General features: G+C 72.6%; 95 protein-coding genes, 4 tRNA genes and 2 pseudogenes (1 of these 101 cut by a window edge). 27 read left to right on the forward strand and 74 right to left on the reverse strand.

Features of this window, described 5'->3' with window-relative positions:
* The 4 genes from tig to ACODR5_RS01025 all read right to left on the reverse strand — a co-directional run.
* Nucleotides 1-1,004, reverse strand: partial view of a trigger factor gene (gene tig / locus ACODR5_RS01010; RefSeq protein WP_488982444.1) — the 5' portion only. It extends 334 nt beyond the left edge of the window; the window shows 1,004 of its 1,338 coding nt (coding positions 1-1,004); it begins with the start codon at nt 1,002-1,004; the stop codon falls past the left edge of the window.
* A gap of 69 nt (nt 1,005-1,073) precedes the next feature.
* Nucleotides 1,074-1,147: transfer RNA gene (locus tag ACODR5_RS01015), tRNA-Pro, on the reverse strand.
* Nucleotides 1,148-1,275: 128 nt separating this feature from the next.
* Nucleotides 1,276-1,349, reverse strand: a tRNA-Gly gene (locus tag ACODR5_RS01020).
* 63 nt (nt 1,350-1,412) lie between these two features.
* Nucleotides 1,413-1,952 (reverse strand): gamma carbonic anhydrase family protein, encoded by a 540-nt coding sequence (locus tag ACODR5_RS01025; protein WP_488982445.1) that lies wholly within the window; start codon nt 1,950-1,952, stop codon nt 1,413-1,415.
* Between the two features lie 163 nt (nt 1,953-2,115).
* Between ACODR5_RS01025 and ACODR5_RS01030 the strand changes: the two genes are divergently transcribed.
* The gene (locus ACODR5_RS01030; protein WP_488982446.1) at nt 2,116-2,598 is read left to right on the forward strand and encodes a Dps family protein; all 483 of its coding nucleotides are present in this window, start codon (nt 2,116-2,118) and stop codon (nt 2,596-2,598) included.
* A gap of 49 nt (nt 2,599-2,647) precedes the next feature.
* Here ACODR5_RS01030 and ACODR5_RS01035 read toward each other — a convergent pair whose 3' ends face one another.
* The 4 genes from ACODR5_RS01035 to ACODR5_RS01050 are packed head-to-tail and all read right to left on the reverse strand — an operon-like array spanning nt 2,648 to nt 6,894.
* Complete coding sequence (locus ACODR5_RS01035) at nt 2,648-4,156, reverse strand: amidohydrolase (RefSeq protein ID WP_488982447.1); 1,509 nt, start codon at nt 4,154-4,156, stop codon at nt 2,648-2,650.
* 8 nt (nt 4,157-4,164) lie between these two features.
* The gene (locus ACODR5_RS01040) at nt 4,165-5,184 is read right to left on the reverse strand and encodes an Fpg/Nei family DNA glycosylase (protein WP_488982448.1); all 1,020 of its coding nucleotides are present in this window, start codon (nt 5,182-5,184) and stop codon (nt 4,165-4,167) included.
* Between the two features lie 2 nt (nt 5,185-5,186).
* Complete coding sequence (locus tag ACODR5_RS01045) at nt 5,187-5,678, reverse strand: ribose-5-phosphate isomerase (RefSeq protein WP_488982449.1); 492 nt, start codon at nt 5,676-5,678, stop codon at nt 5,187-5,189.
* A 28-nt stretch (nt 5,679-5,706) separates the two neighbouring features.
* Complete coding sequence (locus tag ACODR5_RS01050) at nt 5,707-6,894, reverse strand: ferrochelatase (protein WP_488982450.1); 1,188 nt, start codon at nt 6,892-6,894, stop codon at nt 5,707-5,709.
* A 175-nt stretch (nt 6,895-7,069) separates the two neighbouring features.
* Here ACODR5_RS01050 and pepN point away from each other — a divergent pair, with 175 nt between their 5' ends.
* Genes pepN through ACODR5_RS01065 form a run of 3 tightly spaced genes read left to right on the forward strand, consistent with a single transcriptional unit; the run spans nt 7,070 to nt 11,169 of the window.
* Nucleotides 7,070-9,619 (forward strand): aminopeptidase N, encoded by a 2,550-nt coding sequence (gene pepN / locus ACODR5_RS01055; protein ID WP_488982451.1) that lies wholly within the window; start codon nt 7,070-7,072, stop codon nt 9,617-9,619.
* Between the two features lie 30 nt (nt 9,620-9,649).
* A complete protein-coding gene (locus tag ACODR5_RS01060) occupies nt 9,650-10,765 on the forward strand; it encodes a mechanosensitive ion channel family protein (protein WP_449853215.1) in 1,116 nt (371 codons plus the stop codon).
* Complete coding sequence (locus tag ACODR5_RS01065) at nt 10,762-11,169, forward strand: globin (RefSeq protein WP_449853216.1); 408 nt, start codon at nt 10,762-10,764, stop codon at nt 11,167-11,169. The genes ACODR5_RS01060 and ACODR5_RS01065 overlap by 4 nt, the downstream gene beginning before the upstream one ends.
* 3 nt (nt 11,170-11,172) lie before the next feature.
* Here the strand turns inward: ACODR5_RS01065 and ACODR5_RS01070 are convergent, their stop codons facing one another.
* On the reverse strand, nt 11,173-11,832 hold the full coding sequence (locus ACODR5_RS01070; RefSeq protein ID WP_449853217.1) for a DUF8185 domain-containing protein: 660 nt from the start codon (nt 11,830-11,832) through the stop codon (nt 11,173-11,175).
* A 53-nt stretch (nt 11,833-11,885) separates the two neighbouring features.
* Here ACODR5_RS01070 and ACODR5_RS01075 point away from each other — a divergent pair, with 53 nt between their 5' ends.
* A complete protein-coding gene (locus ACODR5_RS01075; RefSeq protein ID WP_449853304.1) occupies nt 11,886-12,728 on the forward strand; it encodes an acyl-CoA thioesterase in 843 nt (280 codons plus the stop codon).
* A 19-nt stretch (nt 12,729-12,747) separates the two neighbouring features.
* Here the strand turns inward: ACODR5_RS01075 and sufU are convergent, their stop codons facing one another.
* Genes sufU through ACODR5_RS01090 form a run of 3 tightly spaced genes read right to left on the reverse strand, consistent with a single transcriptional unit; the run spans nt 12,748 to nt 14,967 of the window.
* Nucleotides 12,748-13,191: a Fe-S cluster assembly sulfur transfer protein SufU gene (gene sufU, locus ACODR5_RS01080; protein WP_460815413.1), complete on the reverse strand. Its 444-nt coding sequence runs from the start codon at nt 13,189-13,191 to the stop codon at nt 12,748-12,750.
* Nucleotides 13,188-14,462, reverse strand: coding sequence for a SufS family cysteine desulfurase (locus ACODR5_RS01085; RefSeq protein ID WP_488982452.1), 1,275 nt, complete (start codon nt 14,460-14,462; stop codon nt 13,188-13,190). Before ACODR5_RS01085 ends, sufU begins: the two co-directional genes overlap by 4 nt.
* 37 nt (nt 14,463-14,499) lie before the next feature.
* Nucleotides 14,500-14,967 carry an acyl-CoA thioesterase gene (locus ACODR5_RS01090; protein WP_460815410.1) on the reverse strand — a complete coding sequence of 156 codons (468 nt, stop codon included), beginning with the start codon at nt 14,965-14,967 and terminating at the stop codon, nt 14,500-14,502.
* Between the two features lie 365 nt (nt 14,968-15,332).
* Between ACODR5_RS01090 and ACODR5_RS01095 the strand changes: the two genes are divergently transcribed.
* From ACODR5_RS01095 to ACODR5_RS01105, 3 genes are all read left to right on the forward strand, one after another.
* Nucleotides 15,333-16,628, forward strand: a complete 1,296-nt coding sequence (locus tag ACODR5_RS01095) for a quaternary amine ABC transporter ATP-binding protein (RefSeq protein WP_488982453.1) — start codon at nt 15,333-15,335, stop codon at nt 16,626-16,628.
* Nucleotides 16,628-17,584, forward strand: a complete 957-nt coding sequence (locus ACODR5_RS01100) for an ABC transporter permease (RefSeq protein ID WP_488982454.1) — start codon at nt 16,628-16,630, stop codon at nt 17,582-17,584. Before ACODR5_RS01095 ends, ACODR5_RS01100 begins: the two co-directional genes overlap by 1 nt.
* Before the next feature lie 130 nt (nt 17,585-17,714).
* A complete protein-coding gene (locus ACODR5_RS01105; protein WP_488982455.1) occupies nt 17,715-18,632 on the forward strand; it encodes a glycine betaine ABC transporter substrate-binding protein in 918 nt (305 codons plus the stop codon).
* A 66-nt stretch (nt 18,633-18,698) separates the two neighbouring features.
* Here the strand turns inward: ACODR5_RS01105 and ettA are convergent, their stop codons facing one another.
* The 4 genes from ettA to msrA all read right to left on the reverse strand — a co-directional run bounded on the left by ettA (nt 18,699) and on the right by msrA (nt 22,184).
* Entirely contained in the window at nt 18,699-20,381 is a 1,683-nt protein-coding gene (gene ettA, locus ACODR5_RS01110; protein WP_488982456.1) for an energy-dependent translational throttle protein EttA, read from the reverse strand.
* 84 nt (nt 20,382-20,465) lie between these two features.
* On the reverse strand, nt 20,466-20,963 hold the full coding sequence (locus tag ACODR5_RS01115) for a DUF6993 domain-containing protein (RefSeq protein WP_460815404.1): 498 nt from the start codon (nt 20,961-20,963) through the stop codon (nt 20,466-20,468).
* A gap of 31 nt (nt 20,964-20,994) precedes the next feature.
* Nucleotides 20,995-21,510 carry a single-stranded DNA-binding protein gene (locus ACODR5_RS01120; protein ID WP_488982457.1) on the reverse strand — a complete coding sequence of 172 codons (516 nt, stop codon included), beginning with the start codon at nt 21,508-21,510 and terminating at the stop codon, nt 20,995-20,997.
* Between the two features lie 131 nt (nt 21,511-21,641).
* Complete coding sequence (gene msrA / locus ACODR5_RS01125; protein ID WP_488982458.1) at nt 21,642-22,184, reverse strand: peptide-methionine (S)-S-oxide reductase MsrA; 543 nt, start codon at nt 22,182-22,184, stop codon at nt 21,642-21,644.
* 108 nt (nt 22,185-22,292) lie between these two features.
* Between msrA and ACODR5_RS01130 the strand changes: the two genes are divergently transcribed.
* The 7 genes from ACODR5_RS01130 to ACODR5_RS01160 all read left to right on the forward strand — a co-directional run bounded on the left by ACODR5_RS01130 (nt 22,293) and on the right by ACODR5_RS01160 (nt 24,758).
* Nucleotides 22,293-22,559: a hypothetical protein gene (locus ACODR5_RS01130; RefSeq protein WP_449853228.1), complete on the forward strand. Its 267-nt coding sequence runs from the start codon at nt 22,293-22,295 to the stop codon at nt 22,557-22,559.
* A 74-nt stretch (nt 22,560-22,633) separates the two neighbouring features.
* Nucleotides 22,634-22,705, forward strand: a tRNA-Arg gene (locus tag ACODR5_RS01135).
* Between the two features lie 69 nt (nt 22,706-22,774).
* Nucleotides 22,775-23,401 carry an oligoribonuclease gene (orn, locus tag ACODR5_RS01140; RefSeq protein ID WP_460815400.1) on the forward strand — a complete coding sequence of 209 codons (627 nt, stop codon included), beginning with the start codon at nt 22,775-22,777 and terminating at the stop codon, nt 23,399-23,401.
* Nucleotides 23,402-23,447: 46 nt separating this feature from the next.
* A tRNA-His gene (locus ACODR5_RS01145) sits at nt 23,448-23,520 on the forward strand.
* A gap of 91 nt (nt 23,521-23,611) precedes the next feature.
* A complete protein-coding gene (locus ACODR5_RS01150) occupies nt 23,612-23,989 on the forward strand; it encodes a metallopeptidase family protein (RefSeq protein ID WP_488982459.1) in 378 nt (125 codons plus the stop codon).
* A complete protein-coding gene (gene clpS / locus ACODR5_RS01155) occupies nt 23,986-24,279 on the forward strand; it encodes an ATP-dependent Clp protease adapter ClpS (RefSeq protein WP_488982460.1) in 294 nt (97 codons plus the stop codon). Before ACODR5_RS01150 ends, clpS begins: the two co-directional genes overlap by 4 nt.
* Nucleotides 24,276-24,758 carry a DUF2017 family protein gene (locus ACODR5_RS01160; RefSeq protein WP_488982461.1) on the forward strand — a complete coding sequence of 161 codons (483 nt, stop codon included), beginning with the start codon at nt 24,276-24,278 and terminating at the stop codon, nt 24,756-24,758. Before clpS ends, ACODR5_RS01160 begins: the two co-directional genes overlap by 4 nt.
* A gap of 1 nt (nt 24,759) precedes the next feature.
* On the opposite strand, the gene ACODR5_RS01165 is transcribed toward ACODR5_RS01160, so the two are convergent.
* The 10 genes from ACODR5_RS01165 to ACODR5_RS01210 all read right to left on the reverse strand — a co-directional run bounded on the left by ACODR5_RS01165 (nt 24,760) and on the right by ACODR5_RS01210 (nt 34,313).
* On the reverse strand, nt 24,760-25,350 hold the full coding sequence (locus tag ACODR5_RS01165; RefSeq protein WP_488982462.1) for a nucleoside/nucleotide kinase family protein: 591 nt from the start codon (nt 25,348-25,350) through the stop codon (nt 24,760-24,762).
* Entirely contained in the window at nt 25,334-25,654 is a 321-nt protein-coding gene (locus ACODR5_RS01170; protein ID WP_449853234.1) for a hypothetical protein, read from the reverse strand. Before ACODR5_RS01170 ends, ACODR5_RS01165 begins: the two co-directional genes overlap by 17 nt.
* Before the next feature lie 61 nt (nt 25,655-25,715).
* Complete coding sequence (locus tag ACODR5_RS01175) at nt 25,716-26,975, reverse strand: DNA polymerase IV (RefSeq protein WP_488982463.1); 1,260 nt, start codon at nt 26,973-26,975, stop codon at nt 25,716-25,718.
* 55 nt (nt 26,976-27,030) lie between these two features.
* A complete protein-coding gene (gene gatB, locus ACODR5_RS01180) occupies nt 27,031-28,545 on the reverse strand; it encodes an Asp-tRNA(Asn)/Glu-tRNA(Gln) amidotransferase subunit GatB (RefSeq protein ID WP_488982464.1) in 1,515 nt (504 codons plus the stop codon).
* Nucleotides 28,546-28,555: 10 nt separating this feature from the next.
* Complete coding sequence (locus ACODR5_RS01185) at nt 28,556-29,293, reverse strand: tyrosine-protein phosphatase (protein WP_449853237.1); 738 nt, start codon at nt 29,291-29,293, stop codon at nt 28,556-28,558.
* Nucleotides 29,290-30,084 carry an ABC transporter ATP-binding protein gene (locus ACODR5_RS01190; protein ID WP_449853238.1) on the reverse strand — a complete coding sequence of 265 codons (795 nt, stop codon included), beginning with the start codon at nt 30,082-30,084 and terminating at the stop codon, nt 29,290-29,292. The genes ACODR5_RS01185 and ACODR5_RS01190 overlap by 4 nt, the downstream gene beginning before the upstream one ends.
* Nucleotides 30,081-30,890, reverse strand: coding sequence for an ABC transporter ATP-binding protein (locus tag ACODR5_RS01195; protein WP_449853239.1), 810 nt, complete (start codon nt 30,888-30,890; stop codon nt 30,081-30,083). The genes ACODR5_RS01190 and ACODR5_RS01195 overlap by 4 nt, the downstream gene beginning before the upstream one ends.
* Nucleotides 30,887-31,762 carry an ABC transporter permease gene (locus ACODR5_RS01200; RefSeq protein WP_488982465.1) on the reverse strand — a complete coding sequence of 292 codons (876 nt, stop codon included), beginning with the start codon at nt 31,760-31,762 and terminating at the stop codon, nt 30,887-30,889. Before ACODR5_RS01200 ends, ACODR5_RS01195 begins: the two co-directional genes overlap by 4 nt.
* Nucleotides 31,759-32,796: an ABC transporter permease gene (locus ACODR5_RS01205; protein ID WP_488982466.1), complete on the reverse strand. Its 1,038-nt coding sequence runs from the start codon at nt 32,794-32,796 to the stop codon at nt 31,759-31,761. Before ACODR5_RS01205 ends, ACODR5_RS01200 begins: the two co-directional genes overlap by 4 nt.
* Nucleotides 32,793-34,313, reverse strand: coding sequence for an ABC transporter substrate-binding protein (locus ACODR5_RS01210; RefSeq protein ID WP_488982467.1), 1,521 nt, complete (start codon nt 34,311-34,313; stop codon nt 32,793-32,795). The genes ACODR5_RS01205 and ACODR5_RS01210 overlap by 4 nt, the downstream gene beginning before the upstream one ends.
* A gap of 118 nt (nt 34,314-34,431) precedes the next feature.
* Between ACODR5_RS01210 and ACODR5_RS01215 the strand changes: the two genes are divergently transcribed.
* On the forward strand, nt 34,432-35,232 hold the full coding sequence (locus ACODR5_RS01215; RefSeq protein WP_449853243.1) for a GntR family transcriptional regulator: 801 nt from the start codon (nt 34,432-34,434) through the stop codon (nt 35,230-35,232).
* 41 nt (nt 35,233-35,273) lie between these two features.
* Here the strand turns inward: ACODR5_RS01215 and gatA are convergent, their stop codons facing one another.
* The 15 genes from gatA to ACODR5_RS01290 form a co-directional block, all read right to left on the reverse strand.
* Nucleotides 35,274-36,776, reverse strand: coding sequence for an Asp-tRNA(Asn)/Glu-tRNA(Gln) amidotransferase subunit GatA (gene gatA, locus ACODR5_RS01220; protein ID WP_460815380.1), 1,503 nt, complete (start codon nt 36,774-36,776; stop codon nt 35,274-35,276).
* Nucleotides 36,776-37,075 (reverse strand): Asp-tRNA(Asn)/Glu-tRNA(Gln) amidotransferase subunit GatC, encoded by a 300-nt coding sequence (gene gatC, locus ACODR5_RS01225; protein ID WP_460815379.1) that lies wholly within the window; start codon nt 37,073-37,075, stop codon nt 36,776-36,778. The genes gatA and gatC overlap by 1 nt, the downstream gene beginning before the upstream one ends.
* A 19-nt stretch (nt 37,076-37,094) precedes the next feature.
* Nucleotides 37,095-37,490: a hypothetical protein gene (locus tag ACODR5_RS01230; protein ID WP_488982468.1), complete on the reverse strand. Its 396-nt coding sequence runs from the start codon at nt 37,488-37,490 to the stop codon at nt 37,095-37,097.
* Nucleotides 37,487-37,867 carry a YbaB/EbfC family nucleoid-associated protein gene (locus ACODR5_RS01235; protein WP_488982469.1) on the reverse strand — a complete coding sequence of 127 codons (381 nt, stop codon included), beginning with the start codon at nt 37,865-37,867 and terminating at the stop codon, nt 37,487-37,489. Before ACODR5_RS01235 ends, ACODR5_RS01230 begins: the two co-directional genes overlap by 4 nt.
* A gap of 64 nt (nt 37,868-37,931) precedes the next feature.
* Nucleotides 37,932-38,555, reverse strand: a complete 624-nt coding sequence (locus ACODR5_RS01240) for a hypothetical protein (RefSeq protein ID WP_488982470.1) — start codon at nt 38,553-38,555, stop codon at nt 37,932-37,934.
* 22 nt (nt 38,556-38,577) lie between these two features.
* The gene (locus tag ACODR5_RS01245; RefSeq protein WP_488982471.1) at nt 38,578-39,384 is read right to left on the reverse strand and encodes a hypothetical protein; all 807 of its coding nucleotides are present in this window, start codon (nt 39,382-39,384) and stop codon (nt 38,578-38,580) included.
* Between the two features lie 42 nt (nt 39,385-39,426).
* Nucleotides 39,427-39,912 carry a hypothetical protein gene (locus ACODR5_RS01250; protein WP_449853250.1) on the reverse strand — a complete coding sequence of 162 codons (486 nt, stop codon included), beginning with the start codon at nt 39,910-39,912 and terminating at the stop codon, nt 39,427-39,429.
* A 109-nt stretch (nt 39,913-40,021) separates the two neighbouring features.
* Complete coding sequence (locus ACODR5_RS01255) at nt 40,022-41,716, reverse strand: long-chain-fatty-acid--CoA ligase (RefSeq protein WP_488982472.1); 1,695 nt, start codon at nt 41,714-41,716, stop codon at nt 40,022-40,024.
* A gap of 91 nt (nt 41,717-41,807) precedes the next feature.
* Nucleotides 41,808-43,349 carry a sodium/proline symporter PutP gene (gene putP / locus ACODR5_RS01260; protein WP_488982473.1) on the reverse strand — a complete coding sequence of 514 codons (1,542 nt, stop codon included), beginning with the start codon at nt 43,347-43,349 and terminating at the stop codon, nt 41,808-41,810.
* A gap of 173 nt (nt 43,350-43,522) precedes the next feature.
* Nucleotides 43,523-44,512: an aldo/keto reductase gene (locus ACODR5_RS01265; RefSeq protein ID WP_488982474.1), complete on the reverse strand. Its 990-nt coding sequence runs from the start codon at nt 44,510-44,512 to the stop codon at nt 43,523-43,525.
* 9 nt (nt 44,513-44,521) lie between these two features.
* Complete coding sequence (gene ligA, locus ACODR5_RS01270; RefSeq protein WP_488982475.1) at nt 44,522-46,897, reverse strand: NAD-dependent DNA ligase LigA; 2,376 nt, start codon at nt 46,895-46,897, stop codon at nt 44,522-44,524.
* Nucleotides 46,898-46,959: 62 nt separating this feature from the next.
* On the reverse strand, nt 46,960-48,063 hold the full coding sequence (mnmA, locus tag ACODR5_RS01275; protein WP_488982476.1) for a tRNA 2-thiouridine(34) synthase MnmA: 1,104 nt from the start codon (nt 48,061-48,063) through the stop codon (nt 46,960-46,962).
* 69 nt (nt 48,064-48,132) lie between these two features.
* The gene (locus ACODR5_RS01280) at nt 48,133-49,296 is read right to left on the reverse strand and encodes a cysteine desulfurase family protein (RefSeq protein ID WP_488982477.1); all 1,164 of its coding nucleotides are present in this window, start codon (nt 49,294-49,296) and stop codon (nt 48,133-48,135) included.
* 4 nt (nt 49,297-49,300) lie between these two features.
* Nucleotides 49,301-50,266 (reverse strand): tetratricopeptide repeat protein, encoded by a 966-nt coding sequence (locus ACODR5_RS01285; RefSeq protein WP_488982478.1) that lies wholly within the window; start codon nt 50,264-50,266, stop codon nt 49,301-49,303.
* Between the two features lie 31 nt (nt 50,267-50,297).
* Entirely contained in the window at nt 50,298-52,112 is a 1,815-nt protein-coding gene (locus ACODR5_RS01290; RefSeq protein WP_488982479.1) for a DUF8094 domain-containing protein, read from the reverse strand.
* A 193-nt stretch (nt 52,113-52,305) separates the two neighbouring features.
* On the opposite strand from ACODR5_RS01290, the gene ACODR5_RS01295 reads away from it, so the two are divergent.
* Nucleotides 52,306-53,355 (forward strand): AI-2E family transporter, encoded by a 1,050-nt coding sequence (locus tag ACODR5_RS01295; protein ID WP_449853260.1) that lies wholly within the window; start codon nt 52,306-52,308, stop codon nt 53,353-53,355.
* Nucleotides 53,356-53,364: 9 nt separating this feature from the next.
* On the opposite strand, the gene ACODR5_RS01300 is transcribed toward ACODR5_RS01295, so the two are convergent.
* From ACODR5_RS01300 to rpsB, 9 genes and pseudogenes are all read right to left on the reverse strand, one after another.
* Nucleotides 53,365-54,108: an alpha/beta hydrolase gene (locus ACODR5_RS01300; protein ID WP_488982480.1), complete on the reverse strand. Its 744-nt coding sequence runs from the start codon at nt 54,106-54,108 to the stop codon at nt 53,365-53,367.
* Nucleotides 54,105-54,410 (reverse strand): hypothetical protein, encoded by a 306-nt coding sequence (locus ACODR5_RS01305; protein ID WP_449853262.1) that lies wholly within the window; start codon nt 54,408-54,410, stop codon nt 54,105-54,107. The genes ACODR5_RS01300 and ACODR5_RS01305 overlap by 4 nt, the downstream gene beginning before the upstream one ends.
* 3 nt (nt 54,411-54,413) lie before the next feature.
* A pseudogene (locus ACODR5_RS01310) lies at nt 54,414-54,779 on the reverse strand (aggregation-promoting factor C-terminal-like domain-containing protein); the annotation flags it as partial.
* Between the two features lie 418 nt (nt 54,780-55,197).
* Complete coding sequence (locus ACODR5_RS01315) at nt 55,198-56,019, reverse strand: DivIVA domain-containing protein (protein ID WP_449853263.1); 822 nt, start codon at nt 56,017-56,019, stop codon at nt 55,198-55,200.
* 57 nt (nt 56,020-56,076) lie between these two features.
* Nucleotides 56,077-57,126 (reverse strand): phosphatidate cytidylyltransferase, encoded by a 1,050-nt coding sequence (locus tag ACODR5_RS01320; protein WP_488982481.1) that lies wholly within the window; start codon nt 57,124-57,126, stop codon nt 56,077-56,079.
* Nucleotides 57,127-57,135: 9 nt separating this feature from the next.
* The gene (gene frr, locus ACODR5_RS01325) at nt 57,136-57,690 is read right to left on the reverse strand and encodes a ribosome recycling factor (protein WP_488982482.1); all 555 of its coding nucleotides are present in this window, start codon (nt 57,688-57,690) and stop codon (nt 57,136-57,138) included.
* A 93-nt stretch (nt 57,691-57,783) separates the two neighbouring features.
* Nucleotides 57,784-58,500 carry a UMP kinase gene (gene pyrH / locus ACODR5_RS01330; protein ID WP_460815350.1) on the reverse strand — a complete coding sequence of 239 codons (717 nt, stop codon included), beginning with the start codon at nt 58,498-58,500 and terminating at the stop codon, nt 57,784-57,786.
* Between the two features lie 144 nt (nt 58,501-58,644).
* Complete coding sequence (tsf, locus tag ACODR5_RS01335) at nt 58,645-59,472, reverse strand: translation elongation factor Ts (protein WP_460815348.1); 828 nt, start codon at nt 59,470-59,472, stop codon at nt 58,645-58,647.
* A gap of 70 nt (nt 59,473-59,542) precedes the next feature.
* A complete protein-coding gene (gene rpsB, locus ACODR5_RS01340) occupies nt 59,543-60,367 on the reverse strand; it encodes a 30S ribosomal protein S2 (protein ID WP_488982483.1) in 825 nt (274 codons plus the stop codon).
* 293 nt (nt 60,368-60,660) lie between these two features.
* Between rpsB and ACODR5_RS01345 the strand changes: the two genes are divergently transcribed.
* Nucleotides 60,661-61,251 carry a murein hydrolase activator EnvC family protein gene (locus tag ACODR5_RS01345; RefSeq protein ID WP_488982484.1) on the forward strand — a complete coding sequence of 197 codons (591 nt, stop codon included), beginning with the start codon at nt 60,661-60,663 and terminating at the stop codon, nt 61,249-61,251.
* A 33-nt stretch (nt 61,252-61,284) separates the two neighbouring features.
* Here ACODR5_RS01345 and ACODR5_RS01350 read toward each other — a convergent pair whose 3' ends face one another.
* From ACODR5_RS01350 to rplS, 10 genes are all read right to left on the reverse strand, one after another.
* Nucleotides 61,285-62,187: a tyrosine recombinase XerC gene (locus tag ACODR5_RS01350; RefSeq protein WP_488982485.1), complete on the reverse strand. Its 903-nt coding sequence runs from the start codon at nt 62,185-62,187 to the stop codon at nt 61,285-61,287.
* Between the two features lie 69 nt (nt 62,188-62,256).
* Complete coding sequence (locus ACODR5_RS01355; RefSeq protein ID WP_488982486.1) at nt 62,257-62,550, reverse strand: hypothetical protein; 294 nt, start codon at nt 62,548-62,550, stop codon at nt 62,257-62,259.
* Nucleotides 62,547-62,843 carry a hypothetical protein gene (locus ACODR5_RS01360; RefSeq protein WP_488982487.1) on the reverse strand — a complete coding sequence of 99 codons (297 nt, stop codon included), beginning with the start codon at nt 62,841-62,843 and terminating at the stop codon, nt 62,547-62,549. The genes ACODR5_RS01355 and ACODR5_RS01360 overlap by 4 nt, the downstream gene beginning before the upstream one ends.
* A gap of 155 nt (nt 62,844-62,998) precedes the next feature.
* Entirely contained in the window at nt 62,999-64,186 is a 1,188-nt protein-coding gene (gene dprA, locus ACODR5_RS01365; protein WP_488982488.1) for a DNA-processing protein DprA, read from the reverse strand.
* Complete coding sequence (locus tag ACODR5_RS01370) at nt 64,183-65,700, reverse strand: YifB family Mg chelatase-like AAA ATPase (protein ID WP_488982489.1); 1,518 nt, start codon at nt 65,698-65,700, stop codon at nt 64,183-64,185. Before ACODR5_RS01370 ends, dprA begins: the two co-directional genes overlap by 4 nt.
* Entirely contained in the window at nt 65,697-66,059 is a 363-nt protein-coding gene (locus tag ACODR5_RS01375; RefSeq protein WP_449853275.1) for a YraN family protein, read from the reverse strand. Before ACODR5_RS01375 ends, ACODR5_RS01370 begins: the two co-directional genes overlap by 4 nt.
* A gap of 122 nt (nt 66,060-66,181) precedes the next feature.
* On the reverse strand, nt 66,182-66,508 hold the full coding sequence (locus tag ACODR5_RS01380; protein WP_449853276.1) for a DUF2469 domain-containing protein: 327 nt from the start codon (nt 66,506-66,508) through the stop codon (nt 66,182-66,184).
* A gap of 87 nt (nt 66,509-66,595) precedes the next feature.
* On the reverse strand, nt 66,596-67,255 hold the full coding sequence (gene rnhB, locus ACODR5_RS01385) for a ribonuclease HII (RefSeq protein ID WP_449853277.1): 660 nt from the start codon (nt 67,253-67,255) through the stop codon (nt 66,596-66,598).
* Complete coding sequence (gene lepB, locus ACODR5_RS01390) at nt 67,252-67,986, reverse strand: signal peptidase I (RefSeq protein ID WP_449853278.1); 735 nt, start codon at nt 67,984-67,986, stop codon at nt 67,252-67,254. Before lepB ends, rnhB begins: the two co-directional genes overlap by 4 nt.
* A gap of 196 nt (nt 67,987-68,182) precedes the next feature.
* The gene (gene rplS, locus ACODR5_RS01395; protein ID WP_449853279.1) at nt 68,183-68,533 is read right to left on the reverse strand and encodes a 50S ribosomal protein L19; all 351 of its coding nucleotides are present in this window, start codon (nt 68,531-68,533) and stop codon (nt 68,183-68,185) included.
* A gap of 228 nt (nt 68,534-68,761) precedes the next feature.
* Between rplS and map the strand changes: the two genes are divergently transcribed.
* Nucleotides 68,762-69,535, forward strand: a complete 774-nt coding sequence (gene map / locus ACODR5_RS01400; RefSeq protein ID WP_460815334.1) for a type I methionyl aminopeptidase — start codon at nt 68,762-68,764, stop codon at nt 69,533-69,535.
* 104 nt (nt 69,536-69,639) lie between these two features.
* Nucleotides 69,640-72,041, forward strand: a pseudogene (gene nirB, locus ACODR5_RS01405) (nitrite reductase large subunit NirB); the annotation flags it as partial.
* Nucleotides 72,042-72,132: 91 nt separating this feature from the next.
* Here the strand turns inward: nirB and trmD are convergent.
* The 4 genes from trmD to rpsP are packed head-to-tail and all read right to left on the reverse strand — an operon-like array spanning nt 72,133 to nt 74,059.
* On the reverse strand, nt 72,133-72,822 hold the full coding sequence (gene trmD, locus ACODR5_RS01410) for a tRNA (guanosine(37)-N1)-methyltransferase TrmD (protein WP_449853281.1): 690 nt from the start codon (nt 72,820-72,822) through the stop codon (nt 72,133-72,135).
* A gap of 1 nt (nt 72,823) precedes the next feature.
* Nucleotides 72,824-73,405 (reverse strand): ribosome maturation factor RimM, encoded by a 582-nt coding sequence (gene rimM, locus ACODR5_RS01415; protein WP_460815332.1) that lies wholly within the window; start codon nt 73,403-73,405, stop codon nt 72,824-72,826.
* Between the two features lies 1 nt (nt 73,406).
* Complete coding sequence (locus ACODR5_RS01420; protein WP_449853283.1) at nt 73,407-73,637, reverse strand: RNA-binding protein; 231 nt, start codon at nt 73,635-73,637, stop codon at nt 73,407-73,409.
* 5 nt (nt 73,638-73,642) lie between these two features.
* Entirely contained in the window at nt 73,643-74,059 is a 417-nt protein-coding gene (gene rpsP / locus ACODR5_RS01425) for a 30S ribosomal protein S16 (RefSeq protein WP_460815330.1), read from the reverse strand.
* Between the two features lie 303 nt (nt 74,060-74,362).
* On the opposite strand from rpsP, the gene ACODR5_RS01430 reads away from it, so the two are divergent.
* The 5 genes from ACODR5_RS01430 to ACODR5_RS01450 are packed head-to-tail and all read left to right on the forward strand — an operon-like array spanning nt 74,363 to nt 79,262.
* The gene (locus tag ACODR5_RS01430) at nt 74,363-75,376 is read left to right on the forward strand and encodes an iron-siderophore ABC transporter substrate-binding protein (RefSeq protein WP_488982490.1); all 1,014 of its coding nucleotides are present in this window, start codon (nt 74,363-74,365) and stop codon (nt 75,374-75,376) included.
* Between the two features lie 10 nt (nt 75,377-75,386).
* A complete protein-coding gene (locus ACODR5_RS01435; protein WP_488982491.1) occupies nt 75,387-76,442 on the forward strand; it encodes a FecCD family ABC transporter permease in 1,056 nt (351 codons plus the stop codon).
* Nucleotides 76,442-77,494, forward strand: coding sequence for a FecCD family ABC transporter permease (locus ACODR5_RS01440; RefSeq protein ID WP_488982492.1), 1,053 nt, complete (start codon nt 76,442-76,444; stop codon nt 77,492-77,494). Before ACODR5_RS01435 ends, ACODR5_RS01440 begins: the two co-directional genes overlap by 1 nt.
* On the forward strand, nt 77,491-78,345 hold the full coding sequence (locus tag ACODR5_RS01445) for an ABC transporter ATP-binding protein (protein WP_460815323.1): 855 nt from the start codon (nt 77,491-77,493) through the stop codon (nt 78,343-78,345). Before ACODR5_RS01440 ends, ACODR5_RS01445 begins: the two co-directional genes overlap by 4 nt.
* Entirely contained in the window at nt 78,342-79,262 is a 921-nt protein-coding gene (locus ACODR5_RS01450) for a siderophore-interacting protein (RefSeq protein ID WP_488982493.1), read from the forward strand. The genes ACODR5_RS01445 and ACODR5_RS01450 overlap by 4 nt, the downstream gene beginning before the upstream one ends.
* A 9-nt stretch (nt 79,263-79,271) precedes the next feature.
* Here ACODR5_RS01450 and glpK read toward each other — a convergent pair whose 3' ends face one another.
* Together glpK and ACODR5_RS01460 are read right to left on the reverse strand one after the other, a co-directional pair.
* Nucleotides 79,272-80,780 (reverse strand): glycerol kinase GlpK, encoded by a 1,509-nt coding sequence (gene glpK, locus ACODR5_RS01455; RefSeq protein WP_488982494.1) that lies wholly within the window; start codon nt 80,778-80,780, stop codon nt 79,272-79,274.
* A 94-nt stretch (nt 80,781-80,874) separates the two neighbouring features.
* Nucleotides 80,875-81,870 (reverse strand): sugar-binding transcriptional regulator, encoded by a 996-nt coding sequence (locus tag ACODR5_RS01460; protein ID WP_488982495.1) that lies wholly within the window; start codon nt 81,868-81,870, stop codon nt 80,875-80,877.
* A gap of 116 nt (nt 81,871-81,986) precedes the next feature.
* Between ACODR5_RS01460 and ACODR5_RS01465 the strand changes: the two genes are divergently transcribed.
* Nucleotides 81,987-83,690, forward strand: a complete 1,704-nt coding sequence (locus ACODR5_RS01465) for a glycerol-3-phosphate dehydrogenase/oxidase (protein ID WP_488982496.1) — start codon at nt 81,987-81,989, stop codon at nt 83,688-83,690.
* Nucleotides 83,691-83,793: 103 nt separating this feature from the next.
* A complete protein-coding gene (locus ACODR5_RS01470; RefSeq protein ID WP_488982497.1) occupies nt 83,794-85,629 on the forward strand; it encodes an alpha/beta hydrolase family protein in 1,836 nt (611 codons plus the stop codon).
* A 55-nt stretch (nt 85,630-85,684) separates the two neighbouring features.
* Here ACODR5_RS01470 and ACODR5_RS01475 read toward each other — a convergent pair whose 3' ends face one another.
* The 8 genes from ACODR5_RS01475 to ACODR5_RS01510 form a co-directional block, all read right to left on the reverse strand.
* Nucleotides 85,685-86,326 carry a bifunctional 4-hydroxy-2-oxoglutarate aldolase/2-dehydro-3-deoxy-phosphogluconate aldolase gene (locus ACODR5_RS01475; protein WP_488982498.1) on the reverse strand — a complete coding sequence of 214 codons (642 nt, stop codon included), beginning with the start codon at nt 86,324-86,326 and terminating at the stop codon, nt 85,685-85,687.
* A gap of 8 nt (nt 86,327-86,334) precedes the next feature.
* Nucleotides 86,335-87,210: a sugar kinase gene (locus tag ACODR5_RS01480; RefSeq protein ID WP_488982499.1), complete on the reverse strand. Its 876-nt coding sequence runs from the start codon at nt 87,208-87,210 to the stop codon at nt 86,335-86,337.
* Nucleotides 87,200-87,979 (reverse strand): IclR family transcriptional regulator, encoded by a 780-nt coding sequence (locus tag ACODR5_RS01485; RefSeq protein ID WP_488982500.1) that lies wholly within the window; start codon nt 87,977-87,979, stop codon nt 87,200-87,202. Before ACODR5_RS01485 ends, ACODR5_RS01480 begins: the two co-directional genes overlap by 11 nt.
* A gap of 68 nt (nt 87,980-88,047) precedes the next feature.
* Entirely contained in the window at nt 88,048-88,884 is an 837-nt protein-coding gene (gene kduI, locus ACODR5_RS01490) for a 5-dehydro-4-deoxy-D-glucuronate isomerase (RefSeq protein WP_488982501.1), read from the reverse strand.
* Nucleotides 88,884-89,969 (reverse strand): glycoside hydrolase family 88 protein, encoded by a 1,086-nt coding sequence (locus ACODR5_RS01495; RefSeq protein ID WP_488982502.1) that lies wholly within the window; start codon nt 89,967-89,969, stop codon nt 88,884-88,886. The genes kduI and ACODR5_RS01495 overlap by 1 nt, the downstream gene beginning before the upstream one ends.
* The gene (locus ACODR5_RS01500) at nt 89,959-92,727 is read right to left on the reverse strand and encodes a hypothetical protein (protein WP_488982503.1); all 2,769 of its coding nucleotides are present in this window, start codon (nt 92,725-92,727) and stop codon (nt 89,959-89,961) included. Before ACODR5_RS01500 ends, ACODR5_RS01495 begins: the two co-directional genes overlap by 11 nt.
* 31 nt (nt 92,728-92,758) lie before the next feature.
* On the reverse strand, nt 92,759-93,643 hold the full coding sequence (locus ACODR5_RS01505; protein ID WP_344000228.1) for a carbohydrate ABC transporter permease: 885 nt from the start codon (nt 93,641-93,643) through the stop codon (nt 92,759-92,761).
* A complete protein-coding gene (locus tag ACODR5_RS01510; protein ID WP_488982504.1) occupies nt 93,640-94,461 on the reverse strand; it encodes a carbohydrate ABC transporter permease in 822 nt (273 codons plus the stop codon). Before ACODR5_RS01510 ends, ACODR5_RS01505 begins: the two co-directional genes overlap by 4 nt.
* Nucleotides 94,462-94,564: the final 103 nt, after the last annotated feature.

Here is a 94,564-nt window from a genome sequence, read left to right on the forward strand (position 1 = left end):
TTCTCGCTCGCCTCGGCCACCTCGGCGCGGTGCTCGTCATCCTCGAGACGGTTCTCGGCCTCGAGGTGGCGGTGCACCTCGTCCTCGACGAGCTGCGCGGGCACGGGGATCTCGACCTGCTCGAGCAGCGTCTCGATGAGCTTGTCGCGGGCCGCCGACGCCTGCGCGAACGCGCCGCGCGACTGCGTCTGCTCCGCGAGGCTCTCGCGCAGCTCGGCGAGCGTGTCGAACTCGCTGGCCATCTGGGCGAAGTCGTCGTCGGCCTCGGGCAGCTCACGCTCCTTGACGGCCTTGACGGTGACGGAGACCTCGGCCTCCTCGCCCGCGTGGTCGCCGCCGACGAGCGTCGACTTGAAGGTGGTGTCCTCGCCGGCCGTGAGCGACTCGATCGCCTCGTCCGTGCCCTCGAGCAGCTGGCCGGAGCCCAGCTCGTACGACACGCCCTCGGCGCGTTCGATCTCGGTGCCGCCGATCGTGGCGACGAGGTCGAGCTCGACGAAGTCGCCCTTGGCGGCCGGGCGGTCCACGGTGACGAGCGTGCCGAAGCGGGCGCGCAGGTCGTTGAGCGCCTCCTCGACCTTGGCCTCGTCGACCTCGATCGCGTCGACCTCGACCTTCAGGCCCTCGATCGAGGGAGCCTCGAACTCGGGACGCACGTCGGTCTCGATGTCGACGACGAGGTCGCCCGAGAAGTCCTTCTCGTTCGGCCACTCGACGATCTCGGCCGACGGGCGGCCGAGGACCTTGAGGTCGTTCGCGGCGACCGCCTCGCGGTAGAAGCCGTCCAGCCCCTCATTCGCCGCGTGCTCGAGGACGGCGACGCGGCCGACACGCTGGTCGATGATCGGCGCCGGCACCTTGCCCTTGCGGAAGCCGGGGATCTGCACGTCCTGCGCGATGTGCTCGTAGGCGTGCTGGATGCTCGGCTTGAGCTCCTCGGGGCTGACCGTGATGTGCAGCTTCACCCGGGTCGGGCTGAGCTTCTCGACGGTGCTGTTGACCATGCTGGTTGCTTCTCCTCGTGACGGACCCGCACGCGATCCGCACGGGGGTTCAGGTCTTCGGGCCGTTCGTCGGGGCGACAGGATTTGAACCTGCGACTTCCCGCTCCCAAAGCGGGCGCTCTACCAAGCTGAGCTACGCCCCGGGGCTTCCCGCGGAGCGGGAGTGCGAAACGGCCCCGTCGAGTCTAGCCGACTCGGCGATCGGGCACCTGATGGCCGGATCGCGGGCGCGCCGCGGTGGACCGCAGACCCGCGGGACGGGAGACGCATGTGGAGGGGATGACGGGAATCGAACCCGCGTGACCAGTTTGGAAGACTGGGGCTCTACCATTGAGCTACATCCCCGGACTGCCGGGCAGCGCGTACGAGTCTAGCCGACGCGCGAACCGGGTCGGAAACAGCGCCGGGTCACGGCGCGCCGCCGATTGCCGCGTGGATGCGCGCGTTCTCGACGTAGCGATCGGCGTTGTCGCGCAGGCCGGCGACCTCCTCGTCCGTCAGCTCGCGGCGGACCTTGGCGGGCACGCCGGCGACGGGCGAGCGCGGCGGGATGACGCTGCCCTCGAGCACGACGGCGCCGGCCGCGATGAGACACTGCGGGCCGACGACCGCTCCCGACAGCACGACCGATCCCATCCCGACGAGCGAGCCGTCGCCGATCTCGCACCCGTGCACGACGGCGTTGTGGCCGATCGAGACATCCTCTCCGATCCGCGCGGGATGATCCCGATCCACGTGGATCGCGACGCTGTCCTGCACGTTGCTGCGGGCACCGATCCGGATCTCGTTGACGTCGCCCCGCAACACGGCGTTGTACCAGACGCTCGTCGACTCCCCCAGCCCCACGTCGCCGATCACCCTCGCGCCGTCCGCGACGAAGGCCGACGGATCGACGGCCGGCTCGGCACCAGGCAGGGACAGGACGGACGCGGTCGCGGCGATGCTCATGCGCCCATCGTGCCACGGCCGGCGGGCCGCGTTTCGGCCAGGTCAGCGACCCGTTAGCCCAGCCTCAGCTTGCTTGCGGAATGCCTGCGGGTGGGGCACCGTTGAGGTCATCGGATGGCGCATTCACGCCACTTCCGCGAGGTGACCAACGGGAGGAATCACCATGAGCAAGCAGACCATCGCGGCCACCGCCGCCGACCCCACCGTCGCCGCCGCCGCCTCGCAGTTCCTGTCGCCCGTCGTGCTGGGCCTGCAGGCCCTCGTGGTGAACGGCAAGCAGGCGCACTGGCACGTGCGCGGCGCCAACTTCGTGGGCGTGCACGAGTTCCTCGACACGCTCGTCGCCCACGCGGGTGGCTGGGCCGACGAGGCCGCCGAGCGCATCATCGCCCTGGGCCTGCCGATCGACGCGCGCCTCGACACGATCGCCGAGAAGGCGCCGGCCACGCACGTGGGCGCCGGGTTCGAGCAGTCCGACCAGCTCATCGCGAAGGTCGTGGCCGACATCGACGCCGTCATCGCCGACCTCGATGCCGCGATCGACGGCCTCGACGAGATCGACCTCACGAGCCAGGACGTCGCGATCGGCATCAAGGCCGGCCTCGAGAAGGACCGCTGGTTCCTCGTCGCGCACGTCGCGGAGTAAGCCGCCGCCTCCGATGCCCCGGGCCGATCGGCCCGGGGCATCGTCGCGTTCAGGCCAGGTGCGTGAGGCGCCCGCCGAGCAGCGTCGCGTGGACGGGCATGGCGCGCAGCGCGACGCGGTCCGCGGCGACGGGATCGTGCGCGACGATCGCGAGATCGGCCGGCGATCCGGGCTCGATCGTCTGCGGGTCGATCGATCCGCCCGCCGTCGAGGCCGCGAGCGCCGTGCGCGCGTCGATCCCCTGCTCCGGCCGCCAGGGCTCCCGGTCGTCGTCGGTGCGGAACACCGCGGCCGACATCGCGACCCAGGGGTCCAGCGGCGCCACGGGCGCGTCGGAGCCGAACAGCAGCCGCACCCCCGCGTCGCGGAACGAGCGCAGCGGGTAGGGGCTCGCCGCGTGGGAGCCCCAGTAGCGCTCGGTGAGCTCCCGGTCGTCCATCGCGTGCTGCGGCTGCACGCTGGCCGCCACCCCCAGGTGCGCGAACCGCTGCACATCGGCGGCCGACACGAGCTGCGCGTGCTCGATGCGGCCCGGCACGCCGGCGCGGGCGAAGGCGTCGAGGGCCGCGGCGTTGGTGCGGTCGCCGATCGCGTGGATCGTCGTCGCGATGCCCGCGGCCGCGGCGCGGATCACGAGCCGCGCCATCTCTTCTGGAGACGCGTTGGGGCCCCCGTGATTGTGCGGATCGTCGGCGTACGCGTCGGTCGTCCATGCCGTGCGCGTGCCGAGCGAGCCGTCGGCGAGCACCTTGAGCATGCCCATCCGCACGAGGCCGGCGGCGTCGAATGCGTCGCCCGTGGCCAGGCCGTCGGCGATCGCCTCGTCGAGGTGATCGGGGTACACGGCGGCGTGCACGCGCAGCCCGTCCCAGCCCGCCGCGGCGCGCCGCCGCCAGGCCGTCAGCTCGTCGCCGAACTCCAGATCCCAGACGCCGACCACACCGCGCGCCGCGGCGTCGCGGGCGGCCCGCCGGATGAGTCGGTCGGCCGCGCCGTCGGAGAGCTCGTTGACGGCGACGATCGTGGCGAACGCGGGCCCCTCGCGCAGCACACCGGACGGGTCCGGCGCGATCCCCTCGCGGCGGAAGGCGGCGGTGTTCATCCAGACCGAGTGCGAGTCGGCGCCGAGCAGGTACGTCGGCACGTCCCCCGTGGCCCCGTCGAGCACGTCGAGACTCGCCGGCTCCGGCCACAGCCCCTCGCGCCAGTGCTGCAGCACGCGGCGCCCGTCATCTCCCGGCTCCTGCCGCGCCGCGAAGTCGGCGGCCTCCGCCGCCGTGCGCGCGTGCGCGACCGAGGGGCGCGAACGCGACAGCGCCCACTGGCGCAGGTGCACGTGGTGGTCCCACAGGCCGGGCACGAGCCACGCGCCGCCCGCGTCGAGCACGACGCCGTCGCGCCGCGCGTTGCCGGCGGGGGCGATGTCGAGGATGCGCCCGTCGCGCAGGAAGACGTCGTACGGCGCGTCGGGCTCCACGAGCGCGAGCGGCATGAGCTCGCGCCCCTCCCCCGCGATCCGCGCGTTCGCGATCACGTCGACGGTGGATCCGACTTCCATCCCGCTCCTCACCTCTGGCAGTTCGGGCACCAGTACAGCTTGCGCGCCTGCATCTCCTCGAGCGCGATCTCGGTGCCGCACACGCGGCACGGCAGCCCGGCGCGGTGGTAGACCCAGTGGCGGTCGTCGCGGCTGGCCATGGCCTTGCGCCACGCCTCGCCCTCGAGCCCGTCCATCGTCATCATCTGCCCGGTCTCGACGCCGATGCGCAGCAGCGCGTCCCAGTCGCGCCACAGCCCGCGCACGATCTCCTCGGGGATCGCGCGGCCCGGCGTATGCGGATCGAGGCGCGCGCGGAAGAGCATCTCGGCGCGGTAGACGTTGCCGATCCCGCTCACCACCGCCTGGTCCATGAGCAGCTGACCGATCGCCACGTTGCGCGCCCGCACGGCGCGGACGAAGCGCTCCTCGTTCTCGGTGGGGTCGCCCACGAGCGGATCCGGTCCCAGACGCGCGATCACGGCCTCCACCTGCTCGGCCGTCTCGACCGCGCACGCCGTGGGGCCGCGCAGATCGGCGCACGTGCTCTCGGTCAGCAGCCGCAGGCGCACCTGCCCGACGACGGGCGGCGGCCACTCGGCGTCCGGCGCCTCGAGCCCGTCGGGCTCGTCGAGGCCCTTCGTCTGCTCGGACATGCGCACGTGCACGCGCGTGCGCCGGGGCGCCCCGATCGACGTGAGCGAGTTCTCGCCGGCGTCGTCGAAGACCGGCTCGTCGCCGAGCACCGTGCCGCGCTGGTTCGTCTGCCCCATCCGGCCGTTGGCGGAGGCGATGGTGGGGTCGACGAGGATCTCGCCCGCGAAGTCCCACGCGCCGTACAGGCCGAGGTGCACGCGCAGCCAGGCGCCCGAGTCGAACTCGAGGAACATCTGCTTGCCCACCGCCTGCGCGCGCGTGGGCGTGCGGCCCGAGAGCATCGCCGCGCCCTCGGCGAAGCGGCCCTGCGGGCTCGTGGCCTGCACGGGGCGGCCCACGAAGTTGCGCGCGAACTGGCGGGCGATGCGGTGGACGGAGTGGCCCTCTGGCATGCCTACGCGCCCGCGCGCGGATCGGGCTCGAGCGTGCCGTCGGTCTCGAACGCCGCGATCTGGCCGATCCGGCGCGCGTGCCGCTCCTCGCCCGAGAACGGCGTCTCGACGAAGCGGTCGATGAAGCGCGCGACCTCCTCGAACGTGTGCTGGCGCGCGCCGATCGCGATGACGTTGGCGTCGTTGTGCTCGCGCGCGAGCTCGGCGGTCGCGATGCTCCACACGAGCGCGGCGCGCACGCCCCTCACCTTGTTCGCGGCGATCTGCTCGCCGTTGCCCGATCCGCCGAACACGACGCCGAGCGCCTCGACGCCGGCCTCGTGGTCGGCGACGACGGCCTGCGCCGCGCGGATGCAGAACGACGGGTAGTCGTCGAGCGGGTCGTAGGAGACGGGCCCGTGGTCGATCACCTCGTGGCCCGCACCCGCCAGGTGGTGCTGCAGCTGCGTGGAGAACTCGAGGCCGGCGTGGTCGGTCGCGATGTGGATCCGCATGCTGCGATTCTCCCCTATGCCCGGCCGATCACGGCGCAATGCCTGCGGCGGCGGGCTTGAACCCCGCGCGCACGTTCTCGCAGCACCCCGGGCGGCAGACGTCGAACCACGGCCCCAGCTCCGTGCGGTGCGGGCGCTCGCCCGCGGGGGTACCGCGCAGACGCTCCTCGACGAGATCGACGAGTCCCGCTACGTAGGCCGGGTCCACGCCGGGGGTCGGCGTGCGCACCGCCCGGATGCCGACCCTCTCGGCCGTGTCCTTCGCCTCGTTGTCGAGGTCCCAGAGGACCTCCATGTGGTCGCTGACGAAGCCGAGCGGCACGATCGTGATCGCCTGCACACCGGCCGCGGGCAGCTCCTCGATGACGTCGTTGATGTCGGGCTCGAGCCACGGCTGCGAGGCGGGGCCCGAGCGGGACTGGTAGACGAGCTTCCACCCCACCTCGGCCGCCTCCGGCAGGCGTGTGGCGATGTCCGCCATGACGGCCTCGGCCACCGCCAGGTGCTGGGCGGCGTAGGCGCCGCCCTCGCCCCAGTCGATGTCGCGCGGCCCGGAGCGCTGCGCGTCCTGCATCGGCACGCTGTGGGTGGAGAACAGCACCTGGATGGCGTCCGCGGAGATCCCGTCACCGAGGTACACGCGGATCGCCGCCTCCACGCCCTCGATGAAGGGCTGCACGAAACCGGGGTGGTCGAAGAACTGGCGCACCTTGTCGATCGTCATGCGATCGCCGAGATCGTTGTCGATGAGCACGCGCGCGAAGTCCTCGCGGTACTGCCGGCAGCTCGAGAACGAGCTGTAGGCGCTCGTCGAGATAGCCAGCAGCGTGCGCCGCCCGTCCTGATCCGCCTGCGTGACTGCCTGGTCGAGATAGGGCGCCCAGTTGCGGTTGCCCCAGTACACCGGCAGATCGAGCCCGCGTCGCGCGATCTCCGCCTCGAGGGCACGCTTGAGCTCGCGGTTCTGCGCGTTGATGGGACTCACGCCGCCGAAGTGGCGGTAGTGCGTGGCGACCTCCTCGAGCCGCTCGTCCGGGATGCCGCGACCGCGCGTCACATTGCGCAGGAACGGGATGACGTCGTCCTGGCCCTCGGGACCGCCGAAGCTGGCGAGGAGGATTCCGTCGTAGGCGACGGGGGCCTCGACGTGGGCGGAGCCGCTCGAGGCGGCGGCGGATGCGAACGGAACGGTGACCTCAGGCTCGGCGGTGCTCACCCCTCCATTTTCGCACCCGCGTAGAAGAACTCCCCCAGCCGGCATGCAGGATCGGCATATCGGCTCCGCATTCGCGCTTTCCCGCGCCGGGAGGGCGCGAGCACGTAGGCTTGACCAGTCGCCGCGCCCGCCGGCGCGGCTCCCCCGATCGTTTCCACCACCAGGGAGTTGCGCAGTGCCTGGAGAGAACCTCACCCGCATTGAGGCGCAGGAGCGTCGCGCCGTCGTCGACACGCAGTCCTACGCGGTCACGCTCGACCTCACCAAGGGCGACGAGGTGTTCGGCTCGCGCAGCGTCGTGCGCTTCGCCGCGACACCCGGGGCATCCACCTTCATCGACCTCATCGCGCGCGAGGTGCGCGAGGTCACGCTCAACGGCGTGCAGCTCGAGCCCTCCGAGGTCTTCGCGGACGCGCGGATCCGGCTCGACGGGCTCGAGGCCGAGAACGAGCTCGTCGTCGACGCCGACTGCGAGTACACGCACACGGGCGAGGGCCTGCACCGCTTCGTCGACCCCGTCGACGGCGAGGTGTACCTGTACACCCAGTTCGAGGTGCCCGACTCGCGCCGCGTCTTCGCGGTCTTCGAGCAGCCCGACCTCAAGGCCGCGTTCCAGTTCACGGTCACGGCGCCGTCGACGTGGCAGGTCGTCTCGAACCAGCCGACCCCCGAGCCGATCCTGCACGACGACAACGAGAGCGCCACGTGGGGCTTCGAGCCCACGCCGCGGATCTCGTCGTACATCACCGCGCTGATCGCCGGACCGTACGAGGTCGTCCGCTCGGAGCTGACGAACACCGAGGGCCGCGTCGTGCCGCTCGGCGTGTTCGCGCGCAAGAGCCTGTGGCAGCACGTCGACGCCGACTACATCTTCGAGAAGACCCGGCAGGGCTTCGCGTACTACGAGGAGAAGTTCGGCTTCCCGTACCCGTTCGCGAAGTACGACCAGCTCTTCGTGCCGGAGTTCAACGCCGGGGCGATGGAGAACGCGGGCGCGGTCACCTTCACCGAGACCTACGTGTTCCGCAGCAAGGTGACCGACGCCGTCAAGGAGCGCCGCGTCGTCACGATCCTGCATGAGCTGGCGCACATGTGGTTCGGCGACCTCGTGACCATGAAGTGGTGGAACGACCTGTGGCTGAACGAGTCGTTCGCCGAGTGGGCGTCGACCATCGCCACGGCCGAGGCCACCGAGTGGACCGAGGCGTGGACCACGTTCAACGCCATGGAGAAGACCTGGGCGTACCGCCAGGACCAGCTGCCGTCCACGCACCCGATCGTCGCGGAGATCAACGACCTCGAGGACGTGCAGGTCAACTTCGACGGCATCACGTACGCCAAGGGCGGCTCGGTGCTCAAGCAGCTGGCCGCCTGGGTCGGCATCGACGCGTTCTTCGCCGGGGTGGGCGCCTACTTCCGCAAGCACGCGTACTCGAACACCGAGCTGTCGGATCTGCTCGTGGAGCTGGAGCGCACGAGCGGACGCGACCTGTCGACGTGGTCGAAGAAGTGGCTCGAGACCGCCGGCGTCAACACGCTCTCGCCCGCGATCGACGAGGACGTGGACGGCCGGATCACGCGGTTCCGCGTGCTGCAGACCGCGCCGGCCGACTACGCGACGATCCGCCCGCATCGCCTAGGGATCGGCTTCTACGACCTGCAGGACGGCGCGCTCGTGCGCACGCACCGCGTGGAGGTCGACGTGGACGGCGACGTCACCGAGATCGCGGAGCTGAAGGGCCGCGCCCGCCCCGCGCTCGTGCTGCTGAACGACGAGGACCTCGCGTACGCGAAGATCCGCCTCGACGAGCGCAGCCTCGCCACGGCGATCGACCACCTCTCCGACATCGCCGACCCGCTCGCGCGCTCGCTCGTGTGGGGTGCCGCGTGGGATCAGACCCGCGACGCCGAGACGGCCGCGAGCGACTACGTCGACCTCGTGCTGCGCAACATCGGCGCCGAGACCGAGTCGACCACCATCCGCACCACGCTCGCGCAGCTGCAGCTGGCCGCTAACTCGTACGTCGCGCCCGACCGTCGCGACGAGACCCGCGCCAAGGTGGCCGACGGCCTCTGGCGGCTGCTGCAGGAGGCGGCGCCCGGCAGCGACCTGCAGCTGCAGCTCGCGACCGCCTTCGCCTCGGCCGCGTCGACCCCCGCGCAGTGGGACAACGTGCGCCGGCTGCGCGAGGGCGAGGTCGCGCTCGAGGGCCTGCAGATCGACGAGGACCTCGCGTGGCAGCTGCTCATCTCGCTGGCCGCCGGCGGCGTGGCCGACGAGGCGGCGATCGCCGCGGCGCTCGAGGCCGACAACACGGCCAAGGGCGGCGAGTTCGCCGCGCAGGCGCGTGCGGCGCTGCCGACGCCCGAGGCGAAGCAGGCGGCCTGGGCCGCGCTCGTGGAGGACGACTCGCTGCCGAACACCGTGGTGCGGTCGGCGGCCACCGGATTCGTCCACCCCGCCACCCGCGACCGGCTCGAGGCGTTCGTGCCCCGGTACTTCGACATGCTGCTGCCCGTCTGGGAGGGCCGCACGTACCAGATCGCGTCGTACCTCATCGAGCTGCTGTACCCGGCGCCGCTGGCGAACGTCGAGCTGCGCGACGCGACGAGGGCCTGGCTCGCGGCCCACACCGACGCGCCTGCCGCCCTTCGTCGCCTCGTGCACGAGTGCCTCGCCGGCGTGGAGCGGGCGCTCACGGCGCAGTCGCGCGACGCGGAGTGACGCGAGCGGGTCAGGGAGGGAGCGCGAGGGATGCGTGCCTTCGACACCGGCGATGAGCCGCAGATCACCCCGGAGTTCTGGAGCGGCGTGCTCGAGACGCTGCGGGCCGTCGGCCTCGACGCGCTGTGGGTGGCCGTCACCCTCATCGTGTGCGTCGCCATCGCGTGGGCGCTGCGGCTGATCATCCGGCGCGTCGTGCACCGGATCGTGGAGGGCGCCAAGTCCAAGGCGGACGTCGCCGACACCCGCGCGATCGAGCGCTCCCCGCTCGCGTCGGTGCGGATCGTGCAGCGCTCGCGCACCCTCGGGTCGATCCTCACGAACATCGTGAACGTCGCGATGGTCGTCATCGCGGCGCTGCTCGTCATCGCGATCGTCGCCCCCGACCTGCTCGGCTCGCTCACGCTGCTGAGCGCCGCCGTCGGCGCGGGTCTCGGCTTCGGGGCGCAGAACATCGTCAAGGACGTGCTCAACGGGATCTTCGTCGTCGCCGAGGATCAGATCGGGATCGGCGACGTCGTGGACGTGGGGCTCGCCTCCGGCGTCGTCGAGTACGTGAGCGTGCGCGTCACGCACGTGCGCGACGTCAACGGCACCCTCTGGTACGTGCGCAACGGCGAGATCCTGCGCATCGGCAACATGTCGCAGGGGTGGTCGCGCGTCGTGCTCGACGTCAGCCTGCCCGCCGACGTGGACGTCGACGACATCGAGCACACGCTCGGCGGCGTCGCCTCCGCGCTCGCGCACGACCCCGCCTGGCGCACGCGCGTCATCGGCGATCCGGAGGTCTGGGGCCTGGAGTCGGTCGACGGCGAGACGCTCGTGATGCGGCTGGTCGTGAAGGCCAAGCCGAGCACGAAGGAGGACGTCGCCGCCGAGCTGCGCAAGCGACTGCACGCCGAGCTGCGGGCGCACGGCGTCGAGCTGCCCGGCGTGGCGAGCGTCGCGCTCACCGGCGCCGAGGGAGCCATGCGGGTGCGCGGCCTGAACCCGCCGACACGTCCGCAGCACCTCCCCGCGCGCCCCACGTGGCACCCGCGGGGCGCGACCTCGACGTCGGCGCCGCAGGAGCGCCGCCCCGCCGACAAGGCACCGGACGAGCCCGCCGACGGATCCGCGGACGGATCCGCTGAGGAGGAGAAGTGACCGACGAGACCAGCTTCTACGAGCAGGTGGGCGGGCGCGAGACCTTCGCCCGGCTGGCCGACGCGTTCTATCGCGGCGTCGCGGACGATCCCGTGCTTCGTCCCATGTATCCCGAGGAGGACCTCGGTCCCGCCAGGGAGCGCCTGCTGCTGTTCCTCGAGCAGTACTGGGGCGGCCCCACCACGTACAGCGAGCAGCGCGGGCACCCGCGCCTGCGCATGCGCCACGCGGCGTTCCACGTCAACCCGGACGCGCGCGACCGCTGGCTCGCGCACATGCGCGCCGCCGTCGACGAACTCGAGCTCTCACCGCTGCACGAGGCCACGCTGTGGGACTACCTGCAGCGCGCCGCGCACGCCATGGTGAACACGTTCGAGCCGACACCCGGCGCCGCCGGCTCCTGAGTGTCAGCGCCCGGTCGGGCGCACCTGCGTCATGCCCGAGACGGCGGGTCCCCTGCTGAGCACGTGACCGCGGCGCAGGGTGACGCGGGTCCACCGGCCCGCGGCCATCACGCGCGCCCGCTCCTCGCCACCCACGAACCCGAACGCGAACGCCGCGAAGGCGACGCCCAGCGGCAGGCCCCCGAGCTCCTCGTCCGGCGCGCCCCAGACGGCGCCGCGCACGGCGCGCACCGCGTCCTCGCCCGGGTTCTGCGGCAGCCGCTCGGCGACCGCGGCGATGCCCCACTGCGCGCGGCTCGCGAGCGTGGCCGCCGCGATCTCGCCGCGCGCCTCCCAGCCGGCGCGGGGTGGCGCGATGCCGGCCCAGGCCGGGGCGATGGCGGTCTCCGGCAGCGCGAGCGCCGTGGGGTCGTCCGTGGCCGCGAGCTCGGCGACGACGAGATCGCACTCGAGCTCGGGATCGGCGGCGAGCACGCGCATCGCGAGCACGGTCGGCGTGCGGTCCAGCAGCCCGTGCGGCGCGAGCGCGGCGCTCGTCATCGCCAGCACGCCCCCGGCGCCCTGCAGCCGCACGCCCTCGGCGCCGGCCTGCGCCGCGCGGCCCGCGAAGGTCAGGGCGTCGCGCGCGGAGTCGGCATCGGCCAGCAGGAGTCGGGGGGCCATCCGACCTAGACTACTTTCTCGTGACCCTCGAGCTCCCCACCGATCCTGTCGAGATGCTGCGGGGGGTGCTGGCGCTCGACGACACCGGGGCGCGCACCTCGAACGACATCTTCGTCGGCGCCTCCCACCCGATGCCGAGCGGCCGCGTATTCGGGGGGCAGGTGCTCGCGCAGGCCGTCATGGCCGCGACGCGCACGCTGCCGCCGGAGCGGCACCCGCACTCGCTGCACGGGTACTTCCTGCGCCCCGGCGACGTGCGCGGTCCCATCACCTTCGCGGTCGATCGGGTGCACGACGGCCGATCCTTCTCGCGGCGCCGCATCCAGGCCTACCAGGAGGGCGTGCCGATCTTCTCGGGCATCGCCTCGTTCCAGGACGACGACCCGGGCTTCGAGCACCATCTGCCCATGCCCGACGTGCCCGCGCCCGAGGACCTGCCCGATCCCACCCAGCTGCACGTCGATCACCCGCAGTCGGGGCTGCTGCTGCGCGCCAACCCGATCGAGGTGCGCCACACCACCGGCGACATCTGGCTGCACGTGGACGAGCCCTCGCCGTACCAGGCCGTGTGGACGCGCGTGCGCGGACCGCTCGGCGACGACCCCGCCCTGCACCGCGCCGCGCTGGCGTACCTGAGCGACTTCACGATCCAGGAGCCCGTGATGCGCGCCGGCGGCGTGGCATGGAGCGACCCGGGGGTGAAGACCGCCAGCCTCGATCACGCCATCTGGTGGCATCGCTTCGCCCGCGTCGACGAGTGGCTGCTGTACGTGCAGGAGTCGCCGAGCTCGCAGGGCGGCCGTGGACTGTCGCTCGGGCGCCTCTACACGCGCGACGGCGTGCTCGTGGCCACGGTGGCGCAGGAGATCATGCTGCGCGTGCCCGACAGGGCCTGAGCCCCGCGCGCGCGTGCCGTCAGGCGGCGCGCGACTCGGTGAGGCACGCCTCGAGCGCGACCCAGCCGAGCATGGCGCACTTCACGCGCATGACGTACTTGGCCACGCCCTGGAAGGCGGCGGCGTCGCCGAGCGCCTCGGTCGGCTCGACCGCGCCGCGCGAGCGCAGCATCTCGCGGAACTCGCCGATGCGGGCGAACGCCTCGTCGCGGTCGGCGTGCTCGAGCAGCTCCGACATGATCGAGGCCGACGCCATCGAGATGCTGCAGCCCTGGCCCTCCCAGGCCAGCCGGTCGATCCGTCCCTCGTCGTCGAGCGTGATGCCGAGGGTGATCTCGTCGCCGCACGACGGGTTCAGCTCGTGGTGCGTGTGCGCCAGCCCGCTCGGGTCGCCCTTGCCGTACGGGTCGCGCGAGTGATCCATGATCAGCTCGCGGTACAGGCCCTCCAGCTCGCCGCTCATCGGTCCGCTCCGAAAAAGGCGCGGACCTCGCCGAGGGCGACCCGGAAGCGCTCGACGTCGTCCGCCGTGGTGTAGACCGAGGCGCTCGCGCGCGTCGTCGCCGCCACGCCGAGCCGGCGGTGCAGCGGCTGCGCGCAGTGGTGGCCCGTGCGCACCGTGACGCCGCGGTCGTCGAGGAACTGCCCGACGTCGTGCGCGTGAACGCCGTCGACGATCACGCTCACGAGCGCGGCGCGGGGCGCACCCGCCGCCGGGCCCACGAGCCGCACGCCGGGCACGGACTCCGCCGCCTCGACGAGCAGGCCCGCCATCTCGGCCTCGTGCGCCGCCACGGCGTCCATGCCGATCCCGGTGAGGTAGTCCACCGCGGCGCGCAGGCCCACGGCCTGCGAGACCGGCTGCGTGCCGGCCTCCAGCCGGTGCGGTGCCGGCAGGAACTGCGCCTCGTCCATCGTCACCGTCGTGATCATCGAGCCGCCCGTGCGGGCGGGCGGCAGGGCGTCGAGCAGCTCGGCGCGGCCGTACAGCACGCCGATGCCGGTGGGGCCGAGCATCTTGTGGGACGAGAACGCGGCGAAGTCGACGCCGAGGGCACCGAGATCGGCCGGCAGGTGCGGCACCGACTGGCACGCGTCGAGCACGGTGTAAGCGCCGACCGCGCGCGCGGCCTCGACGACGTCGGCGACGGGGGCGATCTGACCCGTCACGTTCGACACGTGCGCGAAGGCGACGACGCGGGTGCGCGCGGTCAGCTGCGCCCGGAGCGCGTCGATCGTCCACAGCCCGGCGTCGTCAACCGGCACGTGACGCAGCGTGGCGCCGGTGCGGGCCGCCAGCCGCTGCCACGGGATGAGGTTGGCGTGGTGCTCCGCCTCGGTGACGAGGATCTCGTCGCCGGCGCGCAGCGCGAAGCGCTCGTCGCCGAGCCCGAGGGACGCATCGGACATGCCGAGCGCGATCGTGTTCAGGGCGTCGGTGGCCCCCGCCTGCCACGCGATCTCGCGCTCGCCGGCCCCGACGAACGCGGCGACGCGCTCGCGCGCATCCTCGAACGCGGCCGTGGCCTCGCCGGTGGCCATGCTCGATCCGCGGTGCACGGCCGCGTAGTCCGCGCGCACGAACACCGCCTCGGCGTCGATGACCGACGCGGGGCGCTGCGACGTCGCGCCGGAGTCCAGGTACGCGGTGTCCGGATGCGCGGCGAAATAGGGGAAGTCCGCGCGCGCGGAGGCGCCGACGCGGGCGAGGGAACGAGCAGACTGCAGAGTCACCCCTCCAGTCTCTCGCAGTTCGCCTCAACGGGCGCCGTCATCCCTCGTCCGGCGCCTCGAGGTAGGGCTCCCACGCCGCGCGCATCGCGTCGGGCATGCGCACGGGCCGGCCCGTGTCGGGCGAGACGAGCACGACCGTGACGCTCGCCCGGCCGAACAGCGTCTCCCCCGCCGGGCCGCCCCACACCTCGTACCTCAGCTCGGCCGAGGCCCCGCCCAGCCGGCCGAACCAGATCCGCACGTCGAGCGGCTCCTGCTGGTACGGGATCGGCGCGAGGTACTCGGCCTGCTGCGTCGCGATGAGCGGGTAGAACGGGCCCTCGTCGCCCACGCGCAGCTCGGCGTCGAACACCGCCAGCGGCGTCGCCTTGGCGGGATCCTCGTGGATCCAGAACGCGCGGAAGCGCGCCTCCTCGAGCAGCTTGACGAAGCTGGCGTTGTTGACGTGCTGGAAGGCGTCGAGGTCGCCCCAGCGCAGATGCACGGGCACATGCAGGCGGGTCATCCGGCCATTCTCGCAGGCGGCGGCGGTCACGGTCGGGTAACGATGACGATCGGCTGAGAACCGCGGAATGACGGGCATCTAGGGACGACCGCAAGGGTCATAGGTACACCGGCGCGTCGCGACTGAGTAGACAATTCCCGGCGGATCGATAGACTCTTCGGCGCGCCGGTCGGGCATGCGTACCGCATCCCGACCCTCTGGGAACCGCCCGTCGGTTCCCGCTCAAACCAGGCCCGCGAACGCCGCGCTGCGGCGGGCGTATGGCCGGCGATCCACCACCGTCACACCCGAGACGACCGTGGAACCCGTCTGCCCGGACCGTTACCGATCACCGGCCCCCCGCGCACGGCCGGCAGAGGAGAACGTTGACCGACAGCGACATCGCACTGCGCGCCGAGGGCCTGTACAAGGTCTTCGGCCGTCGTCCTCAGGAAGCCGTGGAGCGCCTGCGCTCCGGCACCCCGCGCGAGCAGCTCGGCGGCGGCACGACCGCCGCCGTCATCGACGCCTCGTTCGAGGTGCGCCGCGGCGAGATCTTCGTCGTCATGGGGCTGTCCGGATCGGGCAAGTCCACGCTGATCCGCATGCTCAACGGCCTGCACGACGCGACCGCCGGCACCATCCGGATCGGCGACGACGAGCTCACGGGCGTCTCGCCCGCGCGCCTGCGGCAGATCCGCCGCGAGCGGGTGTCGATGGTGTTCCAGCACTTCGCCCTGCTGCCCCACCGCATGGTCGCCGACAACGTCGCCTACCCCCTCGAGCTGCGCGGCGTCGCCCGCGACGAGCGCCTCGCGAAAGCGCGCGAGATCCTCGGCCTCGTCGGCCTCGCCGGCTGGGGCGACAAGCTCCCCTCCGAGCTGTCGGGCGGCATGAAGCAGCGCGTCGGCATCGCCCGCGCCCTCGCTGCCGACAGCGACATCCTGCTCATGGACGAGGCGTTCAGCGCGCTCGACCCGCTCATCCGCCGCGAGATGCAGGATCAGCTGCTCGAGCTGCAGGCGAGCCTCGGCAAGACGATCATCTTCATCACGCACGACCTCAACGAGGCGATGTACCTGGGCGACCGGATCGCGGTCATGCGCGACGGACGGATCGTGCAGATCGGCACGCCCGAGGACATCCTCACCGACCCGGCGAACGACTACGTCGAGCAGTTCGTGCAGGACGTCGACCGCGCCCGCGTGCTCACGGCCTCGGCCGTGATGGAGCGCCCGCGCCCCGTCGTGGCCGAGTCCGCCGGCCCCCGCACCGCGCTGCGCACGATGCGCGACGCCCAGGCGGCCGCGGCCTACGTCGTCGATCGCGACCGCCGCCTCGTCGGCACGGTCGAGGACCGCGACGCCATCAAGCTCGTGCGCCGCGGCGAGAGCTCGCTCGCGGGCATCATCAAGCGCGATGCGGTGACCGTGGACGAGAACGCCGTGCTCATGGACCTGTTCGTCCCGGCCGTCGAGTCCAAGCTGCCCGTCGCCGTGACGAACGCGGCGGGCCGCCTGCTCGGCGTCATCCCGCGCGTCACGCTGCTGGCCGCGCTCGGCCCCGGCCCCGGCGCGACCGAGGAGATCACCCTGCCGCACCCGCCCGTGCCCACCACCGTCATCGACGAGCTGCTCGCCGAGACCGCGGCGCAGGCCGACAAGATTGAGGAGGTGCGCTGATGGACGGCTTCCGCATTCCCGTCGGCCAGTGGATCGCGACCGGCGTCGACTGGATCAAGGACAACCTCGAGTGGCTGCTCGACCTGATCTCGCTCGTCGTGCGCTGGCTCGTCGAGAACCTGACCGACGCGCTCGTCGCGACGCCGTTCGTCGTCACCGTTCTCGTCGCGGCGCTGCTGAGCTGGCTCGTCCGCTCGTGGCAGATGGGCGTCGGCACGCTCGTCACCTTCACCCTCATCGCCGCGATGGACGTGTGGGAACCGGCGATGCAGACGCTCGCGCTCGTGCTGATCGCGGCCCTCGTGGCCGTGCTCATCTCGATCCCCGTCGGCATCTGGTCCGCGCGGAACGCCACGGTGCGCGCCGTCGTGAAGCCGGTCCTCGACTTCATGCAGACGATGCCGGCGTACGTCTACCTGATCCCGGCGATCGTGTTCTTCAGCATCGGCGTCGTCCCCGGCGTCATCGCGACCATGATCTTCGCGCTGCCCCCGGGGGTGCGCATGACCGAGCTCGGCATCCGCGGCGTCGACGCCGAGACCGTCGAGGCCGGCCAGGCCTTCGGCGCCACGCCCGGCCAGATCCTGCGCGGCGTGCAGCTGCCGCTCGCGGTGCCCGCCATCATGGCGGGCGTGAACCAGGTCATCATGCTGGCCCTCTCGATGGCCGTCATCGCGGGCATCGCCGGAGCCGACGGCCTCGGGAAGAACGTCGTCGAGGCCATCTCGACGATCAACATCGCCAAGGGCGTCGAGAACGGCCTGGGCGTCGTGTTCCTCGCGGTGTTCCTCGACCGCGTCACCGCTGCGCTCGGCAGCCCGGCCGACTACCGCGGCTCGCTGCTCGGCATGCTGCGCCGTCGGCGCGCCACGCGGCGCGCGGCCACGACGACCGCTGACGAGATCGCGCGCGAGAAGGCCTCGCCCAGCCGCACGCCGATTCCGACCGGCGCCTGACGCGCCCGCCGGGCTGCGTCCGAGCGGTGCATCACGCGCCCGCTCCTCTCCCGCACCCGCGCGTGCGGTCCCTCCGACCCACAGATCCCCTCCCCAGTCCGCGCCGACCGGCGCGGCACGAAAGGACACCATGAAGAAGCGACACCTGACCGGCATTCTCGCGATGGGCGCCGTGGGCGCGCTCGCGCTCACCTCGTGCGCCAGCGGCGGCGGCAACGCCGGCGACGGCGGCGACGCCGAGGGCGGCGACCTCGGCACGATCACGCTCGGCTACATCCCCTCGTGGACCGACGGCCTGAGCACCGCGTACCTGCTCGAGGACCAGCTGACCAAGCTCGGCTACACCGTCGAGATGCAGACGCTGACCGAGGCCGGCCCGCTGTACGCCGGCCTGGCCCAGGGCGACGTGGACATCTACCCGTCCGCGTGGCCCGAGCTCACGCACGCCTCCTACATGGAGGAGTACGGCGACGACATCGAGGACCTCGGCGCCTACTACGAGGGCGCGCAGCTCACGATCGCGGTGCCGTCGTACATGGACGACATCAACTCGATCGAGGACCTCCAGGGCAACGCCGACCGCTTCGACGGCAAGATCATCGGCATCGAGCCGGGCGCGGGCCTCACGAAGCAGACGCAGGAGGTCATGATGCCCGAGTACGGGCTCGACGAGGAGTACGAGCTCGTCACCTCGTCGACCGCGGCCATGCTCACCGAGCTCGGCAACGCGATGGACAACGAAGAGGACATCGTCGTCACGCTGTGGCGCCCGTTCTGGGCGTACGGCTCGTACGACGTGAAGGACCTCGAGGACCCCAAGGGCGGCATGGGCGGCAACGAGGCCCTGCACTTCCTCGGCACCTCCGGCTTCGCCGAGGAGTTCCCCGAGGCGGCCGAGCTCATCGCGGGCATCCAGCTCGACGACGACGCCTACGCGTCGCTCGAGGACCTCGTCGTCAACGAGTACGGCGAGGGCCAGGAGGCCGAGGCCATCGACGCGTGGATCGAGGAGCACCCGGACGCGTTCGAGACGCTCGTCACCGAGTGATCGGCTGACGCCGCGCGCGAAAGGCGCCCCCTGGATCGGATGCAGGGGGCGCCTCTGCGTACCGGCTCAGTCGCGCGTGAGCTTGCGGTAGGTCGTGCGGTGCGGGCGCGCGGCGTCGGGGCCGAGGCGGGCGATCTTGTTCTCCTCGTACGCCTCGAAGTTGCCCTCGAACCAGTGCCAGTTCGCCGGGTTCTCCTCGGTGCCCTCGTAGGCGAGGATGTGCGTGGCGACGCGGTCGAGGAACCACCGGTCGTGGGTGATGACCACGGCGCAGCCGGGGAACTCGAGCAGCGCGTTCTCGAGCGACTGCAGGGTCTCGACGTCGAGGTCGTTGGTCGGCTCGTCGAGCAGCAGCAGGTTGCCGCCCTCCTTCAGCGTGAGCGCGAGGTTCAGGCGGTTGCGCTCGCCACCGGAGAGCACGCCGGCCTTCTTCTGCTGGTCGGGGCCCTTGAAGCCGAACTTCGACACGTAGGCGCGCGACGGGATCTCGGTCTTGCCGACCGTGATGATATCAAGCCCGTCCGAGACGACCTCCCAGAGGCTCTTCTCGGGATCGATGTTCGAGCGCGTCTGGTCGACGTAGCTGATCTTGACCGTCTCGCCGATCTTCAGGTCGCCGCCGTCGAGCGGCTCGAGGCCGACGATCGTCTTGAACAGCGTCGTCTTGCCGACGCCGTTGGGGCCGATGACGCCGACGATGCCGTTCGGCGGCAGGCTGAAGCTCAGCCCGTCGATGAGCGTGCGGTCACCGAAGCCCTTCTGCAGGTTCTTCGCCTCGATCACGATCGAGCCCAGGCGCGGACCCGCGGGGATCTGGATCTCCTCGAAGTCGAGCTTGCGCGTGCGCTCGGCCTCGGCAGCCATCTCCTCGTAGCGGGCCAGACGCGCCTTCGACTTGGCCTGGCGCCCCTTCGTGTTGGAGCGCACCCACTCGAGCTCCTCCTTGAGGCGCTTCTGGAGCTTGGCGTCCTTCTTGCCCTGGACGTCGAGCCGCTCGGCCTTCTTCTCGAGGTACGTCGAGTAGTTGCCCTCGTACGGGTACAGGCGCCCGCGGTCGACCTCGGCGATCCACTCGGCGACGTGGTCGAGGAAGTACCGGTCGTGGGTGACGGCGATGACGGCGCCGGCGTACTTCTGGAGGTGCTGCTCGAGCCACAGCACGCTCTCGGCGTCGAGGTGGTTGGTGGGCTCGTCGAGCAGCAGCAGGTCGGGCTTCTCGAGCAGCAGCTTGCACAGCGCCACCCGGCGCTTCTCGCCACCGGAGAGGTTCGAGATCTCGGCGTCGCCCGGGGGTGTGCGCAGGGCGTCCATCGCCTGCTCGAGCTGGGCGTCGAGGTCCCAGGCGTCGGCGGCGTCGATGGCCTCCTGCAGCTTGCCCATCTCCTCGAGCAGCGCGTCGAAGTCGGCGTCCGGATCGGCCATCAGGGCCGAGATCTCGTTGAAGCGGTCGACCTTGTCCTTGATCTCGCGCACGCCGTCCTGGACGTTCTCGAGCACGGTCTTCGACTCGTCGAGCTCGGGCTCCTGCATGAGGATGCCCACCGAGAAGCCCGGGGAGAGCGCGGCCTCGCCGTTCGACGGGGTGTCGAGGCCCGCCATGATCTTCAGGATCGTCGACTTTCCGGCCCCGTTCGGGCCGACCATGCCGATCTTCGCCCCCGGGAGGAACGACATCGTCACGTCGTCGAGGATCAGCTTGTCGCCCACCTGTTTGCGGGCCCGGACCATCTGGTAGATATATTCCGCCATAGCGTGACCCAGTCTAGGGGTCGCCGCCCGCGCGCACACCGCATCCGGTTGCACCACCGGTGGGCCGGCGCTTCGGCGAGGGCGCTACCAGTCGATCGGCCGCGTCTCGCCGAGCAGGCAGACGCGATCCGCACCGAGCGTCTCCTGCACGCTCGTCACCGGCTCCCCCGTCTCCGGGCCGACCTGGCCGATGAGGCACTCGTCTGCCCACCGCACGGAGAACAGGATCGACTCGGCCGGATTTCCGACGGTCGACTCGTCGCGCGTCACCTGCATCGCCGAGGTGTCGAAACCGGCCGCCGCGAGCGCGTCGATGTACGCGCGCCCCTCGGCGCGCCGCTCGGACTGCCACACCTCGTCGACGATCCGGGCGAACAGCGGCAGGTTGTCCTCGGCCGAGCCGTCCGGGACGAGCACGGGATCGGCCTCGGGCGGGGCCGTCGGCGCGGCGGTGCCGGGCGCCGGGCTCGTGGTCGCGGTGGGCGCCGGCTCGGGCTCGGGCGCGCAGGCCGCCAGCGTCAGTGCGCCGCTCACGAGCACGACCGCGGCGAGGCCGCGCAGGACGACGCTCGGGGTGCTCACCCTGCCGAGTGTAGGCCGGGACCGACGCGCGTCAGAACGGCACGGTCTCCTCCTCGCGCGCCGCCTCGACCGCATCGCCCGCGGTGTCCGCGGCCGGAACCGCCCACTCGTCCGCGGAGCCGCCCCGGCTCTCACCGGAGCCGTCCGCGGCGCGGCCGGCGGCGTCGGCCGTCGCGGTCTCGGCCTGCGGCCTCGACACCCGCGAGAACGCGCTCGTCCCGAACAGCAGGTCGTGGCCCAGCGAGTCCGCGTCGATCTCGGCCTCCATGCCGTGGCGCTCCTCGCTCTCCCACCGGCGCAGCCGCAGCCGGCCGGAGACCACGATCCGCTCGCCCTTGCGCAGCGACGCGTACGCGTTCGCGCCAAGGTGGCGGTAGGCGCACACCGTGTACCAGTTGGTGTGACCATCCACCCATTCCCCCGTGCTCGCGTCGCGACGCCGGTGGCTGCTCGCCACGCGGAAGCGGGTGATCACCGCGCCGTTCGGCGTGGTCACCTGGGTGGGATCGGTCGCGATGTTGCCCGTGATCGTGATGATGTCGCTCATGTCTGTGTCCTCTCGCTGATGGGATCCCGGCGGATCCGTCTTCAGCGTGACGACACGAGCGCGGCGGCGGGGGACGAAAGGCGCGAATGTGGATGGCGGCCCTCATCCGGCCGCCTGTGAGCGAACCGCGCTCAGCGGATGTACTGCGAGAACGACGCGCGCACCTTGTTGACCTTCGGCACGGCCACGGCCAGGCAGTAGCCCTGCGTGGGGTTCTTCGCGAAGAAGTCCTGGTGGTAGTCCTCGGCCTCGTAGAACGCGCCCAGCGGCTCGATCGTCGTCACGACGGCGCCCTCCGTGGTGCCGAGCGGGGCGTCCCACAGCTGCGTCGCGCGCTCGCGCGCCGTCTCGAACAGCGCGCGCTGCGCGTCGTCGGCGGAGAACATCGCCGAGCGGTACTGCGTGCCCTGATCCGCGCCCTGGTGGTTGAGCTGGCGCGGGTCGTGCATCGTGAAGAACGCGTCGAGGATCACCTCTGCAGGGATCCGCTCGGGGTCGAACGTGACCGCGACGGCCTCCGCGTGGCCGGTGGCGCCCGTGCACACGAGCTCGTACGACGGGTTCGCCACCGTGCCGCCCGTGTACCCCGAGACGACGCTCTCCACCCCGTCGAGGGCGCGGTAGGCCGCGTCGAGGCACCAGAAACATCCACCGGCGAGCACGAAGGTCTGCATCCCTCCAGCGTAGTCAGTGCGCGGCACGACGGCGCCGGAGCGGATGTCACAGCGCCGGCACGGATGTCGCAGCCCCCTCGTATCGTGGCGCGCGGAGAGGAGATGACCATGACCGACCTGCAGACCGCACCGCGCGTGCCCTACGCGACTCCCCCGCTCCGCGACCCGCGCGAGCGCCTCGTGCGCGCCGCCGCCGACCTGTGGCGCGTGGTGGAGCGCGGCGACCGCGTGATCGGCCACGTGCGCGTCGTCGACGATCCGCTGGGCCTGCGCTTCCGCGCGGAGCGCCTGCACCGCGCCACGGCCGTCTTCATCGACTTCGGCACGTTCTGGACCGCCGACGAGGCCGTCGCCGCGCTCCGCCACTCCCGCTGATCCGCTCCCCCTCAGCGGCACCGCATGCCGGCAGCGGGCGCGCGAACAGGAAGGCTCGCTACTCTGGATGGCGACCCCCAGTAGCTCAGCGGAAGAGCATCGACCTTCTAAGTCGCCGGTCGCACGTTCGAATCGTGCCTGGGGGACCCGATCCCTACTCCCCCGGTACGCGGCTCCCGACGGCCTCGTCGGTGCCCGCGGATAGGGTGGAACCCATGGTGGGAGCTTCCGAGAACGACCGGCTCGTCTGGATCGACTGCGAGATGACCGGCCTCGACCTCGCGGTCGACGAGCTGGTGGAGATCGCGATCGTCGTGACCGACTTCAATCTGCGGATCCTCGATCCGGGGTTCCAGGTGGTGATCCGCCCGAGCGAGGCCGCGTTCAAGAACATGGGCGACTTCGTCACGCGCATGCACAAGTCCAGCGGGCTGTACGAGGAGCTCGACGGCGGCGTCTCCCTCGAGGAGGCGCAGCGCCTGTCGCTCGAGTACATCAAGCGCTTCGTGCCTCAGGAGCGCAAGGCCCCGCTCGCGGGCAACACCATCGGCACCGACCGCATGTTCCTCGCGAAGTACATGCCCCAGGTGGACGGGTACCTGCACTACCGCAACGTCGACGTGTCGAGCGTCAAGGAGCTCTCGCGCCGCTGGTACCCGCGCGCCTACATCCACGCCCCGGCGAAGGACGGCGGGCACCGCGCCCTCGCCGACATCCTCGAGTCGATCCGCGAGCTCGAGTACTACCGCCGCGCGGTGTTCGTGCCCGAGCCCGGACCCACGAGCGACGGCGCGCGCGCGATCGCCTCGGCCGTCGTTTCGTCATTCGGCGGGGATGTGTGACAGAATGGAGCGGTTGTCCCCGCGCCGTTCGCGGAGGGGGACCACGGTGGCTATAGCTCAGTTGGTAGAGCGCCTGGTTGTGGTCCAGGAGGTCGCCGGTTCAAGCCCGGTTAGCCACCCGATTGAGCGAGGAGCAGGACCGAACCGAAGGTTCGTGTCATGCGACGAGCGATTGAGGGTCGTACGTCGCCTCGCGACGGAGGACCCCACATGATCGATCCCGCGTCGACGCCCTCGCCACTCGCGCTCAGCGCCGAGGAGTTCGAGGCGCTCGTCGTCGAGGAGCTCGACCTGCTCCCCGACGACATGGTCGACGGCCTCGACAACGTCGTGTTCGTCGTCGAGGACCGCCCGGAGGACGGCGGGCTCGACCTGCTCGGCCTGTACGACGGCCTCGCACTCACCGAGCGCGACCGCTACGGCATGGGCGAGCTGCCCGATCGGATCATCGTCTACCGCGAGCCCCACCTCGCCCGATGCGAGACGATGGAGGAGTTGCGCGACGAGGTGCACACGACCCTCGTGCACGAGATCGCGCACTTCTACGGCATCGACGACGACCGACTTCACGAACTGGGCTGGGCATGAGCACCGCACTCCCCGAGCTGGACGAGCAGGTCGACCTTCAAGCGGCCGCGAGCGGCCCGTGGCAGACCGTCGTGTGGGACGACCCTGTCAACCTCATGAGCTACGTCGTGCGGGTGTTCCGCGAGTACTTCGGCTACAGCACGGAGCACGCCACGCGCCTCATGCTCGCGGTGCATCACGAGGGCCACGCGGTGGTCGCCGAGGGCGCCAGGGAGCAGATGGAGCTGCACGCGCGCGCGATGCACGACTACGGCCTGTGGGCCACCGTGCGGGAAGGGGGTCGCGCATGAGCGACCGGATGATCATGCTCACGCTCACGCGGATCGAGGCCGCGCACCTCGCCGACCTCGTGGGGCAGTTCACGGACCTCGTGAACGCCACCCCGACCGCGCCCGACGCCGCCCTGGACCGGCTCACGCCCGACGCGTATCCCGAGGACCCCGAGGCCTCGCGGGAGTTCCGCAGCCTGACGCGCGGCGACCTGCTGCACCGGCGCGCGCATGACGCGGCGGTCGTGCGTCGCGCGCTCGAGGCCATCGAGCCGACCGACGGCAGCGACGCCGACTTCTCCCCCGCCGACATCGCGATCCCGGGCGAGGACGTCGATGCGTGGCTGCGCACGCTCACCGCCGTGCGGCTCGTGATCGCAAACCGGCTGGGCATCGTCTCCGACGACGACCGTGATCCCGCCGATCCGCGCTTCGCCGTCTACGACTGGCTCGGATACCGTCTCGACGGTCTCGTGCAGGCCGCCGACGGCCTCGACTGACTCAGGGCAGGTCGAACGCCAGGTCGGCGAGCTTCCGCGGCCGATGCGCGGCGATGTGCTCGTTCTCCTGACGTGCCCAGCGCTCCCAGTGCGGTGCGTAGCCGTCGCCGTCGCGCTCCAGCGCCCGCGCGCGCCGCGAGGGCTCGGGCGCGTCGACCCAGACCGCGAGATCGACCAGGACGAGACTCAGGGGCGTGAGGGCGCCGCAGCCTTCGACGATGAGCGGGCGATCCGGTGGCACGAGCCCGGCGTCGCGCATGCTCCGCGGGCGGTCCTGCGCCCAGTCCCACCGGCGGTACAGACCGAGAAGGCCGCGGGCGTGCGGCTCGAGGACGCCCGTCACGAGCATGCGCGACGCGGCCGCGAGGCCGTCCCATCCCGGGTAGAAGTCGTCCATCGCCACGACGCGAGGCGCGCGCTCGAGCGGCCAGCGCCCCGCGAGCAGCGCCGCCATGGTGGTCTTGCCCGAGCCGCTGCGGCCGTCGATCAGCACGCGCGGCCGCTCAGAGTCCAGAGCGGCGACCGCGGCGAGGACCTCGCCGAGCGCCGCCTCGAGCGCCGCGCCGAACGGGTCGCTACTTCTTGAGGGCACGGATGATCTTGCGCAGCGCCCCGCCCGCGACCCACACGAACGGGATGCCGACCGCGAGCAGCGCGATGAGGTTCGGCTCGAACCGCAGCTCGCCGTCCCGGCGCACGTACGCGCCGACGGGCGCCGTGAAGCCGCCCCCGCCCCCGCCGCCGTTGCCCGCCTCGTCCGAGCCGCCGCCGAAGCCCGACCAGGTGGCGGCGACGGGGATGATCTTCTCGCCGTCGACGTCCTGCTGCTCCCCGTACGACGCGTTCACGCCGAGCTGAGACGAGATCCTGCCGAGTTCGATCGCGATGTTGGGCATGAGGCCACGTTACCCGCCTTCGCCCCGTGCGACGAGACCCGATCGCGATGCGTCCGCCCCGTCAGTCCGAGTCCTCCGGCGGCCGCGGATGGGCGGGCAGTCGCGGGTTCCGTTCGCGCCCAAGGAACGCCGCACGCGTGAGCGCGCCCGATCCGAACCGGGCCACAGCCTCGTCCAGCGCGCCCTCCGCGCGGCGCCAGTCCTCGTCGTCGTCCCACAGCGCCGGCGTCGAGCCTCCTGCGGGCTGCAGCCGCTCCGCCCGCACCCCGATCAGGCGAACCGGTGCGCGAAGCTCGACGGCGGCGAACAGGTCGCGCGCGGCCGTGCCGATGCGCTGGCCAAGGTCGGTCGGCTCGGCGAGCGTGAGCGACCGCGTGAGGGTCGAGAAGTCCGAGAACCGCACCTTGATGGCCACGCCCGCGGCCTCCCATCCGGCGCGGCGCAGGCGCACGGCCACGTGATCCGCCAGCCGCAGCAGCTCGGCGCGCAGGAAGTCCGGATCGGCCACGTCCTCCATGAACGTCTCCTCGTGGCCGACGCTCTTCTCCGCCCGCTCGGTCTCCACCTCGCGCACGTCGATGCCGCGGGACAGCTCCGAGATCCGCTGCGCGGCCGCCTGGCCCACCGCCCTCGCCAGCACCGCCACGGGCGTGCGCCGGATGTCGCCGATCGTGCGGATGCCGCGGCCCTCCAGCGTCTCGGCCATCTTCGGTCCCACGCCCCACATCGCGCGCACCGACCGCGGCTCGAGGAAGTCGAGCGTGTCGGACGCTGCGACGACGAGCAGCCCGTCGGGCTTGGACAGCGTCGACGCCATCTTGGCCACGTGCTTGCTGGCCGCGACGCCGATGCTGCACGTGATGCCGACCTCGTCCTGCACGCGCGCGCGGATCATCCGGGCGATCTGCGCGGGGCTCCCCCACAGCCGACGGGCGCCGCGCACGTCGAGGAACGCCTCGTCGATCGACAGCGGCTCGACCAACGGCGTGATGCTGCGGAAGATCTCCATGACCTGCGCGGAGATCGCGCGGTAGCGCTCGAAGTGCGGCAGCACGATCGTCGCCTGCGGGCACAGCCGCAGCGCCTGGCTCACGGGCATGGCCGAGCGCACGCCGTAGCGGCGCGCCTCGTACGACGCGCTCGAGACGACGGAGCGGCCCTCCGGCGCCCCGATGATGATCGGCTTGCCCCGCAGCGACGGATCGTCGAGCACTTCGACGGCCGCGTAGAACGCGTCCATGTCGACGTGCAGGATGCCGGTGCCGGAGTCGTCGGCACCGGGAGGCGAGACCAGCCGCCCCGATCCGTCCGCACGCCCCATGCGTCCATTCTCCCGCGGGCCGCCGACAGTGCGCGCCGGCCCGCGGGAGATCTGGCTACTGCGCGGCGCGCTCCAGGATCAGCTCGCGCACGCGGGCGGCATCGGCCTGGCCCTTCATCGCCTTCATGACGGCCCCGATGATCGCGCCGGCGGCCTGCACCTTGCCGCCCTGGATCTTCTCGAGCACGTCGGGCTGAGCGGCGAGGGCCTCGTCGATCGCGGCGATGAGCGCGCCGTCGTCCGAGACGACGGCCAGCCCGCGGGCGTCGACGACCTCCTGCGGCGTGCCCTCCCCCGCGATGACGCCCTCGAGCACCTGACGAGCGAGCTTGTCGGTGAGGGTGCCGGCGTCGATCAGCCGCTGCAGCGCCGCCACGTCGGCGGGCGAGACGAGCTCGGCGGGCTCGCGTCCCTCGGCGTTCGCGATGCGCGTGATCTCGCCCGTCCACCACTTGCGCGCGGCCTGCGGGGCGGCGCCGGCCGCGACCGTCGCCTCGACCTCGGCCAGGAGCCCGCCGTTGGCGACGTCCTGGAACTCCAGGTCGGTGAAGCCCCATTCGGCCTTCAGTCGGCGGCGCCGGGCCGCCGGGGGCTCGGGCAGTGCGGCGCGCAGCTCCTCGATCAGCTCGGCCGTCGGCTCGACCGGCAGCAGATCGGGCTCCGGGAAGTAGCGGTAGTCGTCGGCGTCCGACTTGGGGCGTCCGGGCGAGGTGACGCCCGTGTCCTCGTGCCAGTGCCGCGTCTCCTGCACGATGCGGCCGCCGTCCGCGAGGATCGCGGCCTGGCGCTGGATCTCGTAGCGCACGGCGCGCTCGACCGAGCGCATCGAGTTGACGTTCTTCGTCTCGGTGCGCGTACCGAGCTTCTCGGCGCCGCGGGCGCGCAGCGACACGTTGGCGTCGCAGCGGATGTTGCCGCGCTCCATGCGCGCCTCACTGATGCCGAGCCCGATCGCGATGTCGCGGATGGTCGCGAGGTACGCCTTCGCCAGCTCGGGTGCGCGGTGCTCGGCGCCGAGGATCGGCTTCGTGACGATCTCGACGAGCGGCACGCCGGCGCGGTTGTAGTCGACGAGCGAGTGCTCGGCGCCCTGGATGCGGCCGGTCGATCCGCCGACGTGCGTGAGCTTGCCGGCGTCCTCCTCCATGTGCGCGCGCTCGATCGGGATCGTGTACGTCGTGCCGTCCGACAGCTCGACCTCCACCGAGCCCTCGAAGGCGATCGGCTCGTCGTACTGGCTGATCTGGTAGTTCTTGCCGAGGTCGGGGTAGAAGTAGTTCTTCCGCGCGAAGCGGCTCGACGGCGCGATCGAGCAGCCCAGCGCCAGCCCGAGGCTGATCGACTTGCGCACCGCCTCGCCGTTGACGACGGGCAGCGAGCCGGGCAGCCCCATGTCGACAGGCGCGACGAGCGTGTTCGGGCCCGCGTCGTGGTTCTCGGCGTGGGCGGGGTTGCCGGCCGTCGAGAACATCTTGGTCCTCGTGTTGAGCTCGACGTGCACCTCGAGTCCGATCACCGGCTCGTACAGCTCGAGCGCCTTGTCGAAGTCCATGAGTTCCGCGTGGGCCATGGGTTCAATCCTAGGTCGTCGCCGCGGTGTCCCCGATCCGCGGAACCGCCCCGGCCGGCGCGAGGAACGCGGCGGTGAGCGCCGCGACGGCATCCGACGCCGCGTGCTCGCGCAGCAGCGCCTCGGCCCCGCCGTGGCGCGCGTCGATCCGCTCGAGGGCGCCCCGCAGCAGCTCGGGCGGCGACGACACGGCCCGGTGCGCCGCGCCGCCAGGCAGCCGCGACAGGTCGGTGCCCGCGAAGAGGTCGCGGAGGTATGCCGCCCCCAGCACCTGCTCCGAGCGGGCGAAGTCGGCCAGCACGTCGGTGCGCGCGACACCGAGCGCCTCGAGGATGAGCGCCGTGACGACGCCGGTTCGGTCCTTCCCGGCCGTGCAGTGCACGAGCACCGGCCCGGGCGCGCTCGCGACCGTCTCGACCGCCGCCACGACGTCGGCGAGATGGCGGTCGATCATCACGTCGTACAGCTCGGCGAGGGTCTGGAAGCGGATGCTCGCCAGGCGGCCGCCGAAGACCGGCGCCTCCCGCACGTCGATCCCCGCCCGCTCCCAGACCGCGGGACTCAGCTCGCGCTCCCGGGGATCGCGCAGGTCGATCACGGTGGCGACGCCGAGGGAGCGCACGAGCTCGGCGATGCGGGCATCATCGCGCAGGGGCGCGGCCGAGCGATACAGGCGCCCCGGCGCGACGACGCCCTCCCGCGCCGGCAGCCCCCCGACGTCGCGGAGGTTGTGCAGCACGGCGCTCATGCCATGCCCCGGGTTCCGAGCACGGGCCGCCGCGGCAGGCGGGGAATGCTGTCGATCAGGCCGCGCGTGTACGGATGCTGCGGGCGCTCGAGGATCGCCTCGGTGTCGCCCTGCTCGACCACGCGCCCGCGGTGCATCACGGCGGTGTCCGCGCACAGCCGGTGCACGATGCCGAAGTCGTGCGACACGACGACGAGCGTGACGCCCTCGTGCTCCGCGAGCCGCCGCAGCAGCCGGATGACGTTGCGCCGCACCGAGACGTCCAGCGCCGACACCGGCTCGTCGGCGACGATCACCTCGGGGCGCGGCCCGATCGCCCGCGCGATCGCCACGCGCTGGCGCTGACCGCCCGAGAGCTCGTGGGGCCAGCGCCGCGCGAGCTCCGGTTCGAGCTCCACGGCCGCGAGCACCTCCGCCACCCGCGGCCGGGAGTCGACGCGCGGCTCGAGGATGCGCAGCGGCTCGGCGACGATGTCGCCCACCCGCATCCGGGGGTTGAGCGAGGCGAAGGGGTCCTGGAGCACGAGCTGCACGCGGCGGCGGAACCGCCGGGCGCCCGCCCCGCCGCGGGGCCCGGACGGCACCGGCTCGCCGCGGTACGCGACGGTGCCGGCGGTCGGCGTGAGCAGGCCGAGCAGCACGCGCGTGAGCGTGGTCTTGCCGGAGCCCGACTCGCCCACGATGCCGAGGCTGCGCCCCTGCTCGACGGCGAGCGAGACGCCCTCGAGCGCCGCGGCCGACCGGCGGGCGTAGCGATGGCTCACCTCGTGCAGGCGGAACAGCTCGGTCATGCGGCCACCTCCGCCTTCTCCTCGTGCGCGGGCTGCCAGCTCGTCTCGTACGCCGCGTCGACGAGCATCGCGGTGTACGCGTCGGCCGGCGCGTCGATGAGCTGCCGCGGCGTGCCCTCCTCGACGATCCGTCCGCGCCGCATCACGACGATCCGATCGCACGTCTGCATGGCGACCGCCATGTCGTGCGTCACGAGGAGCAGGCCGCTTCCCGCCGCCGCGCACCGCTCCTCGAGCAGCCGGAGCACGCGGGCCTGCACCGTGACATCGAGGGCCGTCGTCGGCTCATCGGCCACCACGAGCGACGGCCCCGCCGCCATGGCGCCCGCGATCACCACGCGCTGCCGCTGGCCGCCCGAGAGCTCGTGCGGGTAGCGGTGCACGATCGCCTCGGGCTCGGGAAGGCCCACCTCCGCCGCCAGGCGGTGCGACTCGCGCAGCCGCTCGGCGCGCGAGAGGCGTCGCCGCGCCATCAGTCCGCTGACGAGCTGGCGCCCCACCGTCTGCAGCGGATCGAGGGCCGTCGCCGGTTCCTGGAACACCATGCCGATGCGCGCGCCACGGAGGGCGGACAGCCGCCGCTCGTCCGCGCCGACGATCTCCTCGCCCTCGAACACGATGCTGCCGGCCACGGTGGCCGCGGACGGCAGGAGCCCGCTGAGGGCGAAGCACGTGAGTGACTTGCCGCTGCCGGATTCCCCGATGAGCCCCACGCGCTCCCCGGGTGCGACGGCGAACGAGACACCGTCGACGAGGCGCCGCCCGCCGATCTCGATCGTGAGGCCGGTGATGTCGAGAAGGCTCACAGCGTGGCTCCCTTGGGTTCGGGGCGCGCCGCCGCCGCGTCCTCGGCCGGCGTCGCGCGCGATCGCGGGTCGAGGACGTCGCGCAGGGCGTCGCCGAGCAGGTTGAATCCGAGCGCCACGATCACGATCGCCACAGCCGGGGCGATGAGGTACTCGGGGCGGACGACGATCTGCGACTGCAGATCGGCAAGCGAGCGCCCCCAGCTGGGCGTGGGCGGCGGCGTGCCGAAGCCGAGGTAGCTCAGCCCGGCCTCCGCCAGCGCGGCCGCCGCCATGATCTGCGTTGTGCGCACGATGAGGGTCGGCCCTACCGCCGGCAGCGCGTGCCGGGTCACGATGCGCCAGGTGCCGGCGCCGGCGGCGGTGGCGAGCAGCACGTGGTCGCTCAGCAGCGCACGGCGCAGCTCGGGCAGCACGGTCCGCGCGACGACGACCGACGCCGCCAGGCCGATCGAGATCGCGGCGACCCACGTCGACGCCCCGAATCCGGTGACGAGGATGATCGCGACGATCAGCGTCGGGAACGCGATCGCGATGTCGACGGCGCGCTCCAGCAACGACGACAGCGGTCGCGGCGTGAGCGCGAGGGCGAAGGCGATCGCGACGCCGAGAGCGGTCGCGATCCCGGTGGCCACGACCGTGGCGAGGAGGGTCACGCGCGCGCCCACGAGGAGCATGCTCACCTGATCCCGACCGAGCGAGTCGGTGCCCAGAGGGTGCGCGGGCGAGAACGGCTCCCAGCCAGCGGCGGGGTCGACGGCGAGCGGGTCGTACGGCGTCCACACGAGCGAGAGCACCGCGCTGCCGAGGAGCAGGACGACCGCGATGAGCCCGAAGACGCCACCGGGGCGGGACAGCAGCCGGCGGATCATGCGCGGGCCGCCCGGAGCCGGGGATCGACGATCCGGTACACGAGGTCGAGGAGGAGGGTCATGATCATGATGGTCGCCGTCAGCACGAGCAGCGTGCCCTGCACCTTTCCGAGGTCGCGCGTGTCGACATCCGCCAGGATCATCGATCCGATGCCCGGCAGGGCGAACACCCGCTCGACGATCACCGCGCCGGTGATGAGTCCCGCGGCCTCCAGCCCGACGACGGCGATGAGCGGCAGTGCCGTGTTCCGCAGGCCCTGGCGCAGCACGATCGCCGGCAGCCGCCACCCGCGCGAGCGCGAGGTGCGCACCCAGTCCTGCGCAAGCGCGTCCGCCGTGGCGGAGCGCACGAACCGCGCCAGCACGGCCGCCTGGGGCACGGCAAGCGTGACGGCGGGCAGCAGCAGCGATGCGAGGGCGCCGGCCGGGTCGCCCCACCGCTCCCGCGGGAATCCCTGCACGGGCAGGAGGTCGAGCTGCACAGCGAAGACGGTCACGAGCAGCAGGCCCAGCACGAAGGCGGGCACGGCGAGCCCGAGCTGCGTGAATGCGCCGATGAGCTGTCCGTACCAGCGCTCGCGGCCGACGGCGGCGAGGATGCCGAGCGGCAGCGCCACGAGCACGCTCATCGTCAGCGCCAGCAGGCACAGCGGCAGGGTGACCTGCATCTTCTCCCCGATCGCGGCGACGACGGGACGGTTGTCGAGCAGCGAGACGCCGAGGTCGCCGCGGAGCGCGCCACCGAGCCACTCGAGGTAGCGCACGATCGCGGGACGATCGAGCCCCAGCTCGGCGCGGATGAGCGCCACCTGCTCGGCCGACGCGTCGATCCCCGCCCTGGTGAGCGCGAGATCGCCGGGCAGCAGGTCGATCGCGAAGAAGATCACGGCACTCGCGACGAGCAGCGACACCGCGAGCACGGCGAGCTGACCGAGGACCAGCCGCAGCGTGGCATGGTCGCGCGTCGATCGCGGCGACGGCGGTGCCGTGGAGACGTCCCGCTCCACGGCACCGCGCTCGGTCGTGATGGTCACCGCGCGGCGACCTGGATCCCGGACACGGGCAGGCGGTTCGCGATGCCGTCGACCGGGAAGCCGGTGACGTCGGCGCTCGCCACGATCGTGGCCGTCGGCGAGAAGAGCCAGTCGCTCACGGCCTGCTCGCTGATGTGGCGCGCGAGCTCGCGCAGCTTCTCGTTGCGCTCCTCGAGCTCAAGCGCCTCGCGGGCGTCCGCCACGAGCTGCTGCGCCGTCGCGTCGTCGTAGTTCCAGTAGTAGTCCGGGTTGCTGTAGTTCTTCGCGAGCGCCGGCGCGACGTGGAGCACCATCGTCATCTCGTAGTCGCCGCCCGTGAACACCTGCTCCAGCCAGCTCGAGAACTCCATCTGCTCGATCGTCACGTCGATGCCCACCTCGGCCAGCTGGGCGGCGACGTACTCGCTGATGCGGGTGTCGTACGTGTTCGAGACGCGGAAGGTGAGCTCGAGGTCCTCCTGGCCCGCCTCGGCCAGCAGCTCGCGCGCCGACTCGGGGTCGTACGCGTCGATGTCGGTCAGGTCCTCGTACCAGGGGTCGGCCGGGCTGGCCATGCTGCCCACGCGGGTGGCCTGGCCGCCGAGCACCTCGATGAGACCGTCCTTGTCGATCGCGCGGCGGATGGCGTGCCGCACGCGCTCGTCGTTCAGCGGCTCCACCGCGTTGTTGAAGCCGAGCGTCATCCAGCTGCGCGAGTCGCCCTCGGTGAGGGTGAACGCGTCGTCGCCCTCGAACATCGACAGCGTGTCGGCCGTCGTGGTCGTGAGCACGTCGATCTCCCCGGCCAGGAGCGCGTTCGCCGCGGTGGTGGCGTCGGTCATGTAGTGGAACACCACCTCCCGGTTCAGCGGCGCCTCGCCCCAGTAGTCGTCGTTGCGCTCGAGCGTGATCGTGCTGCCCTGGTTCCACTGGGTCACGGTGTAGGGCCCCGTGCCGTTGGTCTCGTTGGCGAGGTCGACGTCCGCCCCCTCCTCGAGAATGACGCCGGCGTTCGACGTCAGGGACTCGAGGAAGTCCGAGTTGCGGGAGGCGAGGGTGATCTCCAGCGTCGAGTCGTCGACGGGGGTGATCTCGTCGATGCCGGCGAAGAGGCCCGCGTCGGGGTTGAGCGAGTCGTCGGCGGCGGCCGCCTCGAGCGACCACACCACGTCGTCCATCGTGAGCGGCGAGCCGCTGTGGAACGCGACGTCGTCGCGGATCGTGAAGGTGTACGTGAGGCCGTCGTCGCTCACCGTCCAGTCCGTCGCGAGCGCCGGCTCGAAGCCGCCCTCGCCGTCCGCGTCGACGAGGCCCTCGTAGACGTTGGGGATGAGCAGCTGCTCGAGCGAGGCGCCGGACTGCGCGCTCACGTCGAGGCTCGTCGGCTCGAGGCCGACCTGGAGGTGGACGGTCGCGTCGGTGTCGGCGGCCGATTCCATTCCGGCCTCCGTGGCGCTCGTGCCGGTCGCCGAGGCGCAGCCGGCGAGGACGAGCCCCGACACCGCGAGCAGCGGCAGGACGAGGAGCTTGCGTGACATGGGCTACCTTTCTGAAGAGCGCCGTGAGGGATCGGCGACCGTTGCGAAGCAGGACATCTAGATGTCTAAACGGGCAACGTGAACGATCGATGACGCGACGGCGACGACGAGGAGAAGGATGGGCCACACACCGCGCACCCGGCAGGGCGGCGTCCCCCTCTACCGGCGCATCGCGACGGAGCTCTGGGATCGGATCCAGAACGGCGCGCTCCAGCCGGGCGATCGCATGCCGAGCGAGGCCGAGCTCGCGGCCGAGTTCGACGTGAACCGGCTCACGGTGCGCCAGGCGGTCGTCGAGCTGCAGCGCCTCGGCGCCGTCGAGATCCGCCGCGGCACGGGCACGTTCGTGGCGACCCCGCCCGATCTCGTCGAGATCATCGCGCGCATCCCGGAGCGCGCGTCGGACGAGGATGCGACGCACGCCGCGCTCGCCGAGCACTCGGACGCCGGCGTGGACGAGCTGCGGCCGACGCGGCCGCTGCGACGCGTCGAGGAGCGGATCGTCGCCGTCACGGACGCGGCAGGGCGGCACGCCGACCTGGCCGCACAGGAGCTCGAGCTCGCCGCCGCCGACCTGTTCCGCCTCGACACCGTCATGGTCCGTGCCGGCCAGGCGTGGATCGTGAACAGCTACTGGTTCCCCCGGCGCCTCGAGGCGGTCGTCGACGCGCTGGCGGACCACGGCATGGTCATCGCCACGCTCCGCGACGGACTCGGGCTGGATCTGTCGTACCGGTGGCGCGCGTTCTCGGCCGTCGCGGCCGACTACGAAGAGGCGCGCCTGCTCGACGTGCCCACCGGCACGGCCCTGCTCGTGCGCGACGGCGTCACGGCGGATGCCACGGGTGATCCCGTGTTCTACGTGCGCCGGCGCCTGCGCGGCGACAACGCGAAGTTCGTGCTGCGGTACGGGTCCTGACCGCCGGCCACGGGCGGTCGCCGGTCAGGACCCGTGCGCGATCAGCCCAGCGCCGGGGCGCGGTCCAGCAGCGGGCCGCCCCACTCGTCGAGCAGCAGCGCCTCGAGCGCCGCACCCACCCGGTACAGTCGTGCGTCCTCTCGCGCGGGGGCGAGGAACTGGATGCCCACGGGCAGCCCGTCCTCGGCCGCGAGGCCCGACGGCACCGAGATGCCGGGGACGCCGGCGAGGTTCGCGGGAATCGTCGTGAGGTCGTTGAGGTACATCGCGAGCGGGTCGTCGATCTTCTCGCCGAGCTTGAACGCCGTGGTCGGCGCCGACGGCGTCGCGATCACGTCGACCTGTGCGAACGCCTCGGCGAAGTCGCGCTGGATGAGCGTGCGCACCTTCTGGGCGCTGCCGTAGTAGGCGTCGTAGTAGCCGGCCGACAGCGCGTAGGTGCCGAGGATGATGCGGCGCTTGACCTCGGGGCCGAAGCCCGCGTCGCGCGTGGCCGACATGACGTCCTCCACGGTGCCGCCGGGCACGTCGAGGCGCATGCCGAAGCGCACGGAGTCGAACTTGGCGAGGTTGCTCGACGCCTCGGCGGGCAGGATCAGGTAGTACGCCGCCACGGCGTACTCGAAGTGCGGGGCGCTGATCTCGACGATCTCGGCGCCCTGCGCCTCGAGCCGCGCGAGCGCCTCGCGGAACGATGCCGCCACGCCCGGCTGGAAGCCGACGTCGGGCAGCTCCTTCACCACACCGATCCGCAGGCCCTTGAGCACCTCGCCCGAGGCGCCCTCCGCCGCGGCGAGGGCCATGGATGGCCATTCGCCGGGGATCGAGGTGGAGTCGTTCGGATCGTGCCCCGCGATGATGTCCTGCAGCAGGCCCGCGTCGGCGACCGTGCGGGTGACGGGGCCGACCTGGTCGAGGCTGGAGGCGAGCGCGATCGCACCGTAGCGGCTCACGGCGCCGTACGTCGGCTTCACGCCGACCGTGCCGGTGACGTGCGCGGGCTGGCGGATCGATCCGCCCGTGTCCGATCCGAGCGCCAGCGGGGCCTCGAACGCCGCGACGGCCGCGGCCGAGCCACCGCCCGATCCGCCGGGGATCCGGTCGAGGTCCCACGGGTTGCGCGTCGGGCCGTATGCCGAGTGCTCCGTCGACGAGCCCATCGCGAACTCGTCCATGTTGGTCTTGCCGAGCGGCACGAGCCCAGCGGCGCGGGCGCGGGCGACGACCGTGGCGTCGTAGGGCGACATGTACCCCTCGAGGATCCGCGATCCCGAGGTGGACGGCATGTCGGTGGTGACGAGCACGTCCTTGATCGCCAGCGGCACGCCCGCGAGCGGCGGCAGCTCCTCCCCCGCGGCACGGCGCTCGTCGATCGAGCGGGCCACGTCGAGGGCGTGGTCGCTCACGTGCAGGAACGCTCCCACGCTGCCGTCCACCGCGGCGATGCGGTCGAGGTGCGCCTGCGTGGCGTCGACGCTCGAGATCTCGCCGTCGGCGAGGTGCGCGGCCAGCTCGGCCGCCGACATCCGGATGACGTCGTCCATCACTGCTCCTCGCCCAGGATCGCGGTCACGCGGAACCGGTCGCCGTCCCGGTCGGGCGCGTTCTGCAGCGCCTCGTCGACCGTGAGCATGTTGCCGGGCTCATCGGGCCGGTACACGTTCTGCATCGGGATCGGGTGGCTCGTCGCGGGGACGTCGGCGGACGCGACCTCGCTGACCTTGGCGATGTTCTCGACGATCACGTCGAGCTCGCGGGTGAGGCGCGTCACCTCCTCGTCGCTCAGCTGGATCCGGGCGAGCACACCGAGATGGCGCACGAGATCGGGAGTGATTTCAGACACCCCACGAGTCTAGTCGGGCTCAGTCCTCGTCCTGCTCGGCCAGCACCCGGGCTGGCATGCCGTCGCGCGCCGCCTTCTTCGTCGCCGCGAGGATCTCCGGCTGGTCGGCGTACTCCTCGTCGGCGATCTCGTCCATCTGCCGCTGCCACTCGCGCAGCGCGAGATCATGCGCCTTCAGCAGCGCCCTGCCGAGGCTCGCCGGCGGCTCCTGCGGCGCCCACTCGGCGAACTCGACGGCCTGGAGCAGACCCGACGCGTCCAGTTCCACCCGCACCTCGCGGCGCGGCGACCATACCGAGGGACGCAGCGCCGTCATGCGCGCGGCCGCGCCCTGGGCGGCCGCGAGCCGCGCCCCCGCCTGCTCGCGCAGCTTGGCGATGTGTTCTCGTGCCTCGTCGGCGTCGCGGAAGATCATGCGCGCTCCTCCCCCGTGGTCGCGGCGCCCTGCCGCGACGGGAGCATCGCCAGCAGCCGCCTGCGCAGCGTGTCGTCGTGCAGCGCGGCCGCGCCACCCGCGCTCACCATCGCGGGACGCCGCCGCTCGCGAGCCTCGCGCACCGTGGCCATGACGATCTCCTCGAGCTCGCCGGCCTCCAGCTCGGCGATCGACGGCGCGAAGCGCACGTCCGCCAGCAGGCCACGCTCGTCCAGTGTCACCGCCACCTCGCGGTCGGCCGATTCCACCGTCGTCGGCGTCACCTCGGCGATCTCCTGCTGCATGCGCATCGCGCGCTCCAGCTGCGCCGCGATCTGCTGCTCGACCTGTGCGTACTCGCGTCCGGCGTCCGTCATGTCGTCTCGCTCTCGATCCGTGTTCCTGCGAAGTCGGGTGCCCGATCGGCCTGCGCGCAGCCGGTCACCGGAGGGTGCCCTGCATCAGCTGCGCGTACCGCACGCCCAGCCCGTGGGCGAGCTCGAGCCGCTGGATGTCGCTCTCGACGTTGATCGAGAGCTGGTCGCAGACGTACACCGTCTGGCCAGCCGAGGCGATGAGCATGCGCGTGCGCCGCGCCCCGGCGGGCGCCGCCGGCGCGCCGGCCTCGAGCAGGGGGCCCAGCACGCTCTGCAACGCCGCGACGCCGGCCGGCTCGCACCAGATGTGCGTGCCGCCCGCGCGCTCGAGGTGGGTCATGCCCTGCACGTGGGGCGTGAAGTAGGCGCGGCGCTTCAGGTCGTAGATCGCGTCGAACCAGCGGCCGCTCCCCATCATCACGTAGGCGCGCGGCACCGCGACACCGGCGTCGACCGCGCTCACGCTGCGGAAGAACTGCGAGGGATGCACCCCGCCCACGAACGGGGCACGATCGTGCACGTACGCGTTCCTGCCGCCGAACGGCCCCGTGATCTCGTCCTCGACCGTGACGTCGACGCGCGCCAGCACGCCCGAGAGGATGTCCGGACGGATCGACGCGGTCGGGGCGTAGGACCAGCCGTGGGCGGCCGCCCACTCCCGCCGGCCCTCGCGCAGCGCTTCCCTCATGACAGGCACCGTACCGCGGACGTCATCCGACGTTCCCGAGCGCGACGATCGTCGCGAGCGCCTTCTGGATGGCGCCGATCGCCTCGACGAGCTCGTCGGCCAGCATCGCGCCCTTGCTGATGACGGTGACCAGCTCGTCCATCATGGTCGCGACATCGCCCGCCGTCTTCGCGATCGCGGTGCACGCCTGCGTGATGACGGCCGGCAGCGCGATGCCGCCGCTCGCCACCGTCTCGATGACGTAGATGATGAGCTTGCCGACGAGGTCGGCGATGATCGCCTTGGCGAGGTCGCGGATGGCGGCGACGACCTCCGACGCGATGATCATCCCGGATCCGATCCCGGCCGCACCGACGGCGAGACCCGCGGCTGCCTCGTGAAGCCGGCTCAGCGCCTCGCGGTACGCATCTCCCGCGGCACCGACCCAGACCGACACGGACTCGGTGATCAGCTGCTGGATCTCGGTGGCCTTCAGCTCCAGGGCGCCGGACACGTTCGTCCAGGTCTGGCCGAGGCTCTCGACCAGCGCCGGATTGCCGGCGAGCAGGTCGAGCTGCATCGGCAGCGGCGGCACATAGTCGAGCAGGAACGAGGCGACGGACGACGCGAGCGTTCCGAACGGGTCGATGATGGCGGCCGCGGTCGACGCGACCCCGGCGCCGACGGCGAGGAGTCCGCTGGCCCAGTCGCCCTCGCCGAACTCGCGCGCCGCCGACACGATCTCGGCGGCGATCGGGATGTTCGACGCGATCGAGCCCAGCGGGTCCTGGATGAGCGACTCGTACGTGTGCAGGAAGTCGCCGGCGTCGGTGGCGATCAGATCGTTCACGCGGTGTCTCCGTTCCGCCTCGGTGCGCGCGCGGCGCCGGGATCACGCAGGGATGACATCGGGACCTCCGTCGGTGCGGGGCGGGAAGTACGGCGCCGGCCGCACATCGGGCTGGATCGGGTCGTAGCGCGGGATGTGCGGCTGCGACGGCCCGGGCGGCAGGTGCGGCATGGGCGGACGCGATCCGTCCGGATCGAGTGGGCGATACGGCGAGCTCGGGTCGAAGCCGCGCCACCGCTCGGCGCTGTCCTCGTCGGCGCGGCGATACTCGTCGCATGCCTCACGGGCGCGGGACGCGAGGCGCTCGAGCGCCTCGATGAGCGCGTTGATGCCGGCGCCCTCGCGCGTGCCGAGATACGTGGCGGCCGGAGTGAAGAACGAGCACAGCAGCCCGAACGCCGCCGGCGTCAGCGCGAGGTTGAACGTCGCCGCTCCCCGGATGTCGCCGAAGCCGTCCGACACCGACTGCACGGCGCCGCCCGCGCGGCACATGCCCTCCAGCTCGACCTCGAAGCCCTGTGCCTGCATCGAAGACTCCCCCCGTCTGTCGTCACCCCGTGCGGGTGTGCTCCCGTCACGATACGGCGACCGCGCGAATCCCGCGATGAGTACAACTCCCCATGCCGGCCTCGTGCCGTCAGCCGCCGAGCTTCTCCTGGAGCTGCTGCTTCACCTGGCGGCGCAGGACCTTGCCGATCATGGACTTCGGCAGCTCGTCGACCACGACGAGTCGCCGCGGCGCCTTGTAGGGCGTGAGCACCTTCTTCACGAACGACCGCACCTCCTCCGGATCGAACTCCGGGGTGCCGTCGAGCACGACCGCCGCGACGACCTCCTCGCCGTTCGCGCCCGGCATGCCCACGACGGCGGCGTCGGCGATGGCCGGGTGCTGGCGCAGCGCGCTCTCCACCTCGGTGGGCGCCACGTTGAAGCCGCCCGTGATGATGAGCTCCTTGAGGCGGTCGACCACGCGGAAGAAGCCGTCCTCGTCCATCTCGACGATGTCGCCCGTGCGGAACCAGCCGTCGAGGAAGACGCGCTCGGTCTCCTCGGGCTTGCCGTAGTACCCGCCGAAGACCTGCGGTCCGCGCACGACGAGCTCGCCCGCCTGCCCCTGCGGCACGTCCTCGCCCGTGTCGGGATCCACGACGCGGGCCTCGGTGCCCGGCAGCGGCAGGCCGATGGAGCCGGCCTTGCGGTGCGGCGCGACGGGATTCACGATGAGCACCGGCGAGCATTCCGACAGGCCGTACCCCTCGACGAGGTAGCCCTTCGTCTCGGCCTCCCACGGCTCGACGAGCGCCGGGTCGAGCGCCATGGCGCCGGACACGCCGATCCGCGTGCCCTCGAGCGAGACGCCCTTCTCCTGCGCGCGGGCGAGCAGGCGCTGCGCGATCGGGGGCACCGCCGGCAGCACGGTCGCGGGGTGCTTCTTCGTGACGGCGAGCACCATGTCCGGGTCGAACTTCGGGAACAGCACGAGCCGCGCGGCCTGCGACATCGCGAACGTGAGGCACAGCGTGAGCCCGTATGCGTGGAACATCGGCAGCACGGCGTAGACGACGGTGCCGAGCCCGCGCTTCACCTCGGGGATCCACGCGCGCGCCTGCGCCGCGTTCGCGAGCAGGTTGCGGTGCGTCAGCGCGGCCCCCTTGGGGTCGCCGGTCGTGCCGCTCGTGTACTGGATGATCGCGACGTCGTCCGTTTCCGGGCCGGGCAGGTCGGGGTCGAGCGGCGCGTGCCCGACGATCCGCTCCCACGCGACGGCACCGCGCACCGGCTCCGTGAGCTGCCGACGCGACTCCCGCAGCTTCGGGATCGGCAGCCGCAGCGCGAACTGCATGACGGCGGGCATGCCCTTGGTCACGTCCACCGAGATGAGCGTCTCCACTGCCAGATCCGCCGGGAACTCCTGCACCGTCCGAGCCACCTTGCTCCACACGATCGCATGCTTCGCACCGTGGTCCTCGAACTGCTTGCGCAGCTCCCGCGGCGTGTAGAGCGGGTTGTGCTCGACGACGATCGCGCCGAGGCGAAGCACGGCGTAGAACGCGATGATGTGCTGCGAGCAGTTGGGCAGGATGATCGCGACCGGGTCGCCCTTGCGCACGCCCAGCGCCCGCAGCCCCGCCGCGGCGCGCTCGATCGCCGCGGCCAGCGCCGCGTAGGTCGTCTCACGGCCGAAGAACTGCAGCGCGGGCGCGTCGGGGAAGTCGCGCGCCGAATCGGCGACGAGATCCATCAGCGAGCCGGAGATCGGCGCCAGATCCTCGGGCACGCCCTCGGCGTACGAGGCGGTCCACGGGCGGGGCGGATCGAACACGGTGGTCACCCTGCCATCGTACGGGGCGGTCCCGCCGACGGCCGGACGGCGCCCCGCCCGCGCGGAACGCGTGCGAGCATGGCGCCGTCGGGCCCGTACGTCAGGACTCGCGGCTCGGGCGCACGCCCTCGAGCACGATGGCGCCGGTGCGCGTGAACTCGTCCTGGATGTCGTCCTGGCCCGCCCCCTCCGCGCGGAAGGTGGCCAGGCTCACGACGACGGCCGCGAGCAGCGCGAGGACGAAGCCGGGCAGCAGCTCGTAGAGGTCCGAGACGGGCGCGGGCAGGTACTGCCACGCGAAGACGACCACCGAGCCCACGACCATTCCGGCCAGCGCACCCCAGGTCGTCAGCCGGCGCCAGAACAGCGACAGCAGGATGACCGGACCGAACGCCGCGCCGAAGCCCGCCCACGCGAAGCCCACGAGCGCGAGGATCGAGCTGTTGGGATCGAGTGCCAGCACCATCGCCACGATCGAGACGACGAGCACACCGGCGCGCCCGAGCCAGAGGCCGCCCTGCGCGGAGGGCTTGCGGCGGAAGAAGGCCTGGGCGATGTCGTCGACGAGCGCCGAGGAGGAGACGATCAGCTGGCTGGAGATGGTCGACATGATGGCGGCGACGACGGCGGCGAGCACGAGACCCGCGATGAACGGGTGGAACAGCGTCTGCGCCATCACGAGCACGACCGTCTCGGCCGTGACGTCGTCGAGCACGACGCCCTGCTGGCGCAGGTACGCGATGCCGATGAAGCCGGCGAGCACCGTGCCCAGCAGCGAGACGACCATCCAGCCCATGCCGATGCGCCGGGCGACCTTCGCCTCCTTCGCGCTGCGCAGCGCCATGAAGCGCACGATGATGTGCGGCTGACCGAAGTAGCCGAGGCCCCAGGCGACGGCCGAGACGACGGCGAGCACGCTCGCGCCCGTCACTTCGCCGCCGAACCACGACGCCTGCTCCGCGGTGAGCTGCCCCGTCACCTCGTCGAGGCTGCCGACGGCGACGAACGCGAGGATCGGGACCGCGATGAGCGCGAGCATCATCATGATCCCCTGCACGAAGTCGGTGAACGAGGCGCCGAGGAAGCCGCCGAACAGCGAGTACAGCACGGTGATGCCGCCGACGAGGAGCATGCCGATGAGATAGACGTTCGCCCCGTCGTCGAAGAGCGCGCCGAACGAGCTCTCGAAGAACTTGCCGCCCGCGACCATGCCGCTGGAGACGTACAGCGTGAAGAAGACGAGGATGACGATGCCGGCGACGATCCGCAGCACGCGCGAGCGGTCGTGCAGCCGGTTCTCGAAGAAGGTGGGGACGGTGAGCGCGTTGCCCGCCACCTCGGTGTAGGCGCGCAGGCGCGGCGCGACGAGCTTCCAGTTCAGGTACGCACCGATGGTGAGGCCGATGGCCATCCACGCCTCCATGAGGCCGGAGAGGTAGATCGCGCCGGGCAGGCCCATCATGAGCCAGCCCGACATGTCGGAGGCGCCGGCGCTGAGCGCGGCCACCGGTGCGGGCAGGTTGCGCCCGCCGAGGACGTAGTCCTCGTCGCTCTTGGTCTGCGTGAACCCGTAGAAGCCGATGGCGATCATCGCCGCGAAGTACACGGCGAGGGCGATGAGGTAGACGACGGTGTCGGACATGACAGGAGATCCTCCCTGATCGGTGCAGCCGCCACGATACGGGCAGACGCTGACGGGGTCTCGGATCTCGGCTTGCTAGACACGCGCGCGTCGCGCGCACGCGTAGGGAGAAGGAGCGGTCGATGCAAGTCGGCCGCCCCGGCGCCGCGCCCGCCGGGGCGGCCGCGCCGGCCTCACCAGCGGTCGTGCACGAGCGGGCGGATCGCCTCGTCGTAGAGGTCGCGCACGCCGTCGAGGAACTCCTGCGGCAGCGGGCCGACCTCACCGGCGGCGGCGTTCGCCCTCGCCTGCTCCGGGTTGCGGGCACCGGGGATGACGGTGGTCACCCCGGGCTGCTGCGCCACCCACGCCAGGGCGGCGGTGGCGGGCTCGAGGCCCGCGGCGCGCGCGAGCTCGGCGAAGCGGCCGGCCGCGTCGACGCCGACCTCGTAGTCGACGCCCGAGAACGTCTCTCCCACGTCGAACGCCTCGCCGCGCCGGTTGTAGCTGCGGTGGTCGTTCTGCGCAAACGTCGTCTCGCGCGTGTACCGTCCGCTCAGGAGCCCGCTCGCCAGCGGCACGCGCGCGATGATGCCCACGCCGGCGTCGACGGCGGCGGGCAGCACCTCGTCGAGTGGCTTGCGCCGGAAGGCGTTGAGGATGATCTGGACGCTCGCCACCGAGGGCCGCGCGATCGCGCGGCGCGCCTCGGCGACCGTCTCGACGCTCACGCCGTAGCTCGCGATCGCGCCGTCGGCGACGAGGGTGTCGAGGTCGTCGAAGACGCGATCGGTCTCGTACACGTCGCTCGTCGGGCAGTGCAGCTGCACGAGGTCGAGCGTGTCGACGCCGAGGTTGCGGCGGGACCGGTCCGTCCACGCGCGGAAGTTGTCGAGGGTGGCGTGCGCGAGGTCCGGTGCCTCCGCCCGGCGGATCATCTTCGTCGCCACCGTGACGCCGGCGTCGGGGTGCGCGCGCAGCCAGCCGCCGATGAGCTGCTCGCTGCGGCCGTCGCCGTAGACGTCGGCCGTGTCGAAGAAGGTCACGCCGGCCTCGTGCGCGGCATCGAGCACGGCGAGGGCGTCGCTCTCGGCGACGTCGCCCCAGTCCGCGCCCAGCTGCCACGTGCCGAGGCCGATGATCGAGCTGTCGCGTCCGGTGCGTCCGAGGGTGCGCTGCTCCATGGCTCCAGCCTAGGGCGTCGCGCCGTCGTCCTGCGCGGCGGGCGGGAGCGCGTCCGGACCCTCCGTCACGAGCAGGTGGAACGCGGCCGCGTCGATGATCCGCACGCCGAGCGCCTCGGCCTTGGCCAGCTTCGAGCCCGCGCCGGGGCCGGCGGCGACGAAGTCGGTCTTCTTGCTCACGCTCGAGGACGCCTTGCCGCCGGCGCGGATGATCGCCTCCTGCGCGCCCTCGCGCGTGTAGCCCTCGAGCGACCCGGTCGCGACGACCGTGATGCCGTCGAGCACGCCGCCGGCGGAGGCCGCGCCGGGGCCGGGGTGGCCCGGCGTCTCGAACCGGACGCCCGCGGCGGTCCACCGCTCGACGATCTCGCGGTGCCAGTCGGCCTCGAACCACTCCAGGAGCGAGTCGGCGATGATCGGGCCGACCCCCTCGACCGCCGCGAGCTCGTCGCGCGAGGCGGCGCGGATCGCCTCGAGCGATCCGAACCAGCCGGCCAGGGCGCGCGCCGCCACCGGCCCGACGTGGCGGATGTTGAGCGCCACGAGCAGGCGCCACAGGTCCTTCGTCTTCGCCTTCTCGAGCTCGTCGAGCAGCTTGAGCGCCTGCGACGAGACGATGTGCGTCTCGTTCCCGTCGAACGGTCCGTTCGGATCGAACGGCGGATCGGCGTCCTTGCCCGACGGCTTCCGCTTGCGCCGGAACGGGCTGCGGGGCTTGGCGCGCCCGGAGGCGTCCTCGCGCGGCAGGCCGGTCTCGGGGTCGCGCACGACCACGTCGATCGGGAACAGGTCCTCGAGCCGGAGGTCGAACAGTCCGGCCTCCGTGCGCAGCGGCGGATCGGCGGGCACGTCGGGCTGGGTCAGCGCGGCGGCGGTGACCTCGCCGAGCGCCTCGATGTCGAGCGCGCCGCGGGATCCGATGTGCTCCACGCGGCCGCGCACCTGCGCGGGGCAGTCCTTGCCGTTGGGGCAGCGGAGGTCGATGTCCCCCTCCTTCATGGGCCGCAGCGGTGTGCCGCACTCGGGGCACGCGCTCGGCATGACGAACGCCCTCTCGGATCCGTCGCGCTTCTCGACGACGGGGCCGAGCACCTCGGGGATGACGTCGCCCGCCTTGCGCAGCACGACGGTGTCTCCGATGAGCACGCCCTTGGCCTTGACGACGTCCTGGTTGTGCAGCGTCGCCTGGCGCACGACCGATCCGGCCACGTGCGCGGGCTCCATGACGGCGTACGGTGTGGCGCGGCCGGTGCGCCCGACCGACACGACGATGTCGAGCAGGCGCGTGTGCACCTCCTCCGGCGGGTACTTGTACGCGATCGCCCAGCGCGGGGCGCGGCTGGTCATGCCGAGCTCGTCGTGCAGCGCGAGCTCGTCCACCTTGACGACGATGCCGTCCAGCTCGTGCTCGACGGCGTGCCGGTTCTCGCCGAAGTGCGCGACGAACGACACGACCTCGTCCACGCCCTGGCACACGCGCGCGTGCGGGCTGGTCGGCAGTCCCCACGCGGCGAGCAGCTCGTACACCTCGCTCTGGGCCGCGACGGGCGGATCGGGCCACGCGCCGATGCCATGCACGTACAGCCGCAGCGAGCCGACGCGCGCGAGCGCCGCCTCGAGCTCGAGGCCCTGCTTCTTCTCGATCTGCTGGCGCAGGCCGCCGCTGGCGGCGTTGCGCGGGTTCGCGAAGGCGGGGAAGCGCCGGGCCGCGGCCGCGGTCGCCCGCGCCTCGTCGAACGCGCGCCCGCGAGCGCCGGCGCGCTCCCGGGCCTCGGCCACCGCGCGCTCGCGGTACTCCGCCTGCAGCGCGTTGAGCCGCTCGAAGGCGGCGACGGGGATGAACACCTCGCCGCGCACCTCGACGATCGGCGGATGCCCCTCGCCCGAGAGCCGCTCGGGGATGTCCGCGAGACGGAGGGCGTTCTCCGTCACGATCTCGCCCACGCGGCCGTCGCCCCGCGTGGCGGCGGAGGTGAGCACCCCGTTCTCGTAGCGCAGCGAGATCGCGAGGCCGTCGATCTTCAGCTCGGTCAGCCACGCCACCTCTCGGCCGGCCGCCGCCTGCGTCTTCGCACACCAGTCGCGCAGCTCCTCGACGGAGAACACGTTGTCGAGGCTGAGCATGCGCTCGGCGTGCTCGATCGTCGCCAGCTCCGTGCCGTCCGCGGCGCCCACGGCCTGCGTCGGCGAGTCCTGGCCCTGCAGCTCGGGATAGCGGCGCTCGAGCGCCTCGAGCCGGCGCATCCACCCGTCGTAGGTCGCGTCGTCCACGAGCGAGGCGTCGCGCCCGTAGTACGCCTCCTTCGCCTCGAGGATCCACTCCGTGAGCGCGCGTGCCTCGGCGCGCGCCTCGTCGAGGGTCAGCTGCTCGATCTCATCCGCCACACCCCGAGTCTAGATTCGGTCTGCGACATCCCCCGGGGGCTTGCGCCGCGCGGGCGCGCCGATCAGGCCTCGGCGGGGACGGCCGAGACGGTGCGGTCGATCGTGCACTGTCCCAGCACGCGCGTGCCGACGTAGACGACGGCCGTCTGCCCCGGCGCCACGCCGTGCAGCGGTTCGTCGGGGCGCACGACGAGCTCGCCGTCGCGCAGCACCGCCGTCGCGGGCACGGGATCGGCGTGCGCGCGCACCTGCACCTCGCACGCGAACTCCTCGTGCGGGTCCGCCGGCGCGGCCCCCGCCCACGACCAACGCGATCCCGCCAGCTCGCCGATCGCGAGCGCCTCCTTCGGGCCGACGACGACCGTGTTCGAGACGGGCCGCACCTCGAGCACGAAACGCGGCTTGCCGTCGGGCGCCGGCACGCCCAGGCGCAGGCCCTTGCGCTGGCCCACCGTGAACGCATGCGCGCCGTCGTGGCTGCCGACGACCGCCCCGCCGCGGTCGACGATCTCACCCGGCGCCGTGCCGACCTTCTCGGCCAGCCAGCCGCGCGTGTCGCCGTCCGGGATGAAGCAGATGTCGTAGCTGTCGGGCTTGGACGCCACGGCGAGGCCCCGCGCCTCGGCCTCGGCCCGCACCAGTGTCTTCGACGGCGTCTCGCCCAGCGGGAACAGACAGTGCGCGAGCTGCTCGGCCGTGAGCACCCCCAGCACGTACGACTGGTCCTTCGCCTCCTCGCTGGAGCGGTGCAGCTCGAGCCCGCCCTCCCCCTCGCGAAGGATCGCATAGTGGCCGGTGCACACGGCGTCGAACCCGAGTTCGAGGGCGCGCTCCAGCAGCGCCGCGAACTTGATCCGCTCGTTGCACCGCATGCACGGGTTCGGGGTGCGCCCGGCGCGGTACTCGCTGACGAAGTCCTCGATGACGTCGTCGCGGAAGCGCTCGGAGAAGTCCCAGACGTAGAACGGGATGCCCAGGCGATCGGCGACGCGCCGGGCGTCCATGGCGTCCTCGATCGTGCAGCAGCCGCGGCTGCCGGTGCGCAGCGTGCCGCCCGCGCGCGAGAGCGCGAGGTGCACGCCGACCACCTCGTGGCCGGCCTCGACGGCGCGCGCGGCGGCGACGGCGGAGTCCACCCCGCCGCTCATGGCCGCCAGCACGCGCATGCATCCAGCCTACGCGCGCCGACTGGGCGGCGGCCCCGTCGGCGACCCGCCCCGAGCAGCGAGCGGGCGTCAGCGCACGAGGCGGCGGTACGCGCGCGGCAGGGCGTGCAGGAGGGCGTCGAGGTCGGCGGCGGTCGTCGTGCGGCCGAGCGTGATGCGCAGCACCTGGCGGGCCTCGGCCTCCGAGCGCCCCATCGCGAGCACGACGTGCGACGGCTCGGCCACGCCCGCCTGGCAGGCCGATCCGGTCGACACGGCGATGCCCTCCTGATCGAGCAGGAACAGCAGCGACTCCCCCGCCGCGCCCGGCAGCAGCAGCTGGATCGTGCCCGGCAGCCGGTCCACGGGGTCGCCCAGCAGCTCGGCCTCCGGCAGCGCCTCGCGCAGCCGGGCGAGGAACCCGTCGCGGAGCGCCGCGAGCCGCGCGGCCTCGGCCTCGCGCTCGGCCGCGGCCAGCTCCGCGGCGGTGGCCAGGGCCGTCGCGCCCGCGACGTCCTGCGTGCCGGCGCGCAGGCCGCGCTGCTGGCCGCCGCCGTGCAGCATCGGTTCGAGCGCCACCGTGCGCGACACGACGAGCGCGCCGGTGCCCACCGGCGCGCCGAGCTTGTGCCCCGACACACTGAGCGCCACGAGGCCCGCGCCCGCCGGCCCGTCCCCGCGCCAGCCCGCGAACGACACCGGCACGCGCCCGAACGCCGAGACCGCGTCGATGTGCAGCGGCACGCCCGCGGCGGCTGCCGCCGCGGCGATCCCGCGCGCGTCGTTGATCGTGCCCGACTCGTTGCCCGCCGCGATCGCCGTCGCCAGCGCGACGCGCCCGGAGCCCACCGCCGCCGCGAAGGAGGCCACCGGCACGCGCCCCACGGCGTCGAGCGCGACGGGCACGACCCGCGCGCCCTCGTGGGACGCCAGCCAGCCCGTGGTGTCGAGCACGGCGTGGTGCTCGCCGTCGGGCAGGACGATCCCGTCGGCGTCCGCGGCGCGGCGGCGCCACAGCCCCTGCAGTGCCAGCCCGACGGACTCCGTGCCGCCCGAGGTGAAGACGACCTCGATCGGCTCGGCCCCGAGCACGCCCGCGAGCCGCTCGCGCGCGTCCTCCAGCAGCCGGCGCGCGTCCTGCCCCGCGCCGTGGATGGACGAGGCGTTGCCGATCGTCTCGTGCGCGGCCAGCCACGCGTCGCGCACCTCGGGCCGCAGCGGCGTCGTAGCCGCGTGGTCGAGGTAGACCCTCATCCGCTCAGAACAGCAGGCTCGTGAGGCGCCCGCGGGCCCGCACGACGCGCGGGTCGGTCGTGCCCACCACGCCGAACAGCTCGACGAGGCGCTCCTGCACGGGCTTGCGCTGATCGGAGGGCAGCGCGGCGAAGAGGTCGAGCAGCCGCTCGAACGCGTCGTCGACGTGGCCTCCGGCGAGATCCAGATCGGCCACGGCCAGCTGCGCGTCGACGTCGTGCGGACCGTCGGCCGCGGCGGCGCGCACGGCCGCCGGATCCAGGTCCTGCACGCGCGCGAGCAGCCGCACCTGGCCGAGGCCCGCCTGCGCGTCCTCGTCGCGCGGGTTCTGCTTCAGCGCCTCCTCGTACGCCGCGATCGCCCGCGGGAAATCGCCCGCCTCGATCGCCGCGTACGCCTCGGCGTGCAGCGGCGGAAGCTCCGGCTCCTGCGGCGGCGCCTGGTCATCCGACGCCTCGCCGTCCGCCACGGGCACCGTGCCGGTCACGCCGTTCTGCGCCGCCAGCTGCAGCAGCTGCGCGAACACCTGGCGCACCTGCTCCTCCGGCACCGCCCCGGTGAACAGGGGCACCGGCTGGCCGGCGACGAGCGCCACGACCAGCGGGATCGACTGCGCGCGGAAGGCCTGCATCAGCTGAGGGTTGGCATCGACGTCGACCTTGGCCAGCACGAGCCGGCCGGCCAGCTCCCTGACGACCTTCTCGAGCACGGGGCTGAGCTGCTTGCACGGCCCGCACCACTCGGCCCACAGGTCCACGACGACGGGAACGGTGCGCGAGAGCTCGAGCGCCTCGCCGAACGTCGCGTCCGTGACGTCGAAGACGAGACGCGTGGCGCCGGCCGCGCCGTCTCCGGCCGGCGATGCCGCTGCCGACGATGCGCCCTCGGGCGGTCCGCCTGAGGGCCTGTTGCGCAGCGCGGACAGATCGACGGCGCCGCGCAGCGCGGCGTGGGGTGCGTAGTCGCTCATCGGCTCTCCTCGGGATGGATCATCGGGTGGCTCATTCGACGGTGCCCGCCGTCACGCTGGATGCCCAGCCGAGCAGGCGGATCTTCTCGTCGGTGCCCTGCGCCGGCACGTAGAAGAACAGCGGGCTGCTGTCGGTGCGCTCGAAGCTGCCCGCGGTCTCCGTCTCACCCGTGAGCGCCTCCAGCGCGGGGTCGCCGTGGCGCACGACACCGAGCTCGTCGGTCGCCGTGACGCGCTCGGTGCGGTTCACGGCGACGGCGACGATCGCGCCGTTGTGCACCGTGGCCAGCGACACGGGCGGGGTGTCGGCCGCCGACTGGCCGAAGGAGATCTCGCCGGCGACGTCGGCCTGGTTGAACTCGGCGGCCGTCGCCTCGCGGACTCGGGCGACCTCGGGCCGGAACGTGTCGCCCTCCTCGGCGAAGAGCTCGGCGAACTCGCTGTTCTCGCCGTTGCCGATCACGTCGGCGTAGGCCGCCGCGACGTCCTCGGGTGCGATCGTGAGGAACGACGAGGTCGGCGGCACGAGGGCCGCGCCCTGGTAGGACGGCGCGAGGCTCGGGATCTCCGCGTTCGGCTCGAGGCTCGCGATGTACGATGCGCGGTAGTGCGACCACGGGTCCTGCTGGGTCATCGTGAGGATCGTGGGCGCGATCGACGGATCCTCGGCGTCCGACACGACGACCAGGGCGGTGCGCGGCCATTCGTCGAACGCCTGCGGCAGCAGGATCTGGATCGGCGACGCGGGGATCGCGGGCAGCGTGGCGTAGTCGCCGAACTGCGCGCGGATCTCGTAGTTCACGCGGCGCATCGTCAGCGCCATGCCCTCGAGGCGCTGCTCCGCCACGGCGACGTCGGCGGCCTCGTCCGCCGCGGCCACGGTCGCGGACATGTCCGCGAGGATCCGCGCGGCCTGCGCATCGGTGAGCGCGGGCGCCTGCTGGTTCTCCGGCGCCACGACCGTCGGCGTCGGCGTCGGCGTCGGAGCGGGCAGCGCGTCCGGCGTGCAGCCGGCCATGAGCGCGAGCGCGAGTCCCGTCGCGGGCACGGCGATGAGGCCGCGGCCCTTGCGTCCCCGCGAGCGGCGGGTGGGCGTCGCGGTGATGACGCCCTTCTCGTCGCCGCCCTCGATCCGGTCGGTGGAGAGGTCGATGGGCTCGGTCTTCGGCACCGGCAGCCCCTTGCGGCGCGGACCCCGCGAGCGACGGGAGTGCAGGATGCCCGAGACGTAGAGGAACAGGCCGAGCAGCAGCAGGGCGCCGCCGCCGGCGATCAGCCAGGGCGCGGCGGGCGTGCTGTTGTCGATCGGCCACGTGACCGAGATGTCGGCGGGCGCGGGCCCGGCGCCGTCGGATGCGACCAGCACGCTCATCTCGCCGCCCTCGGGGAAGGCGAAGCTTTGCTCGAGGGAACCCGTGCCCGCGAACTCCTCGAACCACAGGTCCGAGCCGGCCGGGTCGCGGGGCTCCGGCTCCTCGCCGTCCTCCGGCTCGATCGACGGCTCGACGGTGTCGACCGCGACGACGCCCGCCGCCTGGTCCCCCTCGGCGACCGACACGTGCGCGTACGTCTGGTCGGCCAGCCACGCCCGCATGTCGTGCTCGCGGCCGTACGCGGAGAAGACCTCGCCGTCGCCCGCGATGTCGAGCACGCCGGCCCTGCCCTCGAGCGACTCGGGCAGCGCCGTGAACACGTCGTCGTCGATGAGCACGTAGCGCGCCTCGTCGTCGATCTCGATCGCGACCGACCGCTCGGACGGCCCGAGCCAGACGGTGCGCTGGGCGATGCCCGCGCCGATCAGCCCCGCGGCGAGCACGAACGACACCACAGCCCAGACGAAACGCACGGCACCACTCCCTCGGCGATCCGCCCGACCGGCCCTCCGGCTGTGCCGTCGGACCGCGGATCGCACAGAACTCGACGTCCCAGACTAGCGAACGCGCCGCTGGGTGTCCCCAGGGAGCGCTCCCGGGCGGTCCTGCCGGGCCGCCGGCCCGCCGCGCCCTATCCTGTGACGAAGGCACCCACAAAGGAGACACATGAAGATCCACAACCCGTTCCGCGTGGCCCTCGTGGCCACCCTCGGGGTGGGGCTGGGCGTCCTGCTGATCCAGAGCGTCCAGTCGCTGTCGACGATCCTGCTCTACGTCGGGACGGCGCTGTTCATCTCCCTTGGCCTCGATCCCCTGGTGTCGTGGCTGGAGCGGCGCCGGCTGCCGCGCTGGGCCGCGGTGCTGATCACGCTCATCCTCGTGCTGGGGCTGTTCGCGGGCATCGTGTGGATCATCCTGCCGACGCTCATCCAGCAGATCTCGCAGCTCGTGACGCAGATCACCCGGCTGGTGAACCGGGGCACGTGGCAGACCGACATCCGCGCGTCGCTCGACCAGATGTTCCCGGGCCTGGCGATCGACGACATCTTCGCGAACATCAACCAGTGGCTGCTCGACAACATCACGACCATCAGCGAGGGCGTCCTCGGGGCCACTGTGGGCGTGGTGAGCGGGCTCTTCGGCGCGTTCATCGTCATCATCCTGACGATCTACCTCACCGCCTCGACGCCCTCGCTCAAGAGCGCCGTCTACCAGCTCGTCCCCGCCTCGAAGCGGGAGTCGTTCATCGTCCTCGCCGACCAGATCACCGACTCCGTCGGCTACTACGTCATGGGCCAGGTGACGCTGGGCATCATCAACGGCGTGCTGAGCGCGATCTTCCTGTCGATCATCGACGCGCCGTTCCCCGCCGTGCTCGCCGTCGTCGCGTTCCTCGGCTCGCTGATCCCGCTCGTCGGCACCATCTCGGCCTCGACGATCATCGTGCTGACGTGCCTCGTCCCGGGGCTGGGATCGCCCACCACGGCGCTGATCGCCGCCATCTACTACCTCATCTACATGCAGATCGAGGCGTACGTCGTCTCGCCGCGCGTCATGAGCCGGGCCGTGTCGGTGCCCGGCGGCGTGGTCGTCGTCGCGGCCCTCGCCGGCGGCGCGCTGCTGGGCCTGCTCGGCGCGCTCATCGCGATCCCCGTGGCGGCGAGTGTGCTGATCATCTACCGCCAGGTCGTCATCCCGCGCATGAACGAGCGCTGACGCCTCGCCTCAGTCGGTGGGCCAGGTGGTCGGCAGCGGCAGCGCGCCCGGGTTCACGACGTTCACGATCTCGGTGAGCACGCGGTAGGTCTGCTTCTCGCCCACCCACAGGTGCTTGCCGTCCTCCACGTCGATGAGCCGGATGCCCGGCGCCACGGCGAAGCGCCGCGCGGCCTCCGCGGGCCGCAGGAAGTCGTCGTGCTCGGGGATGAGCGCCACGATCGGGCGCGGATCGCCGTTCCACGCGCGCAGGTCGTCGTCCGTCGCGCGGTGCAGCGGCGGCGAGAGCAGCACCATGCCGCGGATGTCGTGCTCCCTGCCGTACTTCAGCGCGAGCTCGGTGCCGAACGACCACCCGACGATCCACGGATCGGGCAGGCCGCGCTCCGCGACCAGCGCCATCGCCGCGGCGACGTCGAGGCGCTCGTCGACGCCCTCGGCGAAGGCCCCCTCGCTCGTGCCACGCGGCGAGGTCGTGCCGCGCGTGTTGAAGCGGAGCACCGCGAGATCGGCGAGGGCGGGCAGCCGCGCCGCCGCCTTGCGGATGATGTGCGAGTCCATGAAGCCGCCCGCGGTGGGCAGCGGGTGCAGCGTCACGAGCGTGGCGACGGGCTCGCGCTCGGCCGGCAGCGACAGCTCGCCGACGAGGGTCAGCCCGTCCGCGGTGCGCAGCTCGACGTCCTCGCGCCGCGCGGGCAGCAGCGTGGCCCCGCGGATCTCGGTGGGCTCGGCCCCGGTGCTCGCGTCGGTCATCCGTTGATCCTCCAGCAGTGGTTGTGCCAGTGCCGCCGCGCGGCGAGGTCGGCCTGGGGGCCGAGGATCCCGTCCTCGCGCCACACGACCACGTGGGGCGTGCCCACCTCGATCGTCTGGGCGCACCCGGGGCACGTGTACGTCTTCTCGGTGCGCGCGCCCGTGACCGGCTGAACCGTGTAGTCCCGGCCGCGTCGCGTCTCGGTGCGCTTCCAACCGGCGAGCAGGCGCTCGAACGAGGCGTCGCCCGACTCGTCACCGCCGCCGGGTCGACGCCCTCGCGGGCGATTCGACCGCGGCACGGCTCAATACCAGCCGACCGACTGCGAGTGGCCCCAGGCTCCGCACGGGGTGCCGTAGCGGCCCGCGATGTAGTCGAGGCCCCAGGCGATCTGCGTGGCGGGGTTGGTCTGCCAGTCGGCGCCGTGGCTGGCCATCTTGCTGCCGGGCAGCGACTGCGGGATGCCGTAGGCGCCGCTCGAGGCGTTGTACGCGTTCACGCGCCAGCCGGACTCCTTGTTCCACAGGGCGACGAGGCACGAGAACTGGTCGTCGCCCCAGCCGCGCGCCGCGACCATGCCGTACGCGACCGCCTGGGCGCTGCCGGGATCCGGCGCGGCGAAGGCGGGGATGACCGGGGCGGACGACGACGCGGGCTCCGCCGCGACCTCCGCCGGCTCGGGCGTGGGCGTCGGAGTGGGAGTCGGCGTGACGTAGATCTCGTACGCCGTGCTCGTGAGCGACGTCGCGACGGACAGATCGGCCGGCGCCGTGTAGATCTGGGCGTCGGCCACCGTCTCGGCGTAGGCCGAGGTGACGTCCTCCTGCCCCGGCTCCGCCATGGCGGCCACGGTGGGCGCGAGGTACGAGGCGAGGAATCCGACGGCGGCGGCTCCCGCGATCACGCTCGCGACGGCGCGCTTCGCCGACCAGGCCGTGGCGGGGCGCGACGGTCCGACGCCCGCGCGCGCGACGAGGGCTCGCGTCTCGCGCCGCGACAGCGTCTTTCGGGTGGGAGGTTCGGGTGTGGAAGTCACAGTGGGGCCTACTGTACCAGGGTCGTTACGGTTCCGTGATCTGATCCGCGTATCAGCGCACGGCGAGGATGACGTCGACCACGGCATCGAGCAGGGCGTCGACCTGCTCCTCGCGGTAGCCGCCGCGCGACATGCGGAAGGCTGCCGAGCGCACCTGCTCCGCCGTGAGAGGGTCGCCGTCCTGCAGGAACGCGCTGATCCGGTCGGCGACGATGTCGACCTCCTTGGGCGCGTAGCCGAACGAGAGCGGGCCGACGCGATCGAAGCGGCGGCCGGCGGGTCGGGCCAGCCGCTCGAGGATCACCTGCGCCTCGGCACGCGCGCGCTCGACCCAGGCCTCGGGTCCCTCCGCCGCGATCGCCGCCTGTCGCTCGCGTGCCGCGAACGCGTCCTCGATCCGCCCCAGCGCCGCATCGACCGCGGCGATCTGGTAGCCGCCGCGCACGAGCGGGAAGCCCGCCTGACGCACGGCGCGCGCGTCGACGGTGTCGTCGCCGCGCTCGAACGCCTCGCGCGCCCGCGCCATGAACGCCTCGACGGCGTCGCGGCGGTAGCCGCGCTCGCGACCGTGCATCACGGGGAAGGGCAGGTGCTTGCCGCCCCCGGCAGAGGGCGCCGCGTCGTCCGGCTCGGTCGAGACCGGCGCGACATCCGCTCGCGCGTCCCGCGGCTCCGGCGCGGCGGCCGCGGCGGGCGCCGCGACGCGGACCGTGGGTGCCGGCGCGCCGAGCGTCTCGTCGAAGGCCTCCGGGGGTGCGGGCGCGTCCGTGTCGCGCAGGCCCGGCTCGTCACCCATCACGTGGAGCAGCGCGGTCACGCCGCCGATGACGGGCTGCGCACCCGTCGTGTCGGCCGCCTCGGTCTCGTGCGTCACATCCGCCTCCGTGTCATCCCGTCCGTCCGCCGGCCCGTCGCTCCTGCGCATGCGGACTCACATCCCGCCCAGCGGCGAGAGCAGCGCGTGCAGCGCGTACGCCGCCGCGGCCGAGAGCAGGATGCTGTCGAGCCGGTCGAGCACGCCGCCGTGGCCCGGCAGCCACGAGCTCATGTCCTTGATGCCCAGGTCGCGCTTGAGCATCGACTCGCCCAGGTCGCCCACCGTGGCCGTGCCGAGGATGACGGCGCCGAAGACGAGCCCCGTCCACCACGGCATCCCCAGCATGAACTGCGCGAGCAGCGCACCGGCGGTCAGCGCGGCGAGGGCCGCGCCGGCGAAGCCCTCCCAGGTCTTCTTGGGGCTGATGCGCGGGGCCATCGGATGGCGTCCGAACGCGAGGCCGGCCGCGTAGGCGCCCGTGTCGGCGGCGATCACCGCGATGAGGAACGCCAGCACCCACCACTCGCCGTCCGGCTGGCGCAGCAGCGCCAGCGCGAGGCTCGCGAGCAGCGACACGTACACGGGGACGAGGCCCGATGCGAGGACGTCGCCCAGGACGTCGCCGTAGGTCCGGCCATCGCGCGCCGCCATCTGGCCGAGCAGCCGCCACACGACGATGAGGAACACGGCGGCGAACAGGGCCGTCCAGTGCAGCCAGTGCTCCGACGCGTACGCGGGAAGCAGGATGAGCGGGACCGCGATCAGCTGCGGTGCGACGTCGACGCGCCGGCCGCCCGCCTGCATGGCGCGGACCAGCTCGAAGGTGCCGAAACCGGCGCCCGCGACGGCGACGAGGACGAAGGTCCACTTCACGAACAGCAGCGAGGCGAGCACGAGCGCCCCCAGCACCAGGCCCGTGAGGATCGCGAGGAGCAGATCGCGGCCCGTGCGCGCCTTGATGCGCTCGTTCGTCGCCTCGAACTGCTCGCGGGCGTGCCCCAGCTGGTCGCGCGCGTGCTCCAGGTGCGCCCGCGCGTGCTCGTGCGGATCGCGCCCCTCGACGCGTCCGGCGACGACGGTCGGCGGCACCGCGTCGTCACGGCGCGCCGCGGCCTCGCGGCGGGTGCGCGGGGTGCCGGCGGCGTCGTCGGGAGAGTCGGTCATCTGCCGGCCTCAGACCTCGAGGAGCTCGGCCTCTTTGTGCTTCAGCGCCTCGTCGACCTGGTCGACGTGGGCCTTGGTCAGCGCGTCGAGCTCCTTCTCGGCGCGGGCGATGTCGTCCTCGCCGATCTCGTCCTTCAGCGCGTCGAGGTCGTCCTTGATCTGCCGGCGGATGCCGCGGATGCGCACCTTGGCGTCCTCGGCCTTCGCCTTGACGAGCTTGACGTACTCCTTGCGGCGCTCGGCGGTCAGCTCGGGCATCGTGATGCGCACGATGTTGCCGTCGTTGGTCGGGTTCGCCCCGAGGTTCGGCATGTCGCGGATCGCGTCCTCGATCGCCTTCAGCGCCGACTTGTCGTACGGCGTGACGATGAGCGTGCGCGCCTCGGGGTTCTGCAGCGAGGCCAGCTGCTGCAGCGGCGTGAGCGTGCCGTAGTAGTCGACCATCAGCCGCTGGAACAGCTGCGGGTTGGCGCGTCCGGTGCGGACGGTGGCGAAGTCCTCCTTCGCGGCATCGACGGCGCGGTCCATGCGCTCGGTCGCCTCGGTCATGACATCCGCGATCACGGGTCACTCCATTCGTCGTGGGGAACTGGGTCGAGTCTAGTCGCGGGGCGCCCTCGCCCCCGCGAATGCGCCTTCGGCGCGGATCCGTGCGGATCAGGCGGTGACGATCGTGCCGATCTCCTCGCCGAGCAGCGCCTTGGTGACGTTGCCGGTCGGCTCCATGCCGAACACCCGCATGTCCATGCCGTTGTCCATGCACAGGCTGAACGCCGTGGAGTCGACCACCTTGAGGCCGCGCTGCAGCGCGTCGCCGTAGGTGACGCGATCCAGTCGCGTGGCGGTGGGGTCGGTGCGCGGATCGGCCGTGTAGACGCCGTCCACGCCGTTCTTGGCCACGAGCACCTCGCTCGCGCGGATCTCGAGCGCGCGCTGGGCGGCCACGGTGTCGGTGGAGAAGTACGGCAGACCGGCGCCCGCTCCGAAGATCACGACGCGGCCCTTCTCGAGGTGGCGCTCGGCGCGGCGCGGGATGTACGGCTCGGCGACCTGCGTCATCTCGATCGCCGACTGCACGCGCGTGGCGGCGCCGGCCTGCTCGAGGAAGTCCTGCAGGGCGAGCGCGTTCATGACCGTGCCGAGCATGCCCATGTAGTCGGCGCGCCCGCGGTCCATGCCGCGCTGGCTGAGCTCCGCACCGCGGAAGAAGTTGCCACCGCCGACGACGATCGCGATCTCGACCGACTCGGTGGCGGCGGCGATCTCGCGCGCGATCTGGCTGACGACGTCCGGGTTCACACCCAGCTGACCCCCGCCGAACGCCTCTCCCGACAGCTTCAGAAGGACGCGGCGGCGCCCGGTGCTCTCTCGCATGTTGTCTCTCCTGTACCGGCTGTCGCTCTGCCGTCTCTCACCGTATCGCGATGCGATCGGCTGACCCTGTGCCGAGCCCGTGAGCGGCGCCCCGGGCATGGGAAGGGGGCCCGGATCCCGCGGATCCGAGCCCCCTCGTGGTGCTTACGCGCCGACCTTGAAGCGGGCGAAGCCGGTGATCGTGATCCCGGCGTCCTTCGCGACCTGCTCGATCGACAGCTTGTTGTCCTTCGCGTACGGCTGGTCGAGCAGCACGACCTGCTTGAAGAACGCGTTCACGCGGCCCTCGACGATCTTCGGCAAGGCGGCCTCGGGCTTGCCCTCGTTGCGCGAGATCTCGGTGACGATGTCGCGCTCCTTCTCGACGACCTCGGCCGGAACCTCGTCGCGCGTCAGGTACGCCGGGTCGGCGAACGAGATGTGCTGCGCGATGCTGCGCGCCGTCTCGGCGTCGTCGCCCGAGTAGGCCACGACGACGCCGACCTGCGGCGGCAGGTCCTTGCTCGTCTTGTGCAGGTACACCTGGAACGCGTCGCCGCTGAGCGTGGCGACACGGCGCAGCTCCACCTTCTCGCCGATGATGGCGGCCTCGTCGGCGATCAGCTGGTCGACGGTCTGCTCGCCGGCCGACGCGGCCAGCGCCGCCTCGACGTTCTCGGCGGCCGCGGCGGCGACCGCGTCGGCCACCTTCTCGGCCAGCGCGATGAAGCGGTCGTTCTTCGCGACGAAGTCGGTCTCGCACGCGAGCTCGATGAGCGTCGCCTTGCCGTCCTGCTCGCGAGCGACCACGAGGCCCTCGCTGGTGGCGCGGTCGGCGCGCTTGGCGTTGCCCTTCGCACCCTTCAGGCGGAGGATCTCGATGGCCTTCTCGACGTTGCCGTCGGCCTCCTCGAGCGCCTTCTTGGTGTCGACCATGCCCGTGCCGAGCTGCTCGCGCAGGGCCTTGATGTCGGCGATGCTGAAGTTGGCCATATGTCCTGGCTCTCCTTGGTTCGTTTCGGGTGATCCGCCGGCCCCGTGCGGGACCGGCGGACCGGGAGAATTACTCGGCGGGGGCTGCCTCGGCGGGGGCGTCGGCAGGAGCCTCGGTGGCCGCGGCCGCGGGGGCCTCGGTCTCGCCCGAGAGGAGCTCCTGCTCCCACTCGGCGAGCGGCTCGGCGTCGCCCGCCTCGGGGTTGTGCTTCTGCTGCAGGCCCTCGGCCGCGGCGTCGGCGATGATGCGCGTCAGCAGCGACACCGAGCGGATCGCGTCGTCGTTGCCCGGGATCGGGAACTGCAGGTCGTCGGGGTCGACGTTCGTGTCGAGGATGCCGATCACCGGGATGCCCAGCTTCTTGGCCTCGTCGATCGCGAGGTGCTCGCGCTTGGCGTCGACGACCCACAGGGCCGACGGCGTCTTGGTGAGGTTGCGGATGCCGCCCAGCGACTTGTGCAGCTTGTCGAGCTCGCGCTTCTTGAGAAGGAGCTCCTTCTTCGTGAAGCCCGACTCGGCGGGGTTGTCGTAGTCGAGCTCCTCGAGCTCCTTCATGCGGGCGAGGCGCTTCGAGACGGTCTGGAAGTTGGTCAGCAGACCACCGAGCCAGCGCTCGTTGACGTAGGGCTGGCCGACGCGGGTGGCCTGCTCGGCGAGCACCTCCTGCGCCTGCTTCTTCGTGCCGACGAAGAGCACGGTGCCGCCGCGGGCGACCGTCTCCTTGACGAAGTCGTACGCCTTGTCGATGTAGGCGAGCGACTGCTGCAGGTCGATGATGTGGATGCCCGAGCGCTCCGTGAGGATGAAGCGCTTGACCTTCGGGTTCCACCGGCGGGTCTGGTGTCCGAAGTGGACGCCGCTGTCGAGCAGCTGGCGAATGGTGACGACGGCCATGGCCGTTCTCCTTCTGTTGCGGTTGTTCTGCCGGACCGGTCGGCCGGCGAGCCTGGTGCCCGACGCGCTCCCGCCCTCTTCCGAGGGACCGTGGGGAGCGATGCGCCGCGATCGAGATCGCTGTGGACACGCGAAGTCACCCCGACTCAGCGAGGTGCCCTGCCAGCATACCAGCAGCGGGGCCGGCGCCGCGCCGCGTTCCGCCCCGTCCACAGGCGGCGAAACCGCGCGATTCGTCCACAATCCGGGCTCCCGCGCCCCGCGCCTCCCCGTCCCCGCGGATCGTGGGATCCATGTCCCGAATCGCCGCCGCACTCGTCCTCTCCGCCCTCATCGTGCTCGTCTCGGCGACCCCCGCCGGGGCGATGCCGCCGGCCGCCCTCGACCGGGCCTCCACGGTCGCCGCGGCGCGCGGTCCGGAGCCGAGCACACCGGCCCGCATCGTCGTGTCCGCCGAGACGGGCGCCTCCGAGATCCCCACGCGCGAGCGCTGGGAGTGGCCCGTCGCCCCCGTGCGCATCGTCGCACCCTATGTCGCGCCCCCGCACGCCTACGGCCCCGGCCACCGCGGCATCGACCTCGCCGCCGGCGGAGAGGTGAGATCGCCCGCGTCGGGCACCGTCGCCTTCGTGGGCGTCGTGGTCGACCGGCCGGTGATCACGATCGACCACGGCGACGGGCTCGTCACCACGTTCGAGCCGGTCGTCACCGACCTCTCCGCCGGCGACGCCGTCGCCCGCGGCGATGTGGTCGGCACCGTCGCGACCGGCGGGCACGCTCCGGCGGGGTCGGTGCACTTCGGGGTGCGGCTGCAGGGGGCGTACGTCAATCCGCTGCTGCTGCTGGGCGGCGTGCCCCGGGCGGTGCTGCTGCCCTGCTGCTGAGGCGACCGCTCGGGCCCGGCCCCTCGCGGCGTCTCAGGCCCGCGGATGGGCGAGCGCGTAGGCGGCACGCAGCCGCTCGGACGAGACGTGCGTATAGATCTGCGTCGTGCCGAGGCTCGCGTGACCGAGGATCTCCTGCACCGCCCGCAGGTCGGCGCCCCCGTCGAGCAGGTGCGTGGCCGCGGAGTGCCGCAGGGCGTGCGGCCCGACGGCCGAGGAGCCGACGGCCGGCCCGACGTGGCGGGTCACGACGTCGTAGACCGCGCGGGGGCCCACGCGGCGGCCGCGCGCCCCGAGGAACAGGGCGGGCGTCGCATCGTCCGCCCGTGCCGCGAGCACGGGTCGCCCGCGCGTGAGGTAGGCGGACAGGGCGCGGCCCGCCGGCGCACCGAACGGGACGACGCGTTCCTTGGCCCCCTTGCCCAGCACGCGCACGGTCGCGCGTTCGCCGTCGAGATCGTCGACATCGAGGCCGCACAGCTCCGACACGCGGATGCCCGCCCCGTACAGCAGCTCGAGAGCCGCGTGATCGCGCAGGGCCAGGGGGTCGCCGTCGGCGGCGGCCGCGGCCGCGCGCTCGAGCACCTCACCGAGCGCGTCGGCCGCCGCGACCTGGGGCAGCGTGCGGCCGCGCTTGGGCGAGACGAGGCGCAGGCTGGGATCGACCTCCACGAGCCCCTCCTCGCGCGCCCACCCGAAGAACGCGCGCGCCGACGACGTGCGCCGCGCGAGCGTCGAGCGTGCGTCGCCGCGCCGGGTGGCAGCCCACTGCCACTCGCGCAGGTGCTCGAGGTCGATCTCACCGATCTCGAGGTCGCCGAGCGTGGCGCGCAGGTCGCGCAGGTCGTTCCGGTACGCGCGCACGGTCGCGGGCGACAGGCGTCGCACCCGCTCGAGGTGCGCCGCGAACACCTCGACGGCCCGCTCCAGCTGCATGCCTCCAGCATGCCGCGCCCGTCCGACGTGCGCGGCGCGACCCGCGGCTCAGCCGCGCGAGCCGATCCGCTACTGGGGCGGGCCGAGCTCCTCGACGGCGTCGTCCGCGCGGTCGTCGGGCGCCAGCGGGTCCTCGTCGTCGGCTGCCGACTCGAGCGACGATTCGACCGCGTCCGGACGATCCGGCACGTCGCTCACGTCCGCGCCTCCGGACTCCGGCGCCGGGAAGCCGCCGGGGTCGGCCACCCCCTGCTCCGTCGCGATCCGGTTGTACTCCGCGGCGTCGCGCAGCGCCGCCTCGTCGGTCGTGGCCTCGCCGTCGCGCTCCTCGGGCAGGGGCTCGCCCACGGTGTCGTCGGTCACAGCTGGCCCTCCTCCTCGTCCAGGGCTTCGGCGCCCAGACCGTCGTCGTACAGACCGTCGTCGCCGTACACGTCGCTCGGACTGTCGGCCCCTCCGGGCATCGCGCCCTCGCCCACCTCATGGGCACCGGCAAGTCCCGCGTCGCCGCTCGGCGCGTCGGCGCCGAGCTGCCCGTCGCTGCCCGTCGGCCCTTCCGCGCCGCCCCGTGCCTCCTCGGGCCCCGGCGCACCCCGCGGGTCCAGAGACCGAGGTTCGAGGGTCTGTGGGTCGAAGGTCTGGCCGTCGTCGCTCATGCGCGTTCCTCCCCGTATCGGTCCGCGGGCGCGGACCGCGCCCCGCGTCCCCACTTCACGACGCGGACCCCCGATCGGCAACGGGGTTGCACCGGGCGCGCGACCCGCGTAGAAGGACGCGCGCCGATCCGGCCGACCCCACGCGCACCCGGACCTCACCGCGCCGCCAAACGCCAGGCCGAGCCGTCGCGCTCGGCGCGACCCTCCAGCGCGAGCACGCCCAGCGCCGCCTCCACCTCGGCGACCGCGACGCCGCTGCCGAGCGCGACCTCGTCGGCCGTGCGCCAGGAGCGTGTGCCGAGGGCGTCGGCGACGCGCGTGACGGTCGGGTCCTCGCGCGCGCCGCCGGCGCCCCCTTCCGCCGCCGGGCCGACGCCCAGCAGCTCCTTGACGTCGGCCGCACCGGTGATGCAGACGGCGTCGAACTCCCGCAGCAGGCGATGGCACCCCGCCGAGGTCGCCGACACGATCGACCCCGGCACGGCTCCCAGCGGGCGGCCCAGGCTCGCGGCGTGCGACGCCGTGTTGAGCGATCCGCTGAACCAGCCGGCCTCGACCACGACGGTCGCCCCCGTCAGGCACGCGATGAGCCGGTTCCGCATGAGGAAGCGGAACTTCGTGGGCGGCGTGCCGGGCGCCACCTCGCTCACGACCGCGCCCGACTCGGCGATGCTGCCGAGCAGATGCGCGTGGCCCGCGGGGTACACGCGGTCCACGCCGCCCGCGAGCACCGCCACGGTGGCGCCCCGCTCGCGGAGGGCGGCACGGTGCGCGGCCCCGTCGATGCCGTACGCGGCACCCGAGACGACGGGGATGCCGTCGAGGGCGAGGTCGCCGGCGAGCTCCGTCGCGACGTGCTCGCCGTACCCGCTCGCGGCGCGGGCGCCCACGATCGCCGCGGCGCGCTCGAGGCTCCTGAGCACCCCGGGATCGCCGCGCACCCACAGCGCCGCGGGCGCGTGGTCGCCGAGATCCGCCAGCTGCGTCGGCCACGCGTCGGAGTCCTCGGGGGTGAGCAGCGTGAGGCCGCGCTGCGCGGCCGTGCCGAGCGCCGCCGCGACGAGCCGCGCGCCCTCGGCCAGCCGCGGCCGCCAGCGCATCACCGCCGCGCGCCAGGCCTCGCTGTCGAAGCCGGAGGGCGGCCCCTCGGATCGGCCGATCGCGCACAGGGCGCGCACCGGCCCCAGGGCGGCGACGAGCCGACCGGCCGGTCCGTCGCCGGGCTCGGCGAGGACGGACCACGCCGCGCGCGCGATGCGCGTCCGGCGCGCGTCGTCGCCTGCGTGCGGCCACATCCGCTCGGCCGCCTCGCGCACGGAGCGCTCCTGCAGGATGCCGCTCATGACTCTCCCCCTCGTTTCAGGTACAGCGCGCGCCCCACGTCGGCCGCCGTGGGCACCTCCCGCTCGGCGAGATCGGCGATCGTCCACGCGACGCGCAGGATCCGGTCGTAGGCGCGCAGGGTGATGGCGCCGCGGCGCAGCGCGGCATCGAGCGATCCCCGCGCCGACGGCGGGATCGGCGGGCCGTCGCCGCGCAGCCACGCGCCCGGCACGTCGGCGTTGACGCGCCACGGCGTGCCGCGCAGCCGCTGCGCGGCGCGCTCGCGGGCCGCCACGACCCGCTCCCGCGCGGCGGCCGACGACACGTCTCCGCGCCCCGATGCGGCGGTGACCCGCGTGAGGTGCAGCTCGATGTCGATGCGGTCCAGCAGCGGTCCCGACAGCTTGCGCTGATAGGTGCGCACCACGCTCGGCGCGCACACGCACGTGCCGCCGCGCACCCCGAACTCGCCGCACGGGCAGGGGTTCGTCGCGAGCACCAGCTGGAAGCGGGCGGGATAGCTGGCCGTGAACCCCGCGCGGTGGATGTCGATCCGTCCGCGCTCCAGCGGCTGACGCAGCGCGTCGAGCAGCCCCGCGCGCGACTCGTTCGCCTCGTCGATGAACAGCACGCCCCGGCTCGCGCGCGAGATCGCCCCCGGTCGCGCCGTGCGCGATCCCCCGCCGACGAGTGCCGCGGGCGTGGCGCTGTGATGCGGAGCCTCGAACGGAGGCCGCCGGGACAGACCCTCGACCTCCTCCCCCGCCAGCGAGCGCAGCGCCGCCATCTCGAGGGCCGCCTCGTCGTCGAGCGGCGGCAGGATGCCGGGCAGGCGGCTGGCGAGCATCGTCTTGCCGGCGCCCGGCGGGCCGGTCATCAGCAGGTGATGGCCCCCGGCCGCCGCGACGATGAGCGACTCGACGGCCTCCCGCTGCCCCACCACCTCGCTGAGGTCCCCCGTCTCGTCGCGGCCCGCCGGCCGGCGGTCGGGGCGCACGGGCACGACGTCGGGCACCTCGATCTCGGCGCCGTGCCGGGCGGCCACTTCGGCGAGCGAGGCGGCGGCCACCACCTCGACGCCCGGCACCAGCTCCGCCTCGGCGCGGTTGGCGTGCGGCACGACCACGCGCTCGAAGCCGCGCGAGGCGGCCGCGCGGACGGCCGGCAGCACGCCGGGCACCGGGCGCAGCCGCCCGTCGAGCCCGAGCTCGCCCAGGTGCACCGTGCGGGCGATCGACGCCGCCTCCACGACGCCCTCGATCGCGAGCGCGGCGACCGCGACGCCCAGGTCGAAGGCCGAGCCGTGCTTCGGCAGCGCCGCCGGCGACAGGTTCACCGTGATGCGCTGGCGCGGCAGCGGCAGGGCGCTGTTCTCGCACGCGCTCACCACCCGACGCGCCGCCTCGCCGAGCGTCTTGTCCGGCAGGCCGATGATCCGGAACTCCGGCGTGTGCGAGGTGACGTCGGCCTCGACCTCCACCAGCGCGCCGCGCAGGCCGTTCAGCGCCACGGCCCACGTGCGTGCGACGCTCACCACAGCCCCTCGGCGTGCTCGATCCGCGCCGCCGCGGGGTCGGGCCCGATCAGCGCGATGACGTCCACCCGCAGGCGGCGCCCCCGCGCGAGCGCCGGGTGCGCGCGGCGCCACGCGTAGGCGAGGCGCCACAGCCGCTGCAGCTTGCGCTCGTCCACGGCCTCGAAGGGGTGCCCGAACCGGGTGCCGGTGCGCGTCTTCACCTCCACCGCGACGACTCCGTCGTCGTGCAGCGCGACGATGTCGAGCTCGCCCTGGTCGCAGCGCCAGTTGCGGTCGAGGATCTCGTAGCCGCGCGCCCTCAGGTGCGCCGCCGCGCGCTCCTCACCCGCCCGTCCCAGTTCGTCCTTGCGTGCCATGCGCCCAGCGTCGTGGAACGCAGGGGCCCGCCGGGGCGGAACGACGCAGGATGTGGATGGATCGGGCCGGTGCGGCCGGATCCGTCAGCTGTGAGCGAGGCGAGCGCGCCGGAGCGGCAGGCTCACTTGCCGTCGAGCGAGAGGTCCTCCGGCAGCTGGAAGTCGCGCCGGGTCAGCTCCTCGATGTTGACGTCCTTGAACGTCAGCACGCGCACCGACTTCACGAAGCGGTCGGCGCGGTAGATGTCCCACACCCACACGTCGCTCATCGTGAGCTCGAAGTAGAAGTCGTTCTCGGTGTCGTGGCGGACGACGGAGACCTCGTTGGCGAGGTAGAAGCGGCGCTCGGTCTCGATCACGTACTGGAACTGACCGACGACGTCGCGATACTCGCGGTACAGCGCCAGCTCGAGTTCGCGGTCATAGTCCTCGAAGACATCGTCATCCATGGTGCGTCCATCCTATGTGCCGGAGGAGTCGGCGGATCCACGCGGCCGCGCGCCGCCGACGGCACCGGGCGCCGCCGATCGGGCGCGTCAGAACAGCGTCGGGGCGTCGGCGATCGCCCACGAGCGGCGGTGGTGCGGGCTGAGGCCGTGCTCTCGGATCGCGTCGCGGTGCACGGCGCTCGCGTACCCCTTGTTGCGCCCCCACTCGTACGGCGGATGATCGTCGTGCAGCAGCGTCATGTGCGCATCCCGCGCGACCTTCGCGATCACCGACGCGGCCGAGATCGACGCGCAGTCGCGGTCGCCCTTCACGACGGGGCGCACGTCGAGCCCCCGGCCGCCGGCCGGAGTGATGTAGTCGTGGTTGCCGTCCAGCAGCACCACGCCCGCGGCGGCGGCGAAGCCCTGCTCCTCGACGGCGGCGAGGGCGCGCAGCGCCGCCAGCCCGAGCGCCCGGATGATCCCGATCTCGTCGATCTCGGCGGCCGACGCCCAGCCCACGGCGCTCGCGCGCACCCACGAGGCGGCGCGTGCGGCCACCTCGGGGCGGCGCGGCTCCGAGACGAGCTTGGAGTCGCGCAGTCCCTCCGGCACGCGCCGGCGCGCGTCGGCGGCGTCGATCACCGAGGCCCCCACCGCGACGGGCCCCGCCAGCGCGCCGCGGCCGACCTCGTCGCACGCGAACACGAGCGGGGTCTCGCGCAGCAGCCGCCGCTCGAGCGTCAGGCGCGGCGCGACGACGGTCACTGCGCGCTCTCCGGATCCGGCACGCTCTGGAACGCCTTCGTCCCCTCGATCGGCCCGAAGCGATCCAGCGGCCACGTGCGCAGGAACACCCGCCCCACGACGTTGTCGATCGGCACGAAGCCGTCGCCCGGCTGTTCCCTGTTGTAGCGGGAATCCTTCGAGCGGTCGCGGTTGTCGCCCATGACCCACAGCGAGCCCTCGGGCACCACGACGTCGAACGGATCGTTCGAGGCCCGCGTGTCGCCGGCGGGCAGTTTGAGGTAGCCCAGCTCGTCGACGGCCTGACCGTTCACGGTGATCTGCCCGAGACCGTTGCAGCACACCACGTGATCGCCGGGAAGCCCCACGACGCGCTTGACGAGGTGATCCTCGGAGTCCGAGGCGGAGATGCCGATGAGCGTGAGGAACCAGTCGATGCCCTCCTCGATGGGCGTGCGCTCCGCCGGGGGAGGCGTGTCGAGCCATCCGCCCGGATCCGCGAACACGACGATCTCGCCGCGCTCGTACTCGTTCCAGTGGGGCGTCAGCTCGTCCACGAGGATCCGGTCGTCGATGAGAAGCGTGTCCTCCATCGACGGGGATGGGATGTAGAACGAGCGGACGACGAACGTCTTCACGAGGAACGACACCACGACGGCGATCACGACGATCACGAGGATGTCCCGCGCGAAGAGGGCGATCCCGCGGCGGCGGGTACGGGGCGCGGCGTCGGCGGTGTCTGAACTGCTCATGTGATCCTTCGTCAGGCCCCGGAGCGGGCGCTGCTTCAAGCGTCGCACATCCCGCCGTGCACTCCCCTCGGCGAAACAGCATTTGCGCGCCGAGACAGCGGCGCGTGCACACTGTCTCGGCGCACAGTTGCTGTCTCGCTGAGGCCGGGAACGCGAAAGCGCCCCGGTCCGACAGACCGGGGCGCTTCGGAAGGGGTCACGCGTTGGTGCGCTTCTCCTTGATCTTCGCCTTCTTGCCGCGCAGCTCGCGCAGGTAGTACAGCTTCGCGCGACGCACGTCACCGCGGGTGACGACCTCGATCTTGTCGATGACCGGCGAGTGCACCGGGAACGTGCGCTCCACGCCCACCTGGAAGCTGATCTTGCGGACCGTGAAGGTCTCGCGCACGCCGCCGCCCTGGCGGGCGATCACGACGCCCTGGAAGACCTGGACACGCGAGCGCGAGCCCTCGACGATGTTCACGTGCACCTTGACGGTGTCGCCGGGGCCGAACGCGGGGATGTCGGTACGCAGCGATGCCGCGTCGACGGCGTCAATGAGGTTCATGGCGCAATCTTTCTGCGGCCGCCACAGGTCGACCGCCATCGAAGGAAGTAGATTCTCGTGCGGTGAGGCCGGATCCCGGCCCTCGGCTCCCCTGAGGCAGAACCGAAGCGGCGGCGCGCAACGGCGCACCGTGCCACGGCACAGCTGTCCATTCTGCCACGGATCGGCGAGCGGCCCAAATGGGAGCGCACGGCGTCCGCTCCCGGATCATCCGGGAGAATGGATCGCATGATCGAACTGCGCACGCCCGCCGAGATCGAGCAGATGCGGCCCGCCGGCCGCTTCGTCGCCGAGACGCTCGCCACCCTGAAGGACGAGACGAAGGTCGGCACCAACCTGCTCGACATCGATCGGCGCGCGCACGACATGATCCGCGCCGCCGGCGCCGAGTCCTGCTACATCGACTACCACCCGTCGTTCGGCGCCATGCCCTTCGGCAAGGTCATCTGCACGTCGATCAACGACGCCGTGCTGCACGGGCTGCCGTTCGACTACAACCTGCGCGACGGCGATCTCGTCACCCTCGACTTCGCCGTCTCCGTCGACGGCTGGGTGGCGGACTCCGCCGTGTCGTTCATCGTCGGCGCGCCGCGCGACGAGGACCTGCGCCTCATCGAGACCACCGAGCGCGCGCTCGACGCCGCCATCGCCGCCGCCGTCGTCGGCAACCGGATCGGCGACATCTCGGCGGCCATCGCGGCGGTCGCGCACGGCGACGGCTACTCCATCAACACCGACTTCGGCGGCCACGGCGTGGGCCGGACGATGCACGGCGACCCGCACGTGCCGAACGACGGGCGCGCGGGCCGCGGCTACCCGCTCAAGCCCGGCCTCGTCCTCGCCCTCGAGCCCTGGCTGCTGCAGACCACCGACGAGCTGTTCACCGACCCGGACGGCTGGACGCTGCGCGCCGTGGACGGATCGCGCGGGGCGCACTCCGAGCACACCGTCGCGATCACCGAGGACGGCCCGATCATCCTCACCGACCGCTCGCACCTCTGATCGGGCGCGGCTCACGCCGCCGCACGGCGGGATGTGAGGGTTTCGTTCGCGCGAGGTAATTCCCGGGCGCGGGGCCGGAAACACGCGGTTCCTAGCCTGGCCGCATGAGCGCTCCCTCCCCCGCAGTCCCGCAGCAGGTCGTCGTGGTCGGCGCCGGCATGGTCGCGCATCGCCTCGTCGAGAGCCTGCTGGCCCGCGACGACGCTCCGCGGCGGATCACGGTGATCGGCGACGAGGGCTGGCTCCCCTATGACCGCGTCGGCCTCACGGCGTACTTCGAGGGCCGCGCCCCCGACGATCTCACGCTCGAGCGCGCGCCCCTCGACGACGAGCGCGTGTGCTTCGTGCCGCGTGACCGCGATCGATCGGGCGCGGCGCACCGTGCGCACCGCGTCGCGGGCCGAGCACCCCTACGACGCCCTCGTGCTGGCGACGGGCTTTCGCACCGCGCCCCGCCGTGGACGGCGCGGACCTGCCCGGCTGCTTCGTGTACCGCACGCTCGACGATCTGCGCGCGCTGGAGTCCTTCGTGCGCCGCCGCGCCGCCGAGCTCGGCCGCCCGCTCGTGGGCCGCGTCGTGGGCGGCGGGCTGCTGGGGCTCGAGGCGGCCGGTGCGCTGCAGGGGCTCGGCGTCGCGGCCACGGTGCTCCAGTCGGGCACGCACCTGATGTCGGCGCAGCTGGACCGGCCGGCCGGCGAGGTGCTCGGCCGCCTCATCGAGCGGCGGGGGATCGGCGTGCGCACCGGCGCGCGGACGACCCGGCTGGATCCGGATCGCACGGGCCAGGTGGCCGGGCTCGAGCTGCAGGACGGCAGCTACGACGCCGCGGACGTCGTCGTGTTCACCGTCGGCGTGCGGGCGAACGACGCCGTCGCGCGCGAGGCCGAGCTGCCGTGCGCCCCGTACGGCGGGGTCGTCATCGACGACGCGTGCCGCACCGCCGACCCCGCCGTCTACGCGATCGGCGAGGTGGCGAGCTACGACGGCCGCTGCGTCGGCCTCGTCGCGCCCGGCTACGCCATGGCCGAGGTCGTGGCCGATCGGCTCGCGGGCGGCGACGCGCGCTTCCCCGGCTACGACGAGTCCACCAAGCTCAAGCTCTCGGGCGTCGACGTGGCCAGCTTCGGCGACGCGACGGCGGCCGCACCGGGCGCGCTCGACGTCGTCTACACCGATCCGGTCGCCGGCATCTACAAGAAGCTCGTGCTGTCCGATGACGCCCAGACGCTGCTGGGCGGCATCCTCGTGGGCGACGCGTCGGCCTACGGGTCGCTCCGCCCGCTCGTCGGCCGCCCGCTCGGGGCCGATCCGGCGGCCTACCTGCTGCCGTCGGACGGCGTCGAGGCGCCCTCGGCGGAGCTGCCGGACGACGCCGTCGTGTGCTCGTGCTCGGGCGTGACCGCCGGGCGCATCCGCGGCGCCGTGCACGACGACGGCTGCGCCGACGCCGCGGCGGTGAAGGCGTGCACCAAGGCCGGCGCGACGTGCGGATCGTGCGTCGTCGCCGTGAAGAAGATCGTCGGCACCGAGCTGGCGGCGCTCGGGCAGACCGTGAGCAGCGCGATGTGCGAGCACTTCGACCTCTCGCGCCGGCAGCTCTTCGACGCGATCCTCGTGTCGGAGCTGACGACCTTCAGCGCGATCATCGCCCGCTTCGGCCGCGGGCGCGGCTGCGATGTGTGCAAGCCCGCAATCGCGAGCATCCTCGCCGGCCTCGTGGGCCGGCACGTTCTCGACGGCGAGAACGCCGCGCTGCAGGACACGAACGATCACGTGATGGCCAACATGCAGCGCGACGGCTCGTACTCGGTCGTGCCGCGCATGCCGGGCGGCGAGGTCACGCCCGAGGGGCTCATCGCGGTCGGGCAGGTGGCGAAGGACTTCGGCCTGTACACGAAGATCACCGGCGGGCAGCGGATCGACATGTTCGGCGCGCGGCTCGAGCAGCTGCCGCTCATCTGGCAGCGCCTCGTCGACGCGGGCTTCGAGTCGGGCCACGCGTACGGCAAGTCGCTGCGCACGGTGAAGTCGTGCGTGGGGTCGACCTGGTGCCGCTACGGCGTGCTCGACGCCGTCGGCATGGCCGTGCGCCTCGAGCTGCGCTATCGGGGCCTGCGCGCCCCGCACAAGCTCAAGCTGGGCGTCTCCGGCTGCGCCAGGGAGTGCGCCGAGGCGCGGGGCAAGGACGTCGGCGTCATCGCGACCGAGAAGGGCTGGAACATGTACGTGGGCGGCAACGGCGGCTTCACGCCGCGGCACGCCCAGCTGCTCGCCGAGGGCCTGAGCGACGCCGAGCTGATCACCGCCATCGACCGGTTCTTCCTCTACTACATCCGCACTGCCGACCGGCTGCAGCGCACGGCCCCGTGGGTCGCGGAGCTCGAGGGCGGCATCGACGAGCTGCGGCGGGTGATCTTCGAGGATTCCCTCGGCATCTGCGCCGACCTCGATGCGGCCATGGCCAGGCACGTCGCCGGCTACGAGGACGAGTGCGTCGACACGGTGATGGCGAATGCGGCAGCGAGGGCGAGGATCGCGCCGCCCATGAACGCGCGAATGAGCCTGTCGCGCGCGGTGCGCGGGTGTGAGAACGCGCTCAGTCGCCGTCCGGAAGCAGGTCGGGCCGCACGCGTCGCGTGCGCTCCAGGCTCTGCTCGCGCCGCCACGCCGCCACCCGCGCATGGTTGCCGCTGAGCAGCACGTCGGGCACCTCCCGCCCGCGCCAGACGGCGGGCTTGGTGTAGATCGGGTACTCCAGCAGCCCCGCGTCCTCGTGCGACTCCTCCACGAGGCTCTCGGGGTTGCCGACCATGCCGGGAATGAGCCGCGCGACGGCCTCGATCATCGCCATCGCGGCGACCTCGCCGCCGTTGAGCACGTAGTCGCCGAGGCTCACGAGGCGCACGCGGCCCCGCTCGGCGTACTCGTCGATGACGCGCTGGTCGATGCCCTCGTACCGCCCGCACGCGAACGCGAGCTGCGACTCCTCGGCCAGCTCGCGTGCCATGCGCTGTGTGAAGCGCTCCCCCGCGGGCGACGGCACGATGAGCACGGCGTCGTCGCCCAGGATCTCGTCGAGCGCCTCGCCCCAGGGCTCCGGCTTCATGACCATGCCGGCGCCGCCGCCGTACGGGGTGTCGTCGACCGTGCGGTGCCGGTCGTGCGTCCAGTCGCGCAGGTCGTGCACGCGCACGTCCAGCAGGCCGCGCTCGCGCGCCTTGCCGACGAGCGAGACGCCGAGCACATCGAAGAACGCCGGGAAGATCGTGACGATGTCGATGCGCATGTCAGCTCTCGGCGGCGTCCTCGTCCGCCGGCGGCTCGTCCGGCAGCTCCTCGAACAGGCCGGCGGGCGGCGTCACGACGATGCGGCCGCCCTCCACGTCGACCTCGGGCACGATCGCCGCGACGAACGGGACCATGACCTCCCGGTCGCCGGACTTGACGATGAGCAGATCCTGCGCCGGGAAGTGATCGACGCGGGCCACCTTGCCCACCACGGATCCCTCGCGGATCACGTCCAGCCCGACCAGCTGGTGGTCGTACCAGGCGTCGGGTTCGGCCGGCTCGTCCTGATCCTGGTCGACCCACAGGATCGCCCGGACGAGCGTCTCGGCCTCGTTGCGGTCCTCGACTCCCTCGAGGAAGACCACGGGGTGCCCGTTCATCCACTTGAACTCACGGACGGTCACGCTCCTGCCGTGCCACTTGGAGCCCTCGGGCACCTGCAGCGTGAACGACGCCCCCGGCACGAAGCGCCGGTCGGGGTCGTCGGTGTACAGCTCCACCTTGAGGGCGCCCTTGAGGCCGTGAGCCTTCAGCAGGCGACCGACGCGGAGCTGCGTCCTCCCTGCGCGCGGTGTCGCCACGTCAGCCGTCCGCGACGTCGACGCGCACGCGCTTGCCGTCCGCGAGCGCCGCCACGACGGTGCGCAGCGCCTTCGCGGTCCGACCGCCGCGCCCGATCACGCGCCCCCGGTCCTCGGCGGCGACGTGCACTTCGAGCACGTCGCCCCGCGGGGACGAGGAGGACACGATGCGCACGTCGTCCGGGCGATCCACGATCCCCTTGACGACGTGCTCGAGCGCGGCGGCCAGCACGGCGATTACTCGGCGGTCTCGGCCGGAGCCTCGGCCTCGGCGGGAGCCTCGGTGGGCTCCTCCGCCTTCTTCTCGACCTTGGGCTTGACGACCGACTTCTTGCTGGCGTCGATCTCGAACGCCGGCTTCTCGCCCTTGACCTGGACGGTGGACTTCGCGTCCTTCTCGCCCTTGAAGGTGCCCCAGTCGCCCGTGAGCTTGAGGATGGCGCGGACCTGCTCGGTCGGCTGGGCGCCGACCGACAGCCAGTACTGCGCGCGCTCCGAGTCGACCTCGATGAACGAGGGCTCCTCGGTGGGGTGGTACTTGCCGATCTCCTCGATCACGCGACCGTCGCGCTTGGTGCGCGAGTCGGCGACGACGATGCGGTAGTACGGTGCGCGGATCTTGCCCAGGCGCTTCAGACGGATCTTGACAGCCACGATTCTCCTGTGGTGTGTGAAAGTGAACGAACCATTCGCCGGTGCGTGGGGTCATGCACGCCGGCGGGAAGCTCAAAAGGGTGGATCGCTGCGCTGGATAGAGGGTCGAGCGCGCGCTCCAAACCTCTATTCTGCCAGATCCGTCGGCCCGCGACGAATCCCGGACCGCACCGTGTCGCTTTCTCGCGAATGATTCGGAACTTGCACATCGCGTCGAGTTAGGTGAACCTTGCTTGAGGCTCCCGAAGTTAGGTGAGCCTCACCTCTACCCGCTGATGTGCCACCTCCGAAAGTGAGGCCCCCGTGGTCCGCAGGCCCCTCATCGCTCTCGTCACCGGCGCCGCGTCCCTCGCGCTGCTCGCCTCGTGCGCCGCCGACACCACCGCGGACGCCGGCGGCGGCTCAGACGACACCATCACGGTCGAGCACGCGCTCGGCACCACCGAGGTGCCGGCGCACCCGGAGCGGGTGGCGGCGGTCGGCTGGGGCAACCACGACACCGCGCTCGCGCTCGGGATCGCGCCGGTGGGCGTCGACGACCAGACCTGGTCGATGGACGGCAGCGACGGCCTCGGCATCTACGAGTGGTCGCTCGACGCGTACGCCGAGCTCGGCGCCGAGGATCCCGTGATCTTCGACACGACCGACGGCGTGGACTTCGAGGCCATCGCCGACGCCGCGCCCGACGTCATCATCGCCGCGCAGTCGGGCCTGAGCGAGGAGGACTACGCGACCCTCAGCGAGATCGCCCCCGTCGTCGCGCACCCCGGCGTGCCCTGGCTCACCGGCTGGCGCGAGTCGATCGCACTCAACTCCGAGGCGCTCGGCATGAAGGCCGAGGGCGAGGAGCTCATCGCCGACCTCGAGCAGCAGATCGCCGATGCCACGGCCGAAGCCGGCTTCGAGGGCAAGACCGCGGCGTTCTTCTCCTTCAACGAGGCCGACCTGTCGACCACCTCCGTCTACACCGACGGCGACGTGCGCTCGGCGTTCCTCGGCGACCTCGGCTTCGACATGCCGCAGGTCGCCATCGATGCGGCCGAGAGCGGCACCTTCTACGCCGACATCGCCGCCGACAACGCCGACCAGCTGGCCGATGTCGACGTCATCGTGACCTACGGCCACGAGTCGCTGCTGGCGGCCCTGCAGGCCGACCCGCTGTGGAGCACCGTGCCCGCTGTTCAGAACGGCGCCGTCGTCACGGTCGGCGCGGGCGAGCCGCTCAGCGGCGCCGTGAGCGCGACCGCGCTGTCGATCCCGTGGATGCTCGACGAGTACGTCGGGCTGCTCTCCGACGCCGTCGCCACGGCGGAGTGAGACGGCACCTGTGACGATCGGCCTGGCCGCACGCCGGGGCGCCCCCACCACCACGGTGCGGGCGCCCCGGCGCGGCGTCGTCCTCGCGGCAGGCATCGCCGCGGTCGGGCTCTCGATCGTGCTCTCCCTCGCCTTCGGCTCGCGCTTCGTCAGCCTCGCCGAGGTCGTCGAGGGGCTGTCGGCGTGGACCCGCGGCGAGGTCGCGGCCGACATCGGGGCGATCGCCGTGCAGGAGCGCATCCCGCGCACGGTGCTCGCGCTCCTGGCCGGAGCCGCGCTCGCGATGTCGGGCGCCGTCATGCAGGCGATCACCCGCAACCCGATCGCCGATCCGGGGATCCTGGGCGTCAACACGGGCGCCGCGCTGTTCGTCGTGTGCGGCATGGCGCTGTTCGGCATGACCACGGCGTTCCAGTTCCTCGGCCTGGCGCTGGCCGGCAGCCTGCTCGCCGCCGCCTTCGTCTACCTCGTGGGGTCGGTCGGGCCGGGCGGCGCCACGCCCCTCAAGCTCGCCCTCGCGGGCGCGGCGACGACCGCGGCACTCTCGTCGCTCGTGAGCGCCGTGCTGCTGCCGCGCGCGCAGGCCATGACCGAGTTCCGCTTCTGGCAGGTCGGCGGCGTGGGCGGGGCCTCGTGGGAGAACATCGGCATCGTCGCCCCGCTGCTCGCCGTCGCCGCCGCCGCGGCGTTCGCGCTCGCGCCGGCGCTGAACGCCCTCGCCCTCGGCGACGACGTCGCCGTGGGGCTGGGCGTCAAGGTCGGCCGCACCCGCGCGGTCGCCGCGATCGCCGGCGTGGTGCTGTGCGCCGGGGTGACCGCCGTCGCCGGGCCGATCGCCTTCGTCGGCCTCATGATCCCGCACGTGGTGCGACTCGTCTCGGGCCCGGACCAGCGCTGGCTGCTGCCGCTGTCCGCCCTCGGCGGCGCCGTGCTGCTCACGCTCGCCGACACGGCGGGGCGCGTGCTCGGCTCGCCCGGCGAGGTCGAGGCCGGCATCCTCACGGCCTTCCTCGGCGCGCCCGTGCTCGTCGTCATCGCCCGCCGCACCCGGATGAGGGCGCTCTGATGGCCGTCGCCCTCGCCCCCGCCGCCGCGACCGACATCGCGGCGCTGCGCCGCGGCCGCTCCCGGCGCGCGCGGCGCCGCGTCGTCGGCATCTCGATCCTGTCCGTCCTGCTCGCGGGGCTCGTCGTCGCGATGGTGATGCTCGGATCCACGATCTACCCGGTCTCGGATGTGCTCGCCGTCCTGGCCGGCCAGGACGTGCCGGGGGCCTCGTTCACGGTCGGGCGGCTGCGCATCCCGCGCGCCGTCACGGGGGTGCTCGCGGGCATCGCGCTCGGCATCGCCGGGTCGACGTTCCAGACGCTGCTGCGCAACCCGCTGGCGAGCCCCGACGTGATCGGCATCACGTCGGGCGCCAGCGCCGCCGCCGTGCTCGCGCTCGTCGTCCTGCACCTGTCGGGCGGCGTGACGATGGTGTTCGCGCTGGCCGTGGGCATCGCCACCGCGGTCGTCATCTACCTTGCCGCGCGCGGCGGCGACTCCACGGGCGGCCGCCTCATCCTCATCGGCATCGGCGTGGGCGCCATGCTCGACGCCGTCGTGTCGTACCTCATCCAGCGCGCCGCCGAGTGGGACGTCGCCACCGCGATGCGCTGGCTCACCGGCAGCCTCAACGGCTCGCGGATGGAGGACGTACCCCCGCTGCTCGTCGCCGTCGTCGTGCTCGTGCCGCTCGTGCTGCTGCTCTCGCGCGACCTCGACGCCCTGGCGCTGGGCGACGCGTCGGCCACCGCGCTCGGCGTGCGCGTGGACCGCGCGCGCGTGCTCCTCATCGTGTGCGCCGTCGCCCTGGCGTGCTTCGCCACCGCCACCACCGGGCCGATCGCCTTCGTCGCGTTCCTGGCGGGGCCGATCGCCGCGCGCATCATGGGCGCGGGCTCGTCGCTCGTCGTGCCGTCGGCGCTCGTGGGCGCCTGCCTCGTGCTGGCGGCCGACCTGCTCGGGCAGTTCGCCTTCGGCACCCGGTTCCCCGTCGGCGTCATCACCGGCGTCCTCGGCGCTCCGTACCTCCTGTATCTGCTCATCCGATCCGCCAAGCGAGGTCGCTCATGACCGCACACGTCCTCGAGGCCCACGGCCTCCGCGCCGGCTACGGCGCCGTCACGATCGTCGACGGCGTCGACCTCGCGCTGCCGCCGGGCAAGATCAGCGTCATCGTGGGCGCCAACGCCTCCGGCAAGTCCACGCTGCTGAAGACGCTCGCGCGCCTGATCACGCCGCAGGCCGGCTCGGTCGTGCTCGACGGCGCGGCCATCGGCGAGGTCCCGACCAAGCAGCTCGCGCGCACGCTCGGCCTGCTGCCGCAGATGCCCGTCGCGCCCGAGGGGATCGCCGTCGCCGACCTCGTCTCGCGCGGTCGGCACCCCCACCAGAAGCTGTTCCGCTCGTGGACGGCCGAGGACGAGCAGGCCGTGGCCCGCGCCCTCGCCGAGACGGGCACGACCGAGCTGGCCGACGCCCCCGTCGACGAGCTGTCGGGCGGGCAGCGCCAGCGCGTGTGGATCGCGATGGCGCTGGCGCAGGAGACCGAGGTGCTCCTGCTCGACGAGCCCACCACGTACCTCGACCTGGCGCACCAGGTCGAGGTGCTCGATCTGCTCACCGACCTCAACCGCGAGCGGGGCACCACCATCGCGATGGTGCTGCACGACATCAACCTGGCCGCCCGCTACGCCGACCACCTGTTCGCGATGCGGGACGGCCGGCTGCTCGCCTCCGGCGCCCCGGGCGAGGTCGTCACCGCCGAGCTAATCCGAGACGTCTTCGGGCTCGACGCCCTCGTCATCCCCGATCCCGTCTCCGCCACCCCGCTCATCCTGCCGCGCGGCCGTCACCACGTCGTCGAGGGCGACGCCGCCGCGACCGGACCAGCCACCGCGACCCCGCAGGGAGCCACCGCATGACCATGACCGCCGTCGACACCCGGCCCCACCGCTTCTTCCGCGGCCGCGTGGCGCGCATCCAGGACCTCACGCCCAGCTTCCGCCGGTTCACCTTCACCGGCGACGACATGCACGAGTACGCCGACACCGGCTTCGACCAGCGCGTGAAGATCGTCTTCCCCACCGACAGCGCGACGCTCGATGCGATGCCCGACGGCGAGGACTGGTACCTGCGCTGGCGCGAGCTGCCCGCCGAGAACCGCCCGCCGTTCCGCACCTACACGACGCGCGCCGTGCGCCCCGAGGCGGCCGAGGTCGACATCGACATGGTGGCCCACGGCGTGCAGGGGCCGGCCTCGGCCTGGATCGAGAGCGCCCGCGTCGGCGACGAGGTGATGATCTTCGCCCCGACCGTGCACCACGAGGGCGTGAGCCTGGGCATCGACTTCGTGCCGCCCGCCCGCACCGAGCAGTACCTGCTCGTCGGCGACGAGACGGCCGCCCCGGCGATCGCCGTCATGCTCGAGCAGCTGCCGCGCGAGGCCACCGGCGTCGTCGTGCTGGAGGTGCCGGACGAGCGCGACTGCGCGTACCTTCCCTCCCACCCGGGCTTCCGCGTCTACGCCGCGGGGCGCGGCGCGGGCGAGCGCCACGACCACCTGCTGCGCGCCGTCGAGGCGCACGCGGCCGTGCTGTGCCCCGAGGGCCGCGGCGCCGAGGTCGAGGAGATCGACATCGACGCGGGCCTGCTGTGGGAGGTCCCGCGCACGGCGAAGGGCGGCGCCGCCCTGAAGTCGGCGCCGCTGTACGCGTGGATCGCGGGCGAGGCGAGCGCCGTCAAGCAGCTGCGCCGCCACCTCGTGCAGCAGGTGGGCGTCGACCGCCGCGCGGTGGCCTTCATGGGCTACTGGCGCCTGGGGCGCGCCGAGAACGAGTAGCGCCCAGGCTCACGCCCAGTCGAGCGTGCGGGCGACCGCATCCTTCCAGCGGGCGAGGCGCTGCTCGCGCTCGTCCTCATCCATGGCGGGCTCCCAGCGCCGGTCCTCGGCCCACAGCGACTCGAGCTCCTCGAGCGACTCCCAGAACCCGACCGCCAGGCCCGCCGCGAACGCGGCGCCGAGGCACGTCGTCTCCGAGACCGCCGGGCGCACCACGGGCACGCCCAGGATGTCGGCCTGGAACTGCATCAGCAGCTCGTTGTGCACCATGCCGCCGTCCACGCGCAGCTCGGCGAGCGGCACGCCCGCATCGGCGTTCATCGCGTCGATCACCTCGCGCGACTGGAACGCCACCGCCTCGAGCGCCGCGCGGGCGAAGTGGCCCCTGTTGGCGTAGCGGGTGAGCCCCGCGATGACCCCGCGCGCGTCGGAGCGCCAGTGCGGCGCGAACAGGCCCGAGAACGCGGGGACGATGTGCACGTCCCCGTTGTCGTCCACGGTGCGGGCCAGCGTCTCGACCTCGGGCGCCGTGCGGATGATGCCCAGGTTGTCGCGCAGCCACTGCACGAGCGAGCCGGTGACGGCGATCGAGCCCTCCAGGGCGTACACGGGCGCCTGCTCCCCCAGGCGGTACGCGACGGTCGTGATGAGGCCGTGCTCCGAGCGCACGATCTCCTCGCCCGTGTTGAAGAGCACGAAGTTGCCCGTGCCGTAGGAGTTCTTCGACGTGCCGCGGTGGAACGCCGCCTGCCCGAAGGTGGCGGCCTGCTGATCGCCGAGGATGCCGGAGATGGGCGTCTCGCGCAGCAGGCTGTGCGGGTTGGCCGCGGCGTACACCTCGCTCGACGAGCGGATCTCGGGAAGGATCGCGCGCGGGATGCGGAAGACGTCCAGCATGTCGTCCGACCAGTCGAGCGTGCGCAGATCCATGAGCAGCGTGCGGCTCGCGTTGGTCACGTCGGTCACGTGCACGCCGCCGCCCTCCGCGCCGCCCGACAGGTTCCACAGCAGCCAGGTGTCGATCGTGCCGAACAGCAGCTCACCCGCCTCCGCGCGCTCGCGGGCGCCGTCGACGTTCTCGAGGAGCCACGCGAGCTTGGACGCGGAGAAGTAGGCGTTCAGCGGCAGCCCCGTGATGTCCGCGAAGCGATCGTGCCCGCCGTCGGCCGCGAGCTCGTCGATCCGATCCTGCGTGCGCGTGTCCTGCCACACGATCGCGTTGTGGATGGGACGCCCGGTGGCCTTCTCCCACAGCACGACGGTCTCGCGCTGGTTGGTGATGCCGATGGCGGCCACCTCGTGGCGGGTGATCTCGGCCTTCGACAGCGCCTGGCCGATCACCTCGCGCGTGTTGCGCCAGATCTCGAGGGCGTCGTGCTCGACCCAGCCCGGCCGGGGGAAGATCTGCTGATGCTCCGTCTGCCCCGTGGCGATGACGCGGGCCCTCCGGTCGAACACGATCGCCCTCGTCGACGTGGTGCCCTGGTCGATCGCGACGACGTACTGGGGGTTCGACACGGGGGTACTCCTTCGTTGCCTCGTTCGGGACGTGGCACCAGGCTAGAGCGGTGCGCGCGCGATCGGCGCGCCGGGTGCACGAACGTGCGGGGCGTCAGCCGCCCACGAGCTGGCGCGCCAGCTCCTCGTCCAGCACGAGGTCGGTGACGACGCGCGCCGCCAGCGCACCGCGCACCGCCGGCAGCTTCGGGGTGCCCGAGACGACGCAGACGCGGCGCGGCACGCGGCGCAGCCGGTCGATGCCGGGACCCGTCGCCCGCGCATTCAGCGCGATGTCCCGCCACGTGCCGTCCGCGCGGAAGAACACCGTCGCCACGTCGCCGACGGCCCCGTCCTCCCTCAGCCCGCGGTAGTCGGCCTGCTCGAGGTAGCCGCCCACGTACACGCGGCTCGGCACCTCGGCCAGCGGCGAGCCGAGGCCGAAGATCGCCACGTCGATGCGGTCCTGGATGCCGAGCACGCGGCGTGTGCTGCGCTCGCGCCACATCGCCTGCTTCGTGGCCGGGTCGTCGAAGAACGCCGGCACCGGGAACTGCTGCACCCGGGCGCCGAACGCCTGGCCGAAGCGGTCGAGGATCTCGCTGGCGTACTCGATGCCCGACGTCTGGGTGTTGCCGGCGCCGTTGAGCTGCACGACCGTCGTGCCGTGCGTGTCGCGCGTGGGCAGGTGGCGGCTGATCGCCCCGATCGTCGATCCCCAGGCCACGCCGATGGCCATGTTCGAGTCGACGAACCCCGAGATGAGGCGCGCGGCCGTCAGCGCGACGCGCTCCAGCCGGTCGACCTCGCTCACTCCCGGGCCGACCGGCACGACGTGCGCGGCGATGCCGAAGCGGTCGCGGATCTGCCGCTCCAGGGCGGCGCCCTTCTCGAGCGGCGAGTGGATGCGGATGTCGACCAGCCCGGTCTCGCGCGCGTGGCTGATGAGGCGCGACACCGAGGAGCGCGACGTGTGCAGCTCGCGGGCGATGGCATCCATCGTGAGGTCCTGCAGGTAGTACAGCTGCGCCGCCGTGAGGGCGCGGAGGAGCTTCGGGTCGCCCGCGCGCGCCGGCGATCCGCCTCCCGCGCCGTCGATCACGTCCGTCATGCCTCGCACCCTCCTGCACATTCGTGCACTCGCCTTGCGCATCATCCCCGGCCCGCCCAGCCTAGTCCTGAGCGCGGTGAGTCGGCCGCGCGCTTCCCCCGAGCCGAAGGAGCCCGATGAGCATGCCTGCAGCCACGCACCGCCGCGAGGAGACGATCGCCGCGATCCGCGAATCGGGCCGACCCCAGGTGCTCGTCATCGGCGGCGGCATCAACGGCATCGCGACGTTCCGCGACCTGGCGCTGCAGGGCGTCGACGTGGTGCTCGTCGAGCGCGGCGACTTCGCCTCGGGCGCCTCGGCGGCCTCGAGCCACATGATCCACGGCGGCATCCGCTATCTCGAGAACGGCGAGTTCCGCCTCGTGCACGAGTCGGTGCAGGAGCGCAACGGCCTGCTCGCCACGGCGCCGCACTACGTCAAGCCGCTGAAGACGACCATCCCGATCTACTCCTTCTTCTCCGGCCTGCTGAACGCGCCCATGAAGTTCCTCTTCAACCGCTCGGGCAAGCCCGCCGAGCGCGGCGCGCTCATCATCAAGGCCGGCCTCGTGATGTACGACCTGTTCGCCAACTCGGGCCGGGCCACGCCCTGGCACGCGTTCCGCGGCCGCTCGCGCTCGCTGCGCGAGCTGCCCCGCCTGAACCCCGGCGTGAAGTACACGGCGACCTACTACGACGCCTCCATGCACGACCCCGAGCGGCTCGCGCTCGACGTGCTCGGCGACGGCGTGCGCGCCGGCGGCCGCGCGCTCAACTACGTCGAGGCCGTCGGCCGCGACGGCCGGTCGATCGTGCTGCGCGACCACGTCACGGGCGAGGAGTTCACCGTCTCCCCCGACGTCGTCGTCAATGCGTCCGGCCCCTGGACCGACCTCACGAACGAGGCGCTCGGCGACGCGACGACGTACATGGGCGGCACGAAGGGCTCGCACATCGTGCTCGACAACCCGGAGCTCGTGAAGGCGACGGGCGGACGCGAGATCTTCTTCGAGCACGAGGACGGCCGCATCGTGCTCATCTACCCGATCAAGGGCATGGCGATGGTCGGCACCACCGACATCCCCGCCGACCCGCGCGAGCCCGCCCGCTGCACGGACGAGGAGGTGTCGTACTTCCTCGACCTCATCGCCCACGTCTTCCCCGACGTGCCCGTCTCGCGCGACGAGATCGTGTACAAGTTCAGCGGCATCCGCCCCCTCCCGAAGAGCGACGCCACCGTCGCCGGGCAGATCTCGCGCGACTACCGCGTGGAGGCCACGGAGCTCGGTGGTCTTCCCGTGCTGAGCCTGGTGGGCGGCAAGTGGACCACGTTCCGCGCGCTCGGCGAGACGCTCTCGACGCGCGTGCTCGAGCGGCTCGGAGCGCCGCGCCGCGTGAGCACGAGGGGGCTGGCGATCGGCGGCGGCCGCGACTACCCCCGCACGCTCGGCGACCGCGCCGTGTGGCTGCGCCGTCACCTCGGCGGCGAGGACGACCGCACCCGCCTGCTGCTGGAGCGCTACGGCACCAGGGCCGCCGACGTGTGGGCGCACCTGACCGCGGGCGAGGACGAGACGCTGCTCGGCGGCGAGCTGTCGACGCGCGAGCTCGACTGGATGGTGCGCGAGGAGCACGTGGTGCATCTGGCCGATGTCGTGCTGCGCCGCACGTCGCTCGCGTTCACCGGCCGGGCCGACGTCGCCTCGCTCACCGTGATCGCCGACGCCCTCTCCCCCATCCTCGGGTGGGACGAGGACACGCGCGCTCAGGAGCTCGCGGACACGATCGGCCTGCTGCGCGAGGAGCACGGCGTCGATCTCCCCGACTACGCCACGCGCTGACGCCCGTGACGTGACCCGCCCGCTCCATGCGGTCGGGTTTCTCGCGAGCGCTGCCGCTCGCATCCCTTACACCCGATGAAGGAGTCCCCACACCATGACAACGATGTCACGCCGTCGCAACAGCGCGCTCGTGATCCTGTCGCTCCTGCTCTGTCTGATCTCGGCCGTCGGTGCCGCGATCGTGCAGACCGGCGGCGGTTCGACCGAGGTCAAGGACCTGAAATGGGAGACGAGCTCGGGCCGCGCCATGAACGCGCTCCTGTTCGTCCCCGAGAACGCGACGGCCGATGAGCCCGCGCCGGCCGTCGTGGTGAGCCACGGCTGGTGGAACAACCGCGAGATGCAGACCGCGAACTACGTGGAGCTCGCGCGCCGCGGATTCGTGGTGCTGTCGATCGACATGTACGGCCACGGCAACTCCGACCCGCTGCCGGCCGATGAGCTGGCCGTGGGCGGCACCGGCATGTACGACGCCGTGAAGCTGCTCGCCGACCTGCCCTATGTCGACGTCGACCGCATCGGCGTCGAGGGGCACTCGAACGGCGCGCGCGCCGCGAACTTCTCCGTTCAGCTCGACAACGAGGCGGACGAGCAGCTCATCTCGTCGGTCATGCTCGTCGACAACGAGGCGTTCTACACGGACGAGGACGGCGCGTACACGAACATCTACGGCTCGCGCGACGTCGGGCTCGTCGCCGACCAGTACGACGAGTTCTTCTTCCGCTCGTACACTGCCGAGGGCGCCGTCGCGACCACGCCGCGCGAGTTCGCGGGCACGCCCAATGCGCAGTCGTTCCTGCACTTCGGCGAGGACCCCGAGGGGCTCGACGAGCGCGTGCCCGACGAGTACTACACCGAGACGATCGACGGCGAGGAGGCCGTGCGCTTCCTCAGCACGCCGGCGCAGACCCACCCGTGGGGCCCGCAGTCGAAGTACACCACCGCGGATGTCGTGGGCTTCTTCGACACCACGCTGGGCGCCCCCAACCCCATCGAGCCCACCTCGCAGGTGTGGCAGTGGAAGGAGCTGTTCACGGCGCTCGGCCTGATCGGCTTCGGCATGTTCCTCGTCGTGTTCACGCGCGAGCTGCTGTTCACGCGCGCCTTCGCGGGCCTGCGCGACGAGGTGGCCCCCGCCGAGAAGACGACCGCGAAGGGCCTCGCCTGGTTCTGGGGCGGCCTCGTCGTGTCGGCCGCGATCTCGGCGCTGTCGTACGTGTGGCTGAGCCAGCAGTCCTGGCTGACGGGCATCGTCCACAACGCCGTGCCCAACCCGGTGCCCACCGGCTCGGTGTTCTTCATCGCCGTGTGGGCCGCGGTCAACGGCGTGGCGGCGATCGCCATCATGCTGCTGTCGTACTTCCTGTACGGCCGCAAGGCGGGCCAGAGCCCCCGCGCGCTCGGCATCTGGCCGGGCTGGAAGCGCCTGCTGCAGAGCGTGGGCCTCGTGGCCGTGGCGACGACGGCGACCTTCCTGCTCGTGTTCCTCGCGGACTACTTCTTCAAGACCGACTTCCGCCTCTGGGTGCTGGCCGTGAAGGTGTTCCCGCAGGACAAGATCTGGTACGGCCTGTTCCTGGTGCCGCTGTTCCTGATCTACTTCGTCGCGAACTCCGTGTCGATCAACGTGTTCAACCGGTTCACGCTGGCCGGCCGCGAGTGGGTGAACACCGCCGTGCTGGCGCTGTTCAACTCCCTCGGCCCGATCGTGCTCGTGCTGCTGCAGTACCTCACCTTCTGGGTGACGGGCGACCTCGTGCCCGGATTCGGCGGCATCTACAGCATCTGGCTGTTCCCGGTGGTCGTGATCCTGGCGTTCACGGCCGTCGTCACGCGCAAGATCTACCGCGAGACGAACAACCCGTACATCGCCGGCATCCTCAACGCCGTCGTCGTGTCGATCGTCTCCGTGTCGAACTCGCTCGTCATGACCTACTGATCCGCCCCAGCGAACGGCCCCGGAGTCTCGGCTCCGGGGCCGTTCGCGCACCGGTTCAGGGGCGGGCGCGCTCCAGCGCGTCGCGGAAGAGGCGCGCGCGGCGGGTGACCTCGTCGGTGTCGCCGGCGGCCAGCGCCGAGGCGGGGACCAGGTCGCCTCCCGCGCCGACGGCCACGGCGCCCGCCGCGAACCACTCCGCCAGGTTCTCGGGCGTCACGCCGCCCGTGGGCATGAGCGGCACGTCGGGGAACGGCCCGCGCAGCGCCCGGAGGAACGACGGGCCCACCGCCGAGGCCGGGAAGATCTTCACGACGTCGACGCCCGCCGCCGTGGCCGTCATCACCTCCGTGGGCGTGAGCGCGCCGGTCATGGCGACGGCGCCCGTGGCGCGCATCTGCGCGGCGAGCGCCGGGACGGTGCCGGGACTGACGAGGAACGCCGCGCCGGCGTCCGCCGCCTCGCGCGCCTGCGCCGCCGCCGTCACGGTCCCCGCGCCCACGTACGCGACATCGCCGTGGCGCCGGATCGCCTCCGCGATCACGGCCGCGGCGTCGGGCGTGGAGTACGTCACCTCGATCCCCGTGATGCCGCCGCGCACGAGCGCGTCGATCGCGTCGAGGGCCGCGGCGGCGGCGGGCGCGCGCAGCACCGCGAACACCCCGGCGTCGCGTGCCCGGATCAGTCGGTCCTCAGCCATGGTCTCCCCTACATGTCCCGTGTGCTCGACAGCGCGATGGCGGCGCACTCGTGCCCTCGTCGCAGGCTCTCTCCCACCGGCGCGTCGTCCAGCACGCCGGAGAGGAAGCCCGCCGCGAACGCGTCGCCGGCCCCCACCGGCTCGACGACGTCGACGCGCGGCGCGGCCTCGAAGATGCGCGCGTCGCGCGCGTAGGCCGTCGCACCCACCGCGCCGTCCTTCACGACGAGCGTCGCCGGGGTGTCGAGCAGCGCGCGCACGTCGTCGGCGTCCCGCGTGCCCCACAGCCCCTCGGCCTCGTCGAGCCCGACGAACGCGATGTCGGCGCGGCGGGCCAGGTCGCGCAGCACGGGGGCCGCGCGCGCGGCGTCCCACAGCGGCGCGCGGTGGTTGACATCGAAGCTCACGGGAACGCCCGCCTCGCGCGCGGCGTCGAACGCGGCCGAGAGCAGCGCGCGGCAGCCGGGCGAGAGCGCGGCGGTGATGCCGGTCACGTGCAGCAGCGCGACCTCGCCCCAGTCCACGCCGGCGAGCAGGCGCGCGTCGGCGTGCGACGCGGCCGACCCGGCACGGTAGTAGTGCACCCCGCCGCCCGGGTCCTTCACGTACAGGCCCGTCGGGTGGGCGTCGTCCCACTCGATGCGCGTCGTCACGCCGACGGCGCGCAGCGATCGCGCGACGCGCTCCCCCATCGGGTCCCGGCCGAGCCGACCGAGCCAGACGGCGTCGTGCCCGAGCGCCGCCAGCCGCGCCGCGACGTTCGACTCCGCGCCGCCGGGCTCCATCCGGAACAGGTCGGCGTCGACGACGGGCTCGCTGGCGACCGGCGCGATCACGGCCATCGTCTCGCCGATGCACAGCACGGGCCGGCGGTCAGCGGGCATCGTCCCGCGCCTCGCCCGTGTAGCCCAGGCTCGCGCTGATGCCGCGCGCGGCGCGCATCACCTGCTCCGACACCTCGCGCAGCCGGGAGATGGGCAGCTCGAACTCGAGCGCCGAGATGCTCACGCCGCCGATCGCCCTGCCGGACGAGTCGAGCACCGCCGCGCCGATGCAGCGCAGGTTCGCCTCGTTCTCGCCGTTGTCGATCGCCCAGCCCCGCTGCCGCGTGGCCCGCAGGTCCTCGAGCAGCGACGCGACCGTCGTGTGGGTGGCCTCCGTCACGCCGCGCATGCCCGTGCGGTGCATGATCTCGGCGACCTCCTGGTCCGACCGCGCCGCCAGCACGGACTTCCCGATCGAGGTCGAGTGCAGCGGCACGAGGCCTCCCACGCGCGAGACCATGCGGTACGAGCCGCGGCCGTCGAGCTTGGCGGCGTACATGACGGCGTCGTGCTTGACGAGCCCGAAGTGCACGGTCGCCCCGGTCGCCTCGCGCAGCGCCTCGAGGTGCGGCCTGGCCTGCCTGTTGATCTCGGCGTCGTCGCTCAGCAGCCCCGCCAGCGCCAGCATGCGGCGCCCCGGCCGGTAGCGCTTCGCGTCGTCCTGGTACACCCAGCCGTTCGCCACGAGCTCCGAGAGGATGCGGTGGACGGTGCTGTTGGACAGGCCCGTCGCCTTCGCGAGGTCGGACAGCCGGTCGTTCGAGAGCACGGCCTCGAGCACCGCCAGCCCCTTCGCGAGGGCGGACGCCTGCCCCGTCTGATCGCTCATCCCCACCATTCTCGTGCCGGGCTCCCTCTCCGCGGCGCCGCGTGCCGCGATGCCGTCGCGCGCGGCCATCAGCGGATGCCGGCGACGGGGATGCCCTCCGCGTCGTCGTACGTCGCGTTCTCACCGGACGTCGCCCACACGAAGCTGTAGGAGCCCGTCCCGGCGCCGAAGTGCATCGACCAGCTGGGCGAGACGACGAGCTCGCGATCCGCGACGACGAGATGGCGGCTCTCGTCCGGCTCGCCCATCACGTGGAACACGCGGTCGTCGGGGTCCAGATCGAAGTAGAGATAGCACTCCGTGCGACGGTCGTGCGTGTGCGGGGGCATCGTGTTCCAGACGCTCCCGGCATGCACCGTGGTGAACCCGAAGGCGATGTTCGCGCTGGCGGTGCGCCCCTCGATGACGCACTGGTGCAGCGTGCGGCGATTGCCCGAGGCCGCGTCGCCGAGCTCGACGATGTTCATGCGCTCCCGCGTGATGAGGGTGTTCGGGTGCGCGGCGTGCGCGGCGGCCGTGAACACGTAGAACGCGGCGGGATCGGACGGATCGTCCGACGCGAACGTCACGTCCCGAGTGCCGCACCCCAGGTACAGCGCCGTCGTGTGGGCCAGCGCGTACGTCTCGCCGTCGGCGGTGACGGTGCCGGGACCGCCCACGTTGAGGATGCCCGCCTCGCGGCGCTGCAGCAGGTGCTCGGCGCGCACCTGGTCGGGCAGCGGCAGGGCGATCGGCTCGCGCTCGGGCACGATGCCGAAGGCGGCGATGCGGTCGTGGTGCGTGTAGACGCCGTGCGCCTCGCCGGGGACGAACAGCCCCTCGGCGAGGAACGCGCGCCGCAGCTGCGCCGTGTTCATCGCGGCGGTCGCCTCGGGGCTGTGCGCGTAGAGCGTGCGGATGTCCATCAGTTCCCTCCCTCGTGGGTCTCGCGCCAGGCGGCCAGCGCCTCCATGGCGAGGCCCTGGCCCCATGGCTGCGGCCGATCGTCGCGGATGACCGAGTAGCCGAACGGGATCAGCTGCAGGATCGTGCCGGCGCTCACGCGCGTCAGCACGCCGTCGTCGACGTACGCGACGGCGCCGAGCACGGCGCGCTCGCCCGCCGCGCGCAGCCGGGCGTGGCGCTCGGCCCCCAGCCGCTCGGGTCCGAGCGCCGCCGCGGCGCGCAGCAGCGCCGCGCCGAGCCCGGCGGCAGCGGACGTCTCGAGGATGCCGCGCACCTCGACGGGCGAGTCGACGAGCACGTCCCACACCCCGTGATCCGGCTGCAGCGCGGCGACCGCCTCGAGCAGCGGCACGAGGCGCTCGGCCACGGCGGCGCTGCCCGTCGCGGCGAGCAGGTCGGCGCCCGCCAGCGCGAACCACGCGTTGGCGCGGCCCCAGTGGCAGTCGATCCGCACGCCCTGATTCGTGCCGTGCACGAGCAGGGCGCTGTCCGGGTGCTGCAGCAGGTCGGCGTGACGCAGCCACTGCTCCTCGGCCTCGCTCACGAGCTCGGGCCGCGCCAGCGCGCGGCCGGCGCGCAGCAGGAACTGGCCCGCCATGTACACCGTGTCGGCCCACACGCCGCCCGGCCAGTGCTCGAGTGCGCCGTTGGGGGCGCGGGTGGCCTCGGGCACCCGCTCGTACCAGGTCAGGCAGGCCTCCAGCAGCGCCGCCGTCTCGGGCCGCGGATCGCGCGCGTGCAGCTCCGCGAGCGCCGCGCCGGGCGCGAGGTTGTTGACGTGCTCGAGGACGGGAGGCGCGGCGAGGTACGGATCCATGAAGGAGCGCACCCACTCCGGCGCCCGCTCCCCGCGGGCGTCGGCGAGCCGGAGCGCGGCGAGCAGGCACACGCCCTCGCCCCAGAACCAGCGGGTCATGCCCCACGCCGCGGTCTCGCGCTGGAGGGCGTCCTCGATGCCCTCCCGCGAGGCGAGGAACGCGGCCGGGGTCAGCGGCGTCCGCGGCGCGGCCGCGAGCTCGGCGGAGGAGAGGTCTTCACCGGCCATCGCGCGCGATCACCTCCCGCGTGGCGGCGAGGGCGCCGGCGATGTCGAGCTCCAGCTCGGCGCCGCCCCACGACACCGTCGCCCTGTCCTGCCCGAAGCCGAGGGTCACGGCCGGATTGTCGAGGTGCGGCTCGGTCTCCGGCACGCCGCCGGCGAAGCCGGCGGGCGCGTCGTCGACGAGGAAGGGGCCGTCGAAGGTCAGCTCGAGCGCCGGCGCGTCGACGCGGCGCCAGCTGACGCCCGGGTCGTGGTCGCCCTCGGGGTTCCACACGAGCTCGCCGTCCTCCAGGCGCGACGCCCACTCCTCGAACGGCCCGTCCTTCGCGGCGCGCCCGACCACGGCGACCCACGCCGAGCCCCCCGCCATCGGCAGCCACTCCTGCTCCGCCGTGTCGCCGTGCGACATCACCCGCACGCCGCCCTCGGTCGCGACCGCGACGTACCCGTCGCCGCGCCGGCCGAAGAGCCACTCGTCGCCCACGAGCACCTCGTCGAACTGCGCGACGGGGAACCACAGGTGGGTCTGCGGGCGCGGATCGGTGGTCGTGAAGCGCTGCACGTGCACGAGCGCCTCGCGGTGCTGGTGCACGCGGCCGAGCACCCGGTGCCCCGCCCACCCGTTCGGACGCGCCGCCGAGCCGGTGTCGGCGTTGGCGGGATGCGTGACGAAGACCTGCAGCTCGCGGCCGAGCGTCGCGCCCCACAGGTGCTCCTGCAGGCCCGGCAGCCCCGAGCGGTAGTCCTGCACGCTCGCGAGCATGACGTCCGGGGTGCGGAAGACGCGCAGGTCCGAGCGGTACGGGCGATCCAGCAGGTCGCGCTCGAACGCCAGCGCACCGCGGTACACCTGCCGCCCGTCCCATTCCTCCGGCTCGCGGGCGGCGAGCTCCCGCACGACGGCGGGCACCTCGTAGCGTCGCGCGAGCGCGAGCGCCGTGACGGGCAGCACGGCGTCGTTGAGCGTGCCGACGCCGCCGATCAGCCGCAGCAGCGGCGAGGTCTCCTCGTACCGGCTGCTGCGCAGCGTGTGCACGTACGAGCGGCCGTGCGCCGCGCCGTGCACCCCGCGCCACGAGTTGCTCGTGAGCGTGACGAGCACCTTGTCGAGCAGCGTGCGCGCCGCCGAGGCCAGCGCGGCATCCGCGCCGAGCTCGATGAGCGCGGCCAGCGCGTACGAGTCGATCGCGAGATACGCGTTCGAGTCGAACTCGCTGAAGCCGCCCTCGAGCTTGCGCGCGATCCACGCCGCCGCGCGCGCCCTGCCCTCGCGGGCGTGCTCGGCGCCGGTCCGGCCGTCGACCGGGAAGACGTCGTCCGGGAACGCCTCGCCCGCGAGCGTCTGGGCCGTGTGCCACACGAACTGGTGGTTCTCGGTGAAGTAGCACATGGCGTCGAGGCCGGGCTGGGTGATCCAGTACTTCATGCCCGTGAGCTCGGCCCGCACCTGCGCGCGCAGGTCGCCGTCCCACGCCTCGGCGGGGATCCAGTGCCACGCGAACAGCATCGCGATGACCTCGAAGTCGGCGCAGTCCCCGCGCGTGACGACGCGGTGGCGCGCGGAGGCGAGGTCGGCCGCCGTCACGCGCGTGCCCGGGTCGAGCGCGTGGCGCGCGAGCACGCCCGCCACGCCCGCCTCGCGGACGTCGTCGCCGCCGCCGCTCACGTGCGTGAGCACCTCGCGGCGCCACTGCTCGGGCGTGCCCGTGCTGGCCTCGCGGCTGTCGCGCGGCAGGTGCGCCACGCGCAGCCGCACCGTCTGCGGGCAGCGGTCGTCGTCCAGCCCCACCTCGACGATGGACTCGCCCGTGCTGAGCATCGAGGCGCCGGCCGAGCGCGCGACGTCCGCGCCCTCGTCCTCCTCCTCCTCGGCGCCCACCAGCGAGTACCGCGCGTGCCCGTCGGCGTCGGTCGTCACCCGCTGCCAGGCGCCGTCGCCCACGCGCACCCGCAGGGCCACCCCCGGGGGCGCGCTCAGCACGCCCGCGTCGCCCTCCTGCGCCCAGCTCGTCGACGCGACGCGCGAGAGCACCGTCTCGGCCAGCCGCGCCGCCGTCTCGTCGGCGCCCTCGGAGGGGATCACGACGCGCACCGGGAGCCCGACCACGCGCAGGCGCGCCACGTGCCTCACCTCGCGGAACGCGACCTGCCAGGTGGCCAGGTGCACGGTCGTGGCGCGCGAGTGCAGGCGCACGCGCACGCTGTGCACCTCGGGCTCCATGTACGACACCGTGCCGCCCCGCAACACGACCTCGCCGTCGACCCACAGCACGAACGGCCCCGTCGTGTGCAGCTCGAGCGTGCGCCACTCCGCCTGGTCGACCTCGAGCACCGTCGCGGCGATCGCGGCGCGGTACTCGGGCGTGAAGCAGAACGCCGACCAGTCGAGCAGCCCGTCCCATCCGGTCCGCACGCGGCGCCACGCGCCCTCGTGCGTGGCACCGAACGACCGCCAGGCGATGGGCCGGCCCTCGCCGATCGCGGGCAGCGGCTGATCGGTGTCGATCGCGTGCGCCGCCAGGATGCGCTCCTTCAGCGGCCCCACGTCGGGGCCCTGCGTGAGCACCCAGCGCCCCTCGTCCGCGGACGGCAGGCCGTCCGAGAAGCGCTCGTCGCGCCACGGCGAGCCGTCGGAGGGGAGGAAGTCGGCGAGGTCGTCGCACGGCAGCGCCCAGGCGGGCGACACGAGCCAGTCGCGGACGGTGCCGTCGGCGTCGGTGACGTGCACCGTGCGGCCGGTGCGGGCGGGAAGGGATGTCATAGGTCCTCGAGGGTGGAGCGGTGGGAGGGGATCACTTGATGCCGGTGTTGGCGATGCCGGTGGCGATCTGCCTCTGGAAGATGAGGAAGATGATCAGCACCGGGATGGTGGAGACGACGCCCATCGCGAGGATGAGGTTGAAGGGCACCGTCAGCTCGGCGTTGAAGCGGGCCAGCGCGACCGGGAGGGTGTACACGGCCTCGCTCTGCGCCACGACGAGGGGCCACAGGAAGTCGCTCCAGCGCCACATGACGGAGAAGATCGCCACGACGGCCAGCGCGGGCGTGCACAGGGGCAGCACGATCTGCACGAAGGTGCGGAACTCCCCCGATCCGTCCACACGGGCGGCCTCGATCAGCTCGTCCGGGATGGAGAGCATGTACTGGCGCAGCAGGAACACGCCCGTCGGCGTGGCGGCCGCCGGGATGATCATGCCCCACAGGGTGTTCACGAGGCCCAGCGAGGCCACCACCTGGTAGACGGGGATGAGGATCACCTGCAGCGGGATCATGATCGTCGCGAGCGTGAGCAGGAACAGCAGGTTCTTGCCGCGGAAGTTGTACTTCGCCAGCGCGTAGGCCGCCATCGAGTTGATGGCGAGCGTCAGCACGGTGGCCGCGATCGTGACGATCACGCTGTTGCCGAGGTACTGCACGAAGTTGAAGCGGCTGAGCGCCTCGGTGTAGTTGCCGAGCCCCCACGACTCCGGCAGCAGCGCCGGCGGCCGCTGCGCGAGCTCCGTGGGCGTCTTGAACGAGCCGAGGAACATCCACAGCAGCGGGATGAGGCAGGCCAGCGCGCCCGCGGTGAGCACGACCACCCGCAGGGCGTCCGAGAGCCTCACCGGCTTGCGGCTGATCGATGTCCAGGTGCGCTTGGGCGCCGTGCCGGTGGTGATGAGACGCGTCTCGCTCATACCGCTTCCCTCCTGCGGCTCACGATCCAGTTGACGATCGTCAGCGCGAACACGACGAGGAACAGCAGCACGCCGCCCGCGGTCGCGATGCCGAACCGGATCGGCGACTGGAAGCCGTTCTCGTAGATGTACTGGACCATGAGCATGGTCGCGCCGACCGGCCCGCCGCCCGTGAGGGTCCAGATGAAGTCGAAGGACTGGAAGCCGTGGATCGTGGCGAGCACGACCACGACGACAATGCTCGGCTGCAGCAGCGGCAGCGTGATCACGCGGAACTGGTCCCAGCTGGTGGCGCCGTCCATCTTCGCCGCCTCGTACAGGGCGGGATCGATGGACTGCAGGCCGGCGAGCAGGATCAGCATGTAGAAGCCGACCTGCATCCACACGCCCACGAGCACGACGGCGACCATGGCCCAGAACCCGTCGACGAGCCACGGCACTCCGGGCACGCCGATCGCGCCGAGCGCGGTGTTCACGAGGCCGTTCTCGCGCTCGAGCATCCAGTTCCAGATGAGGCCGACGACCACGGGCGAGACGAGCACGGGGATGAAGAAGACGGCGCGGAAGAACGTCTTGCCGCGCCCCTGCGCGTTGACGAGCACGGCGATCGCGATCGCGGCGGCGGTCGCCAGCAGCACGTAGGCCACCGCGAACACCGCCGTGTTGCGCGCCACGGTCCAGAACTCGGCCGAGGTGAGGATCTGCTCGTAGTTGCCGAGGCCCTCCCAGCGGAACGTGCGCCCGTTGCTCGACGAGTACAGCGACATGTTGAAGCCGTTGAGCGCCGGGTAGATCGTGAAGATGGCGAAGATCGCCATGTTCGGGATGAGGAACAGGTACGGGGCGATGCGGATGCCCCACCCTCCCGGGGGGGGGGGGGGGGGGGGGGGGGGGGGGGGGGGGGGGGGGGGGGGGGGGGGG

This window comes from Microbacterium sp. FG3, from assembly GCF_057809335.1.

Excerpts from the sequence above, each read along its gene's own strand:
- ACODR5_RS01025 (WP_488982445.1), bottom strand. The coding sequence starts at position 1,952 with ATGAGCATCGCCGCGACCGCGTCCGTCCTGTCCCTGCCTGGTGCCGAG.
- ACODR5_RS01030 (WP_488982446.1), top strand. The coding sequence starts at position 2,116 with ATGAGCAAGCAGACCATCGCGGCCACCGCCGCCGACCCCACCGTCGCC.
- ACODR5_RS01035 (WP_488982447.1), bottom strand. The coding sequence starts at position 4,156 with ATGGAAGTCGGATCCACCGTCGACGTGATCGCGAACGCGCGGATCGCG.
- ACODR5_RS01040 (WP_488982448.1), bottom strand. The coding sequence starts at position 5,184 with ATGCCAGAGGGCCACTCCGTCCACCGCATCGCCCGCCAGTTCGCGCGC.
- ACODR5_RS01045 (WP_488982449.1), bottom strand. The coding sequence starts at position 5,678 with ATGCGGATCCACATCGCGACCGACCACGCCGGCCTCGAGTTCTCCACG.
- ACODR5_RS01060 (WP_449853215.1), top strand. The coding sequence starts at position 9,650 with ATGCGTGCCTTCGACACCGGCGATGAGCCGCAGATCACCCCGGAGTTC.
- ACODR5_RS01070 (WP_449853217.1), bottom strand. The coding sequence starts at position 11,832 with ATGGCCCCCCGACTCCTGCTGGCCGATGCCGACTCCGCGCGCGACGCC.
- ACODR5_RS01075 (WP_449853304.1), top strand. The coding sequence starts at position 11,886 with ATGCTGCGGGGGGTGCTGGCGCTCGACGACACCGGGGCGCGCACCTCG.
- sufU (WP_460815413.1), bottom strand. The coding sequence starts at position 13,191 with ATGAGCGGCGAGCTGGAGGGCCTGTACCGCGAGCTGATCATGGATCAC.
- ACODR5_RS01090 (WP_460815410.1), bottom strand. The coding sequence starts at position 14,967 with ATGACCCGCCTGCATGTGCCCGTGCATCTGCGCTGGGGCGACCTCGAC.
- ACODR5_RS01100 (WP_488982454.1), top strand. The coding sequence starts at position 16,628 with ATGGACGGCTTCCGCATTCCCGTCGGCCAGTGGATCGCGACCGGCGTC.
- ACODR5_RS01105 (WP_488982455.1), top strand. The coding sequence starts at position 17,715 with ATGAAGAAGCGACACCTGACCGGCATTCTCGCGATGGGCGCCGTGGGC.
- ettA (WP_488982456.1), bottom strand. The coding sequence starts at position 20,381 with ATGGCGGAATATATCTACCAGATGGTCCGGGCCCGCAAACAGGTGGGC.
- ACODR5_RS01120 (WP_488982457.1), bottom strand. The coding sequence starts at position 21,510 with ATGAGCGACATCATCACGATCACGGGCAACATCGCGACCGATCCCACC.
- msrA (WP_488982458.1), bottom strand. The coding sequence starts at position 22,184 with ATGCAGACCTTCGTGCTCGCCGGTGGATGTTTCTGGTGCCTCGACGCG.
- ACODR5_RS01130 (WP_449853228.1), top strand. The coding sequence starts at position 22,293 with ATGACCGACCTGCAGACCGCACCGCGCGTGCCCTACGCGACTCCCCCG.
- orn (WP_460815400.1), top strand. The coding sequence starts at position 22,775 with ATGGTGGGAGCTTCCGAGAACGACCGGCTCGTCTGGATCGACTGCGAG.
- ACODR5_RS01150 (WP_488982459.1), top strand. The coding sequence starts at position 23,612 with ATGATCGATCCCGCGTCGACGCCCTCGCCACTCGCGCTCAGCGCCGAG.
- clpS (WP_488982460.1), top strand. The coding sequence starts at position 23,986 with ATGAGCACCGCACTCCCCGAGCTGGACGAGCAGGTCGACCTTCAAGCG.
- ACODR5_RS01160 (WP_488982461.1), top strand. The coding sequence starts at position 24,276 with ATGAGCGACCGGATGATCATGCTCACGCTCACGCGGATCGAGGCCGCG.
- ACODR5_RS01170 (WP_449853234.1), bottom strand. The coding sequence starts at position 25,654 with ATGCCCAACATCGCGATCGAACTCGGCAGGATCTCGTCTCAGCTCGGC.
- ACODR5_RS01175 (WP_488982463.1), bottom strand. The coding sequence starts at position 26,975 with ATGGGGCGTGCGGACGGATCGGGGCGGCTGGTCTCGCCTCCCGGTGCC.
- gatB (WP_488982464.1), bottom strand. The coding sequence starts at position 28,545 with ATGGCCCACGCGGAACTCATGGACTTCGACAAGGCGCTCGAGCTGTAC.
- ACODR5_RS01185 (WP_449853237.1), bottom strand. The coding sequence starts at position 29,293 with ATGAGCGCCGTGCTGCACAACCTCCGCGACGTCGGGGGGCTGCCGGCG.
- ACODR5_RS01190 (WP_449853238.1), bottom strand. The coding sequence starts at position 30,084 with ATGACCGAGCTGTTCCGCCTGCACGAGGTGAGCCATCGCTACGCCCGC.
- ACODR5_RS01200 (WP_488982465.1), bottom strand. The coding sequence starts at position 31,762 with ATGATCCGCCGGCTGCTGTCCCGCCCCGGTGGCGTCTTCGGGCTCATC.
- ACODR5_RS01210 (WP_488982467.1), bottom strand. The coding sequence starts at position 34,313 with ATGTCACGCAAGCTCCTCGTCCTGCCGCTGCTCGCGGTGTCGGGGCTC.
- ACODR5_RS01215 (WP_449853243.1), top strand. The coding sequence starts at position 34,432 with ATGGGCCACACACCGCGCACCCGGCAGGGCGGCGTCCCCCTCTACCGG.
- gatA (WP_460815380.1), bottom strand. The coding sequence starts at position 36,776 with ATGGACGACGTCATCCGGATGTCGGCGGCCGAGCTGGCCGCGCACCTC.
- ACODR5_RS01230 (WP_488982468.1), bottom strand. The coding sequence starts at position 37,490 with ATGATCTTCCGCGACGCCGACGAGGCACGAGAACACATCGCCAAGCTG.
- ACODR5_RS01235 (WP_488982469.1), bottom strand. The coding sequence starts at position 37,867 with ATGACGGACGCCGGACGCGAGTACGCACAGGTCGAGCAGCAGATCGCG.
- ACODR5_RS01240 (WP_488982470.1), bottom strand. The coding sequence starts at position 38,555 with ATGAGGGAAGCGCTGCGCGAGGGCCGGCGGGAGTGGGCGGCCGCCCAC.
- ACODR5_RS01250 (WP_449853250.1), bottom strand. The coding sequence starts at position 39,912 with ATGCAGGCACAGGGCTTCGAGGTCGAGCTGGAGGGCATGTGCCGCGCG.
- putP (WP_488982473.1), bottom strand. The coding sequence starts at position 43,349 with ATGTCCGACACCGTCGTCTACCTCATCGCCCTCGCCGTGTACTTCGCG.
- ACODR5_RS01265 (WP_488982474.1), bottom strand. The coding sequence starts at position 44,512 with ATGGAGCAGCGCACCCTCGGACGCACCGGACGCGACAGCTCGATCATC.
- mnmA (WP_488982476.1), bottom strand. The coding sequence starts at position 48,063 with ATGCGCGTGCTGGCGGCCATGAGCGGCGGGGTGGACTCCGCCGTCGCC.
- ACODR5_RS01280 (WP_488982477.1), bottom strand. The coding sequence starts at position 49,296 with ATGAGGGTCTACCTCGACCACGCGGCTACGACGCCGCTGCGGCCCGAG.
- ACODR5_RS01285 (WP_488982478.1), bottom strand. The coding sequence starts at position 50,266 with ATGAGCGACTACGCACCCCACGCCGCGCTGCGCGGCGCCGTCGATCTG.
- ACODR5_RS01295 (WP_449853260.1), top strand. The coding sequence starts at position 52,306 with ATGAAGATCCACAACCCGTTCCGCGTGGCCCTCGTGGCCACCCTCGGG.
- ACODR5_RS01300 (WP_488982480.1), bottom strand. The coding sequence starts at position 54,108 with ATGACCGACGCGAGCACCGGGGCCGAGCCCACCGAGATCCGCGGGGCC.
- ACODR5_RS01320 (WP_488982481.1), bottom strand. The coding sequence starts at position 57,126 with ATGACCGACTCTCCCGACGACGCCGCCGGCACCCCGCGCACCCGCCGC.
- pyrH (WP_460815350.1), bottom strand. The coding sequence starts at position 58,500 with ATGCGAGAGAGCACCGGGCGCCGCCGCGTCCTTCTGAAGCTGTCGGGA.
- tsf (WP_460815348.1), bottom strand. The coding sequence starts at position 59,472 with ATGGCCAACTTCAGCATCGCCGACATCAAGGCCCTGCGCGAGCAGCTC.
- rpsB (WP_488982483.1), bottom strand. The coding sequence starts at position 60,367 with ATGGCCGTCGTCACCATTCGCCAGCTGCTCGACAGCGGCGTCCACTTC.
- ACODR5_RS01345 (WP_488982484.1), top strand. The coding sequence starts at position 60,661 with ATGTCCCGAATCGCCGCCGCACTCGTCCTCTCCGCCCTCATCGTGCTC.
- ACODR5_RS01350 (WP_488982485.1), bottom strand. The coding sequence starts at position 62,187 with ATGCAGCTGGAGCGGGCCGTCGAGGTGTTCGCGGCGCACCTCGAGCGG.
- ACODR5_RS01360 (WP_488982487.1), bottom strand. The coding sequence starts at position 62,843 with ATGAGCGACGACGGCCAGACCTTCGACCCACAGACCCTCGAACCTCGG.
- dprA (WP_488982488.1), bottom strand. The coding sequence starts at position 64,186 with ATGAGCGGCATCCTGCAGGAGCGCTCCGTGCGCGAGGCGGCCGAGCGG.
- ACODR5_RS01375 (WP_449853275.1), bottom strand. The coding sequence starts at position 66,059 with ATGGCACGCAAGGACGAACTGGGACGGGCGGGTGAGGAGCGCGCGGCG.
- ACODR5_RS01380 (WP_449853276.1), bottom strand. The coding sequence starts at position 66,508 with ATGGATGACGATGTCTTCGAGGACTATGACCGCGAACTCGAGCTGGCG.
- lepB (WP_449853278.1), bottom strand. The coding sequence starts at position 67,986 with ATGAGCAGTTCAGACACCGCCGACGCCGCGCCCCGTACCCGCCGCCGC.
- rplS (WP_449853279.1), bottom strand. The coding sequence starts at position 68,533 with ATGAACCTCATTGACGCCGTCGACGCGGCATCGCTGCGTACCGACATC.
- map (WP_460815334.1), top strand. The coding sequence starts at position 68,762 with ATGATCGAACTGCGCACGCCCGCCGAGATCGAGCAGATGCGGCCCGCC.
- trmD (WP_449853281.1), bottom strand. The coding sequence starts at position 72,822 with ATGCGCATCGACATCGTCACGATCTTCCCGGCGTTCTTCGATGTGCTC.
- ACODR5_RS01440 (WP_488982492.1), top strand. The coding sequence starts at position 76,442 with ATGGCCGTCGCCCTCGCCCCCGCCGCCGCGACCGACATCGCGGCGCTG.
- ACODR5_RS01445 (WP_460815323.1), top strand. The coding sequence starts at position 77,491 with ATGACCGCACACGTCCTCGAGGCCCACGGCCTCCGCGCCGGCTACGGC.
- ACODR5_RS01450 (WP_488982493.1), top strand. The coding sequence starts at position 78,342 with ATGACCATGACCGCCGTCGACACCCGGCCCCACCGCTTCTTCCGCGGC.
- ACODR5_RS01460 (WP_488982495.1), bottom strand. The coding sequence starts at position 81,870 with ATGACGGACGTGATCGACGGCGCGGGAGGCGGATCGCCGGCGCGCGCG.
- ACODR5_RS01465 (WP_488982496.1), top strand. The coding sequence starts at position 81,987 with ATGAGCATGCCTGCAGCCACGCACCGCCGCGAGGAGACGATCGCCGCG.
- ACODR5_RS01470 (WP_488982497.1), top strand. The coding sequence starts at position 83,794 with ATGTCACGCCGTCGCAACAGCGCGCTCGTGATCCTGTCGCTCCTGCTC.
- ACODR5_RS01475 (WP_488982498.1), bottom strand. The coding sequence starts at position 86,326 with ATGGCTGAGGACCGACTGATCCGGGCACGCGACGCCGGGGTGTTCGCG.
- ACODR5_RS01480 (WP_488982499.1), bottom strand. The coding sequence starts at position 87,210 with ATGCCCGCTGACCGCCGGCCCGTGCTGTGCATCGGCGAGACGATGGCC.
- ACODR5_RS01485 (WP_488982500.1), bottom strand. The coding sequence starts at position 87,979 with ATGAGCGATCAGACGGGGCAGGCGTCCGCCCTCGCGAAGGGGCTGGCG.
- kduI (WP_488982501.1), bottom strand. The coding sequence starts at position 88,884 with ATGGACATCCGCACGCTCTACGCGCACAGCCCCGAGGCGACCGCCGCG.
- ACODR5_RS01495 (WP_488982502.1), bottom strand. The coding sequence starts at position 89,969 with ATGGCCGGTGAAGACCTCTCCTCCGCCGAGCTCGCGGCCGCGCCGCGG.
- ACODR5_RS01500 (WP_488982503.1), bottom strand. The coding sequence starts at position 92,727 with ATGACATCCCTTCCCGCCCGCACCGGCCGCACGGTGCACGTCACCGAC.
- ACODR5_RS01505 (WP_344000228.1), bottom strand. The coding sequence starts at position 93,643 with ATGAGCGAGACGCGTCTCATCACCACCGGCACGGCGCCCAAGCGCACC.
- ACODR5_RS01510 (WP_488982504.1), bottom strand. The coding sequence starts at position 94,461 with ATGGCGATCTTCGCCATCTTCACGATCTACCCGGCGCTCAACGGCTTC.